General features: G+C 71.4%; 77 protein-coding genes and 1 pseudogene. 29 read left to right on the top strand and 49 right to left on the bottom strand.

The window, feature by feature from the left end:
* Positions 1-553, top strand: a pseudogene (locus ACSNOG_RS01840) (DEAD/DEAH box helicase); the annotation flags it as partial.
* A gap of 123 nt (positions 554-676) precedes the next feature.
* Positions 677-1,540: an alpha/beta fold hydrolase gene (locus tag ACSNOG_RS01835; protein WP_436750711.1), complete on the top strand. Its 864-nt coding sequence runs from the start codon at positions 677-679 to the stop codon at positions 1,538-1,540.
* Between the two features lie 18 nt (positions 1,541-1,558).
* Here the strand turns inward: ACSNOG_RS01835 and ACSNOG_RS01830 are convergent, their stop codons facing one another.
* Positions 1,559-2,347, bottom strand: a complete 789-nt coding sequence (locus tag ACSNOG_RS01830) for a VOC family protein (RefSeq protein ID WP_436750710.1) — start codon at positions 2,345-2,347, stop codon at positions 1,559-1,561.
* 207 nt (positions 2,348-2,554) lie between these two features.
* On the bottom strand, positions 2,555-3,472 hold the full coding sequence (locus tag ACSNOG_RS01825) for an NYN domain-containing protein (protein WP_436750709.1): 918 nt from the start codon (positions 3,470-3,472) through the stop codon (positions 2,555-2,557).
* Between the two features lie 204 nt (positions 3,473-3,676).
* Between ACSNOG_RS01825 and ACSNOG_RS01820 the strand changes: the two genes are divergently transcribed.
* Positions 3,677-3,829, top strand: coding sequence for a hypothetical protein (locus ACSNOG_RS01820; RefSeq protein WP_436750708.1), 153 nt, complete (start codon positions 3,677-3,679; stop codon positions 3,827-3,829).
* Between the two features lie 100 nt (positions 3,830-3,929).
* Here the strand turns inward: ACSNOG_RS01820 and ACSNOG_RS01815 are convergent, their stop codons facing one another.
* From ACSNOG_RS01815 to ACSNOG_RS01800, 4 genes are all read right to left on the bottom strand, one after another.
* Complete coding sequence (locus ACSNOG_RS01815; protein ID WP_436750707.1) at positions 3,930-4,535, bottom strand: MarC family protein; 606 nt, start codon at positions 4,533-4,535, stop codon at positions 3,930-3,932.
* A gap of 175 nt (positions 4,536-4,710) precedes the next feature.
* Positions 4,711-5,574 (bottom strand): PHP domain-containing protein, encoded by an 864-nt coding sequence (locus ACSNOG_RS01810; RefSeq protein ID WP_436750706.1) that lies wholly within the window; start codon positions 5,572-5,574, stop codon positions 4,711-4,713.
* A gap of 124 nt (positions 5,575-5,698) precedes the next feature.
* Positions 5,699-6,349, bottom strand: a complete 651-nt coding sequence (locus ACSNOG_RS01805) for a DUF6758 family protein (RefSeq protein WP_436750705.1) — start codon at positions 6,347-6,349, stop codon at positions 5,699-5,701.
* Between the two features lie 74 nt (positions 6,350-6,423).
* Positions 6,424-7,008 carry a suppressor of fused domain protein gene (locus tag ACSNOG_RS01800; RefSeq protein WP_436750704.1) on the bottom strand — a complete coding sequence of 195 codons (585 nt, stop codon included), beginning with the start codon at positions 7,006-7,008 and terminating at the stop codon, positions 6,424-6,426.
* Between the two features lie 505 nt (positions 7,009-7,513).
* On the opposite strand from ACSNOG_RS01800, the gene ACSNOG_RS01795 reads away from it, so the two are divergent.
* Positions 7,514-8,620: a magnesium and cobalt transport protein CorA gene (locus tag ACSNOG_RS01795; protein WP_436750703.1), complete on the top strand. Its 1,107-nt coding sequence runs from the start codon at positions 7,514-7,516 to the stop codon at positions 8,618-8,620.
* Between the two features lie 31 nt (positions 8,621-8,651).
* Here the strand turns inward: ACSNOG_RS01795 and ACSNOG_RS01790 are convergent, their stop codons facing one another.
* Entirely contained in the window at positions 8,652-9,617 is a 966-nt protein-coding gene (locus tag ACSNOG_RS01790; RefSeq protein ID WP_436750702.1) for a DMT family transporter, read from the bottom strand.
* Positions 9,618-9,669: 52 nt separating this feature from the next.
* Between ACSNOG_RS01790 and ACSNOG_RS01785 the strand changes: the two genes are divergently transcribed.
* Positions 9,670-10,197: a hypothetical protein gene (locus tag ACSNOG_RS01785; protein ID WP_436750701.1), complete on the top strand. Its 528-nt coding sequence runs from the start codon at positions 9,670-9,672 to the stop codon at positions 10,195-10,197.
* A gap of 212 nt (positions 10,198-10,409) precedes the next feature.
* On the opposite strand, the gene ACSNOG_RS01780 is transcribed toward ACSNOG_RS01785, so the two are convergent.
* Positions 10,410-11,180 carry a hypothetical protein gene (locus ACSNOG_RS01780; RefSeq protein ID WP_436750700.1) on the bottom strand — a complete coding sequence of 257 codons (771 nt, stop codon included), beginning with the start codon at positions 11,178-11,180 and terminating at the stop codon, positions 10,410-10,412.
* Positions 11,181-11,359: 179 nt separating this feature from the next.
* Here ACSNOG_RS01780 and ACSNOG_RS01775 point away from each other — a divergent pair, with 179 nt between their 5' ends.
* From ACSNOG_RS01775 to ACSNOG_RS01765, 3 genes are read left to right on the top strand one after another with little or no spacing between them, the layout of a single operon-like run.
* Positions 11,360-12,658: a magnesium transporter MgtE N-terminal domain-containing protein gene (locus tag ACSNOG_RS01775; protein WP_436750699.1), complete on the top strand. Its 1,299-nt coding sequence runs from the start codon at positions 11,360-11,362 to the stop codon at positions 12,656-12,658.
* On the top strand, positions 12,645-13,250 hold the full coding sequence (locus ACSNOG_RS01770) for a DUF1003 domain-containing protein (RefSeq protein ID WP_436750698.1): 606 nt from the start codon (positions 12,645-12,647) through the stop codon (positions 13,248-13,250). Before ACSNOG_RS01775 ends, ACSNOG_RS01770 begins: the two co-directional genes overlap by 14 nt.
* A 44-nt stretch (positions 13,251-13,294) precedes the next feature.
* Positions 13,295-14,452 carry an Mrp/NBP35 family ATP-binding protein gene (locus ACSNOG_RS01765; protein WP_436750697.1) on the top strand — a complete coding sequence of 386 codons (1,158 nt, stop codon included), beginning with the start codon at positions 13,295-13,297 and terminating at the stop codon, positions 14,450-14,452.
* Positions 14,453-14,477: 25 nt separating this feature from the next.
* On the opposite strand, the gene ACSNOG_RS01760 is transcribed toward ACSNOG_RS01765, so the two are convergent.
* From ACSNOG_RS01760 to sigE, 6 genes are all read right to left on the bottom strand, one after another.
* The gene (locus ACSNOG_RS01760; RefSeq protein WP_436750696.1) at positions 14,478-14,666 is read right to left on the bottom strand and encodes a YegP family protein; all 189 of its coding nucleotides are present in this window, start codon (positions 14,664-14,666) and stop codon (positions 14,478-14,480) included.
* 126 nt (positions 14,667-14,792) lie between these two features.
* A complete protein-coding gene (locus ACSNOG_RS01755; protein ID WP_436750695.1) occupies positions 14,793-15,530 on the bottom strand; it encodes a hypothetical protein in 738 nt (245 codons plus the stop codon).
* A gap of 118 nt (positions 15,531-15,648) precedes the next feature.
* Positions 15,649-16,116: a sec-independent translocase gene (locus tag ACSNOG_RS01750; protein ID WP_436750694.1), complete on the bottom strand. Its 468-nt coding sequence runs from the start codon at positions 16,114-16,116 to the stop codon at positions 15,649-15,651.
* A gap of 161 nt (positions 16,117-16,277) precedes the next feature.
* Positions 16,278-18,173 carry a trypsin-like peptidase domain-containing protein gene (locus tag ACSNOG_RS01745; protein ID WP_436750693.1) on the bottom strand — a complete coding sequence of 632 codons (1,896 nt, stop codon included), beginning with the start codon at positions 18,171-18,173 and terminating at the stop codon, positions 16,278-16,280.
* Positions 18,174-18,281: 108 nt separating this feature from the next.
* Positions 18,282-19,076, bottom strand: a complete 795-nt coding sequence (locus ACSNOG_RS01740; protein ID WP_436750692.1) for an anti-sigma factor family protein — start codon at positions 19,074-19,076, stop codon at positions 18,282-18,284.
* Complete coding sequence (sigE, locus tag ACSNOG_RS01735) at positions 19,073-19,849, bottom strand: RNA polymerase sigma factor SigE (protein ID WP_436750691.1); 777 nt, start codon at positions 19,847-19,849, stop codon at positions 19,073-19,075. Before sigE ends, ACSNOG_RS01740 begins: the two co-directional genes overlap by 4 nt.
* Positions 19,850-20,014: 165 nt before the next feature.
* Here sigE and ACSNOG_RS01730 point away from each other — a divergent pair, with 165 nt between their 5' ends.
* The gene (locus ACSNOG_RS01730; protein WP_058046100.1) at positions 20,015-20,680 is read left to right on the top strand and encodes an O-methyltransferase; all 666 of its coding nucleotides are present in this window, start codon (positions 20,015-20,017) and stop codon (positions 20,678-20,680) included.
* A gap of 153 nt (positions 20,681-20,833) precedes the next feature.
* On the opposite strand, the gene ACSNOG_RS01725 is transcribed toward ACSNOG_RS01730, so the two are convergent.
* Entirely contained in the window at positions 20,834-21,001 is a 168-nt protein-coding gene (locus tag ACSNOG_RS01725; protein ID WP_009997451.1) for a DUF3117 domain-containing protein, read from the bottom strand.
* Positions 21,002-21,323: 322 nt separating this feature from the next.
* Between ACSNOG_RS01725 and ACSNOG_RS01720 the strand changes: the two genes are divergently transcribed.
* A complete protein-coding gene (locus ACSNOG_RS01720) occupies positions 21,324-22,124 on the top strand; it encodes an enoyl-CoA hydratase/isomerase family protein (protein WP_436750690.1) in 801 nt (266 codons plus the stop codon).
* A gap of 21 nt (positions 22,125-22,145) precedes the next feature.
* Here the strand turns inward: ACSNOG_RS01720 and ACSNOG_RS01715 are convergent, their stop codons facing one another.
* Together ACSNOG_RS01715 and ACSNOG_RS01710 are read right to left on the bottom strand one after the other, a co-directional pair.
* Positions 22,146-22,727 carry a DNA-3-methyladenine glycosylase I gene (locus ACSNOG_RS01715; RefSeq protein ID WP_436750689.1) on the bottom strand — a complete coding sequence of 194 codons (582 nt, stop codon included), beginning with the start codon at positions 22,725-22,727 and terminating at the stop codon, positions 22,146-22,148.
* A complete protein-coding gene (locus ACSNOG_RS01710; RefSeq protein ID WP_436750688.1) occupies positions 22,724-23,113 on the bottom strand; it encodes a DivIVA domain-containing protein in 390 nt (129 codons plus the stop codon). Before ACSNOG_RS01710 ends, ACSNOG_RS01715 begins: the two co-directional genes overlap by 4 nt.
* A 96-nt stretch (positions 23,114-23,209) precedes the next feature.
* Between ACSNOG_RS01710 and folP the strand changes: the two genes are divergently transcribed.
* Positions 23,210-24,070: a dihydropteroate synthase gene (folP, locus tag ACSNOG_RS01705; RefSeq protein ID WP_436750687.1), complete on the top strand. Its 861-nt coding sequence runs from the start codon at positions 23,210-23,212 to the stop codon at positions 24,068-24,070.
* Positions 24,071-24,226: 156 nt separating this feature from the next.
* Here the strand turns inward: folP and ACSNOG_RS01700 are convergent, their stop codons facing one another.
* Positions 24,227-24,976, bottom strand: coding sequence for a TIGR00730 family Rossman fold protein (locus ACSNOG_RS01700; RefSeq protein WP_436750686.1), 750 nt, complete (start codon positions 24,974-24,976; stop codon positions 24,227-24,229).
* A gap of 67 nt (positions 24,977-25,043) precedes the next feature.
* Positions 25,044-26,123: a succinyl-diaminopimelate desuccinylase gene (gene dapE, locus ACSNOG_RS01695; RefSeq protein ID WP_436750685.1), complete on the bottom strand. Its 1,080-nt coding sequence runs from the start codon at positions 26,121-26,123 to the stop codon at positions 25,044-25,046.
* Between the two features lie 90 nt (positions 26,124-26,213).
* Here dapE and ACSNOG_RS01690 point away from each other — a divergent pair, with 90 nt between their 5' ends.
* Together ACSNOG_RS01690 and ACSNOG_RS01685 are read left to right on the top strand one after the other, a co-directional pair.
* Positions 26,214-27,182 carry a hypothetical protein gene (locus ACSNOG_RS01690; RefSeq protein ID WP_436750684.1) on the top strand — a complete coding sequence of 323 codons (969 nt, stop codon included), beginning with the start codon at positions 26,214-26,216 and terminating at the stop codon, positions 27,180-27,182.
* Between the two features lie 288 nt (positions 27,183-27,470).
* The gene (locus ACSNOG_RS01685; RefSeq protein ID WP_436750683.1) at positions 27,471-27,884 is read left to right on the top strand and encodes an ATP-binding protein; all 414 of its coding nucleotides are present in this window, start codon (positions 27,471-27,473) and stop codon (positions 27,882-27,884) included.
* Positions 27,885-27,960: 76 nt separating this feature from the next.
* Here ACSNOG_RS01685 and dapC read toward each other — a convergent pair whose 3' ends face one another.
* Positions 27,961-29,058, bottom strand: a complete 1,098-nt coding sequence (dapC, locus tag ACSNOG_RS01680; RefSeq protein ID WP_436750682.1) for a succinyldiaminopimelate transaminase — start codon at positions 29,056-29,058, stop codon at positions 27,961-27,963.
* An 89-nt stretch (positions 29,059-29,147) separates the two neighbouring features.
* Positions 29,148-29,477: a ferredoxin gene (gene fdxA, locus ACSNOG_RS01675; RefSeq protein WP_030366150.1), complete on the bottom strand. Its 330-nt coding sequence runs from the start codon at positions 29,475-29,477 to the stop codon at positions 29,148-29,150.
* Positions 29,478-29,591: 114 nt separating this feature from the next.
* On the opposite strand from fdxA, the gene ACSNOG_RS01670 reads away from it, so the two are divergent.
* Positions 29,592-30,608, top strand: a complete 1,017-nt coding sequence (locus tag ACSNOG_RS01670) for a GNAT family N-acetyltransferase (protein WP_436750681.1) — start codon at positions 29,592-29,594, stop codon at positions 30,606-30,608.
* A gap of 72 nt (positions 30,609-30,680) precedes the next feature.
* Positions 30,681-31,514 (top strand): transglutaminase-like domain-containing protein, encoded by an 834-nt coding sequence (locus tag ACSNOG_RS01665; RefSeq protein ID WP_436750680.1) that lies wholly within the window; start codon positions 30,681-30,683, stop codon positions 31,512-31,514.
* A gap of 45 nt (positions 31,515-31,559) precedes the next feature.
* Here ACSNOG_RS01665 and ACSNOG_RS01660 read toward each other — a convergent pair whose 3' ends face one another.
* From ACSNOG_RS01660 to ACSNOG_RS01625, 8 genes are all read right to left on the bottom strand, one after another.
* On the bottom strand, positions 31,560-32,207 hold the full coding sequence (locus tag ACSNOG_RS01660; RefSeq protein ID WP_436750679.1) for a response regulator transcription factor: 648 nt from the start codon (positions 32,205-32,207) through the stop codon (positions 31,560-31,562).
* Positions 32,204-33,436, bottom strand: coding sequence for a histidine kinase (locus ACSNOG_RS01655; protein ID WP_436750678.1), 1,233 nt, complete (start codon positions 33,434-33,436; stop codon positions 32,204-32,206). The genes ACSNOG_RS01660 and ACSNOG_RS01655 overlap by 4 nt, the downstream gene beginning before the upstream one ends.
* A gap of 35 nt (positions 33,437-33,471) precedes the next feature.
* A complete protein-coding gene (locus ACSNOG_RS01650; protein ID WP_436750677.1) occupies positions 33,472-34,215 on the bottom strand; it encodes an ABC transporter permease in 744 nt (247 codons plus the stop codon).
* Entirely contained in the window at positions 34,212-35,165 is a 954-nt protein-coding gene (locus ACSNOG_RS01645) for an ABC transporter ATP-binding protein (protein WP_436750676.1), read from the bottom strand. Before ACSNOG_RS01645 ends, ACSNOG_RS01650 begins: the two co-directional genes overlap by 4 nt.
* A gap of 154 nt (positions 35,166-35,319) precedes the next feature.
* A complete protein-coding gene (locus ACSNOG_RS01640) occupies positions 35,320-37,935 on the bottom strand; it encodes a hypothetical protein (RefSeq protein ID WP_436750675.1) in 2,616 nt (871 codons plus the stop codon).
* A gap of 231 nt (positions 37,936-38,166) precedes the next feature.
* Positions 38,167-38,547: a DUF6113 family protein gene (locus tag ACSNOG_RS01635; RefSeq protein ID WP_436750674.1), complete on the bottom strand. Its 381-nt coding sequence runs from the start codon at positions 38,545-38,547 to the stop codon at positions 38,167-38,169.
* A 5-nt stretch (positions 38,548-38,552) separates the two neighbouring features.
* Positions 38,553-39,446, bottom strand: a complete 894-nt coding sequence (gene mshB / locus ACSNOG_RS01630; protein WP_436750673.1) for an N-acetyl-1-D-myo-inositol-2-amino-2-deoxy-alpha-D-glucopyranoside deacetylase — start codon at positions 39,444-39,446, stop codon at positions 38,553-38,555.
* Between the two features lie 64 nt (positions 39,447-39,510).
* On the bottom strand, positions 39,511-39,705 hold the full coding sequence (locus ACSNOG_RS01625; protein ID WP_030366139.1) for a hypothetical protein: 195 nt from the start codon (positions 39,703-39,705) through the stop codon (positions 39,511-39,513).
* Positions 39,706-39,941: 236 nt separating this feature from the next.
* Between ACSNOG_RS01625 and ACSNOG_RS01620 the strand changes: the two genes are divergently transcribed.
* From ACSNOG_RS01620 to ACSNOG_RS01595, 6 genes are all read left to right on the top strand, one after another.
* A complete protein-coding gene (locus tag ACSNOG_RS01620) occupies positions 39,942-42,086 on the top strand; it encodes a prolyl oligopeptidase family serine peptidase (RefSeq protein ID WP_436750672.1) in 2,145 nt (714 codons plus the stop codon).
* Positions 42,087-42,339: 253 nt separating this feature from the next.
* Positions 42,340-43,317 (top strand): ABC transporter permease, encoded by a 978-nt coding sequence (locus ACSNOG_RS01615; protein ID WP_436750671.1) that lies wholly within the window; start codon positions 42,340-42,342, stop codon positions 43,315-43,317.
* A 50-nt stretch (positions 43,318-43,367) separates the two neighbouring features.
* The gene (locus ACSNOG_RS01610) at positions 43,368-45,188 is read left to right on the top strand and encodes an ABC transporter substrate-binding protein (RefSeq protein ID WP_436750670.1); all 1,821 of its coding nucleotides are present in this window, start codon (positions 43,368-43,370) and stop codon (positions 45,186-45,188) included.
* A gap of 18 nt (positions 45,189-45,206) precedes the next feature.
* Positions 45,207-46,184 carry an ABC transporter permease gene (locus tag ACSNOG_RS01605; RefSeq protein WP_436750669.1) on the top strand — a complete coding sequence of 326 codons (978 nt, stop codon included), beginning with the start codon at positions 45,207-45,209 and terminating at the stop codon, positions 46,182-46,184.
* A gap of 17 nt (positions 46,185-46,201) precedes the next feature.
* On the top strand, positions 46,202-47,218 hold the full coding sequence (locus tag ACSNOG_RS01600; RefSeq protein WP_436750668.1) for an ABC transporter ATP-binding protein: 1,017 nt from the start codon (positions 46,202-46,204) through the stop codon (positions 47,216-47,218).
* A gap of 12 nt (positions 47,219-47,230) precedes the next feature.
* Positions 47,231-48,256, top strand: a complete 1,026-nt coding sequence (locus ACSNOG_RS01595) for an ABC transporter ATP-binding protein (RefSeq protein ID WP_436750667.1) — start codon at positions 47,231-47,233, stop codon at positions 48,254-48,256.
* 352 nt (positions 48,257-48,608) lie between these two features.
* Here the strand turns inward: ACSNOG_RS01595 and ACSNOG_RS01590 are convergent, their stop codons facing one another.
* Genes ACSNOG_RS01590 through ACSNOG_RS01570 form a run of 5 tightly spaced genes read right to left on the bottom strand, consistent with a single transcriptional unit; the run spans position 48,609 to position 54,193 of the window.
* Positions 48,609-49,658 (bottom strand): ABC transporter ATP-binding protein, encoded by a 1,050-nt coding sequence (locus ACSNOG_RS01590; protein WP_436750666.1) that lies wholly within the window; start codon positions 49,656-49,658, stop codon positions 48,609-48,611.
* The gene (locus tag ACSNOG_RS01585) at positions 49,648-50,664 is read right to left on the bottom strand and encodes an ABC transporter ATP-binding protein (protein WP_436750665.1); all 1,017 of its coding nucleotides are present in this window, start codon (positions 50,662-50,664) and stop codon (positions 49,648-49,650) included. The genes ACSNOG_RS01590 and ACSNOG_RS01585 overlap by 11 nt, the downstream gene beginning before the upstream one ends.
* Positions 50,665-50,675: 11 nt before the next feature.
* Positions 50,676-51,650: an ABC transporter permease gene (locus tag ACSNOG_RS01580; protein WP_436750664.1), complete on the bottom strand. Its 975-nt coding sequence runs from the start codon at positions 51,648-51,650 to the stop codon at positions 50,676-50,678.
* Complete coding sequence (locus tag ACSNOG_RS01575; protein ID WP_436750663.1) at positions 51,643-52,566, bottom strand: ABC transporter permease; 924 nt, start codon at positions 52,564-52,566, stop codon at positions 51,643-51,645. The genes ACSNOG_RS01580 and ACSNOG_RS01575 overlap by 8 nt, the downstream gene beginning before the upstream one ends.
* A 7-nt stretch (positions 52,567-52,573) precedes the next feature.
* Positions 52,574-54,193, bottom strand: coding sequence for a peptide ABC transporter substrate-binding protein (locus ACSNOG_RS01570; protein ID WP_436750662.1), 1,620 nt, complete (start codon positions 54,191-54,193; stop codon positions 52,574-52,576).
* 623 nt (positions 54,194-54,816) lie between these two features.
* Between ACSNOG_RS01570 and ACSNOG_RS01565 the strand changes: the two genes are divergently transcribed.
* The 6 genes from ACSNOG_RS01565 to ACSNOG_RS01540 all read left to right on the top strand — a co-directional run bounded on the left by ACSNOG_RS01565 (position 54,817) and on the right by ACSNOG_RS01540 (position 63,733).
* Positions 54,817-55,017: an FDLD family class I lanthipeptide gene (locus ACSNOG_RS01565; protein WP_436750661.1), complete on the top strand. Its 201-nt coding sequence runs from the start codon at positions 54,817-54,819 to the stop codon at positions 55,015-55,017.
* Between the two features lie 61 nt (positions 55,018-55,078).
* A complete protein-coding gene (locus ACSNOG_RS01560; protein ID WP_436750660.1) occupies positions 55,079-56,071 on the top strand; it encodes a sulfotransferase domain-containing protein in 993 nt (330 codons plus the stop codon).
* On the top strand, positions 56,068-57,405 hold the full coding sequence (locus tag ACSNOG_RS01555; RefSeq protein ID WP_436750659.1) for a lanthionine synthetase C family protein: 1,338 nt from the start codon (positions 56,068-56,070) through the stop codon (positions 57,403-57,405). The genes ACSNOG_RS01560 and ACSNOG_RS01555 overlap by 4 nt, the downstream gene beginning before the upstream one ends.
* Before the next feature lie 19 nt (positions 57,406-57,424).
* On the top strand, positions 57,425-60,760 hold the full coding sequence (locus tag ACSNOG_RS01550) for a lantibiotic dehydratase (RefSeq protein ID WP_436750658.1): 3,336 nt from the start codon (positions 57,425-57,427) through the stop codon (positions 60,758-60,760).
* A complete protein-coding gene (locus ACSNOG_RS01545) occupies positions 60,757-62,529 on the top strand; it encodes an ABC transporter ATP-binding protein (protein WP_436750657.1) in 1,773 nt (590 codons plus the stop codon). The genes ACSNOG_RS01550 and ACSNOG_RS01545 overlap by 4 nt, the downstream gene beginning before the upstream one ends.
* Before the next feature lie 217 nt (positions 62,530-62,746).
* Positions 62,747-63,733 (top strand): MsnO8 family LLM class oxidoreductase, encoded by a 987-nt coding sequence (locus tag ACSNOG_RS01540; protein ID WP_436750656.1) that lies wholly within the window; start codon positions 62,747-62,749, stop codon positions 63,731-63,733.
* On the opposite strand, the gene ACSNOG_RS01535 is transcribed toward ACSNOG_RS01540, so the two are convergent.
* The 4 genes from ACSNOG_RS01535 to ACSNOG_RS01520 form a co-directional block, all read right to left on the bottom strand.
* Positions 63,681-64,010 (bottom strand): LuxR C-terminal-related transcriptional regulator, encoded by a 330-nt coding sequence (locus tag ACSNOG_RS01535; RefSeq protein WP_436750655.1) that lies wholly within the window; start codon positions 64,008-64,010, stop codon positions 63,681-63,683. The genes ACSNOG_RS01540 and ACSNOG_RS01535 overlap by 53 nt on opposite strands.
* Positions 63,956-64,372: a response regulator gene (locus tag ACSNOG_RS01530; protein WP_436750713.1), complete on the bottom strand. Its 417-nt coding sequence runs from the start codon at positions 64,370-64,372 to the stop codon at positions 63,956-63,958. Before ACSNOG_RS01530 ends, ACSNOG_RS01535 begins: the two co-directional genes overlap by 55 nt.
* A 491-nt stretch (positions 64,373-64,863) precedes the next feature.
* Positions 64,864-66,120: a chitinase C-terminal domain-containing protein gene (locus ACSNOG_RS01525; RefSeq protein ID WP_436750712.1), complete on the bottom strand. Its 1,257-nt coding sequence runs from the start codon at positions 66,118-66,120 to the stop codon at positions 64,864-64,866.
* A 178-nt stretch (positions 66,121-66,298) separates the two neighbouring features.
* Complete coding sequence (locus ACSNOG_RS01520; RefSeq protein ID WP_436750654.1) at positions 66,299-69,526, bottom strand: BTAD domain-containing putative transcriptional regulator; 3,228 nt, start codon at positions 69,524-69,526, stop codon at positions 66,299-66,301.
* A gap of 176 nt (positions 69,527-69,702) precedes the next feature.
* Between ACSNOG_RS01520 and ACSNOG_RS01515 the strand changes: the two genes are divergently transcribed.
* Positions 69,703-70,365, top strand: a complete 663-nt coding sequence (locus ACSNOG_RS01515) for a LuxR C-terminal-related transcriptional regulator (RefSeq protein WP_436750653.1) — start codon at positions 69,703-69,705, stop codon at positions 70,363-70,365.
* Between the two features lie 45 nt (positions 70,366-70,410).
* Here ACSNOG_RS01515 and ACSNOG_RS01510 read toward each other — a convergent pair whose 3' ends face one another.
* From ACSNOG_RS01510 to ACSNOG_RS01460, 11 genes are all read right to left on the bottom strand, one after another.
* Positions 70,411-71,484: an ABC transporter ATP-binding protein gene (locus ACSNOG_RS01510; protein ID WP_436750652.1), complete on the bottom strand. Its 1,074-nt coding sequence runs from the start codon at positions 71,482-71,484 to the stop codon at positions 70,411-70,413.
* The gene (locus ACSNOG_RS01505) at positions 71,477-72,538 is read right to left on the bottom strand and encodes an ABC transporter ATP-binding protein (RefSeq protein WP_436750651.1); all 1,062 of its coding nucleotides are present in this window, start codon (positions 72,536-72,538) and stop codon (positions 71,477-71,479) included. The genes ACSNOG_RS01510 and ACSNOG_RS01505 overlap by 8 nt, the downstream gene beginning before the upstream one ends.
* Before the next feature lie 13 nt (positions 72,539-72,551).
* The gene (locus ACSNOG_RS01500) at positions 72,552-73,481 is read right to left on the bottom strand and encodes an ABC transporter permease (protein ID WP_436750650.1); all 930 of its coding nucleotides are present in this window, start codon (positions 73,479-73,481) and stop codon (positions 72,552-72,554) included.
* A gap of 33 nt (positions 73,482-73,514) precedes the next feature.
* Positions 73,515-74,438: an ABC transporter permease gene (locus ACSNOG_RS01495; protein ID WP_436750649.1), complete on the bottom strand. Its 924-nt coding sequence runs from the start codon at positions 74,436-74,438 to the stop codon at positions 73,515-73,517.
* 187 nt (positions 74,439-74,625) lie between these two features.
* A complete protein-coding gene (locus ACSNOG_RS01490) occupies positions 74,626-76,263 on the bottom strand; it encodes a peptide ABC transporter substrate-binding protein (RefSeq protein WP_436750648.1) in 1,638 nt (545 codons plus the stop codon).
* Between the two features lie 457 nt (positions 76,264-76,720).
* Positions 76,721-78,625, bottom strand: a complete 1,905-nt coding sequence (gene typA / locus ACSNOG_RS01485; protein ID WP_436750647.1) for a translational GTPase TypA — start codon at positions 78,623-78,625, stop codon at positions 76,721-76,723.
* A gap of 441 nt (positions 78,626-79,066) precedes the next feature.
* Positions 79,067-81,022 carry a TPM domain-containing protein gene (locus tag ACSNOG_RS01480; protein WP_436750646.1) on the bottom strand — a complete coding sequence of 652 codons (1,956 nt, stop codon included), beginning with the start codon at positions 81,020-81,022 and terminating at the stop codon, positions 79,067-79,069.
* Positions 81,023-81,185: 163 nt separating this feature from the next.
* Positions 81,186-81,950, bottom strand: coding sequence for a succinate dehydrogenase/fumarate reductase iron-sulfur subunit (locus tag ACSNOG_RS01475; protein WP_436750645.1), 765 nt, complete (start codon positions 81,948-81,950; stop codon positions 81,186-81,188).
* Entirely contained in the window at positions 81,947-83,893 is a 1,947-nt protein-coding gene (locus ACSNOG_RS01470) for a fumarate reductase/succinate dehydrogenase flavoprotein subunit (RefSeq protein WP_436750644.1), read from the bottom strand. The genes ACSNOG_RS01475 and ACSNOG_RS01470 overlap by 4 nt, the downstream gene beginning before the upstream one ends.
* A gap of 51 nt (positions 83,894-83,944) precedes the next feature.
* The gene (locus tag ACSNOG_RS01465) at positions 83,945-84,787 is read right to left on the bottom strand and encodes a hypothetical protein (protein ID WP_436750643.1); all 843 of its coding nucleotides are present in this window, start codon (positions 84,785-84,787) and stop codon (positions 83,945-83,947) included.
* 61 nt (positions 84,788-84,848) lie between these two features.
* Positions 84,849-85,136, bottom strand: coding sequence for a hypothetical protein (locus ACSNOG_RS01460; RefSeq protein WP_436750642.1), 288 nt, complete (start codon positions 85,134-85,136; stop codon positions 84,849-84,851).
* Between the two features lie 341 nt (positions 85,137-85,477).
* Here ACSNOG_RS01460 and ACSNOG_RS01455 point away from each other — a divergent pair, with 341 nt between their 5' ends.
* A complete protein-coding gene (locus ACSNOG_RS01455; protein ID WP_436750641.1) occupies positions 85,478-87,664 on the top strand; it encodes an ABC transporter family substrate-binding protein in 2,187 nt (728 codons plus the stop codon).
* The last annotated feature ends 19 nt before the right edge of the window (positions 87,665-87,683 follow it).

Below are 87,683 nucleotides of genomic sequence, written 5' to 3'. Positions count from 1 at the left end.
GGAGCCGGTGGCCGAGGCCGCGACCGAGGTCGCGGAGAAGCCCAAGCGCACCCGCAAGACCGCCGCCAAGAAGGCCGAAGCCGCGGTGGACACCGCCGAAGCCGTCGAAGCCGAGGCCAAGCCCAAGCGCACCCGTAAGGCCGCCGCCCCCAAGGCGGACGCCACGGAGGCCGCCGAGGCCGAGGTCAAGCCGAAGCGCGCCCGCGCCACCAAGAAGGCCGTCGCCGTGGCGGAGCCGGTGGCCGAGGCCGCGACCGAGGTCGCGGAGAAGCCCAAGCGCACCCGCAAGACCGCCGCCAAGAAGGCCGAAGCCGCGGTGGACACCGCCGAAGCTGTCGAAGCCGAGGCCAAGCCGAAGCGCACCCGCACCACGAAGAAGGCCGCCGCCGCGGTGGCCGAGCCCGTGGCCGACGCCGAGGCCAAGCCCAAGCGCACCCGTAAGGCCGCCGCCCCCAAGGCGGACGCCACGGAGACCGCCGAGGCCAAGCCGAAGCGCACGCGCGCGAAGAAGGCTGCGGCCGCGCCCAAGGCCGAGGCCACCACGGAGGCCTGACGCCCGGTCCACTGACGAAGGCCGGTCACCCCACTGCGGTGGAGTGACCGGCCTTCGCCGTCCCACGGGCCGACGGCGCCGAGCCCCCGCAGGCCGCAGGCGACCGCGCGTTAGCCTCGACCCATGAGCAGGCCGCCCTTTCTCACCTTGCCCTCGTGTGCCCGTGCGCACCGGTTGTCCACCCCCCGCGGGGAGTTCGCCGTGCACGACGCGCAGCCGTCCTCCCCGCCGCGCGGCACCGTGCTGCTCGTGCCGGGGTTCACCGGCAGCAAGGAGGACTTCATCGCTCTGCTGGAGCCGCTCGCGGCGGCCGGGTACCGGGCCGTCGCCGTGGACGGGCGCGGCCAGTACGAGACCGAGGGGCCGCGGGAGGAGGCGGCGTACGCGCTGGGCGAGTTGGCGAGCGACGTCCGCGCGCAGGCGGAGGCGCTCGGCGGCGGGGTGCACTTGCTGGGGCACTCGCTCGGGGGGCTGATCTCCCGCGCCGCGGTCCTGGGCGGCGGCGACGGCAGCGCGTCCCCGTTCCGTTCGCTGACCCTCATGAGCTGCGGCCCGGCCGCGATCTGCGCGGCGCAGCAGGAGCGCACGCGCCGCCTGGTCGCGGCGCTGGGCGCGTACGACATGGACGCGGTGTGGCTGGAGATGCGCAGGGCGGACGGGGAGAGCGCGCCTGCCGCGCCCGTCCCGGCGGAGCTGGACGCCTTCCTGCACCGCCGCTGGATGGGCACGGTGCCCGAGCAGCTGATGGCGACCGGCAGGCAGTTGACGACCGAGCCGGACCGTACGGCGGAGCTGGCGGCGGTGCCGCTGCCCAAGCACGTGGTCTCGGGCGCCGTGGACTACGCCTGGCCGGTGCCGTCGATCGACGCGATGGCGAAGGAGCTGTCGGCGGTGCGTACGGTCGTCGAGGGCGCCGAGCACTCCCCCAACGCCGAGCGCCCCGGGCCCACGGCGGAGGCGCTCGTCCGCTTCTGGGACCTGTCCTGAGCCCCCCGGGGCCGGGCGTCAGCTGCGCGTGACGGTCGCGACCGTGAAGAGCCCGCCGTCGGGGTCGCGCAGCGTCGCCTCGTGCCCCACCTGCGACTCCCCCGGCTCCGCGGCCACCGTGCCGCCCGCCGCGAGCGCGGACTCGACGGCCTTCTCCACGTCGTCGACGCAGAAGTAGACGTGCCAGCGCGGCCGGATCTGCGGGTCGGGGGCGGCCTCGATGGCCCCGCCGCGCAGACAGGCCACGGTGTGGCCGCCGGACCGCACCATGACGACCTCGTCCTCGTAGCGGACCTCGCAGCCGTCGGGCCGCCCCGTGGCCCACTCGAAGACCTCGCCGTAGAAGATGGCGGAGGCGAACGCGTCGCGGGTGCGCAGCTCCAGCCAGGCGGGGGCGCCCTGGCGGCCGATCCGCCACTCGCGCAGGGTCTTGCCCTCCCAGAAGCCGAAGACGGCCCCCGCGGGGTCGGCGGCGAGCGCGGCGCGGCCGGGCCCGACGGTGAGCGGGCCGACGGCGACGGTGGCGCCGCGCTCGCGGATGCGCGACGCGGTGACGTCGGCGTTCTCGACGGCGAAGTAGGAGGTCCAGGAGACGGTGACGGAGACGCCCATGCGGCGGGCGACGTTGCTGATGCCGGCGACGGGCCTGCCTTCGGAGAGGGCGACGGAGAAGTCCTCCCCGAGGCTGCCACGGCGGAAGGTCCAGCCCATGACGGCCCCGTAGAAGTCCTGTGACGCGGCGAGGTCGCCGGTCAGCAGGCTCACCCAGCACGGTGCCCCGGGCACGGCACGGTCCAAGACCGACATGGCCGATCGCCTCGTTTCTGTTCCGGATCGCGGTCGGGAGTCCCCGTCAGGGGTGGCCGGGCCGGTGGCCGGACCCCCTGCCAGGGTTCCACTCGACTTCCCCGTATGCATTCCGGCACGCGCGTTCGCCGTGGAGTTCGTCCTATCCGTGGGAGGCCCGGCCGCCTGTGCGGTCGGGCGCCCGGCCCGGGCCGGCGGGACCCGCGGTCAGAACTGCGTGTGCAGGTGGTCCCAGAAGCCGTCCCGCAGGGCGCGCCTGAGGTCCGCGTGCCCGCGCAGGGAGAGCCCGAGCAGCGCCTCGGCCTCGACGAGCAGCTCCTGGTCGACGGCGCCGGGCAGGATGGGGTGGCCGGGCAGCAGCTCGGCGACGGTGTCGCGCCCGCGGGAGGCCAGCCACTGGGCGGCGACCTGGGCCCCGACGAAGCGCACGTCGTCGCGGCCGGGCGCGGGCCGGCCCGCGGCGGCGGTGTCGGCGAACACCTCGGGCGCGGTGCGCCGGGTGACGTACGGCTTGCAGAAGTCGAGGTCGAAGGTGCGCTGGCTGTCGACCTCCCACAGCAGCGGCTCGGCCTGGTTGCGCCCTCCGGTGGCCTCGATGCCCCACAGGTGGACGCGGGCGCCGTAGCCCTGGGCGGCCTCGACGGCCGAGACCAGGTCCTCGTCGCCGCCGATGAGGGCGGCGTCGCTGATGGCCCGGTGGCGGGCCAGGGACTCCAGGTCGGTGCGGATGAGGGAGTCGACGCCCTTCTGCTGGTTGTTGGCGTTGAGGTTGCCGAGGCGGACCTTGACGTCGGGGAGCTCGGCGATGCGCTGCTGCTCGGTGGTGTGGATGCGGCGGCGCGCGCCGTCGTACCAGTAGACGCGCAGCAGCCGGCTGTCGGGGAAGATCGTGCGCGCCCGGTCGATGAACGCCTCGATCAGCCCCTCGGCGTCGAGGTCGAAGGAGCGGCGGTCCTCGGTGCCGGCGACGAGGCGGCCGGCGGCGGCGTACACGTAGCCGGCGTCGACGAAGATCGCGTGGGTGGACGGGGTGGTCGCGACCTCGGCCAGCACGCGCGTGAGGAGGTCGTTGGTGCGCTCGACGGCGGCGGCGATCGCCTTCAGGTGCTCGGGGGACTCAGCCATGGGAAGTCATCTCGTTCGGTTACCTGCCGGACACGTTCCGTTGCATGGATTCAACAACTCTTAGTCAAGTTAAAAATTTCCTTAGCGTAGGGAATGGTTTCAGGGGTAACCTCGTTGTACCCGTACGGAACGCGCCCCGCCGACGCGGCGTGCTCCGTCAGCCATGCAGTTCTCCTCAGGAGGATCAGACGAAGGGAGAAGCCCTTGCGCTTCGAAATCATGCGCCTGGACGACGTCGACGGCACGGCCGTCGACAGCACCGTCGTGGACGCCGCCTCCGTCAACCGGATCGTGCAGCAGGCCGCCTTCACCGGCCAGCGCATCTACATCCGCCCAGCCACCTCCGCGGCACAGTAGCGGGCACGGCAGCGCCGGCGCTCCTCCGCGAACGACGACACCCCCGTACGGACTGTCCGTACGGGGGTGCCGTCGTTGCTGCCTCGGTGCCCGGAGGCCGTCACTTGGCCGCGATCACCTGCGTGATGCCGTTGATGATCTGCTGCACGGCCAGCGCCGAGAGCATCATGCCCGCGAGCCGCGTCACCAGCACCACGCCGCCGTCCTTGATCACCCGGATGATCAGCAGCGAATAGCGCATGACCAGCCACAGCACGACGTGCATGGCCGCGATCGCCGCCCACACCGAGACCTGCGCGCCGACGGAGTCCGCGTGCTGCACCGCGAGGATCACCGAGACGATCGCACCCGGGCCGGCCAGCAGCGGCATGCCCAGCGGCACGAGCGCCACGTTGACGTCCTTGGTCTGCGTCGGCTCCTCCGACTTGCCGGTGAGCAGGTCCAGCGCGATCAGCAGCAGGAGCAGACCGCCCGCGATCATCAGGGCGGGGGTGGTGATGTGCAGGTAGTCCAGGATCTGCTGGCCGCAGATGCCGAAGACGGTGATCACGCCGAAGGCGACCGCGGCGGCCTGCCAGGCCATCCGGCGCTGGACCTTGGCCGGGCGGCCCGAGGTGAGCGCCAGGAAGATCGGGGTGATCCCGGGCGGGTCCATGATCACGAAAAGGGTGAGGAAGAGGGATCCGAAGACGGCGAAGTCGAACACAGATGAGCCTTGCGGGAGTGGGTGGTGCGAGCAGATACGTGACGCCCGCCGGGCCCGTACGGGCGTACGGACGGCGCGGGCGGGGGCGTACGGGCGCGGTCACCCGCGCACGGCATCACTGGGAAGGGGACGTGCGGACGCGACCGGACCCGGGAAGGGGGTGGACGGGGTGCGGTCAGCCGCCGGCGCCGGGGACGGGGAACGCGCCCGTGGCCCGGCGCGTGATCTCGCCGTAGATTTCCGGATCGGTCGTGAACTCGCCGAGCGCGCAGGTCTTGCGGCTGCCGTGGTAGTCGCTGGAGCCGGTGGTCAGCAGGGAGAGGTCGGCGGCCAGGCCGCGCAGGCGGGCGCGGGTCGGGGCGTCGTGGTCCATGTGGTCGACCTCGATGCCGTCGAGCCCGGCCGAGGCCAGCTCGGCTATCGCGCTCTCGGAGGCGCAGTTGCCGCGCTTGAGCGCGAACGGGTGCGCCAGGACCGTCACTCCGCCGGCCGCCTTGACCAGGCGGATCGCGTCGAAGGGGTCCAGCTCGTGCTTCTCGACGAAGGCGCGGCCGTCGCCGGCGAGCCACTCGGAGGTGAAGGCGTCCGAGACGCTGTCCACGACGCCCAGCTCGACCATGGCGCTGGCCACGTGCGGGCGGCCGACGGCGCCGTCGCCCGCGATCTGCGCCACGCGCTCCCAGCGCACCGGGACGCCGAGCTCGTTGAGCTTGGCGACCATGGCGCGGGCGCGGGGGACGCGGTCGTCGCGGACCAGGTCCCGCTCGCGGGCGAGCTCGGGCTCCAGCGGGTCGAAGAGGTAGGCCAGCATGTGGACGCTGAAGCCGTCCGGGCCGCCGAGCCTGCAGGAGAGCTCGGCGCCGGTGACGAGGGTCAGCCCGGCGGGGAGCGCCGCGAGGGCCTCGGCGTGGCCGCCGACGCCGTCGTGATCGGTGAGCGCCACGACGTCCAGCCCGGCGGCGGCCGCGTTGCGGACCAGCTCGGCGGGGGTGTCCGTGCCGTCCGAGGCCGTGGAGTGGGTGTGCAGGTCGATGCGCACGACACGGCTCCTCACGGCGGACGGCGGACAGGGACCGCTTCAGGATAACCGCCGCACGGCCCGGCACCGGGACGCCCGACCGCCCGGCCGGACGACCCCGCGGCCGACCGGCCGACCGCGGGCGCTAGCGGGTCGCCGGGGGGAGGAGGCGGGGGGACAGGGCGCCGCAGGGGAGGAGGTCGACCTCCGCGCCCGCGTCCCGCAGGTCCGTGAGGACCAGTTCGTCGTACATCAGGAGGCCCGACTGCTCGGGCCAGACGACGGCCCACAGCCACAGCCCCCGCGCCTCGCCCGCGAAGACCGCCCGGTCCTCGGGGGCGCCCTCGACGTGCCAGAGGGGGGTGGGGCGGCCCGCGGCGTGGACCTTGGCGTGCGGGGAGCGGTCGACGCGGAGGTAGGGGCCGGGGTCGGGGCCGGCGACGCCCGCGTAGCGCGCGCCGAGGCCGACGCCGAGCTCCTCGGCGACGAGCAGCAGCTCGCCGGGGCCGCCGAGGGGGCTGGGGCCCGAGCAGGCGACGGCGGTGGCCCGCCCGCCGCTGCGGTCGTCCCCCGCGCAGATCACGCCCGTGAAGAGCCAGCCGACGGGGAGGGGCCAGGGCATCCACACGGGGACCCGGGCCCGGCCCACGACGACGGCGAGGGCCTCCACGCTCGGCGGGACGACGGGCTGCAGAGGGTGCACCGTGCCGTGGACGTCGCACTGCCAGGAGTCGGCGAAGAGACCGGGCGCTCGCACCCGGCCACCGCACTTCGGGCAACTGGGTTCGCCCCTCATAACCTCCAACGGTCCTCCCAGGCCGCCGCCGCGTCAAGGACGATCACCCGTCCGGACGTCGGCGGCCCGGCCGGTCATCCCAGGGGTACCCCGGAGCGCATCGGGTCACGCAGATCGGTGCCGTGGCGCAGCCACCGCTCCTCCAGCGCGGCCGCTCCCTGCACCCTCTTCCAGGCGGCCTCGTTGGGGGTCATCGGCAGCAGCGGGAGGAAGCGGACGGGGTCCATCGGCTCATCGAGCTCGAGGTCCTCGACCAGGCCCCCGGACTCCGCGACGAGGACGGAGGTGAAGGGCGCCCCGGGCCAGAGCGGTTCGCCGGTGTCGAGGGAGGCCCCGGGCGCCACGATCAGCCCCTCCACCTGGGGGGAGGCGGCGAGGACGGCGAGCGGCCGCAGCACCTTGTCCGTGTCGGCGCGGCCGGCGCGGACGGAGAGGACCAGTTCGGCGCGGGGGCCGCGGAGGGGGTCCGCCACGACGGCGGTGGGGTCGGCCATGGGCTGGGCGGACATGCCGAGCGTGGCGTAGCGCACGACGTCCCCGTCCTGGAAGCGAAGGACCTCGATCCGGTCCGTGCCGAGGAAGGTGACCGCTGCGCGCGCGTCCGGTTCGCCCAGGGCTGTCCGGAGCCGGGCCTCGACCAGTGCGAGAACGTCTGACATGCAGTGAGCATAGAACGCGTATCGAACGGGCAAAGGAGGGTATTGACGGGTCAAGTGGCTGCTAGCCTTGACCTCTGGTCAGGGAGTTACGTTCGTCCCTCAGCGGGGACCGGCCGGAGGAGGTGGGGCTGCGGTGGATCCTAGTCGACCGTGCAGTACCGACAGTTCTCCCGTCCCTTCGCTCCGGACGCACTCCTCGTGACCTGAGACCTTCCGCCCTCGGCAGTGCCGCCGACGTTTTCCCGGAAGTTCTTCGCGCCCGCAGCGCCGACGGAAGAGCGCCTTCGTCCCGCTTTGTTCCGTGTTCTCCGCGAAGTTCTCTGCTTCTCTGCGAAGTTCTCCGCGAACTGCCGTCAGCCTCGCCGCACCGCACGAAGCGCCGTCCGATTTGCGGACGTGTCCCGCGCACGGCCTCCCGCCGTCCAAGGCCTCACGTCCACGTTCCGGGCCGCGTTGCACTCGCGCTCCGCACCGGCTGGCGGCCGGCCCGTGAAGGAGCCCTGCCATGTCGATGATCCGTGATCTGCGCGAGGCCGTCCGCCCCGCCCTGCGCCGCGGCACCCTGCCCTACGAGTACGACTCGACCCGGGACCCGTCCGTGAGCAGCGCGGTCGTCGACTGTGCCGTCTACCGCGACGGCAAGCGCCTCAGCGACCACGTCAGCCCCGCCGAGGCGATGCGCCGGGTGCGGGCCGGCGGCGGCTTCGCCTGGATCGGGCTGCACGAGCCGACGGAGCGTGAGTTCTCGGGCATCGCCGCCGAGTTCGGGCTGCACCCGCTCGCCGTGGAGGACGCCGTCCACGCCCACCAGCGGCCCAAGCTGGAACGTTACGACGACACGCTGTTCACCGTCTTCAAGACCATCCACTACGTCGAGCACGCCGAGCTCACCGCCACCAGCGAGGTCGTCGAGACCGGCGAGGTGATGTGCTTCACCGGGCCGGACTTCATCATCACCGTCCGGCACGGCGGCCAGGGCTCGCTGCGCGCGCTGCGCCACCGCCTCCAGGACGACCCGGAGCTGCTGGCCAAGGGCCCGTCCGCCGTCCTGCACGCCATCGCCGACCAGGTCGTGGACGGCTACATCGCCGTCGCCGACGCCGTGCAGGACGACATCGACGAGGTGGAGATCGACGTCTTCTCGCCCGCCGGCAAGGGCGCCTCGCGCGGCGGCGACGCGGGCCGGATCTACCAGCTCAAGCGCGAGGTGCTGGAGTTCAAGCGGGCCGTCGCCCCCCTGCTGCGGCCGATGCAGCAGCTGAGCGAGCGGCCGATGCGGCTGGTCGACCCCGACATCCAGAAGTACTTCCGGGACGTCGCCGACCACCTCGCCCGCGTCCACGAGCAGGTCCTGTCCTTCGACGACCTGCTCAACTCCATCCTCCAGGCCAACCTCGCGCAGGCGTCGGTGGCGCAGAACGAGGACATGCGCAAGATCACCTCCTGGGCGGCGATCTTCGCCGTGCCGACGATGATCGCCGGGATCTACGGCATGAACTTCGACCACATGCCGGAGCTGCACTGGAAGTACGGCTATCCCATGGTGATGGTCGTGACGGTCGTCATCTGTGTCGCCATCCACCGCGGCTTCAAGCGGAACGGCTGGCTCTAGCCGCTCTCCCGTGGGCCCCCGCCCCGGCTCTTCAGTCCTTCTTCACCGCACGGCCGGCCGTGGTGCGGCCGGCGACGATGACGAGGCCCAGCCCGGCCAGGATCACCGCCAGCGCCGGCCACGAGAGGACCGGCGGGGTCTGCCCCAGCCACAGCGCCGCGATCAGCGCCGCGCCGGGGGTCTCCAGGAGGATCGCCGTCGAGGTGACGGACGGGCCGAGGCCCTTGACCACGCGGTTGATCAGCGAGTGCCCGAGCAGCTGCGCGGTGACCGTCAGCAGGGCCAGCTTCAGCCAGGTGCCGCCGCCGTAGCCCGCGAGGGAGGAGCCGGAGCACAGGCACGCGGCCAGCAGCAGGACGGTCGTGGTCGCGTAGCAGACGTAGGAGTACGCGACCGTGCTCACCGTCCGGCGCACCTGCGCGCCCAGCAGCACGTAGCCGGCGGCCGCCATGCCCCCGGCGAGGGCGAGCGCGTCGCCCGCCAGGGCCCGCGGGGACAGGGACAGGTCGACGCCGGTCAGGAGCACCACGCCCAGGAAGGCCAGCGCGGTGCCCGCCCACACCAGCGCGGGCGGCCGGTGGCCGCGCACGCGCATCAGGAGCGTCGTCCAGATCGGGGTGGTGGTGACCAGCGCGGTCGAGGACGCGACCGACGTCATGTGCAGGCTCGGCAGCCACACCCCGAAGTGCACGGCCAGGAGCGCGCCCGCGGCCACGGCCGCCAGCAGGTTCCTGCGGCCCATGCCGCGCAGCTCGGCGCGGTGCCGGACGAGCGCGAAAGGGGTCAGCGCCCCCACGGCCATGGCGTTGCGCCAGAAGGCGATGGCCAGGGCCGGGGCGGCGGTCGCGGCGATCAGGGGGGCCGAGAGGGAGAGGCCGGCGATGGCCAGGGCGAGCAGGAGCAGGTCCGTACGGACGCCGGGGTGCGGAGGGGCGGGCTCCGCCGGTGCGGCACCCGCGCCGGTCAGGGCGTCGCTGCGCGTACGGGCACTGGTCACCCGTCCAGGGTAGAGCTCCTGGTCGGGGGCACCGGCGCATACAGTAGGCCGCATGACACAGACGCAGGAGCTGCTGCTCGACCGGGCGCTCATCGAGGAGGCCACGAAGAAGTCCGGCCTCATCTGGGTGCAGGGGCCTGCGGGGCCCAGCCGTGCGCTGTGGCACGTGTGGCACGAGGGTGCCGCCCATGTCGTGGGCGGCACCGGTGAGCAGCCGCTGGACGGGCTCGGGCTCGCCGACGGCGGCGGGGCGACGGTGACCGTCCGCAGCAAGGACAAGGGCGGGCGCCTGGTCTCCTGGACCGCGCGCGTCGCCGAGCTCCCGGCCGGGGGCGAGGCGTGGACGGCGGCCGTCGCCGAGCTGAAGGCCAAGCGCCTGAACGCCCCGGACGCGGAGCGGATCGCCGAGCGCTGGGCGGAGGGCTGCCGCGTCCTGCGCCTGGAGCCGTCGGGCGCGACGGCGCCCCTCCCGGACGACGCCCTGACCGCGCGCCCGCTCCCGACCCCGGCCACGACGCGCCGCCCGATGCCGGCGGCCCTGCCGAAGCTCCTCCGGAGGGGTCGCCGGGGGACGCGCTAGCCGCGCTCGTTCACGGGACCGCTGGGTTCCGTTCCGTCCGGCGCGACGGCGTTCCGCCGGGACGCGCCTGACCGGCGGTTCCGGACCGGCCAAGCCGGGAGCCGGGCACAGCCCGGCACCGCCGGACACCGCCGTGGGGCGTCTCGCCGTCGCGGCGGGAAGAATCCCGCGGCCTCACGAACCGCCCGGGCGGCCGGAGGCTCCCGCGGCGTCTACTTCGCCGGTGCCGGCAGTGACGAGCCCTCGCCGGTCGAGGGGATGCGCTTGCCGTAGTCGACCGTGTCCTGCTTGGGCGGGGGCGTCAGGGCGAAGTCCTTGTCCCAGTCCGACAGTTCCAGCTGGCCCGCCCCGCCCGCGCGCTGGACGCGCAGGGGGTACGGCGTGCCCATGAGGGAGACGTCGAGGGTGCCGCCGGAGCCCCCGGCGCCGTTGACCCGGATGGTGCGGGCCCCGGCCACCGTGCCGTGGTCCCCGCGGGCGAGCTTGCCGTGCAGGCCGATGAGCCCGTCGAGCAGGACGTTCTTGTCGGTGAAGCCCTTGAACTGCTGGTAGGCGGGGTCGCCGGCCGGCACCTTCACGTACTTCTTCTCCAGCTTGCCCGCGGCGGCCGCGCCGTCGCCCTTGGCGTCCTTGCCGCCGCGCGACCAGAACGCCGCGGGCGCCTTGAGGAAGAGCTCGTCGCCGACCCGCAGCAGCTCGAAGGTGCTGGCGTCGGAGGCCACCCGGCCCGTCCCGCCGTCCCGCTTGAGCCGCATGTCGAGCTTGTAGGTGCGCCCCTGGCTGACGACGCTCCCGGACAGGTGCACGGAGGAGGAGTCCCGCGCCGCCGAGCGCGCCTTGTCCTGGATCTTCGCGGGGTCGAGCTTGCCGACGCCGTTGGTCCCGGCGTCGGGGTCCTCGCCGCCGCTGCTGCCGCAGGCGGTGAGCGCCACGGACAGGCCGGCGCACAGCGCTCCCACGAGAGCCGCCTTCCGGGTTCGCACGTCGCTCCTGCCTCCTGTTCGGCCGTGTTCAGCCCTGTTCAAGCCGCTGGAGTACGGCAGCGTACCCGGGCCGCCCGCAGGCGGAAGCCCGCAGTCCGGACGGGCGTCTCCCCCGCGCCGGGGAGAAGCCGGTCACGTTAGCCTGAACCGGACACCGGACCACGGAGGAGGTGTGCGGCATGGCGGCAGGCGCCCACCGGGTCTTCGTGTCGCACCTCTCGGGCGTGGCGGTCTTCGACCCCAACGGCGACCAGGTCGGCCGCGTCCAGGACCTCGTCGCGATGCTGCGCGTGGGCGGCCGCCCGCCGCGCGTCCTGGGCCTCGTCGTGGAGGTCGTCAGCCGCCGCCGGATCTTCCTGCCCATGACGCGGGTGACGGGCGTGGAGTCCGGGCAGGTGATCACCACGGGCGTGATCAACATGCGGCGCTTCGAGCAGCGCCCCACCGAGACCCTCGTCCTCGGCGAGCTGCTCGACCGGCGCGTACGTCTGGTCGACGGGGGCGAGGAGGTCACCGTCCTCGATGTAGCGATCATCCAGCTGCCCGCCCGCCGCGACTGGGAGATCGACAAGGTCTTCGTGCGCCGTGGCAAGGGCGGGGCCCTGCGCCGCAAGGGCGAGACCCTCACCGTGGAGTGGTCGGCCGTCACCGGCTTCTCCCTGGAGGAGCACGGGCAGGGTGCGGCCAGCCTCCTCGCGACGTTCGAGCGGCTGCGCCCCGCCGACCTCGCCAACGTCCTGCACCACCTGTCCCCCAAGCGCCGCTCGGAGGTCGCGGCGGCGCTGGACGACGACCGGCTCGCGGACGTCCTGGAGGAGCTCCCGGAGGACGACCAGATCGAGATCCTCGGCAAGCTCAAGGAGGAGCGCGCCGCGGACGTCCTGGAGGCCATGGACCCCGACGACGCGGCCGACCTGCTCTCGGAGCTCCCCGAGGACGACAAGGAGCGGCTGCTGACCCTCATGCAGCCGGACGAGGCCGCGGACGTGCGCCGGCTCCTGGCGTACGAGGAGCGGACCGCGGGCGGCCTGATGACGACCGAGCCGATCGTGCTGCGCCCGGACGCGACGGTCGCCGACGCCCTCGCGCGCGTGCGCAACCGCGACCTCTCCCCCGCGCTGGCCGCCCAGGTGTACGTGTGCCGGCCGCCGGACGAGACGCCCACCGGCAAGTACCTGGGCACGGTCCACTTCCAGCGACTCCTGCGCGACCCGCCCTTCACCCTCGTCGGCTCGATCGTGGACACCGACCTGCGGCCCCTCCCGCCGGGCACCCCGCTGCCGGCCGTCACCAGCTACCTCGCGACGTACAACATGGTCGCCGCGCCGGTCGTCGACGAGAGCGGTTCCCTGCTGGGCGCGGTCACCGTCGACGACGTCCTGGACCACCTGCTGCCCGACGACTGGCGCGAGACCGAGCTGCACCACGGGGCGCCGGGCATGACCGAGCTCCCGGAGGACGTCGATGGCGGGCAATGAGCGGGGGCGCGAGGGGGCCCCGGGGCACCGCCCCGACCGGGCCGAGCGCGTCCGGACGCAGTCGGAGGCCGTGCACCCGCACCCCCACCCCCGCCCGCGCGTCCGGCTGGACCTGCCGCGGGTCAAGCGGCGCGGCTGGCTGCCGGAGTACGACCCGGAGGCGTTCGGGCGGACCTCGGAGCGGATCGCACGCTTCCTGGGGACGGGGCGGTTCATCGTCTGGATGACGGTCGTCATCGTTCTGTGGGTGGTGTGGAACACCAGCGTCCCCGGGCACCTGCGGTTCGACCGCTATCCCTTCATCTTCCTGACCCTGATGCTGTCGCTGCAGGCCTCCTACGCGGCGCCGCTGATCCTGCTCGCGCAGAACCGCCAGGACGACCGCGACCGGGTCAACCTGGAGCAGGACCGCAAGCAGAACGAGAGGTCGATCGCGGACACGGAGTACCTCACCCGCGAGATCGCCGCGCTGCGGATGGGCCTCGGCGAGGTCGCGACGCGCGACTGGATCCGCTCGGAGTTCCAGGAACTGGTCAAGGAGCTGGAACAGCGCCGGGTATTCCCGGAGGAGAGTGAGGAACGCGACCGCTGACGGGCCTTTCCGGAGGCCCCCTCCCGCGCCGTACCATCGTCCCTATGGCTACCGATACGAACGGAACGTCTCCGGGCGAGGACGCGATCCGCGCCGCGCTCGCGACGGTCAACGACCCCGAGATCCAGCGACCCGTCACCGAACTGGGGATGGTCAAATCGGTGGAGATCGCGGCGGACGGTTCGGTCGCGGTGGCGATCTACCTGACGGTGTCCGGCTGCCCCATGCGCGAGACGATCGTCAGCCGGGTGACCGAGGCCGTCTCGCGCGTCGAGGGCGTCACGGGCGTCACCGTCGAGCTGGACGTGATGAGCGACGAGCAGCGCCGCGAGCTCGCGGCCTCCCTGCGCGGCGGCACGGCCGAGCGCGAGGTGCCCTTCGCCAAGCCCGGTTCGCTGACCCGGGTGTACGCGGTCGCGTCCGGCAAGGGCGGCGTCGGCAAGTCCTCCGTCACGGTCAACCTGGCGGCGGCCATGGCGGCCGACGGGCTGAAGGTCGGCGTCGTGGACGCGGACATCTACGGCCACTCCGTCCCCCGCATGCTCGGTGCGGACGGCAAGCCGACCCAGGTCGAGAACATGATCATGCCGCCGTCGGCGAACGGCGTGAAGGTCATCTCCATCGGCATGTTCACCCCGGGCAACGCCCCGGTGGTGTGGCGCGGCCCGATGCTCCACCGCGCCCTCCAGCAGTTCCTCGCGGACGTCTTCTGGGGCGACCTGGACGTTCTCCTGCTCGACCTGCCCCCGGGCACGGGCGACATCGCGATCTCGGTGGCGCAGCTCGTGCCGAACGCCGAGATCCTCGTCGTGACGACGCCTCAGCAGGCGGCCGCCGAGGTCGCCGAGCGCGCGGGCTCCATCGCCGTGCAGACGCACCAGAAGATCGTCGGCGTCGTGGAGAACATGTCCGGGCTGCCGTGCCCGCACTGCGACGAGATGGTCGACGTCTTCGGCACGGGCGGCGGCCAGCTCGTCGCCGACGGCCTGACCCGCACCACGGGCACGAACGTGCCGGTGCTCGGCTCCATCCCGATCGACGTCCGTCTGCGCGAGGGCGGCGACGAGGGCAGGCCGGTGGTCCTCACGGACCCGGAGTCCCCGGCGGGTGCGGCGCTGCGCGCCATCGCCGGCAAGCTCGGCGGCCGTCAGCGCGGCCTGTCGGGCATGTCGCTGGGCATCACGCCGCGCAACAAGTTCTGACGGCCCGCGCGAGGGTGCTGCGCCGCTAGCCCTGGTGCCCCAGGTCCTTCACCGGCGCCGAGGCCGCGTTCTGCTTCACGGACTCGATGCCCTTCTCACAGGCCGCCCTGGTGTTGTACGACTCGCCGACGGCGATGATCTCGCCGTTGCCCGACTTCAGCCGGTAGCGGTACTTGCCGGTGTTGTCCTCGTACATCTCGAACTTGCCTGGCATGGCTCTTCACCTCTCCGAGTGCTGCTGCCCCCTGCCGGAATTCAAGCCCGGCGCCAGGGCGCGCGCAGCCCGGGAGGGCCCGGCGGGTGACCCGTCGGGACCCGCGGCCCGGCGGCCCGGCGGCGGTCAGCCCCGGTAGGCCGTGATGTCCTTGATCACCGAGAAGCCCATGCCGTAGGCGCTCATGCCCCGCCCGTACGCCCCGATGTGCACTCCGCCGCCGGCAGCGGCACCGGAGCGCCCGTCGCCGTGCTCGTCCCTGGCCGAACCGGCGAGCACCCAGCCGTACTCCGACTCGCGGTAGCGGAAGTCGGTGGGCACGCCGTCCACCGGGAGCGACAGCGTCGACCACGCGGAGTCGTCCAGGTGGTCCGCCAGCTCCCAGGCGAGGGCCGTCTGCTGGTCGAGCCAGTCCTGGCGCAGCGCCCGCTCCATCTGCGCGGGCCAGGTGCACGACAGCAGCCCCGATCCGGCCAGCCAGGCCGCGGAGGAGACCGAGGTGGCCTCCAGGACGCCCGTGCCGTCGGCGCTGCGGCGGCCGGGGCGGCTGGCGACGGTCACGACGACCGCGAAGCGCTGCTTGGCGGCGTGGGGATCGGCGCGCTCGCTGCGCAGCGTGGGCTCCTCGCCGTGGCCCGTGGAGCCGTGCTCCACCGTCCCGTCGGCGGCGGCGCCGACCTGCATCAGCCAGCGCGGCCCGGTGTAGGCCTCGTCCAGGCCGTACCACGGGAACGAAGCCATCAGATAGCCGTCGACCGCCCGCCGGTCGGCGGGCCCGCCCGGTGCGTCCTGCGCTGCGGCGTCCACGGCGGACGCGTCGGCCGTGCCGGCCCCTTGAGCCCCAACCCGACTCGTCGTCTCCATCTGCGCGGCGCCTCCTTGTTGCCCGATGTCCTGGGCGAGCCCGCCCCCCTCGGACGACTTCACCCCAAACACAGGGAGGATAGCCACCCCCGTCAATGGCGCACGGGATGCGCGGAACTCAGGTGGCGTCGGAGTCGAACGGAGGACGCTCTCCCGGATCGGGCTTGTCCTGCTTCTTGAGCAGGTCCGGGCGGGCGGGGGAGCCGCCGTTCGAGGGAGCGCGGTCGGCGCCGGAGGACGACGGGGCGGCCGTCGTGTCGCTGCTGCGGCCGTGGACGGCGTCGGCGACCTCGGTCATCTCCGACTTCAGGTCGAAGCCGTTGCGGATCTCCTTCAGGCCCAGCTCGTCCTTGTCGAGCACGTGCTTGCGGACGAAGGTCTTGGGGTTGAGGTCCTCGAACTCGAAGTCCTTGAACTCGGGGCCCAGCTCGGAGCGGATGTCCTCCTTGGCGCTCTCGGAGAACTGCCGGATCTTGCGCAGCGTGCGGGACACGTCCTGGATCATCTTCGGCAGCTTGTCCGGTCCGAAGATGAGCACAGCGAGCACCACGAGCGCGACCAGCTCGAGGGGTCCTATGTCGAGCACGTTGAAGCTCCTTGATGCGTCAATGGCCGACGGTCCAGGCCACCTATCACGGTACCTGGCCCTGCGGGGTCGAAGGGATACACCTGGGGCAAGATCAGGCCAAAGCCGACGTCGCCGCCGGTTCCGGCACGGGTCCGGGCCGGCGCCGGGGGCCGCCGGCGTCAGCGGGCGCCCGCGGAGCCGAGGGTCAGCTCGACCTCCCGCTCCCGGCCGTCCCGCTCCACGGTCAGCGTGAGCCGGTCGCCCGGACGATGACTGCGGATCTTGACGATAAGTTCCTGGCCGCTGTGCACGGCCACTCCGTCGACCTTTTTGATCACGTCGTCCGGCCGGAGGCCGGCCTTGTCGCCCGGGCCGCCGGGGGTGACGGGTGCGTTGTCGCCGTTCTTGGTGTTCACCCGGGCGCCGTCGCCCGAATACCCCATGTCCAGCGTGACGCCGATGACCGGGTGGGTGGCCTTGCCGGTGTTGATGAGCTCCTCCGCCACCCGCTTGGCCTGGTTGATCGGTATGGCGAAGCCCAGGCCGATGCTGCCGCCCTGGCCGCCGCCGAGCTCGCTGCTGTCGCCCGCGGAGCGGATCGCGCTGTTGATGCCGATGACCCGGGCCTCCGAGTCCACCAGCGGGCCACCCGAATTGCCCGGGTTTATCGGGGCGTCGGTCTGCAGGGCGTCGACATAGCTGACGTCGCTGCCGTCACCCTTCCGGCCGCCCGCGGTGATCGGGCGCTCCTTGGCGCTGATGATCCCGGTCGTGACCGTGCCCGCGAGGTCGTACGGGGCGCCGATGGCGATCACGGAGTCGCCGACGCGGACGGAGTCGGAGTTGCCGAGGGCGAGCGGGGTCAGGCCGGACACGCCCGAGACCTTGATCACGGCGAGGTCGTAGCTGCTGTCCCGGCCGACGAGGGTGGCCTTGGCGGTCTGACCGCTGTTGAACGTCACCGATATGTCACCGGCGGCTCCGGCGGGCTCCACGACGTGGTTGTTCGTGAGGATCCGGCCGTCCTTGTCGAGGACGAAACCGGTGCCGGTGCCCTGGTCGCTGCCGCCGCGGACGTGGATCGTCACCACGCCCGGCAGGGCGCGGGCGGCGATGCCCGCGATGCTGCCCGGGGCCCGCGCGCTGCGGTCCGCGGTGGCCTGGGGCAGCCGGACGTGGCGGCCGATGCCGCCGTCCCGCTCCAGATAGGCCCCGACGCCACCGCCGATGCCGCCGGCGACCAGCGCCACGAGCAGGGCGCCCGCGAGGAGCCGCCCCCGGCCGCGTTTGGCCGGAGCGGCCGGCTCCGGAGCCCGGGCCGCGGACGCGGCCCAGGGGTCGTACTGCCACGGCGCGGCCCCTGCGGGAGGGGCGGGGGTGCCGTGCGGAGGCGTCACGGGCGGCGTGGGCGTGCCGTGCGGGGGCGTCACTCCGGGCGGCGGGTAGGGGGCGCCCTGCGTCACGGGCGGCGCTGCGGCAGGCCCTGCCGCCGGCCCCGCGGGCGGCAGCAGCGTGCCCTGCGGCGGCGTGAGCGGCCGCTGAACGGGCGGCGCGGGCGCCCACGGCCCCGGCCTCCCGTACGGAGGCGTGCCATAGGGATCGGGCGCGTGCAGGGGAACGGCCCCCTGCCCGCCCGGCTGACCGGCCTCCGGCACGGCGCCCGGAGCCGCCTCCTGCCCGTAGGCGGGCAGCGGGCGCGTCGCTGACTGGTCGTCGGCCGGGGCGGGAGCGGGCGCGTACCCGGGCGCCGGAGTGGGCCCCTGGCCCGGCTGACCGGCCTCGGGCGCGGTGCCGGAGCCGCCTTCATGGCCGTACGCCGGCAGGGGGCGCGTCTGCGCGTGGCCGGACGGTGCGGGACCCGGCGCAGGGTCCCGGCTCTGCTCCGGGCCGGGTGCCGCCGCGTCCCGGCCGTACGCCGGGAGCGGGCTCGTTTCCGCCTCCGGCGGGGCGGGGGCATCCAGGAACTGCGGGCCCTCGTGCTGGTCCGGGCGGCCGGCGGCGGCCGGCGCCGGGCCTTCCGGGCCCGGGCGGCTCCACCACTGCGGCGCGGACGACCGCGCCTTCCCCTCGTCCATGTTCTCCCCACCGATCGCCGGAGGGCGCACGGCATCGCCCGAGGGATGCGCGGCCCACAGGAATTCAACCAGGTCTGCACAGGTGTGCGCAGGGGGCCCGGGCGGGGTTCAGCGCCGGGAGGCGTCCCCCGGCGACGCACCCGCCGCCTGGTGGCCCCCGCGTATCAGGGGAGGCAGCACGGGCGCCGCGGAGGGGCGCAGCAGGGACACTTCCCGCACCGGCACGGCGGCCGACGAGGCGGACCCGCCGGCGCCGCCCGACGCGGAGCGGGCGAGGCGCCGGTCGCGCCCGCCGGCCGGGGAGGCCGGCAGCGGGGTGCTCGCGGTGCGCGGATTCTCGGCGCTGGAGCCCTGGGGGCCGGCGACCGAGGTCAGCGGCGACGCCCCGCCGAGGGCGAACGCGGCCAGCGAGACGGCTCCCGCGGCGGCGAAGGCGATCCGCCGCCCGCGTATGCCACCGCGGGGCGGCTCGGGCATCTCGTGGATCCGGAAACCGCCCTCGCGGGGCCGCGCGGCCCCGCCGGGGACGAGGCCGAGGGGCGCGAGGGAGTCAGCCCGGGCGCCGAGACCGGCTTTTCCCGGCCCTCCGGGGCCCTCGTGGCCCTCCGGGTGCTCCCGGTCGGCCCAGCCGTCGCCGTCGGCGCCGAGCGGGGCGCGGGGATCACCGCCGGCCAGGCCCTGCAGCCGGGCCAGGAAGCTCTCCGAGAGGGGCGGAAGCGTCGCTTCCGCGAAGACGTTCTTGAGCCGGCGCTGCGCGTCGGCTTCGGCTTTGCACGTCCAGCAGGTCGCCAGGTGGGCGAGGACCCGCTCCCGAGAATCGTGCCCCAACTCCCCGTCGACCAGGGCCGCGAGGCGGTCGCCGAGGTGGTGCTCGGCGGGGGACTGACCGCCTGAACCGCTCACGCGATCCCTACCTCCCCACCGACAGGAACGCCGGGGGCCGCACCCGCCACGGCGCGCTGCTCGGCCCGGGCGGCGGGCGAGCGGTGCTGGAGCGCCTTGCGCAGGTGGGAGCGGCCGCGGTGGATACGGCTGCGGACCGTGCCGAGCTTCACGCCGAGCGTCGCGGCGATCTCCTCGTAGGACAGGCCCTCGATGTCGCACAGGACGACGGCGGCGCGGAACTCCGGGGCGAGCGTGTCCAGCGCCTGCTGGACGTCCGCGTCGAAGTGCGTGTCGTTGAAGTGCTGCTGGGGGGAGGGCTCGCGGCTGGGGAGCCGCTCCGCGGCGTCCTCGCCGAGCGCGTCGAAGCGGATGCGCTGGCGTCGCCGGACCATGTCCAGGAAGAGGTTGGTGGTGATGCGGTGCAGCCACCCCTCGAACGTGCCGGGGGTGTACGTGGACAGCGACCGGAAGACCCGGACGAAGACCTCCTGCGTCAGGTCCTCGGCGTCGTGCTGGTTGCCGGTGAGGCGGTAGGCCAGGCGGTAGACGCGGGCGCTGTGCGTGCTGACGATCTCCTCCCAGGTGGGAGGCGTCCACGCCTGCGAGTCCGCATCGGTGGCGAAGGTCGCGGTCTGTGCGGAGTCGTTGGTGCGCGAACGGTCAGCGGTCTTGGTCACGGATTTCGGCTCGCCTACGGACCTGCGAAAGCGCTTCAGCACTCCCCGACGGTCGTCGGCCGCAGCCGCACCTCCCCTGTCGGCTCTGGTGGTGTCCAGTAGAGCCCCTACCATATCCATCCCGCCCGTTAGCTCCGGATAAGGAATTTTGACCTGCATTTGGTCTTGCTTCCCCCGCTCTCCCGGCCGTCCTCTCCGTTTGCCGTCCCGCCCCGGCCCCCTTCCCGTCAACGCACGGTCCCATCTGCGGGTTCCCGTGGTCAGCGGATACAGTCACGGTTGCGTCGACTACGGGGACAGGAGAGGGCCATTACCGGCAACCGGCAGACGAGCTGGGCGTTCGCCGATGCGTTCGTCGCCGAGGACGAGGCGCTGCGCTGGGCCCGGGACCGGGCCCTGGAGGCAGGCCTGCGCTCGGTGTCGTCCGGCACCGGCGCCGCGCTGCGCCTGCTCGCCGCGGCGGTGGACGCCAAGGCGGTGGCCGAGATCGGCACGGGCACCGGCGTCTCCGGCATCCACCTCCTGCACGGCATGCGGCCCGACGGCGTCCTCACCACGGTGGACAGCGACCCCGAGTGCCAGCAGTTCGCCCGGCAGGCGTTCCGCGCGGCGGGCTTCGCGGGCAACCGCGCGCGCTTCATCCCCGGCCGCGCCCTGGAGGTGCTGCCGCGCCTCGCCGACGGCGGCTACGACCTGGTCTTCTGCGACGGCGACCGGCTGGAGTGCCTGGACTACCTAGCCGAATCGTTGCGCCTGCTGCGGCCCGGCGGCCTCGTGTGCTTCGAGGGCGTCTTCGCCGACGGCCGCACGGTCGACTCCGCCGCCCAGCCCGCCGAGGTGCAGCGGCTGCGCGAGCTGCTGCGGGCCGTGCGCGAGTCGCGGGTCCTGGTGCCGTCGCTGCTGCCGGTGGGCGACGGGCTGCTGTGCGCGGCCCGGCGCGGCTGACCCGGCGCGGGCCCGCCGCCCGCCGGACGCTGCCCGGGGCGGTCGCCGCCCCGGCCCGCCGCCGCGCGCGGCGCTCCCCCGGACGCACCACTGCCCCGGCAGCCGGTGCGGACCGGCTGCCGGGGCAGCGTAAGAACGGTGGTTCGGCGTGCGTCAGCCGACAACCTTCTTCAGGGCGTCTCCGAGGGCCTCGGCCTCATCCGGGGTCAGCTCGACGACGAGCCGACCGCCGCCTTCGAGCGGAACCCGCATGACGATGCCCCGCCCCTCCTTGGTCACCTCGAGCGGGCCATCGCCCGTCCGCGGCTTCATGGCCGCCATGCTCGTTCCCCTTCCTGAAACCAGCTCATCTCAGCCGACGGCCCCACGACAGGCCCGCGTCACCGGCATCGAACACATTGCTTCCAGGCCATTATCTCGCATCGCGTGACCCAATGAACAACATCGGTCCGTATCCCTTCGGCAACGCGATCACGCAAAACCACTCAATTCGGCGATCGGACTGCGATACTGCGCGGCCTCGACCATGCCCGGACGGCCGGATTCTTTGACGCAGGTCACATATCGGTGCCCGATGATCTCCGGCATGCTGAGCCCAGGAACGCCGCCGACGGGGGCTTTGCGACGAGGGAGGGACCGGCACATGGCCGACTCCGTGCTGTACGAGGTGACGGACGGGCTCGCGACGATCACGCTGAACCGTCCCGACGCGATGAACGCGCTGAACACCGACACCAAGGTCGCCCTGCGCGACGCCCTGCAGCGGGCCGGGGCGGACGCCGCCGTCCGCGCGGTGCTGCTCATCGGCACGGGACGCGCCTTCTGCGTCGGGCAGGACCTCAAGGAGCACGTCGAGTCGCTGGCCGCGGACCGCGAGAGCGGCACGGGCCGGACGATGACGACGGTCAAGGAGCACTACAACCCCATCGTCACGGCCATCGCCGGCATGCCGAAGCCCGTCGTGGCGGGCGTGAACGGGGTCGCCGCCGGCGCCGGCGCGGGGTTCGCCTTCGCCGCGGACTACCGGGTGGTGGCGGACACCGCCGCCTTCAACACGTCCTTCGCGGGAGTGGCCCTGACCGCCGACTCGGGGGTCTCCTGGACGCTGCCGCGCCTCGTCGGCCACAGCCGGGCCTCGGACCTGCTGTTGTTCCCGCGCAACGTGCCGGCGCAGGAGGCGTACGAGCTGGGCATCGCCAACAAGGTCGTGCCGGCGGCGGAGCTGGCCGCGGAGGCCACGGCCGTCGCCCGCCGCCTCGCCGAGGGGCCCACCGGGGCCTACGCCGCGATCAAGGAGTGCCTCGCCTACGGCGCGGCACGGCCCCTGACCGAGGCCCTGGCCAAGGAGGACGAGCTGCAGACCCGCGCGGGCGCCTCCGAGGACCACACCATCGCCGTGGACGCCTTCCTGAAGAAGGAGAAGCCGCGGTTCGTCGGCCGCTGACGCCGGGACCGCCGCGCGGGGTCACTCCCCCCGCGCGTGACAGTCCGCCAAGTGGTCGTTCACCAGCCCGCAGGCCTGCATCAGCGCGTACGCCGTCGTCGGCCCGATGAAGCGGAAGCCCCGCTTCTTGAGGTCCTTGGCGAGGGCCGTCGACTCCGGCGTCGCCGCCGGGACGTCGGCGGCCGTACGCGGCGCGGCCCCCCGCTCCGGGGCGTACGACCAGATCAGGGCGTCCAGCTCGCCGGGGGCCCACTCCGCCGCGACCCGCGCGTTGGCGATCGCGGCCGTGATCTTGGCGCGGTTGCGGATGATGCCGGGGTCGGCCAGCAGCCGCTCCGCGTCGGCGTCGGTGAAGGCCGCGACCTTGGCCACCGAGAAGCCGGCGAAGGCGGCCCGGAAGCCCTCGCGGCGCCGCAGGATCGTCAGCCACGACAGCCCGGACTGGAAGGCCTCCAGGCACATCCGCTCGTAGAGGGCGTCGTCGCCGCGCACGGGGCGGCCCCATTCGGTGTCGTGGTAGGCGCGGTAGTCCGCCATGGACTCCGCTTCCAGGCCCCACGGGCAGCGGTGCAGCCCGTCCGGCCCTATGACAGCGCCGCTCATTCCTTCTCCCCCTTCTCCTCGCCCGTGCCGGCGCCCTCGCGCCGGTCCTCGGCACCGGCCTGCGCGCCGCCCGCCATGGCCGCGGCCTGCGCGCCCGCGAGGGCGGCCTCCAGCTCGGCGATGCGGGCGTCGCGCTCGGCGAGCTCGGCGCCGAGGCGGTCCAGGGCCTCGTCCGTCTCGGCCATGCGGTAGCCCCGCAGGGCCACGGGCAGGCGCAGGGTCTCCACGTCAGCGCGGGCCATCGGGCGGTCCGCGGGGAGCGGCCAGACGGTCCGGTCGGCCGCGGCCTCGGGCAGGGCCGCGCCGCTCCCGCCTCCGGCGACGAAGAGCGCGACCGCGGCGACCACCACGACCAGCGCGATGAGCAGGAACCAGAACACGACCATCTCCCAGGAACACGGACTGCGATTCCGTCCACCCCGATCGTGCCATGCCGCACTGACGGTTAAGGTCGCTGCGGACCACCGAGAGGGAGTAGGGACATGCTGCGGCTGGGACGACGCGAGTTCGATGCGCACGAGCCGGTGATCATGGCGATCGTCAACCGGACGCCGGACTCCTTCTACGACCAGGGTGCGACGTTCAGCGACGAGCCCGCCCTGGCCCGGGTGGAGCAGGCCGTCGCGGAGGGCGCCGCGATCGTCGACATCGGCGGGGTGAAGGCCGGCCCGGGCGAGGAGGTCACCGCCGAGGAGGAGGCCCGGCGGACGGTCGGCTTCGTCGCCGAGGTCCGCAGGCGCCACCCGGACGTGGTGATCAGCGTCGACACCTGGCGGCACGACGTGGGCGAGGCCGTGTGCGAGGCCGGCGCGGACGTGCTCAACGACGCGTGGGGCGGTGTGGACCCCAAGCTGGCCGAGGTCGCGGCCCGCTACGGCGCGGGCCTGGTGTGCACGCACGCGGGCGGCGTGGAGCCGCGCACGCGCCCGCACCGGGTGGAGTACGAGGACGTGATGGCGGACGTCCTGCGGGTCACGCTCGGGCTGGCCGAGCGCGCGGTGGCGCTGGGCGTGCGGCGCGACGGCATCATGATCGACCCGGGGCACGACTTCGGGAAGAACACCCGGCACTCGCTGGAGGCGACCCGGCGGCTCGGCGAGATGGCGGCAACAGGCTGGCCGGTGCTGGTCTCGCTGTCGAACAAGGACTTCGTGGGCGAGACCCTCGACAAGCCGGTGAAGGAGCGCCTCCTGGGCACCCTCGCGACGACGGCCGTCTCGGCGTGGCTGGGCGCGCAGGTCTACCGCGTCCACGAGGTGGCGGAGACGAAGCAGGTCCTGGACATGGTCGCCTCGATCGCGGGCCACCGGGCGCCTGCGGTGGCCAGGCGCGGGCTGGCCTGACCGCACCCGCGCACCGCCGGGCCGCTTCGGTCGTGGGGGCGCGCCGCTGCGGCGGAAGGAGTTCCCGCCGCAACGGCGGCACGCCACCGTGGCGGGGGTCCGGCGGCATGCGCAGCCGCCGCGACCCGCGCGTTCGCTACGGCCCGCCGCGGGCGGCTACGCCCCCGCCTCCTTGGTCACCAGGCGCACCGCCTCTTCCACGTCGTCCGTGACGTGGAAGAGGTGCAGGTCGTTCGGGCCCGCCTTGCCGCCGGCGATGAGGGTGTCCCGGAACCAGTCGACCAGGCCGCCCCAGTAGGCGGAGCCGAACAGGACGATCGGGAAGCGCGTGACCTTCTTGGTCTGGACGAGGGTCAGCGCCTCGAACAGCTCGTCGAGCGTGCCCAGTCCGCCGGGCAGGACGACGAAACCGCTCGCGTACTTCACGAACATCGTCTTCCGCACGAAGAAGTAGCGGAAGTCGACGCCGAGGTTGACGTACTGGTTGAGCCCCTGCTCGAATGGCAGTTCGATGCCGAGGCCGACGGAGATGCCACCGGCCTCCGTCGCCCCCTTGTTGGCGGCCTCCATCGCGCCCGGCCCGCCGCCCGTGATGACCGCGAAGCCCGACTCGACGAGGCCGCGCCCGATCGCGGTGCCGGCCTCGTACTCCGGCGAGTCCCGGGGCGTGCGGGCCGAGCCGAACACGCTGATGGCGGGCGGGAGTTCGGCGAGGGCGCCGAAGCCCTCGACGAACTCGGACTGGATGCGCATCACCCGGAAGGGGTCCTCGTGGACCCAGTCCGCGGCCCCTCTCGTGTCCAGCAGGTGCTGGTCCGTGGTGCCCGCCTGCATCTGGCCGTACCGGCGTACCACCGGCCCCCGGCGCTGCTCCCGCTGCGCGCGCGATCCTTCGGGATGTGCCATGCCGTGCTCCCTCCGCTGCAGATCGTTGCCGTTCAGCGTAGGCCCACGCGCGCGGTTGCCCGGCAGGTCAGCCGGTGAGCCAGGTGCGCAGGCGCTCCTCGCACTCGTTGATCAGCGAGGCGCGGACGCGCTCGTCCCGCTTGTGGGCGAGCGTCGGGTCGCCGGGGCCGTAGTTGACGGCGGGGACGCCGAGCGCGCTGAAGCGGGAGACGTCGGTCCAGCCGAACTTGGGCTTGGGCGTCCCGCCGACGGCCTTGATGAACGCGGCCGCGGCGGGGTGGGACAGCCCCGGCAGTGCGCCGGGCGACTCGTCGTCCACGACGAGCTCGGTGACGCCGCAGTCCGCGAAGACCTCGCGGACGTGCTCCAGGGCCTGCGCGGGGCTGCGGTCGGGTGCGTAGCGGAAGTTGACGGTGACGGTGCACGCGTCGGGGATGACGTTGCCGGCGACGCCGCCCTCGATGCGGACGGCGTTGAGCCCCTCGCGGTACTCCAGGCCGTCGATGACGGGGCGGCGCGGCTCGTAGGCGGCGAGCCGGGCGAGGATCGGGGCGGCGGCGTGGATGGCGTTGCTGCCCATCCAGCTGCGCGCGGAGTGGGCGCGCTCGCCCGCGGTGCGCAGGTGGACCCGGAGGGTGCCCTGGCAGCCGCCCTCGACCTGGGCGTCGGAGGGCTCCAGGAGGACGGCGAAGTCGGCGGCGAGCCAGTCCGGGTGGGCGTCCGCGACGTGGCCCAGGCCGTTGAGGTGGGCGGCGACCTCCTCGTTGTCGTAGAAGACGAAGGTCAGGTCGCGGTTGGGGTCGGGCACGGTGGCGGCGATGCGCAGCTGCACGGCGACGCCGGACTTCATGTCGCTGGTGCCGCAGCCCCACAGGAAGCCGTCCTCGTCCAGCCGGGAGGGGACGTTCCCGGCGATGGGGACGGTGTCGATGTGACCGGCGAGCAGGACCCGCTCGGAGCGGCCCAGGTGCGTCCGGGCCACGATGTTGTTGCCGTGCCGGTCCACGGTCAGGTGCGGCAGCGCGCGCAGGGCGTTTTCGACGGCGTCGGCCAGCGTCTTCTCGCTCCCGCTCTCGGACGGGACGTCGACGAGCTGGGCGGTGAGGGCGGCGGCGTCGAGGGACAGGTCGAGGGCGGCGTCATCCATGCGTGCGACTCTAGCCCGGGCGGTGCGGGCGCGGCCGGGCCGGAGGGCGGCCCCGGGCCCCCGCCCGTCCTCTCCAGTAACGTGGGCCGCATGTCCCGGATCTTCGTCACCCGGCGTGGCCGCCTGTTGCGCGTCGTGGCCGCCTGCGCGGTTCTGCTGGCGCTGATCGGCTACGGGATCGCCCAGCTGGTGACGGGCGGCCCGGGAGCGCCGCGCTGCACGGTGCGCGCCGACGGCGCCTCGTACTCCCTCTCGCCCGAGCAGGCGGTGAACGCGGCGACGATCTCGGCCGTGGGGTCCGAGCGGGGGCTGCCCGAGCGGGCGGTGACGATCGCCCTGGCGACGGCGATGCAGGAGTCGGGGCTGCGCAACATCCACCACGGCGACCGGGACTCGCTGGGGCTGTTCCAGCAGCGGCCGACGCAGGGCTGGGGCTCGGCGCGGCAGATCACCGACCCGGTGTACGCGGCGGGGAAGTTCTACGACCACCTGGTGGAGGTGCCGGGCTACTCGCGGCTGCCGCTGACGGTGGCCGCGCAGAAGGTGCAGCGCAGCGGCTTCCCGCAGGCGTACGCCAAGCACGAGCCCGACGCCTCGCTGCTGTCGTCCGCGCTCACGGGCCGGGCGGAGGCGGCCTTCAGCTGCACGACGAGCCCGAGCGACGGCAAGAAGGGGGACGCCGCGGCGGTACGGGCCAAGCTGCGCCGGGAGTTCGGCGCGGCGGCGGCGCCGGCGGCGGACACCCTGGCGGCCGGGAGCGGCGGGTCGGCCGCGGCGGGCGGCGCCGCCGCGCGGACGCTGACGGTGTCCGTGCCGGACAAGGCGCCCGGGCCGGGCGAGCCGGCCGAGGGCGGCCGGGAGCGGCGCGGCTGGCAGCTGGCGTCGTGGGCGGTGGCCCACGCGACCGAACTGCGGATCGAGCGGATCTCGTTCGGCGGCCGCGTGTGGACGGCGGCGAAGTCGCGGGACGGCTGGCGCGAGGACGCCAAGGGGGGCGCGGAGGCCGGGAGTTCACCGGCGAGCGCGGCGGCCGAGGTACGGATCACCACCGCTCAGTAGTGCGATCGTCCCCCCGCCGGAGGTAGGCACAACAGCCCCGCGCGCTTAATGGGCACCGCCCGTCCCAGGCGTCCGGATTTCCCGGCAATTCCTTGTGACTAAAGGCTTGTCAGCCTTCCCGACCTGCATACCACGTGCCCCATTTGCCCCACTTTAAGGGGGACAGATAATGCGACGCATTACCAACTCTTTACTGTGGCGCACCGCAACCTTCCCCGGATTCGCGCGGTATTCACTGCGTCCGCTCGCCGGACAGCCAACGTCCTCAACTCCGCCAAAAGGAGCATCATGTCCCTCCCCCTGACGCGTCGGATCGCCCGGGCCGCCCTGCTGGTCGCCGCCGGTGCGGCACCCGTGATCGGCGCGGCCGGAGCGGCGAGCGCCGCCCCGCAGGCCACCGACCTGGCGGGCAGCCTGACCGCGGTGGACGGCGCGAATCTCGGCAACAAGGTCGACGCGGCCGCCCACCAGGCCGGGGACACGGTGACGGGCGTGGGCACCAGCGCCCTCAAGACCACCGTCCCGGGCGCCACCGACGCCACCGGCAAGGCCGCCAAGACCGCCACCCCGGCCGTCCAGAAGGTCGCCGGCCAGGCCGCGGGCGCCACCTCGGGCCTCGCGGGCCAGGCCACCAAGGCCGCCAGCGGCGTCAACGCCCAGGGCCTGCCCGTCGGGGGCGGTCAGCTCCCGATCGGCGGCTGACCCAGCGCACGCACACGTACGCGAGAGGGCCCGGGAGACGTCTCCCGGGCCCTCTCGCGTGTGCTCCTCCGAGCGGCTACGGCGCCAGGCGGCGGACCGCGGCCTCGACCCGCTCGTCGGTCGCGGTGAAGGCGATCCGCACGAACCGCTCCCCGGCCTCCCCGTAGAAGACGCCGGGCGCCACCAGGATGCCGAGCTCGGCCAGGGCCGCGACGGTGTCCCAGCACGGCTCGTCGCGCGTGGCCCACAGGTACAGCGACGCCTCGCTGTGCTCGATGCGGAAGCCCGCGCCCTCGAAGGCGGCCCGCAGGGCGTCGCGCCGGCGGGCGTAGCGCGCCCGCTGCTCGCTCACGTGGGCCGTGTCTCCCAGGGCCGCGACCGTGGCGGCCTGGACCGGGGCGGAGACCATCATTCCGCTGTGCTTGCGGACCTGCAGCAGCTCCCCGAGGACCGCGGGGTCGCCGACCAGGAAGGCGGCGCGGTAGCCGGCCAGGTTCGAGCGCTTGGAGAGCGAGTGCACCGCGACGATGCCCTCGTACGAACCGCCGCAGACGTCCGGGTGCAGGACGGAGACGGGGTCGGCCTCCCAGCCCAGCTCCACGTAGCACTCGTCGCTGAAGAGCAGCACGCCGTGCTCGCGGGCCCACGCGACGGTGCGGCGCATCTCGTCGGCGGACAGGACACGGCCGGTGGGGTTGGACGGGGAGTTGAGCCAGAGCAGCTTCAGGCCGGTGGGGTCGAGCTCCAGGGGGTCGTCGTAGACGACGGGCTCGGCGCCCGCGAGCCGCGCGCCGACCTCGTAGGTCGGGTAGGCCAGGCGCGGGTAGGCGACCTTGTCGCCCGCGCCGAGGCCGAGCTGCGTCGGCAGCCAGGCCACCAGCTCCTTGGAGCCGACGATCGGCAGCACGTGGGCGTGCGCCAGGTCCCGGGCGCCCAGGCGGCGCTCCGCCCAGCCGGTCAGCGCGTCGCGCAGCTCGGGCGTGCCCCACACCGTGGGATAGCCGGGGCTGTCGGCGGCGTCGGTGAGCGCCCGCTGGATCACGGCGGGCACCGGGTCGACGGGGGTGCCGACCGAGAGGTCCACTATGCCGCCGGGGTGGGCCGTGGCTTTCGCCTTGTACGGGGCGAGCCGGTCCCAGGGGAAGACGGGGAGGCGGGAGGAGACTGCGCTCACGGTGTTCGCTCTCTTGCTCTGGGGGTGACCGGCGATACGCCGCGGCCCCGCACGGCGGCGGCCGTACGGGGCCGGGGTGGCCGCTCGGGTCAGTGCTCCGGGTTGATGTCCGCGGGCAGCGCGGCGATGAAGGGGTGGTCGCGCTCGATCAGGCCGAGCTTCGAGGCGCCACCGGGCGAACCGAGCTCGTCGAAGAACTCGACGTTCGCCTTGTAGTAGTCCTTCCACTCCTCGGGAGTGTCATCCTCGTAGAAGATCGCCTCGACGGGGCAGACCGGCTCACAGGCACCACAGTCGACACATTCGTCCGGGTGGATGTACAAGGACCGGGAACCCTCGTAGATGCAGTCGACGGGGCACTCCTCGATGCACGCCTTGTCCTTCACGTCGACACAAGGCTGCGCGATGACGTAGGTCACGCTGTCGTTCCTCCTCGGTAGGGCTCATCTCGCGCGGGAGCGCGGCGTCGTCGATGCCCACACCTAGTATCTCCGTTCCCGGGCACTTGACGAACAAGAGGGGCGAGGAGAGCTGTGGAATTCACCACGGGCGGACGGCTGGAAATCAGGATCAGTACCGCTGATGTGGGAAAAAGGGTATCCGTACGCCGTCTGAACCCTTCCGGAGGGTCCGTGGAGGGATCTTCCGAGCGGTTCACGGACACCGTCGGCACCCTCATCTCCTGGGAAGACGGAGTGCTGCGGATCACACGGCGGACCGGAGAGATTGTCACTTTCGACGAGGCCTCCCTCGTGGCCGGCAAGGTCGTCCCCACCGCCCCGCCCCGCCGGCGCGGCCCCGCGGCGACCGTGCGCGAGCTGCAGGAGACCGCGGCCCGCGGCTGGCCCGCGCGGGAGACCGCCCGGCTGGGCGCCTGGACGCTGCGGGCGGCGGGCGGCTTCACCGCCCGCGCCAACTCCGTCCTGCCGCTCGGCGCTTGCGGGCTGCCGCTGCCGGAGGCCGTGGACCGGGTGACCGCCTGGTACGCCGAGCGCTCCCTGCCCGCGCTGATCCAGATCACCACCGGGGACCCGGAGCAGGACGCCCTCCTGGACGCCGAGCTGGCCCGGCGCGGCTGGACGGAGGAGCGCCACGCCCTGGTGCGGACGGCGGCGCTGGCGCCGATGGCCGACACGGATGCCGCCACGGAGCACGTGCGGCTGTCGCGCACCGCGGACGAGGCGTGGCTGCGCGTGTACGGGCGGACCGGCGCGAGCGCCGACGACGCCCTGGCCGTGCTGGGCGGCGGGCCCTCGGTGTGGTTCGCGGCGGTGCCGGGCGCGCCGGGCGAGGACCCGGTCGCCGTCGGGCGGTGCGTCGTGGACGGCCGGTGGGCGGGCTTCTCGGCGGTGGCCGTCAGCCCCGAGCACCGCCGCCGGGGACTCGCCACGCAGATCATGGCGCGGCTTGCGGAGCAGGCCCTGAGCGAGGGCGCCTCGGCGGCGTACCTGCAGGTGGAGACGGACAACGGTGCGGCGGCGGCGCTCTACGACGAGCTGGGCTTCACGACGCACCACGCGTACCACTATCGCTGCGCGGCGCGCCCTTAGGGCCGCTTGACGCAGCGGAACGCACAGGCAGCGCAACCGGCGCGCACCATGGAAGGCGGAGGCGGAGGCACCATGAACGACACCACCGGACGGCAGCGGTTCGCGGACGCGGCACGCGAGACGCGGCCCGACCTCGCGCTGCTGTGCCTGCTGATCGCCGCCGAGGCCGACCCGGAGCCGGGCGAGGAAGCGATCGACGCCGCGCAGATAGAACTGGACCGGCTCGCCGGGCTGCTCCCCGCGCTGGGCCGGCAGGCCGCCCCGCGCCGCTGGGCGGAGGCGCTCGCGGAGCTCCTCGGCGAGCGGTGCGGCTTCCACGGCTCCCCGGCCGACTACCGGCGCCTGGAGTCCTCGCTGCTGACCGAGGTGCTCCGGCGGCGGCGCGGGCTGCCGATCCTGCTGTCCGTGGTGTGGATGGAGGTCGCGCGGCGCGCGGGAGCACCGGTGTACGGGGTGGCGCTGCCGGGCCACTTCGTCGTCGGCTTCGGCGATCCCGCCGGCGGGCACGCGCTGGCCGACCCCTTCGACGGCGGCCGGATCCTGTCCGAGGAGGAGGCGGGCCTGCTGGTCGCGGGCGCGACGGGCACCCCGATCGCCCCCTCGGCGTTCTCTCCCGCGGAGCCGGTGGAGATCGTGCTGCGCGTGCTGAACAACATCCGTGCCTGGGCCGCGGCCCGCCCCGAGCGCAGCGACGTCCAGCTGTGGGCCGTCGAGCTGTCCCTGCTGCTGCCCAGCCATCCGGCCAGGCTCCGCTACGAGCGCGCCGAGCTGCTCGTGGAGCGCGGTGACTTCGTGGCGGGCGCGCACGAGATGGAGGAGTACGCGGAGGTCATCGACGCCGTGGAGCCGACGGTCGCGGAGACGGTGCGCCGGCAGGCCCGGGCGGCCCGGGCGATGCTCAACTGACGGGCGCCGGGCGCACCGGCGCCGTCCCGACCGCCCGGAGCCCTCTCACAGCCAGCCCTTGTCCCGCGCGATCCGCACCGCTTCGGCGCGGTTGCGCGCGCCCGTCTTCTGGATGGCCGTGGAGAGGTAGTTGCGGACGGTCCCGTTCGACAGGTGCAGCGCTCTGGCCAGTTCGGCGTTGGTCGAGCCGTCGGCGGAGGCCCGCAGCACCGCCCGCTCGCGGTCGGTCAGCGGGTTGGCGCCCTCGGCGAGGGCGGCCGCCGCGAGGGTGGGGTCGATGACGCGCTCGCCGCGCAGCACGCGGCGCAGGGCGTCCGCGAGCTGGGCCGCGGGCGCGTCCTTGACGAGGAAGGCCTCGGCGCCGGACTCCATCGCCCGGCGCATGTAGCCCGGGCGCCCGAAGGTCGTGAGGATCACGACCTTGAGGTCCGGCAGCTCGCGGTGGAGCAGGGCGGCCGCGTCGAGGCCCGTCATCCCGGGCATCTCGATGTCGAGGAGGGCCACGTCCAGGTCGTGGGCGCGGGCGGCGTCGAGGACCTCGTCCCCCCGGGAGACCTGGGCGACGACTTCGATGTCGTCCTCCAGGCCGAGCAGCGCCGCCAGCGCCTCCCTGACCATGGACTGGTCCTCCGCGAGGAGGACTTTGATGAGGCGTCGGCCGGCCGGATCGGCGGGGTGGTGCTGGTCTGTCACGACGACAGGGTAGGCCGCTCCGGGGCGAGGCTGCGCGAGAGAGGGACGAATGCGCGCAAGCGGAAGCCGCCGCGCGGGCCGGGGCCGGTCTCCAGACGGCCCTCGGCGAGCGCGAGCCGTTCGGACAGGCCCGTCAGGCCGTTGCCGGGAGGGCCGCCCCGGGGGCCGCGGCCGTTGTCGGCGACGGTCAGGCAGAGTTCGTCGCCCTCTTCCTCGGTCAGCGTGATCTCGCAGCGGCGCGCGGCGCTGTGCCGCACCACGTTGGTCACCGCCTCCCGCAGGGCCCAGGCCAGCGCACCCTCCTCGTCGGGCGGCAGGTCGGGGTGGCCGGTGCCGGCGCGGGAGACGTCGGCGGCGATGCCGGCCGCGGCCAGGGCCGTCCGGGCGCCGGCCAGCTCGGCCTCCAGGGTGGGGCGGCGGAAGCCGCTCACCGCCTCCCGCACGTCCACCAGGGCCTGGCGGCTGACGCGCTCGATGTCGGCGACCTGCTGGGCCGCCTGCTCGGGCCGCTCGGGCAGCATCCGCCCGGCCAGCTCGCTCTTGAGCGTGATGAGCGAGAGGGAGTGGCCGAGGAGGTCGTGCAGGTCGCGGGCGAGGCGCAGCCGTTCCTCGTTGGCGGCGAGGTGGGCGACCGTGGCGCGGGCCTCGCGCAGCGCGCGGGCGGTCATGGCCATCTGACGCACCCCCACCATCGCGAAGCCGCCGAGCAGCGCCGGGATGATGAGGGCGGCCAGGTACTCGGGGGCGCCGGGCGTCATCGCGCCGAGTCCCGCCAGCACCCCCGTGGCCAGCGGAATCACGACGCGGGACAGCTTCGTCGGCAGGACCGCGCCGGAGGCGACGCAGACGTAGACGAAGAGGACGAGCCAGGCGCCCCCGAGGGTGAGGGTCAGCGCGGTCGCGAGCGACATCAGCGCGGCGAGCGCGCCGAGCACGCGGGCGCGCTCCAGGGGGCGGGACGTGTGCCGGAAGACCAGGGCGAGGTAGCCGACGACGAAGACCGTGAAGCCCATGCCGCCGATGACGTCGGCGGTCAGGGTGTGGTGGTCGCCGAGGAGGTCCTCGACGGGGGCCGCCATGTAGGCGAACCAGATGGCGATCCAGATGAGCTTGATGATCACCTGGCGGCGGTTCTCGGGCTCCATGCCGATGCCGATGGTGTACGACGGGTCGTCGTGGACCTCCATGGCGGCGCGCCACGGGTTCCAGCGCCGGAGTCGTGCTGCCATGTCCTGCCTGTCTTCCTGGTCTTCCGGGGTCGCGCTCAGGACTTGCGGGTGTCCTTGCGGTACAGCCAGGCTGCCATGCCGGCGAACACCAGCAGGTAGAGGGCCAGGAGCGCCACGTGCTTCGCCTCGGGGGCGTGCGCCTGCTCGATCGACCGGCCGAGACCGGCGTACGCGTAAGTGGGCGTCCACTCCGCGACCTTCTGCAGCCACGTCGGGAAGGTGGTGGTCGGCATCCACAGGCCGCCGAGCATCGACAGCGCGAAGTAGATGATCATCGTGATGGGGCGGACGGCGTCGCCCGTGGCGAGGTAGCCGACGGCCACGCCGAGCGCGGCGAAGACGATGCTGCCGGCCCAGATGGCGCCCACGAGCGCGAACCACTGCCAGGCGGCGTCCATCCGGACGTCCTTGACGAGCGCGGCGACCAGGAAGACCACGAGGATCGAGGGGAGGGAGACCACGGCGGCGGAGGCGACCTTGGCGGTCACGTAGCCGCGGCCGGGCAGGGCGGTCAGGCGCAGCTGGCGCACCCAGCCCTTCTCGCGCTCCTTGGCGATCCGCTCGCTGTTGCCGACGAGGACGGCGGTGATGGCGCCGAAGGAGGCCATGGAGACCATCATCAGCAGCGGCAGCGTCAGCCCGGTGCCCTCGACGATCTCGGTGCTGCTGGCGCCGCCCGCGATCAGCAGGTAGAGGCCGGCGGGGTAGATCACCGAGAAGAACATGAACTTCTTGTTGCGCAGGGTGCGCGCGATCTCGAGCTTGATCAGGGTGTTCATACGGCCGCCTCCTCGGCGGTGGCAGCGTCGGTGATGGCGATGAAGGCCTGCTCCAGGCCGAGCCCCGCGACCTCCAGGTTGCGCGGGTAGAGGCCGAGCCCGTAGAGGGCGTGGACCGTGGCGTCGGCGTCGTGCGACTGGATGCGCACCGTGCGCCCGGATACCTCCAGGGAGGCCAGGAACGGCAGCTCGCGCAGGGCGGCCTCGCCGATGTGCCCGTCCAGGTCGAAGACGATCCGGCGGGCGCCGGCCTTCGCCTTGATCTCGGCGGCCGAGCCGTCCGCGAGGACGCGCCCGCGGTGCAGCACGATCACGCGGTCGGCGATGGCGTCGGCCTCTTCGAGGTAGTGCGTGGCGAAGAGGATGGCGCGGCCGGCGCGGGCCTGCTCGCGCATCACGCCCCAGAACGCCTGGCGGGCGGAGACGTCCATGCCGGTCGTGGGCTCGTCCAGCACGATGAGCTCGTTGGCGCCGGCCGTCGCGAGCGCGAAGCGCACCCGCTGCTCCTGGCCGCCGGAGAGCTTGTTGACCTGACGGTCGGCTATCTCGGTGAGATCGGCGGCGGCGAGCACCTGGTCGACGGGGTAGCGACGGGGGTGCAGATCGCAGCCGAGCTTGACGATCTCGCGGACGGTGACGTCCTCCATCAGGCCGCCGGACTGCAGCATGGCGCCGACCTTGCCCTGGGCGATGGCCTGCTGCGGCGTGGTGCCGAAGAGCTCCACCCGGCCCGCGTCGGGGTTCCTCAGCCCGAGGAGCAGGTCGAGGGTGGAGGACTTGCCGGCGCCGTTGGGGCCGAGCAGGGCGACGGTCTCGCCCGGGTAGAGCTGAAGGTCCAGATCAGCCACGGCACGCACCGCGCCGTAGCTCTTGCTGACGTTCTCGAAACTGACCACGGGGGCGCCGGTGCGGCGCCCGTCCCCCGTGTGCGTAACTGCTGTGGTGGTCATGTCCACCATCCTGGCCGGTCGGCGGGGGCCGGCGGCAGTGTCAGCCGTACGGTCCTGACCATGACAGATGTCATGGTGCCGCGACAGGAGTGAGCCCCCCGTGCCACGGGGGCACGGGGGGCACGCACGACCTGCGGGCGGGCCGCCCGCCGGCTCAGCTGCCGTTGAGCGGGATGACCCCGATCCGCTCGGCGGGCGTCTTGCCCATGAGCGCCTTGCGCAGGGCCCCCACCACGTCCTGCGGGGTGACCTCCGTCTTGGTGCCGTTGCCGCGCTGGATGAGGACGCCCTTGAACGCGGTGCCGTACAGCTCCTTGACCGCTTCGAGGTCGTAGTTCTCGACGAGCTTGCCGCCGACCTCCTTGACGCCCAGGATCTTCGGCAGCGAGCGCTCGGGGCCGAACTGGATCTTGTGCAGCGGGTCGGTCTGCACGGTCACCAGGCCGGACATCGCCGGCTTCGCGAACTCCTTCATCATCCGGTCGACCTCGGCGTTGCTCACCTTCGGCTGCTGGTTCGCGCTCGGCAGCGCCACGGTGGTCTCCTGACCGGTGGCGGCGCGGTCCTTGTACGCCTTGGCGACGGCGTCGACGCCCTGGTCGCCGTCGATGCCCTGGTACGGCTTGCCGTAGACCGGCACGGCCTTGCCCGGCTCGAACTTGATCGTGCCTTCCGTGGCCGCGCCCGACTCGCCCGCGAGCGTCTTGAGCGCCGCCGCGATCTTCTCCTCGTCGGCGACGATCACGGGGTCGGCCTTGCGCGTGCCGCCGATGAGCGAGGGGATGACGGTCAGCGGGTTGTAGTCCCGGCCGGCCGCCGCGCGCACCGTGGCCTGGGTGTCGATCGACAGCCCCGCCACGGACGGCTTCAGCTCCGTCTGCTTGCCGCCGATGGAGACCTTCAGCGGCTTGGTGGCACGGTCGCCGAGCGCGGAGTCGAGCTTCTGGACGGCCTGCTCCTTGGAGGAGCCGCCGATGTTCACCCCGAGCACGGTGGTGCCGTTGGGCACGTCCGCGTGGTCGAGCAGCAGCCCGGCGCCGTACGCGACACCGGCCAGGCCGACGACCGCGCCGCCCAGCAGCACGAGCTTGGAGCGGCCCTTCTTCTTCGGCTTGGCCTTCGCGGGCGCGCTCTTCGCCGGGGCCTTGGGAACCGCTCCCTTGGCCGGGGGCGGCGGGACGGCCGGTCCGGCGCCGGGGCCCGGCACCTTGGGCTTGGGCACGGCGATCCGCGGCGCACCGCTGTCCACGGGCTTCTTGGCCTGCGCGGCACCGCCCGGACCGGGCGGCGGTACGGCGGGCACACCGCCGACGAGCGTCGCGCCGCCGGCCTGGGCGCCGGCCGCGGGGGCCTTGGGGCCGCCCTTCTTGCCGCCCTTGCCCTTGGCGCCCTTGCCGCCCTTGGGCGCCTGGGGAGCTATGCCGGGCGCCGTCGCGGCGGCCCCGGCGGCGGACTGCGCGCCGACGGGCGGCGCGGGCACGCGGGGCACGCCCTCGTGCGGGGTGTCCGTACGCCCGGCGCCACCGCCGGCGGGGGCGAACGGCGCCGCGGTGCCCTGGCCCATGGCGGGCGCGGGGAACTGCTGCGTGCTCTCCGGCTCGGTCCACTGCGTGCTCGTGCTCGGGGGCGTGCCCGGAGCCTGCATGATGCCCAGCGGGTCGGTGCTCACGGGCTGGTCGGCCCAGGAGCCGTTGCCCGGAGCGGGCGGCTGCGGCATCGAACCGGTCGTCTGCGCGTCGCCCGGCCACGGCGTGGAGGCCGTGGCCGAGGGGCCGGCCGGCCAGTCGTCGACGGGGGCCGCGGGAGCGGAGGAGGCCGACGGGCCGCCCGGCCAGTCGTCCTGCGCACCGCGGCGCTGCGCCCTGCCACCGGAGGGCGCGCCGTTGCCGGCCGCGCCGGGTACGCCCGCGCCACCGGGCACACCGGCACCCGGGATGTCGTTCATGCCCGTGTTCATACCCGGGTTCGCGCCCGCGTCCCACGAGGTCGCCCCCGTGGTCGAAGAGCCTCCCGGCCAGTCGTCCTCCGCGCCGCGGCGCGGCGCCGGGGCGCCCGCCTGGCGGGCGCCGCTCTGCGTGGTGTCGCGCTGCCAGCCGTTGCCCGGGGCGGGCGGCTGCGGCATCGAACCGGTCGTCTGCGCGTCACCCGGCCACGGCGCACCGCCCGCGGGCGCACCCATGGCCTGACCCGCGGGGGGAGCCTGGGGGGCGTTGCGCGGACCGGAGTGCTGCGGGACGCCGGGGGCCTGGGCACCGCCCTGCGGCACGCCCGCGCCGGCAGCGCCTGCAGCGCCGCCCGGGGCCGCGGAACGGCGGGTCGCCGGACCGCCCGCGGGTGCGGGGCCGCCGGACTTGCGCGGAGCGAACCAGTCGCTGGCCTTCTCGCCCTTGGCGCCCTGGTCCTTGTCGCCGGGGCGGTCCTGCGGCTTGCGGCCGGGCGGCGTGGTCGGGGCGGGACGGCGCGGCAGTTCGGCCTTGCGCTCGCCCGCCGGGGCACCTCCCGCCGGAGCGGCCGGCTTGGCGGGCGCGCTCGCGGGCGCGGCCTCGCCGTCGACGGGCGTGCGCATGATGACCGGCGGGATGGGCCGCGAGCCCGGGATGTTGATGCGGATCCGCGTCGTCAGCGTGGTCTCGGTCTTGGGCTCTTCCGGCCTGGAGGCGGCGGCCCCGCGGGCCTGCTCCTCACTGCCGTACGGAGGGGTCCCGGACGGGTAGGCGGCGCCACCGCGCCCCTGGGGCCCGGAGGACGAACTGTCAGATTCACGGCTCAAAGCAGGTTCTCCCGGTTAGCTCCGCCGCCCGTCATGACCTCGCTCGGGCGGCTCGGCGGCGCGCACCACCATACTGGGCACCGCGCACGCTCACTTGACGACCGCCGGTTCACGCCGGCGGACGGGAGCGCGCTGCGTGGCCGCGCGCCGTCGGCCCGTCACGGGACAAGTCCGGCAGATACCGGATGACCTGCTAGGGAGCCGAACGACACTCAGGCAGAAATCGTCACGTCACTTGCCAAGTCGGACCGAAGGTCCGTCCGGTTGCGGCAATTTCGGGACAGTGGCGCACATCACAGCCAGCGCCATCCCGCCCAGCAGGAAGACGTACGCACCGATTCCGGCGCCGAAGAAGAAGTCGCCCTCGGGCCGGGAGCTGGTCATCAGGAGCACGGCGACGAGCCAGCCGCCGCCCGCAACCGCACCGCCGGCGCGGGTGCCGGTGAGCGTCACCGCGCCGTAGCTGAGGCCCGCGACGGCGAGCAGGGCCAGCGACAGACCGCCGGGGAACCAGCCGCCCTGCGTGAGCGCACCGGCGAGGCCCGTCGCGGCGCCGAGGACGAACAGGCCGGCGAACGCGGCGATACGCCCGGCGGTCAGAGGTGCGGTCATACCGGTCACGCGTCCACCCCGGCGAACAGGTCGTCCTCGCGGGGGCCGGCGGCCACGCCGCGGACGAGCCTGTAGTACTCGTCGGCGAGGATCGGCTGGCCCAGGTCGTTGGAGAGCGCGAAGAACGGGCCGTCCACGGCGATCTGAGTGGCGTGCGCCCGCATCGCCGCGGCCTTGGCCTCGGCGTGACCGGCGGTCGCGATGGCGGCCGTCACCTCGTCGTCGGGGACGACGCCCGGCACGTCGGCCGGGGAGGCGATGCCCGGGAAGGGGAACTCGCGGCCCGCGGCGCGCAGCCGCGCGAAGCCCTCCTCCACGACGGACAGCGGCACGCAGTTCCAGTAGACCTTCGCGATCTCGTGGGGGTCGCCCAGGTCGCGGCGGAAGGCCGGCTCGCCCGCGAGCTCCGCGGCGCGCATCGCGACGCGGTGCGCCTGGATGTGGTCGGGGTGGCCGTAACCGCCGTCGGGGTCGTAGGTGACGAGCACCTGCGGACGGACCTCGCGAATCACCTCAACGAGGGACGCGGCCGCCTCGTCCACGTCCGCCCGCCAGAAGCATCCGGGGTGGTCGTTCTGCGGCGCGCCCATCATTCCCGAGTCCCGGTAGCGCCCGGGGCCACCCAGGAAGCGGTGGTCGGTGACGCCGAGCTCCTTCATGGCGGCCGCCAGCTCACCGGCACGGAAGGGCCCGAGGGCGTCCTCCCGGTCGGCGGCGAGGTGGGCCAGCTCCGCCGGGATCACCTCGCCCTCCTCGCCGAGTGTGCAGGTCACGAGGGTGACGTGGGCCCCTTCGGCCGCGTACTTGGCCATGGTCGCGCCATTGTTGATGGATTCGTCGTCCGGGTGCGCGTGCACCAGGAGGAGCCGGCGACCCGGCAGGAAGGAGCTGTCGGTCATGGGACCAGCCTACGAGTCCCGCGGGCCCGGCGGAGCCCCGCCCGCGGACCCGGGGCGGACGCCCTCAGAACTTGATGTTGCTGATCACGTCGGTGGCGCTCTTGGTGACCTGGTGGATCGTCGGCCCGAGGGACGAGCTCGCCAGATAGAACCCCAGCAGGACGCAGACCGCTGCGTGACCGGCCTTCAGCCCGGACTTCCGGCACAGCATGAAGACGACGATCGCCAGCAGCACCACCGCCGAAATCGAGAGTGCCACGGCGGTTCACCTCCAGATACGCGCGGTTGGACGGATGACACACGACAACGAGCGAGAACAAGAACGACAAAACGCTGAACGGGCAGGGCGAACGGGGTGGAGCGGTTGTCACGCGAGACTCATCAGCTATGCGTCCGTGATCATAACTTTCCGGAGCGTCACCCAGCACTGGGTGCACGGGGGCAATTCCGGGGCGCACGACGGATTCTCGCCGCCTCGCCCGTAGGCTCGGCGGCATGACCGGACAAGTCTCCTTCCCGCGACAGTACGCGCGCACGCAGCGCTTCTCGCTCGGCGCGCCGCGCTCGTTCACGGTGTCACCCGACGGCTCGCGTGTCGTCTTCATCCGCTCGCGTTCCGGGACCGACCGGACGGGCGTGTTGTGGGTCCTCGACCCCGCGGACGGCAGGGAGTTCCCCGCCGCCGACCCGTCCGTCCTGCTGGCCGGGGCCGGAGAGGAGCTGTCGGCCGAGGAGAAGGCCCGGCGGGAGCGGCTGCGCGAGGGTTCGGCGGGCGTCGTGGGCTACGCCGTGGACAGCGCGGTGGAGTTGGCGGCGTTCACCCTCTCGGGTCGCCTGTTCGTGGCGGAGCTGCGCGGCGGCACCGCCCGTGAACTGGCCGTTCCTGGCCCGGTCGCCGACCCGAGGCCCTCTCCCGACGGGCGCCGGGTCGCCTATGTCTCGGGCGGCGCGCTGCGCGTCGTGGACGTGGAGCCGGCGGCGGGCGGAACGTCCGGCGCGAGCGGGGACCGGGTCCTGGCCGAGCCGGACGCACCCACGGTGACCTGGGGGCTCGCGGAGTTCGTGGCGGCCGAGGAGATGGATCGCCACCGCGGCTTCTGGTGGGCCCCGGACGGGGAGTCGCTGCTGGCGGCGCGGGTGGACGACGCCCCCGTGCGGCGCTGGTGGATCGCCGACCCGGCCAACCCCGGCAGCCGGCCCGCGGAGGTGGCCTACCCGGCGGCGGGCACGCCCAACGCCGAGGTGACGCTCTCGCTGCTGGGCCTGGACGGGTCCCGCACGGACGTGCGGTGGGACCGCGCGCGCCATCCGTACCTGGCGCGCGTGCACTGGTCCGCGGGCGGCCCTCCGCTGCTGCTGGTGCAGAGCCGCGACCAGCGCGACCAGGCGTATCTCACCGTGGACACCGGGACGGGCACCACGAGCGTGCTCCACGAAGAGCAGGACGCAAAGTGGCTTGAACTGTTCCCCGGTGTTCCCGCCTGGTCCGCCGACGGGCGCCTGGTGCGCGTCAGCGACGAGGACGGCTCGCGGGCCCTGGTGGTCGGCGACCGCACGCTGACCGGAAGCCGGCTGCACCTGCGCGCGGTGCTCGACGTCGGCGACGACGACGTGCTGGTCTCCGCGTCGGCGGGGGCGGGCGCGCAGGAGCCGGAGACCGGGGAGACGCACGTCTACCGGGTGAGCGAGCGGGGCGTGCAGCGCGTCTCGCAGGAGCGCGGCTGGCACTCGGCCGTGCGCTCGGGGGCGGTCACCGTCCTGGTGTCGGCGGTACCGGAGCGCGCGGGGGCCACCGCCCGGGTCCTGCGCGACGGCGCGGAAACGACCGGCGTGACCTCGTATGCCGAAGCGCCGGTGCTCACCTCGCGCGCACGGCTCACCGAGGCGGGCGCGCGCCGGATCCCGTGCGCCGTACTCCTTCCGACGGGCTACGCGGAGGGCGACGGACCGCTTCCGGTCCTCATGGACCCCTACGGCGGTCCGCACGGCCCGCGCGTGGTCGCCGGGCACAACGCCCACCTGACCTCGCAGTGGTTCGCCGACCAGGGCTTCGCCGTGGTCGTCGCCGACGGCCGGGGCACCCCGCACCGCTCCCCCGCCTGGGAGAAGGCGGTCCACGAGGACTTCGCCGGCGTCACCCTGGACGACCAGGTCGAGGCCCTGCGGGCGCTGGCCGCGGACTTCCCCCTGGACCTGGGCCGGGTGGGCATCCGCGGCTGGTCCTACGGCGGCTATCTCGCGGCGCTGGCCGTGCTGCGCCGCCCGGACGTCTTCCACGCGGCCGTCGCGGGCGCCCCGGTGACCGACTGGCGGCTGTACGACACGCACTACACCGAGCGCTACCTCGGCCTGCCGGAGGAGAAGCCGAAGGTGTACGCCCGCAACTCGCTGGTCACCGACGACGGTCTGGCGGAGGCCGCCGGCCCGGTCCGGCCGCTGATGATCGTCCACGGTCTGGCCGACGACAACGTGGTCGCGGCGCACACCCTGCGGCTGTCCTCGGCGCTGCTCGCGGCGGGCCGGCCGCACGAGGTGCTGCCGCTGTCGGGCGTGACGCACATGACCCCGCAGGAGCAGGTCGCGGAGAACCTCCTGCTGCTCCAAGTGGACTTCCTCAAGCGGTCCCTGGGCATGGCCTGACCCTTCGCGCTGCTGCCGCCGACGCTCGTGCGCGGTGTGCCCGGCACCCCGGCCGGGCACGCCGCGTCAAGCACGCCGCGTCGTCGATCCGTCGTCGATCCGCTCAACGTTCGCTCAAGAAGTGCCGCCCGTCCCCTCCGGGTGGGCCGCACTCTTGACTGCGCTGTGAATCCGTTGCGAAAGTCCGCTCAACCCACTGCGCGCGCCCCGCGTCCGCGGTGGGTTCGACGACGACAGTGCGGGGGATTACGCGATGACGAGTTCCTCCCCGGCCCCGGTGGCGCATCCGGAACCGGTCGGCAGATCACCCGGACAGCTGATGCGGCGGCGCTTCAAACGCGACCGTCCGGGTGTCGTCTCGGCCTGCGTGGTGACGTTCTTCTTCCTCGTCGCGCTGGCGGCGCCGCTGATCTCGAAGCTCTACGGCAGGAACCCGACGGAGACCTACGGGCTGAACGAGCCGGGCCTGCTCAATGAGTTCGGGTATCCGGTCAAGCCCAACGGCGGCATTTCGGGAAGCTTCTGGTTCGGCATCGAACCCACCCTCGGCCGGGACGTCCTGACCCAGCTGGTCTACGGGATCCGTACGTCCCTGCTCATCGCCGCGGCCGCCACGGTCCTGTGCGTCGTGACCGGTGTGCTCATCGGCGTCACGGCCGGGTATCTGGGCGGCCGGACCGACTATCTGCTCGGCCGCTTCATCGACTTGCTGCTGGCCTTCCCGAGCCAGCTGTCGTTCATCGCCTTCACCCCGGTCGTCTATTCGCTCTTCGTGAGCCCGGAGAAGGAGACCCCGACCTATCTGCGGGTGCTGACGCTGATCCTCGTGCTGTGGGTGCTGGGCTGGATGGGCCTCGCGCGGCTGCTGCGCGGGCAGGTGCTGAGCCTGCGGGAAAGGGAGTTCGTCGAGGCCGCGCGGGTCACCGGCGCCTCGCCCTGGCGGATCATCAGCAAGGAGCTGCTGCCCAACCTCTGGACGCCCATCCTGGTGCAGTCCACGCTGATGCTGCCCAGCTTCGTGACCATCGAGGCCGGGCTGTCCTTCATCGGCGTCGGCATCGTGGAGCCCACGCCGGACTGGGGCCGGATGTTCGCCAACGGCGCCCACTACTACGAGAGCGACATCACCTACATCTTCTTCCCCGGCCTCGCGATGATCGTTTTCGTGGTCGCCTTCAACCTGCTCGGGGACTCGGTCCGGGACGCCTTCGACCCGCGGACCGGACGCTGAGGACGTGCACACAGGAACCGCCGACGACGGACAGGCAGGTGCATCGACCCATGACGCCCACGACGAAGCCCGCCACGGGACCCCTCCGCTCCAGAGGCCGCCTCGCGCCCGCGGCGGCCGCCCTGGCCTCCGGCGCCCTCGTGCTCTGCGCGTGCAGCAGCGGAGGCGGCGGGGGCGGGGGTGACAAGACCGCGGGGCCCGGCACGGACAAGAACGCCTCCGCCAACTTCTCGATCGGCACCAAGGAGGACTCGGCGGGCCCGGCCCCCGAGGTGTCCGGCGCGAAGAAGGGCGGCACCGTCGGCGTCCTGCAGCGCGACGCCTTCGTGCACCTGGACCCCGGGCAGATCTACTACAACGACATGCTCGCCAACCAGATGCTCTACAACCGCTCGCTCACCTCGTACAAGGTGGACGACTCCGGCCGGGTCAAGGTCGTCGGCGACCTCGCGACCGACGCGGGCACCTCCTCCGACGGCGGGAAGACCTGGAAGTTCACCCTCAAGGACGGGCTGAAGTTCGAGGACGGCTCGCCGATCACCTCCAAGGACGTGCGCTGGGGCGTCGAACGGCTCTACGCCGACTTCGAGACCGACGGCCCGCAGTACATCCCGCAGTGGCTCTCCGGCGACGGCACGTCCTTCCGCAAGGCGCTGCCCGACGGCCCGTACAAGGGCGCGCACCTGCCCGCGTCCGTGCTGGACACCCCGGACGACAAGACGATCGTCTTCCACTTCCGTCAGCCGCACGCCGACACCCCCTTCGCCACCGCCATGCCGAACATCGGCGCGGTCAAGGCGGAGAAGGACACCCAGCGCAAGTACGACAACGCCCCCTTCGCCTCCGGCCCGTACAAGGTCGGCGAGTACAAGGTCGGCAAGTCGCTGACGCTCCTGCGCAACGAGCACTGGGACGCGAAGACCGACCCGATCCGGCACCAGTACGCCGACCGCTTCGAGATCAGCTTCGGCCACCAGTACGCGGACTCCACGCGCCGCTACCTCGCCGACCAGGGCGCCGACAAGAACACCCTGTCGTTCTCCAACGCCGTCGCCCCGGAGATGACCGAGAAGGTCCTCGGCCAGGCCGACACCAAGGCGCGCCGGTTCGTGGAGATCCAGCCGTACGTGGACTACATCAGCTTCAACATGGACCGGCTCAAGGACGTGAACGTCCGCAAGGCGCTCGCCTACGCGATGCCCAACGGGCAGATCCTCCAGCAGAACGGCGGCGCGACCGCCGGGGTGCTCGCCACCAACTTCCTCTCCCCCGCCATGGACGGCTACCGGCCGACCGACCCCTTCGGGAAGAAGGCCAAGCCGGCCGGCGACCCGGACAAGGCCCGCGAGCTGCTCAAGGCGGCCGGCAAGGAGGGCCAGGAGATCGTCTACGCCTACGCCAACACCGACATCCAGCAGAAGGTCTCCGTGGTCGTCACCCAGGCCCTGGAACGGGCGGGCTTCAAGGTGCAGAAGAAGGAGATCGACTCCAACACCTGGCGCACCGCGATCGCCGAGGTGAAGAACAAGTTCGACATCTACCGCACCTCGTGGGGCGCGGACTGGCCCGTCGCCTCGACCGTCGTGCCGCCCCTCTTCGACGGCCGGCAGATCGCCGACGGCTCCCAGAACTACGCCCACCTCGACAACCCGGCCGTCAACAAGGAGGTCGACCGGATCAACGCGATCCCGGACGTGAAGAAGGCGGCGCCCGAGTGGCAGAAGCTCGCCGACAAGATCTTCACCGAGGACGTGCCGGGCGTGCCGACCTTCTACAACACCCAGTTCTCCCTGTGGGGCTCGAACCTGGGCGGGGTCCGCTACCAGCCGGTCTACGGGACCGTCGACCCGACCGGCGTCTACGTCAAGTAACGGCCCGGACGGCGGACCATGCTGCGCTTCCTCGCGCGCCGCTCGCTCGGCGCCCTCGTCATCATCGTGCTGATCAGCGCGATCACCTTCGCCCTGTTCTTCGCGCTGCCCTCCCAGCCGGCCCTGATGTCCTGCGGCAAGAACTGCACCCCGGACGCCCTCGCCCTGATCAACAAGAACCTCGGCCTGGACGATCCGGTCCCCGTGCAGTACTGGCACTACATGGCGGGCATCTTCACCGGCCGCGACTTCAGCGTCGGCCACTGCCCGGCGCCCTGCTTCGGCTACTCCTTCTCCAACCAGCAGCCCGTGTGGGGCACCATCGTGGACCGCTTCCCCACGACCCTGTCCATCACGCTCGGCGGGGCCGCCGTCTTCCTCGTCGTCGGCGTCGGCATCGGCATGATCGCCGCCGCCTTCCGCGGGACCTGGATCGACAAGTTCTTCAGCTCCCTGTCCCTCGTCGGCAACGCCCTGCAGATCTACTTCGTCGGCGTCATCGCCCTGGCCGTGCTCGTCAGCGGGCTGCACTGGATGGACAACCCGGCCTACCACCCGATCACCGAGGACCCGGTGAAGTGGTTCACCGGCATGCTCATCCCCTGGCTGGTGCTGTCCATCATCTTCATCGCCAACTACAGCCGCATGACGCGCTCCCAGATGATCGAGCAACTCGGCGAGGACCACGTGCGCGCGGCCCGCGCCAAGGGGCTCGGGCGGCGCGCCGTCTTCTTCCGCTACGCCTGGCGGGGCGCGCTCGCGCCCATCGTCACCATCTTCGGCATCGACCTCGGCTCGCTCTTCGGCGGCGCGATCATCACCGAGTTCACCTTCAGCCTGCACGGCCTGGGCCGGCTCGCGGTGTCCTCGGTGAGCGAGACCGACCTGCCGACCCTCATGGCGGTGATGCTCGTCGGCTGCACGGCGATCGTCGTCGCCAACATCGTGGTGGACGCCGCCTACGCCGTCATCGACCCGCGCGTGCGGCTCGCCTAGCCGTCAGGAGAACGCCGTTGCCCCCCTTCCTCTCCGTGCGCGACCTGTACGTGCGCTTCGCCACCGAGGACGGCACCGTACGGGCCGTCGACGGCCTGTCCTTCACCCTGGAGCGCGGCCGCACGCTCGGCATCGTCGGCGAGTCCGGCTCCGGGAAGTCCGTCACCAACCTCGCCGTCCTCGGCCTGCACGACCCGCGCACCACCGAGATCAGCGGCGAGGTGCTGCTGGACGGGCAGGAGCTGACCGGGGCGCCGGAATCCGTCCTGGAGAAGCTGCGCGGGAACAAGGTGGCGATGGTCTTCCAGGACTCGCTCACCGCGCTCTCCCCGTACTACACCGTCGGGCGGCAGATCGCCGAGCCGTACCGCAAGCACACCGGCGCCTCCCGGCGGGAGGCCCGGCTGCGGGCGGTCGAGATGCTGCGCCGGGTCGGCATCACCGACCCGGCGCTGCGCGTGGACGACTACCCCCACCAGTTCTCCGGCGGGATGCGCCAGCGCGCGATGATCGCGATGGCGCTGGTCTGCGACCCCGAGCTGCTCATCGCCGACGAACCGACGACCGCGCTCGACGTCACCGTGCAGGCCCAGATCCTCGACCTGCTCAAGGAGCTCCAGCAGCAGACCGGTGCGGCCATCGTCCTCGTCACCCACGACCTGGGCGTCGTCGCCGGCACCGTGGACGACCTGCTGGTGATGTACGCCGGGCGGGCCGTCGAGAGGGGGCCGGTGCGCGAGGTGCTGCGGGCGCCCCGGCATCCGTACACCTGGGGGCTGCTGGGCTCCATGCCCCGGCTCTCCTCCGACGTCGAGCAGCCGCTCACCCCCATCCCGGGCACCCCGCCCAGCCTGCTCGCCCCGCCGCCCGGCTGTCCCTTCCACCCGCGCTGCGCGTACGCCGCCGACGTCGCGGACGACCGCTGCCGCACGGAACGGCCGTCGCTGCCGCCCGGCCGGGGGGCGGCCTGCCACCTCGGGGAGGAGCTGCAGCGCAGCGTGTTCGCGGAGCAGATCCGACCCCGGCTCGGCTGAGGAGTGCCCACCATGGACGACAAGAGCCCCCGGGGCGGCGAGCCGCTGCTCGTCGCCGAGAACCTCACCAAGCACTTCCCGGTGCGCGGCGGGTTCCCCGTCCGGCGGACCGTGGGCGCCGTACGGGCCGTCGACGGCATCGACCTGACCGTGCGCGCCGGGGAGAGCTTCGGCCTGGTCGGCGAGTCCGGCTGCGGCAAGTCGACGACGGGGCGGCTGCTCACGCGGCTGCTGGAACCCTCGGCCGGACGGATCCGCTACCGGGGCCGCGACATCACCCACGCCGGGCGGCGGGAACTCGCCCCCGTCCGCTCCGAAATCCAGATGATCTTCCAGGATCCCTACGCGTCGCTGAACCCCCGGCAGACCGTCGGCCGGATCGTCTCCGGCCCCATGGAGATCCACGGCGTCGAGCCGCCGGGCGGGCGCGAGGCACGCGTGCGCGAGCTGCTGGAGACCGTGGGGCTGAGCCCTGAGCACTACAACCGCTTCCCGCACGAGTTCTCCGGCGGGCAGCGGCAGCGGATCGGGGTGGCCAGGGCGCTCGCCCTGAACCCGAAGATCGTCGTCGCCGACGAACCCGTGTCGGCCCTCGACGTCTCCATCCAGGCGCAGGTCGTCAACCTGCTGCAGTCGCTGCAGCGGGAGCTGGGGATCGCCTTCCTGTTCATCGCCCACGACCTGGCCGTCGTACGGCACTTCTCGCAGCGCGTCGCCGTCATGTACCTCGGCAGGATCGTGGAGACCGGCTCCCGCGACGACATCTACCGGCGCCCGCGCCACCCGTATACGCACGCGCTGCTGTCGGCGGTACCGGAGGCGTACGGTGCGGCGGGGCGCGAACGCATTCGTCTCACCGGTGACGTGCCGTCCCCGGTCGCCCCGCCGTCGGGGTGCCGCTTCCGCTCGCGCTGCTGGAAGGCGCGGGAGCGCTGCGCGACGGAAGTCCCGGAGCTCACCCGCGCGGACGGCTCCGCCGGAGCCCACCTGTCAGCCTGCCACTTCCCGGAACCTCCGACGACGGAGGTTGCCTCCTGATCCTTGCGTTGCCGCAGGCAAGCACCTCCGCCCCGGGCAAATAAACCCGCCGCAACGGCGCCAAGCCACGACGGCGCAGCCCGGCGGGCCCCGAGCGCCGTCGCGGCGGAAGGGTGTCGCGCGACGACATAAACGTGGCGGCAGCCGGGCCCATGCCACGCCGCGGCAAAAACATCCCGCCGCAACGGCGCCAAGCCACGACGGTGCAGCCCGGCGGTGCCGGACCGGGCCGGAGGCCGCGTGGCACCGCCGGGCACCCCGGCGGGGGCCGAGCGCCGTCGCGGCGGAGGGAAGTCGCGAGGCGAAACAGAGCCACGGCAGCGCAGCCCGGCGGTCCCCGGTCCGGCCTGGCTCACCGGGGCGGAAGGCCGTCGTCCGGCGGCACGCGTTCTTCCGCGTAGTGGCACGCCGACGCGTGCGCTTCCGGGCCCGCGCCCTCCAGGAACCAGTCGGGGATCTCCAGCGGCGGGACGACCCGCGCGCACTTCTCCTGGGCCTTCCAGCACCGCGTGCGGAACCGGCACCCGGACGGCGGGTGCGCCGGCGAGGGCACGTCACCGGTGAGGATGATGCGTTCGCGCCCCTCCCGCGCGCGCGGGTCCGGCACGGGCACGGCCGAGAGCAGCGCCTGCGTGTACGGGTGGGTGGCGTGCTCGTAGATCTGGGTGTCGGTGCCCGTCTCGGCGAAGCGCCCGAGGTACATGACGGCGACCCGGTCGGAGATGTGCCGGACGACCGACAGGTCGTGCGCGATGAAGACGTACGCCAGGTCGAACTCGGCCTGGAGCCGTTCGAGGAGGTTGACGACCTGGGCCTGGACGGAGACGTCGAGGGCCGAGACGGGCTCGTCGGCGACGATCACCTCGGGCCGCAGGGCGAGCCCCCGCGCGATGCCGATGCGCTGGCGCTGCCCGCCGGAGAACTGGTGGGGGTAGCGGTTGATGTGCTCGGGGTTGAGGCCGACGACGTCGAGGAGTTCGCGGACCCGGGCGCGCCGGTCGCCCTTGGGCGCGACTTCGGGGTGGATGTCGTAGGGCTCGCCGATGATGTCGCCGACGGTCATCCGCGGGTTGAGGGAGGTGTACGGGTCCTGGAAGACCATCTGGATGTTGCGCCGTACGGCCTTGAGGGCCCGCCCGGACAGCCTGGTGATGTCCTCGCCCTTGTAGAGGATCCGCCCGGCCGTGGGCCGCTCCAGGTGCACGAGGAGCTTCGCGACCGTGGACTTGCCGCAGCCCGACTCGCCCACGATGCCCAGCGTCTCGCCGCGCCGCAGGTCGAAGGAGACGCCGTCGACGGCGTGCACGGCCCCGATCTGCTTCCGAAAGAGGACGCCCTGGGTGAGCGGGTAGTGCTTGACCAGGTCCCGCACCTCCAGAATGGCCTCGCCGTTACCCGGCATCGTCGAGGGTCTCCTTCCAGAAGTGGCAGGCGCTGGTCCGCCCGGGGGCGACGTCGAAGAGCGGCGGCCGGTCGGTGCGGCAGATCTCCCGTGCGCGCGGGCAGCGGGGGTTGAAGGGGCAGCCGGCGGGGATGTCGGTGAGGCTGGGCGGCAGGCCCTTGATGGCGTAGAGCTCCTTGCCCTTGTGGTCGAGGCGGGGGATGGAGCCGAGCAGGCCGGCGGTGTAGGGGTGGGCGGGCGCCGCGTACAGGGCGTGGACGGGGGCGGTCTCGACGATCCGCCCGGCGTACATCACGGCGATCTTGTCGGCGACGTCGGCCACGACGCCGAGGTCGTGGGTGATGAGGATCAGGCCCATGTTGTACTCGCGCTGCAGTTCGGCGAGCAGGTCCATGACCTGGGCCTGGACGGTGACGTCGAGGGCGGTGGTGGGTTCGTCGGCGATGACGAGGTCCGGCTCCAGCGCCAGCGCCATGGCGATCATGATGCGCTGGCGCATGCCGCCGGAGAACTGGTGGGGGTAGTCGCCGGCGCGCTGGGCCGCGGCGGGGATGCGCACGCGCTCCATCAGCTGGACGGCCTTGTCGCGGGAGTCCCCCCGCGTCATGCCGTCGTGGACGGAGAACATCTCGCCGAGCTGGGCGCCCACGCTCATCACGGGGTTGAGGGCGGACAGCGCGTCCTGGAAGATCATCGACAGTTTGGCGCCGCGGATCCGGCGCCGGGCCTCTGCGCCCATGGTGAGCAGGTCGCGGCCGCGGAAGAGGACTTCGCCGCCGGTGATGCGGCCGGGCGGGGAGTCGAGGATGCCCATGACGGCCTGCGCGGTCACCGATTTGCCCGAGCCGGACTCCCCGAGCACGGCGAGCGTCTCCCCGGCGCGGACGCCGTAGCTGACGCCGTTGACGGCCTTGGCCACGCCGTCCCGGGTGCGGAACTCCACGTGCAGGTCGCGTACGTCCAGCAGGGGCTCGGCCGCGGCCGCCCGCCCGGTGGGCTGTGTCATCCGCCCGCTCCTCAGCGCAGTTTGGGGTCGAGGGCGTCGCGGACCGCGTCGCCGAGCATGATGAACGCCAGCACCGTGATGCTCAGGGCGCCTGCGGGCCACAGCAGCATGTGGGGCGCGTTGCGGATCTGGGTGGAGGCGTTGGAGATGTCGATGCCCCAGGACACGGTGGGCGGTTTGAGGCCGACGCCCAGGAAGGACAGCGTGGCCTCCAGGGCGATGTACGTGCCGAGGGCGATGGTCGCGACGACGATGACGGGGGCCACGGCGTTCGGTGCGATGTGCCGCAGCAGCAGGCGGCCGCTGCCCGCGCCGAGGGCCCGCGCGGCCTGCACGTAGTCGTGCTGTTTGGCGGTGACGACGGAGCCGCGGGCGATGCGGGAGATCTGCGGCCAGCCGAGCAGCACGATGAAGCCGACGACGGGCCACAGCGAGCCGGAGGTGACCACGGAGAGGAAGACCAGGCCGCCCAGGATGATGGGGATGCCGAAGAAGACGTCGGCGACGCGGGAGAGCAGCGCGTCCCACCAGCTGCCGAAGAAGCCGGCGAGCCCGCCGAGGACGCTGCCGAGCAGGGCGGCGCCGGCGGTGGCGCAGATGCCGACGGTGATGGAGGCGCGGGCGCCGTGGACGGTGCGGGTGTAGACGTCGCAGCCCTGGGTGTCGAAGCCGAAGGGGTGGCCGGGCCGGGAGCCCTCCTGGGCCTTGGCGAGGTCGCACTGCAGGGGGTTGCCGCTCGCGATCAGACCGGGCCACAGGGCGATGAGCACGAGGAAGACGATGATCAGCGCGGAGACCACGAAGACGGGGTTGCGCCGCAGGTCGTGCCAGGCGTCGGACCACAGGCTGCGGGCCTTGCCGCTGCGGGTGCCGCCGGGGATCGGCCCGCCCTCGAGGGTCTGCGCGTCGCTGGTGGCCAGCGACGACGCGCCACCGCCAGCGGGGGTGACGGCCGCGTCGGGGTCGGAGGGATCGAGCTCAGGCATAGCGGATCCTCGGGTCGAGCACGGCGTAGAGGAGGTCGACGAACAGGTTCGCCAGCAGGAAGACGATGACGAGGATGGTCACGAAGCCGACGACGGTGGGCGAGTTCTGCCGCAGGATGCCCTGGTAGAGCTGGAAGCCGACGCCGTGGATGTTGAAGATCCGCTCGGTGACGATGGCGCCGCCCATCAGCGCGCCGATGTCGGTGCCGATGAAGGTGACGACGGGGATGAGGGAGTTGCGCAGCAGGTGCCGGGTGACGACGCGGCGGCGCGGCAGGCCCTTGGCGACGGCCGTGCGGACGTAGTCGGCGCGCGCGTTCTCGGCGATGGAGGTGCGCGAGAGGCGGGTGACGTAGGCGAGGGAGGTCAGGGCGAGGACGATGCCGGGCAGCAGCAGTTCGTCGAGGGGCGCCTCGGGGGACACCGAGGGGGAGACGATCCCCCACTTGACGCCGAAGAGGTACTGCAGCACGTAGCCGCTGACGAAGGTCGGGATGGAGACGACGACGAGGGTCAGCAGCAGCACGGTGGTGTCGGCGGAGCGGCCGCGCCGCAGGCCGCTGAGGACGCCGAGGGTGATGCCGATGACGATCTCGAAGAGGACCGCCACGAGCGTGAGCCGGAGCGTCACGGGGAAGGCGTCGGCCATCAGCTCGGTGACCGGCTGGCCGTTGAAGGCCGTCCCGAAGTCGCCCGAGAGGATCTGGCCCATGTAGTGCGCGTACTGCTTCCACAGGGGCTCGTCGAGGTAGAGCTCCTGCCGGATGCGGGCGGCGGTCGCGGGGTCGGGCGCCTTGTCGCCGAAGAGGGCGGCCACCGGGTCGCCCAGGGCGTAGACCATGAAGAAGATCAGGAACGTGCTGCCGATGAACACCGGGACCATCTGGAGCAGCCGCCGGACCACGTACCGTCCCATGAGCGCGTCAGTCCACCTTGATCTGCTCGTAGACGGGCACGCTGAAGGGGTTGAGCGTGACGTCGGAGACCCGCTCGGAGTAGCCGGCGCTGCCGTTCTGGTACCACAGCGGGATGGCGGGCATCAGCCGGGCGAGGATCCGCTCCGCGTCGTGGAACCTGGCGTTGGCCGCGCCCTGGGAGCTCTCGGCGTTGGCCTCGTCGACGAGCCGGTCGAACTGCGGGTCGCTGAACTTGCCGTAGTTGGAGGAGGCGTCCGTGGAGTAGAGCGGCTGGAGGAAGTTCTGGATGAGCGGGTAGTCCATCTGCCAGCCGGAGCGGAAGGGGTTGCTGAGGCGGTGCTCGGTGAGCTGGTTGCGGAAGTCCGCGAAGGTGCCGACCGGGTTGACGACGCAGGCGTTGTCGTTGCCGAGGGCGTTGTTGATGCTGTTGCAGACGGCGTCCAGCCAGACCCGGTGCGAGCCGGTGTCGACGTTGGAGGTGAGGGTGATGCGGCCGCCGGGCAGGCCTCCGCCGTCCTGGATGAGCTTCTTCGCCGAAGCGGGGTCGAAGGTGCACGCGTCCCCGCACAGGCCGGACTTGTAGCCGCCCTGGTCGCCGAGGGCGGGTGAGGTCCAGTCCGTCGCCGGGGTGCGGGTCTTGTGGTAGATCTGGTCGGTGATCTGCTCGCGGTTGATCGCCATGGACAGCCCGCGGCGGACCTTCTCCATGCCGCTCTTCGACCAGTTCGCTTCGTACATGGGGAAGACGAGGGTCTGGATGATGCCGGCGGGCTGGTTGATGTAGCGGTCGCCCAGGTCGTTCTTGACGTTCTTGAGCTGGGCGCTGGGGATGTCGTCGACCAGGTCGAGGTTGCCGGCCTGCAGGTCGGTGTACGCGGTGTTGTTGTCGGTGTAGACGCGCAGTTCCACGCCGCTGTTGCGCGCCTTGTCGTCGCCCGGGTAGCCCTCCCACCTGCTGAGCTTCATCGCCGAGCCCTTGGCGTAGGAGTCGACGGTGTACGGGCCGTTGCCGACGGGCTTCTTCAGCCAGGCCGCGTGGTCGTCGAAGAAGGCCCGGGGCAGGGGGGCGTAGGCGGCGTAGCCGAGGGTGTCGGGCCACGTGGAGAACTTGGTGTTCAGCCGGACCGTGAAGGTCTTGTCGTCCTTGACGGCGAGGCCGGAGAGCGTCCTGGCGGTGGCGGCCCCGTCGGCGGGGTGGACCTTGTCGTAGCCGTCGACGTATGCGAAGAAGGAGGCGTTCTTCTGCTTGTTGTCGACGAGGGCCGCGTAGTTCCAGGCGTCCACGAAGGACTTCGAGGTGACCTTCTCGCCGTTGGAGAAGGTCCAGCCGTCCTTGAGGGTGATGGTGAAGTTCTGCTGGTCCGTGGTCTCGATCTTCTCGGCCAGCATGTTCTCGGCGGCGCCGCTGCGGGGGTCGTAGCGCTTGAGCCCGCGGAAGATCATGGCGAGGACCTTGCCGCCCTGGACCTCGTTGGTGTTGGCCGGCTCCAGCTGGTTCTGCGGGTCCCCCCAGGAGGAGCGGACGACCCCGGCCCCGGTGCCGCTGCCGCCGCACCCGGCCGCCGCGGCGGCCAGCGCCGCCGACAGTGCACAGACGGCCCACCGGGCGCGCGTGGCTCCACGCATCGAGTGCCTCCTCCGGATCCCGAGCGATACTTATGCCCCGATAACACCCCATCCAGCTATGTAAGGCACTAATCTCGCCGCATTCGCCGCCCGGGTCGGTACAGAAACCGCCCATATGACTGAGTGCGGGTCCATCCAGGCCCTGGGGCGGGAACGTTCCGTGAGGCCGATCAACCACTTCGAGACTGCGCGCGCAACCCGACCGTGGCAGGTAAGCATGGCCGACGATGAATGACGCAGGGGCACGCCACACCCCCAACGACTCACCACCGACACATCGCGAGCCATACACCCGCCCTCATACCGCGGGGGCATCGAGGACGTCGGCCGGCAACGGGGCGGGGTCCTCTAGGTCGGCCCTGCCGAGCGCATCAGCATGCGTCCGGGAGGTCGTCATTGGCCACCGTACGACTTCCCGGAAGGGGGAACGGGGCGCAGCCGGAAGCCAATGAGCGCGAGGCGCTGACGCGCTCGCGGGGTGGGAGGCGACCACCGCCCGCCCGACGCACCTGTCCCGGGACATCATCGGGACAACCGCCCCTGGTGACCGGGACGCGCCGCGCATGACGATGCCACCGGTGCGGAAATCCCGCGCCGGGTTCTCTCTCCTCGAAGGCGGAGCAATGACGCACGCGGTTATGGAAACGCCCACCCGGGCCGACGAGTTCGACGCGGTCGACGAATTCGACCTGGACGTGCGGATCGCCGTGAACACGGAAATCCACTCGCCCGAAGGCTCGTCCAGCAACTGGCTCTCCTGCAAGGGAACCTGTTCCCTCTCCCTCTGCTTCTGCGGGGGCAGCACGTCCTGCCGGCTGTGCTGATCTGAGATCGCCGGAGCGGGCCTCCCGCCGGAGGGCCGCTCCCCCCAGGAGAAAGGAAGACATGACCACCGACCGCGTACTGGTGATATCTCCGCGCAAGAGCGGAACGCACCTCATCCAGGAACTGATGGTGCAGCTGGGCTTCCGGGTGTACGGAGAGCCGGTGCCGCCGCGCGAGGGCCGGCCCGCCTTCAGCATCACGGAACGGCAGGAGCTGGCCGAGCGCCACCTCGACCCGGACGAGTTGGCCGGGCTCGATCACCGGCGCGACCGGGCGGAGTTCCTGCGCACGACGGACCAGCTGTGGCAGGAGCTCGCGTGGGCCTGGCAGGTGAGGCTGGCCGTGGCGCCGCTCGCTCAGGTGGAGGCGGTCGCCCCAGACTCCGTCCTGAAGCTGAAGACCCGCACCGACTTCTGGACCTCGCCGTTCTCCGCCACCCCCGCGGGAATGAGCTGGATCTTCCACTCGGTGGATGTCTGGCGCATGGACAACAAATTCCTCGCCGAGTGGCTCCACACCGGGAACCCCAAGGTCATCCTGAACTACCGGGACCCGCGGGACGCTCTGCTCTCGCTCGTCAACTTCTTCTCCCGGAGCAACGGGCTCGACTTCATCAGGTATCCAGAATCCGCAGTCTTCGGCCCGACGATGGAATCGATCGATTCCCTGGCCGACAAGCTCGCCTACGCGATCAACGACCCGAACATGCCCCTCCTCGACGATTTCGAGTCCGCCATGACGCTGCTGCGGCACCCCCAGGTGTGCAAGGTGTCCTTCGAGGAGTTGGTCGGGCCCCGGGGCGGCGGCACTCGTGCGGAGCAACTGGCCGCCGTCGGCAAGGTGGCCGACTGGCTCGGTCTGGACGTGGACCGGGAGTCGGTGGCCGACGCGATGCACGGAAAGAAGTCGTTCACGCTCAATAAGGGGCGCGCGGGCCGCTGGCGCGAAGCCTTCACCCCTCGGCTCACCCAGCAGTTCGAGAGCCGGTACGGACACGTCCTCGACGCCTTCGGATACGCCCGCGGCGCGAGCGGGAACCGGGAGACGGCATGAGGGCGGCCGTCGCGGCCGACGCGCTGCTCGACAGACCGCTCGCCGAGCGCGCCCATGCCACCGCGCGTCTCCTCGCCACACGGATCGCCGACCCCGAGCACGTGACGGCAACCGTGGCCGCGTCACCCGCGGACCCGAACACACCCGGTGCGAGACTCGGCAGCTCCCTGCTCGCCGGAGACGCGGGACTCGCCCTGGTACTGCGCACGGCGTCCCGCGCGCTGCCCGAATCCGCGGAGTTCTGGGCGCGATCGGCGCGCGCCCGCCTCGCCACGGCGGTGCGCAGCACGCGGGAGACTCCGGTGCGGGGCCCCGGCATCGGGTACGGCACGGCGGGTCTCGCCCTGGTCGTGTCGGACTTCGCCGCCGACGAACCCCGCTACGGCGAAGCCCTCGACAAGCTGCACAGCCAACTCCTGGACCAACTCACCGCCGCACCGCCCGCGGTCGGCGAGGGCGGAGTCCGGGACAGCGACTACGACGCCATCCACGGCAGCGCAGGCGTCCTCGGCCATCTGGTGTCCGTGCCCGCGCACCGTGCCACGCTACGGCAGGGCGCCCACCTGCTCATCGACCACTTGGTCCAGCTGTGCCTGCCGACCCGGCGGGACGCGGCCCCCAACTTGGTCATCCCGCCCCGGTACTACCCACTGCCCGAGTACCTGGAGGAGTATCCGCACGGATACGTCAACCTCGGCCTTGCCCATGGTCTCGCCGGGCCGCTGGCCGCGCTGTCGCTGGCGTGGCGGGCCGGATACCGGCGCAAGGGCCTGGCCACCGCCATTCAGCGGACCTCGACGTACCTCTGCGCCACCGCCGTGCAGGACGAGTTCGGTGTCGACTGGCCGACCGGGGTGCCCCTGGGCCCCGACGGCGACGAGACGCCGGCCGGGAGCCCAGCGCGTGCCGCCTGGTGCTACGGAGCGCCGGGGATCACGAGCGCCCTGCTCCAGGCCGCGCACGCCACGGGCGACGACAGGCTGAGGGAGTTCGCGACCACCGCGCTGGAGGCATCGCTGCGGCGCATCCGGGCCGGGCGGCACGCGTACTCGGCGACGCTGTGCCACGGTCTGGCCGGGGTCCTCGCCATCACCGCCGCGGCCGCCCGCAGCACGCGGAGCGCCTCCCTGCGCGCATCGCTGCCGTGGCTCACCGAACGTGTGGTGGACACGTGCCATCCCGACCTGCCGTTCGGGGTGCGCAACAGCGAACCGCACCACCCGCCCATCGACAATCCGGACCTTCTAGTGGGCGCGGCCGGTGTCGCGGCCGCCCTGTGGTCGGTGTCCTCATCGGCTTCCGTTCGCTGGCAGCGCTGCCTGCTCATCGCCTGACCCTCGCGGAGAGAACTTCATGTCCCGGTCCCACAGCCCAGCACGCCCGGCGCCGTACCGCCCCGCCGGCTTCTTCCTCCTGCGCACCCCCACACTGACCGCCGACTCCTACCGGTACGTTCTGGACGACGGGCCGAGGGGGCTCTGCGACTACCACAGCGCCGTGACGGGCGACGGGGAGACGGAGCTCTCCGCCCTCGCGTGGCCGCCGGAGAACCTCGCCCACCGGCGTCAACGGGCCCGTGCGCGGCTCTTGGACCTGGCGGAGGAGCCGTTGCTGCGCGAGGCCGTCCAGGTGGCGAGCCCCAGTCTGTTCCGGGAGCTGGAACGGATGGCACGCGACAGCGACCACGGCGACGCCGACGAGCGCGTGCACTCGTCCCTCCTGCGGTATGTGGCGCGGATGAGCACCCGGCCGACCCCCTTCGGTCTCTTCGCCCAGGTGGGAGCGGGGGAGTTCGGCAACGCCACGCGGCTGGAGCGGGTGCGGGAGGCCCCGGCCTCCATCCGGACCCGGGCCGACGTGGGCTGGCTGCTGACGCTGATCAGGACCATGGAGGGCGACCGGTCTCTGCGGGACGCCCTGCGCGTCGTGGTGAACCCCTGCCTCTACCGCAGCGGCGGGCGCCTGGTTCTCCCCGTCACCGACGTCTACGGGCAGTCCGACAACCGCTCGGCCAGCGTGCGGACCACCCGTGCCGTGGACCTGGCGCTGCGGTGCGCCGAGGGCCGGCCTTCGTACGCCGAGCTGATCGCACGCATGGGGTCCGCACTGCCCGGAGCGGGCGAGGACAGGATCAGGGCGCTGGTGGATGGGCTCTGGGACCTGCACATCCTTACCAGCGATCTGCGCCCGGCCACCACTGACATCCGTCCTGAACAAGCTCTCCTCGAACGGATCCAGGGCATCGACAGCGCCGAGCCGTACCGGAGCGCACTGGAGCGCACACGCGCCTGCGCGGCCCGGGTGGACGAGGCGCCGCGAGCGGATCTCTCCCGCCGCCTGTCCCTGCTGGACGCCCACCAGCGATCGACAGCACCCGACTACGAACGCGACGCGTACCAGGTGGACGCCACCGCTGCTCTCCTCACCCCGGTAATCAAGGCCGACGTCGCGGAGGCCGCCGCGGACGCCGCCGAGACGCTCCTGCGGCTGGGGCTCCAGCGCAGCCGCCCGCGCCATCTGGCCCAGTACCACCAGGCATTCGTCGAACGCTATGGCGTGGGCGCCGAAGTGCCGGTCCTCCGGCTCCTCAACCCGGAGCAGGGGCTCGACGCACCCGAGACCTACTCCTATCCCCCGCGGTCAACGCCGTTGCCACCCCTGCCCGAGCACGGCCCGGGACGGGCCGAGCAGGCACTCGCCTCCCTCGCGGCCGCCGCCCTGCACCAGGGCCGGAACGAGATCGAGATCACCGACGCCTTCCTGGAGACGTGGGACCCGGCCGGTACCGCCGACCCTGCGGCCAGGCCGTCGCTGGACGTCACCGCGCAGATCGCGAGCAGTTCCAAGGAGGCCCTCGACCGGGGCGAGTGGAAGCTGGTGCTCTCCCCCGCGCCGCTGCGGGACGGCGGACGGCTACTCGGCCGGTTCTCCGACGTCCTCGGGCACGATCTGACGGCGAAGCTGCGGCAGATCGCCACCGCGGAGGAAGCGCTCTGCCCAGAGGCACTGTTCGTCGAGCTCAGCTACGTCCACCAGGAAGGCAGGGGCGGCAACCTGGCCATTCACCCGTCCTTGCGCAGCCATGAGATCTGCGTCAACACCTCCCCCTCGGGCGGACCTGTCCAGCAGATCCTCCTCTCGGACGTGCTGGTCGGCGCCACCGACGACCGTTTCTACCTGCGGTCGGCGACGCTGGGCAGGGAGCTGAGGGTCACTCAGAGCCACGTGCTGAACCCGTACAAGGCCCCGAACATCTGCCGGTTCCTCCTGGAGGTGTCGGACGACGGCTTCGCCCAGCTCGCGGAGTTCGACTGGGGTCTGCTGGACTCGGCACCGGTGCTGCCGCGGGTCTCGCGCGGCCGCGTCGTACTGCGACCGGCGCGGTGGCGCATCGACGTCGGCGTGCCCGGCGCGGTCCAGCTCTTCACCGGCGCGTTGCCCGATTGTGACCGGTTCTTCGACACCTTCCAGGAGTGGCGTCGTACGTGGCGCGTGCCGAAGTGGGTCTGTCTCTCCGTCCTGGACAACAAGCTCCTACTCGATCTCGACCACCCCCTCTGCGTGGACGAGATCCACCGCGAACTGCGCCGCACGACGGCCGCCGGCTCGCTCCCGCTCATGCTGGAGGAGATGCTCCCCGACTTCTCGCAGCTGTGGCTGCGGGACAAGGACGGGCGCCCGTACGCCAGCGAGATCGTCGTTCCGCTCCTCGTGAGGGACGCGGCGACCACCCGTCGCCCGGCCATCGCCGCGCCGGTCACCGGGCCCGCCGCCCGCCGCAGCGCGTCAGCGCACGTCAAGCACCACCTCGTGGGCGGTGACTGGGCCCATCTCAAGGTGTACGCGGCGCTCGGGCGGCACGACGACATCATCAGCGGTCCGCTGCCCGCTTTCGTCCAGGAGCTGCGCGAGGAGCACCTCGTCGACCGGTGGTTCTTCATCCGCTACTGCGACCCCCACCCCCATCTGCGGATACGGCTGCGGCGCGCGCCGGGCACGGACGGCGCGCCCCTCCTCCACCGCGCGATCGCCTGGGCCAGGGCCCTGGTGGACGAGGGGCTGGCGCGCGATCTCGCCGTGGTGGCGTACGACAGGGAGACCGAGCGGTACGGGGGGCCCGAGGCCATCGAGGCGCTGGAGGCTGCCTTCGAGGCGGGGAGTGACACCGCCGCGGCCCTGGTGGGCCTCCAGCGTGCCCACCCCAGGCAGCTGGATCCGGACGTGTTGGGTGTCTTCGCCATGGACACCCTCTCCCGGCAATGGGGGGCACCGGCAAGCGCATCCGGGGTGGCGGGAGACGCGCACGGCGTCTCCGCCGAGGCACGAACCCGGTTCCGGGCGCTGCGTGCCACGTTGTGCGACCTCCTGGCCCCCTGGGACGCCCATCCCGACCCCACCGCCCGGCTCTGGGCGGACGACCTCGGCGCCATCCTCGCCAGGCAGTCGCGGGCGGTGGCCCGGGCGGGGCAGCACGTCCGGCAGCTCGCGGCAGCCGGACGGCTCGTCGGCAAGGAGGACGAGATCCTGCGCAGCCTGCTGCACATGCAGAGCATTCGCCTTTCGGGCGTGGACCGGGTACGGGAGCGGCGGTGTCACGACCTGTGGACCCTCGCGCTGCGCTCGTTGTCGGGGCGCCCGGACGCACCGGAGGAGAGCCGTCGCCGATGGCCACTCCCGGAGACCACATGAGCCGCTCATGGCAACGGGCCCTGGCTCTCCTGTGGGGCATCGGCCGTTCGCAGGTCCTGGTGCTCACCGCGGTCACCGCGCTCGGCGCCGTCGTCCCCGCGCTCCAAGTCCACCTCACGGCCCGCACCGTCCAGCACGTGGCGAACGGCTTCGGCGGCACCGGTGCCGCCGAGCAGGGGCCCGCGCTGCTGTCCGGGGGCTGCCTGGTCGCTCTGTCCGTCGTCGGTCACTTCCTGGGGGTGCTGCGGACGTACCAGGAGACGCTCCTGCGCAACAGGCTGTCGGACGCCGTCACTCTGCTGCTCATGGAGAAGGCCGCCCGGCTCTCACTCCAGCAGTTCGAGGACGCGGAAACCTACGACGCGCTGCAACGAGCCACCCGTGAGGCCACTTTCCGCCCCTACCAGGCGTTCACCGGTTTCGCTTCCGTAGTCTCGTCCCTGCTGTCCTTCCTCTCCGTCGGCACCGTGCTGCTGCACAACGACATTCCCTTGGCGCTCGCCCTCTGTCTCGGCCCGGTGCCGTCCGCTCTGGTGGGGCTGGCGTTCAGTCGGCGCACGCACGCCGTCCAGAACGCGCGGGCGGAGGACCGGCGCAAGCTCATCTATCTGGAACATCTGCTGACCAACGACCAGACGTACAAGGAGACGCGCCTGCTCGACCTCGCTCCCTTGCTGCTGAGCCGGTCGAAGGCCCTCGTGGACGAGTTCTACAGCGTCGACCAGGACATCGAGCGACGCCAGGCCCTGGCCACGGCGCTGGCCGGTCTTGTGAGCACGCTGGTCACCGGCGGGGCCGTACTGCTGGCCGTGCACATGGCGCTGCGGACCGGACAGGTCGGGGCGCTCGCGGGGTACATCACCGGCATAGCGCTGATCCAGACGTCCGTGCAGACCCTCTTCGCCAGCGCCACGCAGCTCTACGAGAACAACCTATTCCTCGGGAACCTGTTCGCCTTCATCGATCTCCCCTCGGAGTCCGTCCCGCAGGGGCACCTCGGTCTTCCGGAGCGGTTGCGCCAGGGCATCGAGTTCCGCCATGTGTCCTTCACCTACCCCGGAAGTGCGGAACCGGTCCTCGCAGACGTCTCTTTCACCGTTCCCGCGGGCACCTGCGTCGCCCTGGTAGGGAGCAACGGAGCGGGCAAGTCCACCCTGCTCAAGCTCCTCGCCCGGTTCTACGAGCCGACGAGCGGAACCATCCTGGTGGACGGCCGCCCCCTTGCCGAGTACGACCTCGCCGAGTTGCGGGACGGCATCGGCGCGATCTTCCAGGACTACATCCAGTACGAGGCCCCGGCCCGCGAGAACATCGGCCTGGGCAGGACCGGCCGCCTCGACGACGAGCAAGGCATCCGCGCCGCGGCCGACCACGGACGGGCACTCGGCTTCCTCGACGAACTGCCGCAGGGGCTGGATACGTATCTGGGCCGCTGGTTCACCGGGGGCCGGCAGCTCTCCGGCGGGCAGTGGCAGAAGGTGGCCCTGGCACGCGCCTTCTTCCGCAAGGCCCCCGTCCTGCTGCTGGACGAGCCGACGGCCGCCGTCGACGCCGCCGCGGAGGCCGAGATCTTCGGCCTGCTCAGGAAGGTGCACGAAGGGTCGACGTCCCTGCTCGTCGCCCACCGGTTCTCCGCCGTCCGCACCGCCGACCACATCGTCGTCATCGACGCGGGCAGAGTGCGCGAACAGGGCTCGCACGACGACCTGATGGCGTCACAGGGACTCTACGCCCGCCTCTTCCGCCTCCAAGCCGCGGGATACCAGTAGCGTCCGGCCGCGGTCTCCGTGCATCCGCCTAACGGGCTCGCATGGCCGCCCCTTTGGCACCGGTGCCCACCCGACGTCCCGCGCCGTGCACCACAAGCACCAGATCACAGACGCAGAGGAGCAGCATGCGATCAGCACAGACAGGCGCCGCCGTGCCAACAAACGCGAAGCGGGCGGCCACGGGGGAACGAGCCGGTGGCGCGAAGGCGGGGACACCGTGACGCGCATCCCCTTGAGCGTGCTCGACCAGGTACCCATTCACTACGGGACGCGAAGAAGCACCGCCCTCGCCGAGACAGTCGCATTCGCGCAGGCCGCCGAGGAGTTGGGCTGTCACCGCTTCTGGGTGGCCGAGCACCACGGCGACCGCTCACACGGCTGCGGCTCCCCCGAGGTGCTGGCCGCCGCGATCGGCGCCGTCACCACCCGCATCAGGGTGGGGGTGGGTGCCTTCCCCTTGCCGCTGTACGCGCCCTGGAAGCTGGCCGAGTCGATCAGCGTCCTGGCGGGTCTCGCTCCGGGACGGACCGATGCCGGACTCTGCCGCGGTCCCGGTGCCACACAGGAGGCGCTCGCGGCCCTGGTCGCCCATCACGCTGCGGGCCTCCCCCGACCCTTCGAGGAACTCGCCGCCGAACTGGTCAAGCTCCTCGGACGCCGCGCGGGAGACCTGAAGAGCATGCCCCTGATCATCACCGGTTCCGGGCCCGGCAGCGCACGGCTCGCGGCGCGCCTGGGACTCCCCTACGTCTTCGGCCAGTTCGCCCTCATGGACACACGGCCCGACCTGGTGGGCCTGTACCGCGAGGAGTTCGAGCCCTCGCCGTGGCTGGACACGCCGAAGACCGTACTGGCCCTCCGTGTGGCGGCGGCCGACTCGGCCGACACGGTCGACGCCCTGACCGCAGGCTTCGCCGGTGCCCTTGCCGGCGCCGCCCACCTGCCGCCCGAGGCGCGCAGGCAGCTGGCTTCCGGCGCCCTGCCGACGACGGCCTCGTGTCTCCCGGACGCTCCGCTGACGCCCATTTCCGTACCGGACGTCGGCAGCATGCTGATCCGCGGAGACGGGCGAACGCTGCGCCGGCCCCTGGCGGACCACCTCTCGCTCTACGAACCGGACGAACTCATGGTGACGGTCTGGTCCTCCGACCTCAACGGACGCGTCCGCGCGCTGGAGCTCGTCCGGGACGCTCTGCCTCACTGAGCTCCGGGGAGCACGGCGGGCCGCCGCGGTCGAGTGTCGAACATCCGGAAGCCTTCCGGGAATCGCCCCGGGCGGGAGGCGAGCGGCGACCGGGCCGGGCTCCGGTCGCCGGTGCCGTCAGCCCCGTGAAGAGGGCAGCCACGATGGCTTCACCGCGGCTGCCGACACCGAGTTTGCCCAGGGCAGCCGAGACGTAGTTGCGCACGATCTTGTCCGGGAGGGTTAACTCGCGCGCGATGCGCCGGTTGTCGAAGCCGCGGACGACGAGCCGGAGCACGTCGTACTCACGGGCCCTGAACGCGGGGAGGGCGCCCTGCCTCCGCACCTCTCCCGACGGGCCCGCAGGGCGGAGAGCACGTACTCGACACCGGGGCTGAACGCCACGCCTCCGCCCCGGACGAGCCTGATGGCGTCGAGGACCATGGTGGGTTCCGAATCCTTGAGTAGGAAGCCCTTGGCTCCCGCGCACAGGGCCGCCAGCACCAGTTCGTCCCAGCCGCCCCACGCCCACCCCGTCACCAGGATGCCCAGGGGCGGGTAGCGGCGCGCCAGCACCCGGACCGTGGCGAGCCCGGAGCCTCCCAGCATGTCGAGGTCCAGGAGCACGACGTCGGGTCTCGCGTCCTCGATGCCTTCCAGACATGTCCCGGCGCCCGGAGCCTAGCCCACCAGCCGCAAGACGCTGTCCGTCGAGAACGGCACGGATACCGATCCTGACGATGGGATTCCGCACAACGAGGAGCACGCGAATCGGATCTGTCGGCGAAGGTGTCACTGCGCATACCTCTCGAACAGGCCAGGTCACACGCCCGGAATCCTAAGGATGCGAAAACTGGATGCCCTGGCACATCGAACGGTAACCAGTGAGTTTGGTTTTCCAGCCCACTAGAGGGACGGCCGGGACGCGCGGGCGGAATCGCGGCGCCCCGGCAGGGGGCGTGCTGACCTCTGCCGGGGCCCTGGACCCGTTGCCGCATGGGGTAAGGAGCTACAGCGCGGGGCCGAGCCTCTTCCAGGGGCGGCTTCCGTCGGCTTCGGTCCTGCCCGGTTCGGTGCTGGTGTACCAATGGGCGTACCAGTAGAAGCCGTCTGCTTGACGTAGACGCCGGTGGCTCGCTTGGGGTCGCCGGTCAGGATGTGGGTGGCGTGGTCGTTGTCGCCGTTGGCGGCCTCGACCTCCTGTCCGGTGGCGGCGCAGAGTTTGAAGAGCCTGCCGTGGCGTGGTCCCCCGGGCCGGCCCTCGGTGCCGTCGTCGTTGACGGGGACGAACCGCCAGTGCTGGTGCTCGCCGTCACCGCAGACCTGGGTGGCGAGGTCCTGCCCGGAGTCTGTGGCGGCGAGGCACTGCCGCCGCTGCCGATGGTGTACCAGCCGTCGCCCGCGTCCTTGACCTGCCAGAACTGGTTGGGGGTGGTCGTGGAGGGGAAGACGAGGTGGACCCGCGACTGGTCAGGGTAGTGATCCATGTTCATCTGCTGGTACTCGAACTGCCAGCCCTTGTCCCCCTTGTCGAACGCGCCGCAAAAACGTCCCGCCGCGGGCGTGTAGGTCTTCCCGGGCTCCAGTCGACGGTGGGGGCAGGTGCCCGAGGACGGGGCCGGGGGCTCCACGATGCCGGTGCCCCGGCGCTTGTCACCGATGATGCCGTACTCCTCGTCGCCGATCTTGACCGTGGTGTTCGCGGGGCCGGTGATCGGCAGGTAGTACATGACGTCGATGTCCATGGACTTGCCCGGCGGTATGTCCTCGCAGTAGCCGAGTTCGATGGAAAGACGGTGGAAGCCGGCCTTCAGACCGCCCTTGTTGGGGCCGCTGCGACCGGGCTTGGTGATCGGCATCTCCTTGTAGGCACCGTCCTTGATGACGGGTGGGGCGGAGGCGGGATATCGAAGGAGATCTCGGTGCCTTGGCCAAGGGTCTGGCCGCTGTTGTTGGTGATGCGCAGATTGGGCTGGAGGGGGTAGAAGTCCTTCTCGGCGGGTGGGGAAGTCGACCAGGTCGGCGTCGGCGTCGATGACCTGCAGGGGCAGGGTGCGGCCGCGCGCGCCTTGGTCGCCCCGTAGGGGGCCCGCGGCGCGCAGGGACTTGTCCAGGCGTGTCGTCAGGTCGTAGCCCATGCCGTACTCGCCGCCCGGGCGCTCGGCATAGTCGCCCGCCAGTTCCCACAGCATGACGCCGCTGATGCCTTTGTCCTTCACGTAGTGGACTTTGGCGTCGATCGACCGCTCGTTCTCGATGGACAGGAACACCTTCTTGTCCGCGTTCCACAGCCACGGGGCCTCCAACTCGGGGCTGCACTCCCCCTCGTAGCGCCCGCGCAGCTTGTTTTGCTCGCGCGCTGTGTTGAGCCCGTACGACTTCAAGTAGCCGGGGGGTGCCGCCTTCACGAATATCAAGAAGAGCCGGTAGGGCAGGGAAGGGCCGCCTGGCAATCAGGCATTAAGCTATGAAGCCAATGGCCCCGCAGGCATCAAATCTGATTCAAACGGCTATGCGTTGCTCCGTGCTGCTGCACAAGCCCATCTGGCCAGATGTCAATCGTCAGGTGGGTGATCCTGCGGAACTTCACTGAACCATAAATTGACGTACATCAAGTCCCATGGAATGCACCATGGTTCCCAGTTTTCTCTGCTGGGAGTCTGCCTTAGCCCTATTCCCATCGGCTTCATGCGCAGCCCTAAGAATTGCTACCGCCTGAGCCTCGCCGAAGCGATGCCCAGTATCCACTTGGATCAAGGCTGCCTGATTCGCAAGCTGTAGAGCATCCGAAAGTTGACGCTTCCCCAAGCGAATCCGTGCCAGTGCAGTCAGAGCCCGTCCTTCAAGGACGCGATAACCCCAGGCGCAAGCCTGTTTTGTGGCTTTTTCAGCTTCTTCCTCGGCCCCTTGAAAGTCACGCTGCAGCAATCGCGTGCCGGAAATTCCTATAAGAGCCATCGTCTCGGTATGCCGAGCGCCAATTCGACAGGCGATCTCCTGTGACTTGCTGAAATGCATTTCTGCACTTCTGGCATCTCCCATAGCCATGTAGATTGAAGCCAAGGTCTCAAGAACAGCCGACTCGAGGCGGCTCTCATCGGTCTCGTCCGCCAATACCAAAGCAGCTCTGACGAATCTCAGAGCGTCCGGCCATTGCCCTCTATCTCTATGAATCTCGCTGATGGCACGCAGTGCCTCTGCTTCGCTGCCTCTGTTTCCGATCTCTCGATGAATAGCCAGTGCGTCCGTCAGATCAGCCATCGCCCCCTCGAGATTCCCCAGCAGGTATCTTGCCTCCCCTAGATTACTGAGTATCATTCCCTCAGATCCGCGCAGACTGATTTTACGGCTTAACTCCAGCGCCTGCAGGGAAAACTCCTCGGACTGGCGGAGCCGACCCAGCTCATGATGGAGAATCCCCAAGTTCGCCGTAATGCTGACTTTCAGTATCGCATAGCGCGGGTCGTCTGGCAGGCTGCCCTGGGCCGCTGTGTACCTCTTAACGGCATCTTGTAGTCGGCCAGTCAGGATGTCTACCAATCCGAGGTCGTTCAGTGCAAGAGCCTTCCCTTCCTGCCATCCCGCTATCTCTGTTACACAAAACGCCGACTCATAGTGCCTGGCTGCTTCCTCGTACTGTCCGAGACTCCGGTGAGCATCGCCCAGACTGATCTGTGCCGCAGAAAGTGCAAAGTCATCACCTGCCCGGCGTGCCGCAGCGACCGCTGCATTCGATATTGAGAGCCAGTTAGACCCGTCTCGGCACAGCCAGAAATAGCCACGCAACGTGTCACAGAGTTGCCAAGCATACTGCGGGAAGCCTAGGTCTTCGGCAACCTTCAACGCGGCGACTATATTTACATGTTCCTTCTGTATCCATTCGTAGGCCTCCCCTTGATCGCTGAACTCCGCACAATGATTTGAGGTCACATCGATATTGGGGAGACGGACCTTTTCTGGATACAGCAGGCGAGCTGCCAGATCGGCCGACGCCAAGTAGTGACGGAAAAGCCTGGCTATGGAGTCACCGCGCGCCTGACTGCCTTCCTCCAGAGTCGCACATTCTGCAGCAAAGAGGCGCAAGAGATCGTGAAAAGCAAATGTTCCCGAGTCACGCTGGTCGATGAGATGAACGCCGGCGAGCCGATTCAACATGGTGAGTGTCCGCCCAGGCTGCAATCCGGCGAGGGCCGCAGCTGCTCCGAGAGTAACTACCGGTCCTGGCAGCAGTCCCAGAACCCTGAAGAGGAACTGTTCGTCTGGCGTCAGTGACGCATAAGTGAGATGGAAGACTGCCCTAAGGTTACTGGCGTCGTCGCCGCTGACGGCGAGAGTACCAAGCCGCTGGTCCTCTTGAAGGAGCCGGCAGACATAATCTGCTATTCGGCCGTTCTCGTGGAGCTCCAGCAAGTTCACTGCAGCAATGCGAAGTGCCAGCGGCAGGTAGCCACAGAGGCCCGCCAACTGATCGGCTGCCTGATACTCAGCCTGCACGCGTTCTTTCCCCAACACCCGCTCCAACAGGAGCCGCGCCTCTTGCTTGTTCAAGACGTCCAGTCTGATCCTGCGCCCACCGTCGCGGACGATCAAGCCGACCAGACTATCCCTGCTTGTGACGACCGCAAATGTTCCGGAACTGCTAGGCAGCAAGGGCCGTACCTGTTCGGCACTGCGTGCGTTGTCCAGCAAAATCAGCACGCGCTTGTTCGCCAGCAGACTCCGATAGAGTCCCGTTGCGCCATCGAGGTTTTGAGGGATCTGCTCATGAGGCACTCCGAGAGCGTGAATAAAGGTTCTGAGAGCATCGATCGCTGCAAGCGGCTCGCTCTTAGAAAAGCCTCGCAAGTCGATGTACAACTGCCCATCTGGAAACCGCTCCCGGGCCGTGTGTGCCCAGTGCACAGCCAACGAAGTCTTACCGACACCGCCTTGCCCATCTATGGTCGTTATGATCAACGGGCCAGTTGTGCGTGAGCCTACTGCCCACGACTCAAGGGATTGCAAATGATCGAGGCGCCCCGTGAAGTGGACAGTGTCTGCCGGAAGTTGCATCGGAGCGGGGTGCGTTTTATGGGTGAGCTGGACATGGTCCGCGCCCGGCGCCGGATCGTCCGGAAGCATGCGGCTGTGATCATCGGCCAGAATGGCACTCTCGATGGCTCTTAGCTTCTCTCCTGGTTCCAGACCGAGTTCCTCGATCAGGATGCGACGTCCTTCTCTGTACGCTTCAAGCGCATCGGCACGACGACCAGATCGGTAGAGGGCCACCATGTACTGAGCCCGCAGTGCTTCTCGTAGCGGGTTTCGATCGACGTACTGCCGGATTTCAGCCACCAGTTCCACATGCCGACCCAGCGTAAGTTCGGCTTCCACCAGGCGCTCGAACGTCGACAGTCTTGCCTCCTCCAAACGAGGAGCTTCGACGTCCGTCAAGAACGAGGAAGCCACCCCTTCCAAGGCTGCCCCTCGCCACAAGCTGAGCCCGGCCCGGAGTATCCGCGAAACACCGTGCAGATCGGAGCGCGCCCGAGCGTCGCCGGCTTGCCGGATCAGTCGCTCAAACTCGCTGACGTCGAGTGTGTTGGCCGCCAGGTTCAGTACATAGCCCTGTGGAACGGTCTCCAGCGGAGTGTCATCCCCGGAACCTACCCGCAGCACCTGCCTCAAGCGGCGAATGTAGTTGTGCAGCGTAGTCCTCGCGGTCTTCGGGGGACGCAGACCCCAGAGGCCATCGATCAGCTCTTCCGCTGTCACGATCTCATCACCGCGCAGGAGGAGCATGGCAAGCAAAGCACGTTGCTTGGCCGCAGACACTACAACGAGCCGACCGTCGTGCCGCACCTCTACGGGCCCAAGTAGCCGAAAATCCAACTGCCCCTCCTATAGCGACGGCTGCCACCAGGCCAGTCACTTGCTGGTCAGCGCTAGTCACGCGATAGCGACACAACTGATGCTAGATGAAGCAGTCGACCTAGCAGAGGTGGTCAAACATGGCTGAATCGACAGATTCTGCGATTCGCATACTCCTTGTCGATGTCAACCCTCTTGTCCGGATAGGCATCAGCGCTGCGCTAGCCGACAGTGCAGTGTGCTCAGTGGGGGAGGCTGTGGACGCCACAGCGTGCCGCCAGCTACTCAGCGCCACAGCAGCGGATGTTGTGCTGATGGATCTCGATTCGGAAGCTTCAGCTGATGCAGCAGTCCGTTCACTGCTGGAGGTGGACCCAGACCTGGGGGTAGTTGGCACGGTGTCACCCAGAATGGACCGCGACACATTGCTTCTCTCTGCTCTGATGGCAGGAGCACGCGGCTACCTGGTCAAGGCTGTCAGCCCCGCTGTGGTTAGGGACGCGATAGTCTCCGTACACGCTGGTGGCATCTTCGTCGGACCACGAACGGGCAGCAGGTTTTCCACCCTGCTCGACAACATGGCACGACCCAGTCGGCGCACAGTCTTCCCCAGCCTTACAAACCGGGAACACGAAGTCCTGTTGCTCGTGGCACAGGGCTTTGACAACCGGCGGATCGCAAGAGAGCTCTACCTGTCTGATAAGACAGTCCGCAACCACGTTTCGGCAATACTTGGGAAACTGGGCCTGTCCAGCAGAGCGCAGGCCGTAGTTGCGGCCCGTACTGGACAATTCGCTGCTTAAAACAAACAGGGCCTCGACTCCTGGTCGAGGCCCTGAAGTTCATCATCACACGGTGCGAACGATGCTCCGCTCTTCCGCGAAGTGGCACGCCGACTCGTGCGCCGCCGGGGTGTCCTTGCCCTCGTAGAGCTTGGGCACGGCCAGGAGCGGCAGCTCCTCGGCGCACTTGTCCTCGGCCTTCCAGCAGCGGGTGCGGAAGCGGCAGCCGGACGGCGGGTTGGCCGGGGAGGGCACATCACCGGTGAGGATGATGCGCTCGCGGCCCTCGCGGGCCTCCGGGTCCGGCACGGGGACGGCCGACAGCAGCGCCTGGGTGTAGGGGTGCGTCGGGTGCTCGTAGATCTGCACGTCCGTACCGATCTCGGCCATCTTGCCCAGGTACATCACGCCGACGCGGTCGGAGATGTGCCGGACGATGGACAGGTCGTGCGCGATGAAGACGTAGGAGAGGTTGAACTCGTCCTGCAGTCGCTCCATCAGGTTGATGACCTGCGCCTGCACCGAGACGTCCAGCGCCGAGACGGGCTCGTCGCAGATGATGATCTCGGGGTTGAGCGCGAGGCCGCGGGCGATGCCGATGCGCTGGCGCTGACCGCCGGAGAACTGGTGCGGGTAGCGGTTGACGTACTCGGGGTTGAGACCGACGACGTCGAGCAGCTCCTGGACGCGCTTGCGCCGGTCGCCCTTGGGCGCCACCTCGGGGTGGATCTCGAAGGGCTCGCCGATGATGTCGCCGACCGTCATCCGCGGGTTGAGCGAGGTGTACGGGTCCTGGAACACCATCTGGATGTTGCGCCGGACCGCCTTCAGCGCGCGCCCGGACAGCTTGGTGATGTCCTGGCCCTTGTAGAAGACCTCGCCGGAGGTGGCCGTCTCCAGCGTCATCAGCAGCTTGGCGACCGTGGACTTGCCGCAGCCGGACTCGCCGACGATGCCCAGCGTCTCGCCCTGGTAGAGGTCGAAGGAGATGCCGTCGACGGCCTTGACCGCGCCGACCTGCTTCTTGAGCAGCAGGCCCTGCGTCAGCGGGAAGTGCTTGACGAGGTTGCGGACCTGGAGGATCGGCTCCCGCTGACCGGCCGCCTCGGCCTTGCCGGCCCGCTTGGTCATGTCAGCCATGGATCGTCTCCTTCCAGAAGTGGCACGCGCTGCCGCGGCCGTCGAGCTCGGTGCCGTCCTGCTCCGTCACCGGGTGCAGGGCGGGGATGTCCTCCCTGCAGACGTCCTGGGCCTTGGGGCAGCGCGGGTTGAAGGCGCAGCCGGTGGGGATCCGCAGGAGGTTGGGCGGCAGGCCCTTGATCGCGTACAGCTCCTGGCCCTTGTGGTCCAGGCGCGGGATCGAGTCCAGCAGGCCGCGGGTGTACGGGTGGGCGGGGCGCTTGTAGAGCTCGTGCACGGGCGCGGTCTCCACGATGCGGCCCGCGTACATCACGGCGATCTTGTCGGCGACGTCCGCCACCACGCCCAGGTCGTGGGTGATGAGGATCAGGCCCATGTTGTACTCGCGCTGCAGCTCGGCGAGCAGGTCCATGACCTGGGCCTGGACGGTCACGTCGAGGGCCGTGGTCGGCTCGTCGGCGATGATCAGGTCCGGCTCCAGCGCCATGGCCATCGCGATCATTATGCGCTGGCGCATACCGCCCGAGAACTGGTGCGGGTAGTCGCCCACGCGCTGCTTGGCGGCCGGGATGCGCACCCGGTCCATCAACTCGATCGCCTTGGCCTTGGCGTCCTTCTTCGACAGGCCCTGGTGCACCCGGAACATCTCGCCGAGCTGGTTGCCGACGGAGAAGACGGGGTTGAGGGCGGACAGCGCGTCCTGGAAGATCATCGCCATCTTCGGGCCGCGCAGCTTGCGCCGCTCGCTCTCCGGCAGCTTCAGGATGTCCTGGCCGTGGAAGAGGATCTCACCGCCGGCCACCCGGCCGGGGGGCGAGTCCAGGATGCCCATGATGGCCTGGGCGGTGACGGACTTGCCGGAGCCCGACTCGCCGAGCACGGCGAGGGTCTCGCCGGCGTCGACGCTGTAGCTGACACCGTTGACGGCCTTGGCGACGCCGTCGCGGGTCTTGAACTCGACGTGCAGGTCGCGCACTTCGAGCAAGGGCGCGGACTTCTTCGCGTCCTGCGGCGCGGAACCGGCCGCCCGTTCGGTCTTTTCGATCGTGGTCATCGGGACGTTCTCCTCAACGCAGCTTCGGGTCGAGGGCGTCGCGCAGCCCGTCACCGACAAAGACAAATCCGAGCACCGTCAGCACGATCGCGGAGCTGGGGTACACCCACAGGAAGTCCTTGACACCGAGGAAGTCCCTGGCGGAAGAGATCATGTTGCCCCACTCCGGCACCTCGGGGCTCACGCCGATGCCGAGGAAGGACAGCGACGCCTCGGCGACGACGGCGGTGCCGACGCTGAAGGACACGTAGGACATCACGGCCGCGATGGAGTTGGGCATGATGTGCCGCAGGATGATGCGGGTGGTGCTCGCGCCCAGGGCCTTCGCCGCCGTCACGTAGTCCATCTCGCGCACGGACAGGATGCTGGAGCGCAGCAGGCGGGCGACGGTGGCCCAGCTGAAGACGGCCAGCGAGACGATGACGGGCAGCACGCCGCGGCCCATCACCAGGATGATCACGATCGCGCCGATGAGCAGCGGGAAGGCGAAGAAGATGTCGGCGGTGCGCATGATGACGCTGTCGACGGCCTTGCCGAAGTAGCCGGACAGGGCGCCGAGGATGCAGCCGATCACACAGGCCAGGAAGATCGAGGCCAGACCGACGATCACGGCGATGCGGCTGCCGTAGATGATGCGGGAGAACTGGTCGCGGCCGAGGGCGTCGGTGCCGAACCAGTGGTCGCCGTTGGGCTCGGCCAGCGTGTTGGTGAGGTTCTGCGCGTACGGGTCGTGGGTCGCGATCAGCGGCGCCGCGGCGGCGACGATGAACAGCAGGGCGACCAGGACGAGGCCGACCACGGCGAGCTTGTTGGCCATGAAGCGGTGGCGGATCTCGCCCCACTGGGTGATGCGGGCCGGTGCGGGCTCGGCGGTGTTGTTCGCGGCGGCGGTCTGTGCGGTCGCGGCGTCCGGCCCCTGGTCGCTCTTGGTGAGCTCAGTCATGGGTGACTCCTAGAACGGGGTATGACCTGGCGGTCAGCTGAGGCGGATCCGCGGGTCGAGCACCGCGTACAGCAGATCGACCAGCAGGTTGAGGACGACGAAGACGGCGACGCCGTAGGTGACCACGCCGACGATGATCGGGTTGTTCCCCTGCTGGATCGCGGTGACCAGCGCGTAGCCCATGCCGTCCCAGTTGAAGATCGCCTCGGTGATGAGGGCGCCACCGAGCAGACCGCCGAAGGAGATGCCGATGTAGGTCACCACGGGGATGATCGAGTTGCGCATGACGTGCTTGAGGAGCACCGTGCGGCGCGGAAGGCCCTTGGCGATGGCCGTCTTGACGTAGTCCGCGCGCAGCACCTCGAGCATGGTGCCGCGCATCAGCCGGGCCACGAGCGCCGCGTCGATGATGGCCAGCGTGAACGCCGGCATGATCATCGAGTTGAACGACCCGTCCGAGATCAGCGGGAACCAGCCGAGGTTCACGGCGAACTGGCTCTGCAGGATCATGCCGATGACGAAGCTGGGGAAGCCGATGGCCAAGGTCGTGAGAAGTGTGACCAATACATCCCAGAACGAATATCTGAACAAGGCCGCCACCAGGCCCGCGAGGACGCCGAGCACCACGTCGATGATGATCGCCGCCACGGCCAGCTTGGCGGTGTTGCCCAGCTTGGGGCCGAGCACCTCGGTCACCTGGCGCCGCTGGGTGTAGTCCTCGCCGAGGTCACCCTTGACCAGATTGGTCACATAGTTGCCGTACTGCACGGCGAGGGGCTTGTCCAGACCGTAGCGCTCGCGCAGCTGCTCGACGACGGCGGGGTCACGCGCCTTGTCGCCACCGAGCGAGCCGACCGGGTCTCCGGGAAGGACGAACAGGCAGGCGAAGAGGATGAGGGTCGCACCGAAGAGGACGATCACCATCTGCCCGATCCGCCGGATCACATATTTGCCCACGATGTCTCCTTGACTTACTGCCGCCGTGGGGCGTTCGCCGTCGCCTCCCGGTACGGGAAGGGTGGGTGGGGAGGCGGCCGCACACGTCCCGGCCCGCGGGCCGGGACATGCGGAGGCGAAGGCCGTGGAGCCTCAAGTCGTTGCTCGGGGCTCCACGGTCTTCACGGGACTGGCTGGAGGGTGATGGTTACTTGACGCCGATCTCGGCGAGGTTCGGGTCCTCGAAGAAGTCCAGCTTGATGTTGGTGAACTTCTTGCTGTTGACCAGGCGGTACTGGGTGCGCTTCCAGGTCGGGATGACGCCCTGGTCCTCGTCGATGGCCAGCTTCTCGGCCTCGTTGTAGATCTTGGCGCGCTCGGCCGCGTCCTTGGTCTGACGGGCCTTCACCAGCAGCTCGTCGAACTTCGGGTTGCTGTAGCGGCCGCGGTTGTCGCCCAGCGCCTTGCCGTTGGCGTCCGGGTTGATGCCGCTGGTGGACAGCAGAGGCGAGAAGAAGTTGTCGGCGGTCGGGTAGTCGGCGGTCCACGCCTGACGCCAGATGCCGATGGTGCCCTTGTCCTGCTGGCGCGCCAGGGCCTCCTTGAAGGGCAGACCGTTGAGCTTGACCTTCAGGCCGAGCACGTCCTCGATCTGCTTGGCGACGGCCTGCACCCACTCCTCGTGCCCGGCACCGGTGTTGTAGCCGAAGTCCAGGGTGTCGCCCGGCTTGAGGCCGGCCTTCTCCGCGTACTCCTTGGCCTTGTCCTTGTCCTGCTTGACGCAGGAGGTGCACACGTCGGCCTTGTAGACGTCCTTGAAGGACGGGGGCAGCAGGGCGGTCGCGGGCTCCTGCAGACCCTGGAAGACACCCTTGGCGATCTCGGCGCGGTCGATCGCGTAGGAGATGGCCTTGCGGGCGTCGGCCGACTTCATCGGGCCCGACTCGTTGAACGGGGAGATGTAGTTGACGCCGCTGACGTCAGCCTTGATCCACTGGCCCTGGGGCTCGTACTTCGCCTTGGCGCCCGGCATCTGCGGGACGGGCATGCGGGCCCAGTCGAACTGGCCCGACTCGAAGCCCTTGTACTCCAGGGTCACGCCGCTGTTCGGGTTGAGGATCGACAGCTCGACCTTGTCCAGCTTGGCCTTTTCCAGACCGTAGTCGTCGTTGCGGACGAGCGTGATCTTCTTGTTGTGCTCCCACGAACCCGACATCTTGAAGGGGCCGTTGCCGATGGGGGCGTCGTTGAACGACTTGTTGTCACCGGCGCCGGCGACCTTCGGGACCGGGCTGAAGGCCGGGTGGGCGGTCTTCTTGTCGAACTCGAAGTCCGGCGAGGAGAGCTTGACCTTGAGGGTGTAGTCACCCTCGGCGGTCAGACCGGAGAACTTGTCGCTCGAACCGCCGTTGAGCTCCTTGTAGCCGGCGATGCCGTTCATGTGGTACGCCACGTCGGAGGCGGACGCCTTGGCGACGACGCGGGTCCAGCCGCGGATGAACGCCTCGGCGTTCACGGGCTCGCCGTTGGAGAACTTGGTGTCCTTCTTGATCTGGAAGGTCCACTCGTCACCGGCGTCGTTCGGCTTGGCGGACTCCGCCAGCTTCGCTTTGAGGGTGCCGTCGACGTTCACGTCGTAGAGGCCCACGAACAGCTGACGGGCCACCAGCGTGCCCTCGGATTCCTGGGCGTTGAAGGGATCGATCGACTTCGGCTCGGTGATACCGAGACGGAAGACCGCTCCCTTGCCGCCACTGTCCTTGCTGTCACTGCCACCACAAGCAGTTGCCGCCATGGCCACGACTATCGCGCCGACGACCCACTTGGCGCTCTTGGCACCGCGCATGGGTATGCCTCCTCAAGAGTCCACTTTTCACTACGAGAGAGGCGCCGGCCCCACGCTGACACCCCTGACAGCGGAGACGGAACCGGCACCTCGAGTGTGCTCGTGAGTCGGCGCTCCCCACAGCGCGTGACCCATTGACCCGAGCTCAATGAACCCAACTATTAAGTACGTCCGCCTTGTAAACCACACTTAAAGGGTCTCGCTTTGGTCACATCGAGCGCCTTCAGCGGTTCGAAAACCGGACAAAGTCAGCACAGACAGACACCCGCGAAACGGACTGTTAACACAACTTCCGGCGTCGACCGGCCGGTATTCGGACAACCTGTGCAGCCGTGCATGAATACGGACTGTCTGATTCCGAGTTGCTCGGACACGCCGGAGGCCCCGTCCCGCCGCAGTGCACTGCGGCGGGACCGGGCCTCTCGGGACCGGCGCTCCTGGCGGAGCGTCAGGAGATTCAGCGCTTGGCGCGGGAAGCCGTGCGGCCGCGCTCCTTCTGGTCCAGGACGACCTTGCGGATGCGGACCGCCTCCGGGGTGACCTCGACGCACTCGTCGTCGCGGCAGAACTCCAGGGACTGCTCCAGCGACAGCTTGCGCGGCGGGACGATCGCCTCGAAGGAGTCGGCGGAGGAGGAGCGCATGTTGGTGAGCTTCTTCTCCTTGGTGATGTTGACGTCCATGTCGTCGGCGCGCGAGTTCTCGCCGACGATCATGCCCTCGTACACCTCGGTGCCCGGGTCGGTGAAGAGCACGCCGCGCTCCTGGAGGTTCGTCATCGCGAAGGCGGTGACGGCACCGGCGCGGTCGGCGACCAGGGAGCCGTTGTTGCGGGTCTTCAGCTCGCCGAACCACGGCTCGTGGCCCTCGTGGATCGAGTGGGCGATACCGGTGCCGCGGGTGTTCGTCAGGAACTCCGTGCGGAAGCCGATCAGACCGCGGGACGGAACGACGAACTCCATGCGGACCCAGCCGGAGCCGTGGTTGGACATGTTGTCCATGCGGCCCTTGCGGGTGCCCATGAGCTGCGTGACCGCGCCCATGTGCTCCTCGGGCACGTCGACCGTCAGGCGCTCGACCGGCTCGTGGATCTTGCCGTCGACCTCCTTGGTGACGACCTGGGGCTTGCCGATGGTCATCTCGAAGCCCTCGCGGCGCATCTGCTCGACCAGGATGGCCAGCGCCAGCTCACCGCGGCCCTGCACCTCCCAGGCGTCGGGGCGCTCGGTGTCCAGGACGCGCAGCGAGACGTTACCGACCAGCTCGCGGTCCAGACGGTCCTTGACCTGGCGGGCGGTGACCTTGCGGTCCTTGACGGCGGACTTGGCGTCCGCGCCCTTGCCCGTGCCGCCACGGCCGACCAGCGGCGAGGTGTTGGTGCCGATGGTCATGGAGATCGCGGGCTCGTCGACCGTGATCAGGGGCAGCGCGACCGGGTTCTCCGGGTCGGCCAGGGTCTCGCCGATCATGATGTCGGGGATACCGGCGACCGCGCAGATGTCGCCCGGGCCGGCGACCTCGGCCGGCTTGCGGGTGAGCGCCTCGGTCATCATCAGCTCGGTGATGCGGACGTTGGAGATGGTGCCGTCGCGCTTGATCCACGCGACGGTCTGGCCCTTGCGCAGCTCGCCCTGCTCGACGCGGAGCAGCGCGATGCGGCCGAGGAAGTTGTCGGCGTCGAGGTTGGTGACGTGGGCCTGCAGCGGCGCGTCCTCCTCGTAGGCCGGGGCCGGGACGTGCTCCAGGATCGTGGAGAAGAACGGCTCCAGGTTGGTGCTGTCCGCGGGGACGGTGCCGTCCTCCGGCTTGGTCAGCGACGCGATGCCGTCACGGCCGCAGGCGTAGACGATCGGGAACTCGATCTGGTCCTCGTCCGCGTCCAGGTCCAGGAAGAGGTCGTACGTCTCGTTGACGACCTCGTCGATGCGGGAGTCCGGGCGGTCCGTCTTGTTGATGCAGAGGATGACCGGCTTGCGCTGCTGGAGTGCCTTGCGGAGCACGAAGCGGGTCTGCGGCAGCGGGCCCTCGGAGGCGTCCACCAGCAGCACGACCGCGTCCACCATCGACAGGCCGCGCTCGACCTCGCCACCGAAGTCGGCGTGGCCGGGGGTGTCGATGATGTTGATGGTGATCGGCTCGCCGCCGTCCTTGGGGTGGTACTTCACCGCCGTGTTCTTGGCGAGGATCGTGATGCCCTTCTCACGCTCCAGGTCGTTCGAGTCCATGACTCGGTCGTCGACGGAGTCGAGCTGGTGCGCGGCGAAGGCGCCGGCCTGCTTGAGCATGGCGTCGACGATGGTCGTCTTGCCGTGGTCGACGTGGGCGACGATGGCGACGTTACGGATGTCGTGACGGGTGGGCATACTTGCGGCGCTTCTCCCGGAATCGTGGATGGCGGCGCGTACGGTCCGGCACGCGCGCCCGCCGGGCAGAACACGCCGCGGCCACTTCCATGGTACGGGCCCAACCCGACTTCGGCTCCCTCAGGCCTCCGACGAGGCCTCTGACCTGCGGTTTCATCTTTTCCACCCAGGCAGCGGACGACCCTGCGCAAGGGTTTCCCCCCGCGACGGCGGGAACCCCCACCGGGGAGAGCGGCGGCGCCGGACGGCCTTTCGTGGGTTCGGCACCGCCGGATTGCGGCGCGTGCGCTGATCACCGCTGCGGCGGGAAAAGACCGGGGTGACCCCGAGAGAGCGAGCCGCCGCAACGGCGCGCAAGCCCCACCGGGGAGAGCGGCGGTGTCGGGCGGCCTGCCGCGGGGGTGGGGCCGTCGGGTTGCGGTGCCGTGGGAGGAGGGGTGCTCAGCCGGCTGCCAGGCGGCCGCGGGTTGCGCCGCCGCCGAACGTCGCCGGGAGCAGGCCGGCCAGGATGATGCCGCCGAGGAGCGCGCCGCCCAGGGCGCGGGCGGGGGGCGGGGTGCCGGGGTCGTAGCGGGTTCCGTACGTGCCGACGTCGTGTTCGGCGAGGGCGCGGGCCTGGCGGGCGAGGGAGTCCGCGTGCCCGGTCTCGGAGCGCATGGTGCGCGGGTCGCGGGCGCCGCGCGCGAGGGCCAGGTGGCGCTCGGCCTCGGCGAGGCGGGTGCGGGCCCGGCACCCGACGGCCCCCCGGTGCGTGGTGACGAAGTCCCGCGCGGCGGCGACTTCCCCCCGCACCCGCCGCAGGGCCCGCTCGGCCCGCGCCCGCATCCGCTCCTCGTGCCCCGGGCCCGGCGCGGCGTCGAGCGCGGCCGCCGTCTCCTCCACGTGCCGCAGCACGGCCCGCGGGTCGTACCGCCCGCTCTCGACCTCGCGGCGGGCGCAGGCGAGCGCGCGGGCCTGCGGGCTGCCGCGCGGGGCGCGCGCCTCGGCCTCCGCCAGGGCGGCGGGCAGCCGTGCGGTGGCGCCGGTCAGCTCGTGGGCGCGGCGCAGCGCGGCGAGCGTCAGGACGCGGGCCTGGGACAGGGCGGCCTCCCCGGCGCGCAGCGAGATCGCGGCGGCGTCGCTGTCGTCGGCCGCGAGGGCGCGCCGGGCCTCGGCGAGCGCGGTCGTGGCGAAGGCGAGCCGGTCGCGGGCCTCTCCGGGGTGACGGGCGACGGCCGCGAGGGCGGTCGCGCTGCAGTGCCCGGCGAGGGCGGCGAGCGCGGCCTCGGCGGTGGCGACGCGCGGGGCGAGGGATCCCGCGGCGGCCTCGGCGCGGGCGAGGATGCCCGCCGCGTTGTCCCTGAGGCCGCGCAGGCGGTCGAAGGACTCGGACTCGGCGTCCAGGCGGCGGTTGGCGCTGGTGCAGTGCGAGCAGATCTCGTCCAGGGTGCGGCGGCGGATCTCCTCGTCTTCGTAAGGCGCGTCGTCGAGGGCCTGCCGCAGCCGGAAGGCGTCGGCGAGCTCGCCCTTGGCGTAGGCCACGGCCTCGGCGAAGGGCCGGGCGGCCGCCTCGCCCAACTGGGCGGCGGCGAAGTGGAGTTCCTCGGCGCTGGTGCGGACGGCGTCGTCCGTCTCGACCAGGGCGCGCGCGGCCTCCGCGTCGAGCTCGGGCAGCGGGGTCAGGGGCTGGGCGAGGCGGGCGAGGCCGGGCGGGGTGGCCGTCGCGGGGGCGTACGGCCGCCCGTGTCCGGCGCGCCGTCTGCGGGAGGTGCGCCGGGCGCACAGGTACAGCCCGAGGAGGCACAGCCCGGCGCCCATGGCGACGGGGAGCCAGACCCGGCGGTGCCCGGGGACGAGACCCTCGCCGCCGGGGTCCTTGCTGCCGGGCGAGATGGCGGGCGGGCGCACCGGCTCGCCCTGCAGGACAGCGCGGTAGCCGTCGGCGGCGCCGATGGCCGCCCCGGCCCAGTCGTGCTGGGCGACGGCGGGCGCGATGGCCGTGTCGGCGACGGCCTTGAGCTGGTCGGCGCGGAAGCCGGAGCGCTTGTCGGCGGAGACGGCGTACTGCTGGCCGTGGGTGGCGACGGCGAGCAGGACCTCGTGCTCGCCGAGGCCGTTGCGGTCGGCGGTGGCGTCCGCCCAGGCGCGCGCGGAGCGCCCGGAGAAGTCGCGGACGTAGGTGACGTAGAGCTGCACGCGGTGCGTGGTGCGCAGCCGTTCGAGCGCGGTGGTCACCTGGGCGCGGCGCCGGCCGAGCGCCCCGACGGTGTCGGTGATGCGGCCGCCGGCGTCCAGGTCGAGGGGGGTGTCGGCGCGGGTGACGGGGGCGGGGAGCAGCAGGGCGCACAGCGCGAGGAGGGCGCCGGCGAGGGCCCAGCCCGGCGCCCCCTTCCCGTACCGCCTCGAAAGCCGCGTCACACTTGGGAGCGTATGGCGGTAATGCCCGTTCCGCTACCGGGGGCAAGGGGCTGAGTACGGAGCGTGTGCACGCTCCCGCGTGCGCCGGGACCACGCGGCGCGCACGCCGGGTGCCGCATTCACTCCCGGCTCACGCCCGCCTCACACCCGCCTCGCACCCGCCTCACACCCGGCGGCGGATCTTGCTCCCGAGCCATACCAGCGGGTCGTACTTCCGGTCGACGGCGCGCTCCTTCAGCGGGATCAGCGCATTGTCGGTGATCTTGATGTGTTCGGGGCAGACCTCCGTGCAGCACTTGGTGATGTTGCAGTAGCCGAGCCCGTGCTCCTCCTGCGCGGAGCGCTTGCGGTCCAGGCCCGCCTCGCTCGCCCCGTCCAGCGGGTGCATGTCCAGCTCGGCGACGCGCATCAGGAAGCGGGGGCCGGCGAAGACCGGCTTGTTCTCCTCGTGATCACGCACCACGTGGCAGGTGTTCTGGCACAGGAAGCACTCGATGCACTTGCGGAACTCCTGGGAGCGTTCCACGTCCTCCTGCTGCATCCGGTACTCCCCCGGCCCGAGCCCGGCCGGCGGGACGAAGGAGGGGACCTCGCGCGCCTTGGCGTAGTTGAAGGACACGTCCGTCACCAGGTCCCGCACCACGGGGAACGCCCGCATCGGGGTGATCACGACGGGCTCGTCCGGGTCGAGCAGCGACATCCGCGTCATGCACATCAGCCGCGGCCGCCCGTTGATCTCCGCGCTGCACGAACCGCACTTGCCCGCCTTGCAGTTCCAGCGCACGGCGAGGTCGGCGGCTTCGGTGGCCTGGAGCCGGTGGACGATGTCGAGGACGACCTCGCCCTCGTTGACGGTCACGGTGTAGTCGACGAGGGAACCGCCGTCCGCATCGCCCCGCCACACCTTGAAGTGGGCCTCGTAACTCAAGAGGTCAGCTCCTCGTCCGTCAGGTACTTCACCAGCTCCTCCTTGTCGAAGAGCGCGAGCAGGTCGTCACGGATCGGCGGCATTTCGCGCCGCTCCAGGCGCACCCGGCCCAGCAGCGGGTCCGCGCCCGGCTCGGTGCTGTCCCCGTTGAGCCGGCACACGAGGTTCAGCCGGCGCCACCGCCGGTCCATCGCCGGGTGGTCGTCGCGGGTGTGGCCGCCGCGGCTCTCGGTGCGCTCCAGGGCCGCCCGGGCCACGCACTCGCTGACCAGCAGCATGTTCCGCAGGTCGAGCGAGAGGTGCCAGCCGGGGTTGAACTGGCGGTGGCCCTCCACCCCGGCCCGCCGGGAGCGGGTCCGCAGCTCGGTCAGCCGGCGCAGCGCCTCCTCCATCTCCGGGCCCTTGCGGATGATCCCCACCAGGTCGTTCATGACCTGCTGGAGCTCCTGGTGCAGGGCGTACGGGTTCTCGGCCGGGCCGTCGGAGGCCGCCTGCTCGCCGTCGCCGCCCTCCGCGCTGAACGGCCGCAGGGCCTCCGCCTCCGCCGCCTCGATGTCGGCGTCGGAGACCACGGGCCGGCCGGCGCCGGGGAAGGACGAGGCGTGCTCGGCCGCGTACAGGCCCGCCCGGCGGCCGAAGACCAGCAGGTCGGAGAGCGAGTTGCCGCCCAGCCGGTTGGAGCCGTGCATGCCGCCGGCGACCTCGCCCGCGGCGAACAGCCCGGGCACGCCCACGGCCGCCGCCGTGTCGGGGTCGACGTCCACGCCGCCCATCACGTAGTGACAGGTGGGGCCGACCTCCATCGGCTCGGCCGTGATGTCGACGTCCGCCAGCTCCTTGAACTGGTGGTGCATGGAGGGCAGTTTGCGCTTGATGTCCTCGGCGGGCAGCCGGGTGGACACATCCAGGAACACCCCGCCGTGCGGGGAGCCGCGGCCCGCCTTGACCTCGGAGTTGATGGCGCGCGCCACCTCGTCGCGCGGGAGCAGCTCGGGCGGGCGGCGGTTGTTGTCCGGGTCCTGGTACCAGCGGTCGCCCTCGGCCTCGGACTCGGCGTACTTCTCCTTGAAGACGTCCGGGACGTAGTCGAACATGAACCGCTTGCCGTCGCTGTTGCGCAGCACCCCGCCGTCGCCGCGCACCGATTCGGTGACGAGGATGCCCTTGACCGACGGCGGCCAGACCATGCCGGTCGGGTGGAACTGCACGAACTCCATGTTGATCAGCGACGCCCCGGCGAGCAGCGCCAGCGCGTGCCCGTCCCCGGTGTACTCCCAGGAGTTGGACGTCACCTTGAAGGACTTGCCGATCCCGCCGGTGGCCAGCACGACGGCCGGGGACTCGATCGCGAAGAACCGGCCGGACTCCCGCGCGTAGCCGAAGACGCCCGCGATGCGGTCGCCGTCCTTCAGCAGGCGGGTGACCGTGCACTCCTGGAAGACCTTCAGCCGGGCCTCGTAGTCGCCGAACTCGCGGTGGTCCTCCTGCTGCAACGAGACGATCTTCTGCTGCAGGGTGCGGATCAGCTCCAGGCCCGTGCGGTCGCCGACGTGCGCCAGCCGCGGGTACTCGTGGCCGCCGAAGTTGCGCTGCGAAATCTTCCCGTCCCGGGTGCGGTCGAAGACGGCGCCCCAGGTCTCCAGCTCCCAGACCCGGTCGGGTGCCTCACGGGCGTGCAGCTCGGCCATCCGCCAGTGGTTGAGGAACTTGCCGCCGCGCAGGGTGTCGCGGAAATGGACCTGCCAGTTGTCGCCCTCGTTGACGTTGCCCATGCTGGCGGCGATGCCGCCCTCGGCCATCACGGTGTGGGCCTTGCCGAAGAGCGACTTGCAGATCACGGCACAGCGCATGCCCCGCTCGCGGGCCTCGATGGCGGCGCGCAGCCCGGCGCCCCCGGCACCGACCACGACGACGTCCCAGGCTTGTCGGGCCGTACGCGACATCAGAAAGCACCTCTCCTTTAGAGCGTGAAGGCGTGGGGTGGAACGGGCCGACTAGAAGAACCGCGGGTCGTCGAAGACGCCACTGGCGACCAGGTAGACGTAGAAGTCGGCGACCGCCACGCTGACCAGCGAGGCCCAGGCGAGCTGCATGTGGCGGGCGTTGAGCGCACTGACCCAGCCCCACATGCGATAGCGCACGGGGTGCTTGGAGAAGGTGCGGATCCGGCCGCCGACGATGTGCCGGCACGAGTGGCAGGAGAGGGTGTACGCCCAGATCAGGGCGATGTTGGCGAGGAGGACCAGGGTCCCGAGGCCCATGTGGCCCCACTCGCCGCGCGCGTTGCGGAAGCCGAGCGCCGTGTCGTAGGTGAGGATGCCGGCGACGATCACCGCGAAGTAGAAGAAGTAGCGGTGGACGTTCTGCAGGACCAGCGGGAAGCGCGTCTCGCCGGAGTAGCTGCGGTGCGGCTCGGCGACGGCGCAGGCCGGGGGCGAGGCCCAGAAGCCGCGGTAGTACGCCTTGCGGTAGTAGTAGCAGGTCAGCCGGAAGCCCAGCGGGAAGATCAGGATCAGCAGGGCCGGCGAGAGGCTCCACCAGGAGCCGAAGACCTCCCAGTCCGCGCCGTCCTTCATCGGGACGCAGTTCTCCGCGATGCAGGGCGAGTAGAACGGGGAGACGTAGGGCGCCGCGTAGTAGTCGTCGCCCGCGAAGGCCCGCCACGTCGAGTAGACGACGAAGGCGAAGAGCCCGGCGGCGGTGGCGGCGGGCTGCAGCCACCAGCGGTCGGCACGCAGGTGGCGGGCGGGGATCGTGGCGCGCGAGGGGTGATGGACCCCGCCTTGGGCGGGCACCCCGGCGGAGGTCGCGGATCGGGGGTCGGTACCAGTGGCCAAGAGGGACTCCGGGGAGGAGCGGAAGGGGGTGGGTCGGGTGCTGCCGCGCTGCCCGGCCCCGTCAGGGAGCGTGCCGGTCCCGGCAGCCGAGCCCCTCCTCGTCCGCGTCCTTCCACAAGGACGCGTCGTACGGGGCGTCGGGGACCGGCACCAGCTCGGGGCGCGGCCGCTCCGCGGGGTGGTGGACGTCGCGCAGGAGGGTGACGCTCTCGCGCAGGTGGGCGGCGTCCGTGCGCACCCGGCGCAGTTCGAGATCGCGGTTGCCCAGGTGCTGCTCCAGGCGGGAGAGCGCCCGGCCGAGATCGTCCAGACAGCGCTGGACCGCGGTCACTTCGTCTTGCAGGGACATGTCTGACCCTCACTTCCGCTGTCGGCGGTTGCGGGTGGCGACGGTGATGCGACTGAGAGTGTCGCGCGTCACACCCCTCCGGGGGAAGATAGCGATCGCGCCTTCGCCGGAACGGGTACGGCACGCGCCGGAACGCTGCAGAAACGTTCGTGCACGAGGGGCGCGCCGAGGGACGGGGGCCGCGGAATCGTTCGTCCACGCGGGTGGCGTACACCCGGGCGGCGCCGTGTCGGCGCGCAGCCGGACCGACTGTCGCATTCAGTGGTGAGCAGTAGATGCGATCAGCAGCGCAATACGCCGAAAGAGTCCGGCGAGCGAGCCCGGCGGAGGTGGCACCACACATGGCCCTTGACCGATCTCTGCGGGCCCTGCGCACCCGTACGCGCTCTCCACGACCCCTGCGTTCCCGTACGCGATCCCTGCGGGTTCCGCAGGCGCTGCGCTCCCGTACGCAATCCCTGCCGGCCCCGGGCTCCCGTACGCGGCCCGGTTTCGTCCGGCGCGGTGCCGTCGGGCGCGGTGCCGTCCGACGCGGTGCCGTCCTGCTCACCGCCGGGATCCTGCTCACCGGCTGCGGACTCGACCAGGACGGCGACGGCGTCGTCACCCCGCAGGACATCGCCGCCGCCCCCCGGGCCAAGGTCGCCGACGGCGGCACCCTCACCTGGGCGATCGACGCCCTGCCCAGCACCCTCAACACCTTCCAGACGGACGCCGACGCCACCACGCAGCGGGTCGCCGCGGCCGTCCTGCCCGCCCTGTTCACCCCCGACGGGCGCGGCCGGCCGCAGCGCAACGCCGACTACCTGCGCTCGGCCGAGGTCGTCCAGCGCGAACCGCACCAGGTCGTCGTCTACAAGCTCAACCCCAAGGCCGTCTGGAGCGACGGCAAAGCCGTCACCGCCGCCGACTTCGAGGCCCAGTGGAAGGCCCTGCGCGGCAAGGACAGCGCCTATTGGCCGGCCCACAACGCCGGCTACGACCGCATCGACCGGGTCGAGCGCGGCGCCGACGCGCAGGAGGTCAAGGTCACCTTCGCCCGCAGCTGCGCCGACTGGCCCGCCCTGTTCACCCCGCTCTACCCGAAGGCCGTCATGAGCAGCGCGGACGGCTTCAACGACGGCGCCCGCACCGAACTCAAGGCCTCCTCGGGCCCCTTCCGGATCGCCGCGCGCGACACCAAGCAGGGCACCCTCACCCTCGCCCGCGACCCCAAGTGGTGGGGCGACCGGGCCAAACTGGACCGGCTGGTCCTCCGGGCCGTACCGCGCGCCGAACGGGCCGAGGCGCTGGCCGCCGGCAAGCTCGACCTCGCCGACGTGAACCCGGCCGACGCCCGCCGCATCACCGCCGCGAACAAGCCCGCCAAGCAGGACAAGGGCGACAAGCCACCGGCCGCCGCGGCCCCGCCCACGCCCGCCCTGCGCGGCATCGCCGTCCGCAAGTCCCTGGAGCCCGGATACACCCAGCTCGCCCTCAACGGAGCGAGCGGCCCGCTCGCCGACGAGCGCGTACGCCGGGCCGTCGCCCGCGCCATCGACCGCCGGGCCCTCGCCAAGTCCGTCCTCGGACCGCTGGGCCTGCCCACCGAGCCGCTCGGCAGCCACCTCTTCCTCGCCGGCCAGGAGGGCTACGAGGACAACAGCGACGCCATCGGCGGCCCCGACCCCAAGGCCGCCCAGGCCCTCCTCGCGGAGGCCGGCTGGAAGCAGGACCGCGACGGGAGCGGCCACCGGACGGCGGCGGGGGCGGACGGGTCGGACGGCCGTTCGGGCACGCCCGGCAGAGCCGTCGACATGCGCCCCGGCCCCCAGGCGGGCCCCGAGCCTGCGGACGGGGACGATCCGGATGACCCGTACGACCCGGAAGGCGTCGCGGACGGCTCCGCGGACCTGTCCGACCTCGAGGACGGGATCAACGGGCTCACCGAGTCCGCCTGGCCCGACGGCAAGCGCACCGCCCGCGACGCCGGCGGGAAGGCGGCCGCCGCCCCGGTCCGCATGAAGAACGGCAAGAAGCTCACCCTGCGCTTCGTGGTGCCGGTCAGCTCGGGCACGGACTCCCTGCGGAGCGTGGCGGACCGCATCGCCCGCCGTCTCGACGCGGTCGGCATCGCCACCGAGATGACCAAGGTCGCCGACGTCGGCTTCTTCAAGGACCACATCGCGGCGGGCAGCTACGACCTCGCCCTCTACTCCTGGCCCGCCACGGCCTACCCGTCGACGGACGCCCGCCCCCTCTTCGCCAAGCCCCAGCCCGCCGCGGACGGCTCCCTGCAGGTCGAACAGAACTACACCCGCGTCGGCACCGACCGCATCGACCAGCTCTTCGACCAGGCCTCCACCGAACTCGACGCAGAAGCCTCCCGCGACCTCGCGGGCCGCGCGGACGCCCGCATCTGGGCCCTGGCGGGCTCGATCCCCCTCTACCAGCGCCCGCAACTGGTGGGTGCCCGCAAGACGGTGGCGAACGCGGGAGCGTTCGGTCTGGGGGCGCCGCGGTACCAGGACATCGGGTTCAGGAAGTAGGGGGCGGCGGCACCGGGGG

Source organism: Streptomyces sp. URMC 124, from assembly GCF_051386455.1.
GTDB lineage: Bacteria > Actinomycetota > Actinomycetes > Streptomycetales > Streptomycetaceae > Streptomyces.
This window is presented reverse-complemented; position numbering and strand designations above follow the sequence as displayed.

Excerpts from the sequence above, each read along its gene's own strand:
- ACSNOG_RS01835 (WP_436750711.1), top strand. The coding sequence starts at position 677 with ATGAGCAGGCCGCCCTTTCTCACCTTGCCCTCGTGTGCCCGTGCGCAC.
- ACSNOG_RS01830 (WP_436750710.1), bottom strand. The coding sequence starts at position 2,347 with ATGTCGGTCTTGGACCGTGCCGTGCCCGGGGCACCGTGCTGGGTGAGC.
- ACSNOG_RS01825 (WP_436750709.1), bottom strand. The coding sequence starts at position 3,472 with ATGGCTGAGTCCCCCGAGCACCTGAAGGCGATCGCCGCCGCCGTCGAG.
- ACSNOG_RS01805 (WP_436750705.1), bottom strand. The coding sequence starts at position 6,349 with ATGAGGGGCGAACCCAGTTGCCCGAAGTGCGGTGGCCGGGTGCGAGCG.
- ACSNOG_RS01800 (WP_436750704.1), bottom strand. The coding sequence starts at position 7,008 with ATGTCAGACGTTCTCGCACTGGTCGAGGCCCGGCTCCGGACAGCCCTG.
- ACSNOG_RS01795 (WP_436750703.1), top strand. The coding sequence starts at position 7,514 with ATGTCGATGATCCGTGATCTGCGCGAGGCCGTCCGCCCCGCCCTGCGC.
- ACSNOG_RS01785 (WP_436750701.1), top strand. The coding sequence starts at position 9,670 with ATGACACAGACGCAGGAGCTGCTGCTCGACCGGGCGCTCATCGAGGAG.
- ACSNOG_RS01775 (WP_436750699.1), top strand. The coding sequence starts at position 11,360 with ATGGCGGCAGGCGCCCACCGGGTCTTCGTGTCGCACCTCTCGGGCGTG.
- ACSNOG_RS01770 (WP_436750698.1), top strand. The coding sequence starts at position 12,645 with ATGGCGGGCAATGAGCGGGGGCGCGAGGGGGCCCCGGGGCACCGCCCC.
- ACSNOG_RS01765 (WP_436750697.1), top strand. The coding sequence starts at position 13,295 with ATGGCTACCGATACGAACGGAACGTCTCCGGGCGAGGACGCGATCCGC.
- ACSNOG_RS01760 (WP_436750696.1), bottom strand. The coding sequence starts at position 14,666 with ATGCCAGGCAAGTTCGAGATGTACGAGGACAACACCGGCAAGTACCGC.
- ACSNOG_RS01755 (WP_436750695.1), bottom strand. The coding sequence starts at position 15,530 with ATGGAGACGACGAGTCGGGTTGGGGCTCAAGGGGCCGGCACGGCCGAC.
- ACSNOG_RS01745 (WP_436750693.1), bottom strand. The coding sequence starts at position 18,173 with ATGGACGAGGGGAAGGCGCGGTCGTCCGCGCCGCAGTGGTGGAGCCGC.
- sigE (WP_436750691.1), bottom strand. The coding sequence starts at position 19,849 with ATGGTAGGGGCTCTACTGGACACCACCAGAGCCGACAGGGGAGGTGCG.
- ACSNOG_RS01725 (WP_009997451.1), bottom strand. The coding sequence starts at position 21,001 with ATGGCGGCCATGAAGCCGCGGACGGGCGATGGCCCGCTCGAGGTGACC.
- ACSNOG_RS01720 (WP_436750690.1), top strand. The coding sequence starts at position 21,324 with ATGGCCGACTCCGTGCTGTACGAGGTGACGGACGGGCTCGCGACGATC.
- ACSNOG_RS01715 (WP_436750689.1), bottom strand. The coding sequence starts at position 22,727 with ATGAGCGGCGCTGTCATAGGGCCGGACGGGCTGCACCGCTGCCCGTGG.
- ACSNOG_RS01710 (WP_436750688.1), bottom strand. The coding sequence starts at position 23,113 with ATGGTCGTGTTCTGGTTCCTGCTCATCGCGCTGGTCGTGGTGGTCGCC.
- folP (WP_436750687.1), top strand. The coding sequence starts at position 23,210 with ATGCTGCGGCTGGGACGACGCGAGTTCGATGCGCACGAGCCGGTGATC.
- ACSNOG_RS01700 (WP_436750686.1), bottom strand. The coding sequence starts at position 24,976 with ATGGCACATCCCGAAGGATCGCGCGCGCAGCGGGAGCAGCGCCGGGGG.
- dapE (WP_436750685.1), bottom strand. The coding sequence starts at position 26,123 with ATGGATGACGCCGCCCTCGACCTGTCCCTCGACGCCGCCGCCCTCACC.
- ACSNOG_RS01690 (WP_436750684.1), top strand. The coding sequence starts at position 26,214 with ATGTCCCGGATCTTCGTCACCCGGCGTGGCCGCCTGTTGCGCGTCGTG.
- ACSNOG_RS01685 (WP_436750683.1), top strand. The coding sequence starts at position 27,471 with ATGTCCCTCCCCCTGACGCGTCGGATCGCCCGGGCCGCCCTGCTGGTC.
- ACSNOG_RS01665 (WP_436750680.1), top strand. The coding sequence starts at position 30,681 with ATGAACGACACCACCGGACGGCAGCGGTTCGCGGACGCGGCACGCGAG.
- ACSNOG_RS01655 (WP_436750678.1), bottom strand. The coding sequence starts at position 33,436 with ATGGCAGCACGACTCCGGCGCTGGAACCCGTGGCGCGCCGCCATGGAG.
- ACSNOG_RS01650 (WP_436750677.1), bottom strand. The coding sequence starts at position 34,215 with ATGAACACCCTGATCAAGCTCGAGATCGCGCGCACCCTGCGCAACAAG.
- ACSNOG_RS01645 (WP_436750676.1), bottom strand. The coding sequence starts at position 35,165 with ATGACCACCACAGCAGTTACGCACACGGGGGACGGGCGCCGCACCGGC.
- ACSNOG_RS01635 (WP_436750674.1), bottom strand. The coding sequence starts at position 38,547 with ATGACCGCACCTCTGACCGCCGGGCGTATCGCCGCGTTCGCCGGCCTG.
- mshB (WP_436750673.1), bottom strand. The coding sequence starts at position 39,446 with ATGACCGACAGCTCCTTCCTGCCGGGTCGCCGGCTCCTCCTGGTGCAC.
- ACSNOG_RS01620 (WP_436750672.1), top strand. The coding sequence starts at position 39,942 with ATGACCGGACAAGTCTCCTTCCCGCGACAGTACGCGCGCACGCAGCGC.
- ACSNOG_RS01615 (WP_436750671.1), top strand. The coding sequence starts at position 42,340 with ATGACGAGTTCCTCCCCGGCCCCGGTGGCGCATCCGGAACCGGTCGGC.
- ACSNOG_RS01610 (WP_436750670.1), top strand. The coding sequence starts at position 43,368 with ATGACGCCCACGACGAAGCCCGCCACGGGACCCCTCCGCTCCAGAGGC.
- ACSNOG_RS01605 (WP_436750669.1), top strand. The coding sequence starts at position 45,207 with ATGCTGCGCTTCCTCGCGCGCCGCTCGCTCGGCGCCCTCGTCATCATC.
- ACSNOG_RS01595 (WP_436750667.1), top strand. The coding sequence starts at position 47,231 with ATGGACGACAAGAGCCCCCGGGGCGGCGAGCCGCTGCTCGTCGCCGAG.
- ACSNOG_RS01590 (WP_436750666.1), bottom strand. The coding sequence starts at position 49,658 with ATGCCGGGTAACGGCGAGGCCATTCTGGAGGTGCGGGACCTGGTCAAG.
- ACSNOG_RS01585 (WP_436750665.1), bottom strand. The coding sequence starts at position 50,664 with ATGACACAGCCCACCGGGCGGGCGGCCGCGGCCGAGCCCCTGCTGGAC.
- ACSNOG_RS01580 (WP_436750664.1), bottom strand. The coding sequence starts at position 51,650 with ATGCCTGAGCTCGATCCCTCCGACCCCGACGCGGCCGTCACCCCCGCT.
- ACSNOG_RS01575 (WP_436750663.1), bottom strand. The coding sequence starts at position 52,566 with ATGGGACGGTACGTGGTCCGGCGGCTGCTCCAGATGGTCCCGGTGTTC.
- ACSNOG_RS01570 (WP_436750662.1), bottom strand. The coding sequence starts at position 54,193 with ATGCGTGGAGCCACGCGCGCCCGGTGGGCCGTCTGTGCACTGTCGGCG.
- ACSNOG_RS01565 (WP_436750661.1), top strand. The coding sequence starts at position 54,817 with ATGACGCACGCGGTTATGGAAACGCCCACCCGGGCCGACGAGTTCGAC.
- ACSNOG_RS01560 (WP_436750660.1), top strand. The coding sequence starts at position 55,079 with ATGACCACCGACCGCGTACTGGTGATATCTCCGCGCAAGAGCGGAACG.
- ACSNOG_RS01555 (WP_436750659.1), top strand. The coding sequence starts at position 56,068 with ATGAGGGCGGCCGTCGCGGCCGACGCGCTGCTCGACAGACCGCTCGCC.
- ACSNOG_RS01550 (WP_436750658.1), top strand. The coding sequence starts at position 57,425 with ATGTCCCGGTCCCACAGCCCAGCACGCCCGGCGCCGTACCGCCCCGCC.
- ACSNOG_RS01545 (WP_436750657.1), top strand. The coding sequence starts at position 60,757 with ATGAGCCGCTCATGGCAACGGGCCCTGGCTCTCCTGTGGGGCATCGGC.
- ACSNOG_RS01515 (WP_436750653.1), top strand. The coding sequence starts at position 69,703 with ATGGCTGAATCGACAGATTCTGCGATTCGCATACTCCTTGTCGATGTC.
- ACSNOG_RS01510 (WP_436750652.1), bottom strand. The coding sequence starts at position 71,484 with ATGGCTGACATGACCAAGCGGGCCGGCAAGGCCGAGGCGGCCGGTCAG.
- ACSNOG_RS01505 (WP_436750651.1), bottom strand. The coding sequence starts at position 72,538 with ATGACCACGATCGAAAAGACCGAACGGGCGGCCGGTTCCGCGCCGCAG.
- ACSNOG_RS01500 (WP_436750650.1), bottom strand. The coding sequence starts at position 73,481 with ATGACTGAGCTCACCAAGAGCGACCAGGGGCCGGACGCCGCGACCGCA.
- ACSNOG_RS01490 (WP_436750648.1), bottom strand. The coding sequence starts at position 76,263 with ATGCGCGGTGCCAAGAGCGCCAAGTGGGTCGTCGGCGCGATAGTCGTG.
- typA (WP_436750647.1), bottom strand. The coding sequence starts at position 78,625 with ATGCCCACCCGTCACGACATCCGTAACGTCGCCATCGTCGCCCACGTC.
- ACSNOG_RS01470 (WP_436750644.1), bottom strand. The coding sequence starts at position 83,893 with ATGTCGCGTACGGCCCGACAAGCCTGGGACGTCGTCGTGGTCGGTGCC.
- ACSNOG_RS01460 (WP_436750642.1), bottom strand. The coding sequence starts at position 85,136 with ATGTCCCTGCAAGACGAAGTGACCGCGGTCCAGCGCTGTCTGGACGAT.
- ACSNOG_RS01455 (WP_436750641.1), top strand. The coding sequence starts at position 85,478 with ATGGCCCTTGACCGATCTCTGCGGGCCCTGCGCACCCGTACGCGCTCT.